The sequence below is a fragment of the Labrenzia sp. ATLA3 genome (genome assembly GCF_057180185.1).
In genome coordinates, this window is record NZ_JBXUKV010000002.1 from 515148 (window position 1) to 628299 (window position 113152).

Sequence of the window (113152 nt, forward strand, 5' to 3'; positions counted from 1 at the left end):
CGGAATTGCGCAGATTGTCGCGTCGGTCCGCGGCCGCCTTGGCGAACGTCGGATAGGCAAAATGTGTGACATCCGTAATACCCACCCGTTCCTGCTCCGACCGAATCTGGTCGTCGAGCTCATCGGCCATACGGTTGAACTCGGCGATCATGCTCTCGATCTGAGCAAGCTGTCGCCGCTTTTCGTCAACCTGAAACCGCTTCAAACGGATCAAACTGTCTCGGGTTTTCATTACTCAATACTCCCCTAACTTGGGCAGTTTACCCCTGAGTCATTTCCAAAAGGTTGGCAAGTTGCTCATACCCGTCAGAAAGTGATGTCGCTTCGTCTTTTCCCTGATTGAGAAATTCGTCGATCATGTCGAACCTGTAAATGGCCTCATCCACAGTCGGGTCCGATCCCTTTCGGTAAGCGCCAAGCCGGATCAGTTCTTCCATGTCGGTATAGGTCGACAGAAGCTGGCGGGCCCGACGCAAGATCGGGAGTTGCTCCGGTGGCACACAGCGCGGCATGGTCCGGGAGACGGATTTCAGCACGTTGATCGCCGGATAGCGACCGCGCTCGGCGATACCGCGTTCCATCACCACGTGACCATCGAGAATACCGCGAACCGCATCGGCCACGGGCTCGTTGTGATTGTCCCCTTCCACCAGGACGGTAAAGAGACCGGTGATCGATCCGCTGTTCTCCTTGCCGGGACCGGCCCGCTCCAGAAGGCGCGGAAGTTCGGTGAACACCGTTGGCGTGTATCCCTTGGAGGTCGGCGGCTCGCCGATAGACAGGCCGATCTCGCGCTGCGCCATTGCGAATCGGGTCACCGAATCCATCATGCACAGAACGTTTTTGCCTTCATCGCGAAAATGCTCTGCCACCGTCATGGTCAGATAAGCAGCCTGCCGGCGCATCAGAACACTTTCATCGGAGGTCGCGACCACCACGACGGATCGCTCCAGCCCCGCCTCGCCCAGATCGTCCTCGATGAACTCCTGAACCTCGCGGCCGCGCTCCCCGATAAGACCGATCACCGCGACATCGCATTTGGTATTGCGTGCCAGCATGGACATCAGCACGGACTTGCCGACGCCCGACCCGGCGAAAATGCCCATCCGCTGCCCCTCACAACACGTTACGAATGTATTAAGCGCGCGGACGCCGAGATCCAGAGGGGGCCCAACTCGTTTACGTTCTGAGGCCGGCGGAGGCGAACTTCGCAATTTGCGAGGCACTCCGCCATGAACAAGGCCTCCTTTACCATCAATCGGTTCACCAAGTGCGTTAATGACTCGGCCCAGCCACGCATTGGCCGGATGCACCACGCTGTCGCGCGCCTGAATCACCGCTTTGCAGCCCATTCGCACACCTTCCAGCCCGGAAAACGGCATGCAAAGCGCGTGTCCTTCGCGAAAACCAACAACCTCCGCGGGAACTTTCGGGTTATCCTCACCGTTATCGATTAATAATCTCGAGCCGACACTCATTTCATGAATAGGCCCTGCGATCTCGACGAGAAGCCCCTGAACCGCAGTAACCCGGCCATAAATCTCGGTCGGCATGAGCGAATCAATCTCGGCGAAAAGCGCCTTCACGTAAGATTCCTTTCCTCGTTAACGGATTTGGTAACCGATCGTTTACGACTCTGGTTAATCTTAACCTTTGGAAGGCTGACAAGCGAGAGCCATTTCGAAGTCAAAACGGCTTTGTTGAAAGGAATCTGAACGGAATCGGTTAGCGCCGGTTCTTAAAGTTCAACATTAAGATTTGTGAATCCGGATTTTTTTTGGGGATTCAACAAGTTGACTGTTGTTCACAGTTTCCTCTCTCCAGAGCTTGCCGTTACGAATCATATTTTGTTAACCATTAACCGGTAGCTTTGAGTCGGGGTTAACATCAGTCCTTCGTAGCAGGCACCGACAGAGCCGTTGCGACTTGCCCAGGAAAGGCAGAACAAGGGGATTGGCATGCGTGTATTGTTGATTGAGGATGATAGCGCCACGGCGCAGAGCATCGAGTTGATGCTGAAGTCCGAGAACTTCAACGTCTACACGACAGATCTTGGCGAGGAAGGTATCGACCTCGGCAAACTGTACGATTATGACATCATAATGTTGGATTTGAACCTGCCGGACATGTCCGGTTACGAGGTTCTCCGGACGCTCCGCGTTTCAAAGGTCAAGACACCGATCCTGATCCTTTCCGGCAACGCGGGCATTGAAGACAAGGTTCGTGGCCTCGGCTTCGGCGCAGACGATTACATGACCAAGCCGTTCCACAAGGATGAGCTTGTCGCACGTATCCACGCAATCGTCCGCCGCTCCAAGGGCCATGCGCAATCGGTGATTGTCACCGGCGACCTGAAGGTCAACCTGGACACCAAGACCGTCGAAGTCGGCGGCCAGCGCGTCCATCTGACCGGCAAGGAATACCAGATGCTGGAGCTTCTCTCCCTTCGCAAGGGAACGACGCTCACCAAGGAGATGTTCCTGAACCATCTCTACGGCGGCATGGACGAGCCGGAACTGAAGATCATCGACGTGTTCATCTGTAAGCTTCGCAAGAAGCTGGCAGCTGCAACTTCCGGCAAGAACTACATCGAAACGGTGTGGGGCCGTGGCTACGTGCTGCGCGAGCCGGATGTCGAAGTAGCCGCCTGATCTGACATCGAATGTAGACGTTTTAAAGCCCCGGCCTTTGTGCCGGGGCTTTTGTTTTGACCGCAAGACGTTGGGCAGCAAGACAGCCGGTGCTGGCCGGCGCCGGCACCCCGCCGGGGCTCTCCTCCAAAGTGATCCGCCCCTGGCGGTTACCCATCCGCATGTGATGCACCGTTGCCCGTGCCACCGGCACTGTCACGACAGCCCCGGCGACCAGGAGGGATTGGACCATCCGGCTTACGCCCCGGCTACATCCCCCTCCTGAGATCGCCTGAACGGGATCAGAGCTGCAACTGATAGGACGCCGGAACGTAGCGGAACCCGCTGCCATTGGTCTCCACATATCCGACGGCCGGGAACGGCATGTGATATCCGACGAAGGGGATCTTGTCGGCAGCCAGCATACCGAAGACGGACTTGCGGGTTGCAGCCGCGCCTTCCTTGTCCATGTCGAAGCGAACTTCCCATTCCGGATGCGCCAGAGACCACACATAGTGGTTGGCCGTGTCTGCTGTCACGGCAAGCTGTTTGCCGTCGCTCTCCAGCATGTAGATCATGTGACCGGGCGTGTGCCCTGGGGCAGCCATGGCGGTGACACCGCTTGCCGCGCTGCCACCGTCGTCAAGGAAGGTCATCTTTTCCGCCAGCGGCTTGACATGACTTGCCATCAGCTTGGTGATGCCGTTGGCTTCGGCATCCATCGCTGCCCAGAAGTCATATTCCTTCTGCCCGGTGACATAGCGCGCATTGGCAAAGGTTGGCGAACCGCCCTCCATCAGACCGCTGATGTGATCGGGGTGCATATGTGTCAGTACCACCACATCCACCTGCTCCGGTGTGTATCCCGCGTTTTCCAGCGCAGCGCGCATGTTGCCCCTGCCCGGCCGAGCACCTTCGCCATTGCCGGTATCGAACAGGACCAACTCGCTGCCCGTGTTGACGAGCGTAGGCGTGAAACTGATCTGGAAATTGTCGTCAGGCAGGAAATTTTCGGCATTGGTCTCGGAAAAGGTATCCGCATCCACATTCATGGCGAACGTCTTCTGCGGCTCAGCCAGAGTGACCGCCCCGTCGTGCAATGTCGTGACTTCAAAACCACCCACGGAATAGCGAGCAACCTTTGCCGGCAATGCGGACTGCTTTTCGGCCGCAGCATGAACCACGCTCGTTCCGGCGAGGCTCGCTCCGGCAAGCACACCACCAGCCCCCAGAAGCGCCGCGCGGCGCGTGAGTTCAACTTTGATCTCGGTCATATTCCCACTCCTTGCAATTCCGATGCATACAAAGTCGCCCTGCAATCGAACACGCCTGGTATCCGGCAGAACGCAAAGCTTACGTCGAAGAAGATGGAATGGTTTCAGGTCCAGACAAGACCTGACCGGCATCAGCCGGACGCCCTGCAATATGGAAAAAAATATTATTATTTCAATTACTTATTCGGAAGCGCACAGCAGATCGACACCCCACGCACCTTCACGATGGCGTGAAGGAAAAAGGCGGCCCGCGGCCGCCTTTTGAATTGGATTGCTTTGTTGGGGCCTCATTGCCCTGCCCGCTTTAACGGGCAGACGGGCCTTTAACGCCGCAGCCCCAGACCGCCTCCGGCGGCGAGCCGCGGAGTTGCAGCCGATCCGGTCGTTGCCTGGGCCGCCTGCTTCTTCTGGAAGAGGCCCCGTTTTCCGGCAACAGGCTTGAAGGCATCTGTCAGACCGACCACGGTTTCGGCAGCGCCGAGAACGAGATAGCCGTCGTCCGGCAGGGCTTTTGCCATCCTTCCGAGAATTTCCGTCTTGGTGGCCTGATCGAAGTAGATCAAGACGTTACGGCAGAAGATGATGTCGAACTCACCGAGATGAGTGAAGCTTTCCAGAAGGTTCAGCTTCTTCCACTCGATCATGGCGCGCATGCCGGCATTGATCTGCCACATCTCGCCCTTCTGCTCGAAATACTTCAGCAGCAGCTGGATCGGCAGACCGCGCTGCACCTCGAACTGGCTGTAGAGACCGGCCTTGGCTTTTTCCAGCACTTCGTTGGAAAGGTCCGTCCCCAGGATCCGGGTACGCCAACCAGCCATTTTCGCGGCGTCTTCCTTCAGGCAGATCGCCAGGGAATAAGGCTCCTGACCAGTCGAAGCTGCCGCGCACCAGATCTTGATCTGCTTGCGGCTCGCGCGGCTTTCCAGCAGCGCCGGCAGCATCGTGTCCTTGAAGTGTTCGAACGGGGTCTTGTCGCGGAAGAAGAACGACTCGTTGGTCGTCATCGCTTCAACCACTTCGGTTTCCAGTGCCCGGTTGGTGCCGCGCTGAAGCTGCTGAATCACCGCGCTGAGGGTTTCCAGCTTGGAACTGCGTGCGACCGGCAGAAGACGGCTTTCAACCAGGTACTGCTTGTCGTTGGACAGAACCAGGCCGGAGCGTGTCTTCAGAAAGTTTTTCAGAAACTCGAACTCGCTCGGGGTCATCTCGTGTTCCCCTTCAGAACGCGCGAGATCTTCGGGCCGATCTCCTTCAAGGGTAGAATTTCGCTGCAAACGCCCGTTTGTGCAGCTGCGCCTGGCATACCCCAGACCACGCTGGTGGCTTCGTCCTGCGTAATCACGCTGCCGCCACCCGCTGCAATGGTTTTGACGCCGTCGGCGCCGTCGTGTCCCATCCCGGTCAGGATGACGGCAAGACTTGCCGAACCGAACACCTTGGAGACACTGTCGAACAAAGGGTCGACGGCAGGCTTGCAGAAATTCACGGGAGGTCCGTCCGTCAGCCGGATTTTGGCTGCGCTGCCGTCCTTCTCCACGATCATGTGCTTGCCGCCAGGTGCGACATAGATATTGCCGGGCTTCAGCACTTCGCCATCCTCGCCTTCCTTGGCCGGACGCAGGGCAGCCTTGCCCATATGTTCAGCCAAAATGGCGGTAAAGGTTGGCGGCATGTGCTGGGTGATGACCACCGGCACGTCGTTCATTGCCGTACCCACTTCACGCATGACTTCCTGCAGAGCCTGCGGACCGCCCGTGGACGAGCCGATAGCGAGGATGCGCGGACGCGCGGTTGAATACGGACGGGTCTGGTACCTGACCGCCCCGGCAGCAGCGCCTGCCGGTTGCCCGGCCCCTCGAAAGCTTGCCCGCGTATCGGTTGCAGGGCGCGCAGGGACAGGACTGGCCGACTGTGCGGTGCGGCCGGCGCTGGTTTCAGCACGCATGGTGCGTACCGGCCCACGCATGCGCAGGGCACGCGCACCAAGCGCCTTGACCTTTTCAATCAGCTCGCGGCGGAAATCGACGGAAGTCGTGACCTCGGAGTTCGATTCCGGCTTCGGCACATAGTCCGCAGCCCCCAGCGACAGAGCCTTCAAGCTGATCTCCGCGTTGCGGCGGGTCAGCGTGGAAGCCATGATCACGATGAGATCGCGCTTCTTAGCCAGCATGAGCGGCAAGGCCGTCATGCCATCCATTTCCGGCATCTCGATATCGAGAACGACGACGTCAGGATTGCTTTTTTCGATATCTTCTACAGCAAGCTTGCCGTTGCGGTGCGAGCTGACGACTTTCAGACTTTTGTCTTCACCGAGCCAGCGTGTCAGAAGGCCGCGGATGACGACGGCGTCATCTACAACCATGACCTTGATGGGATCGCTGCCCGGACTCGTGCCCGCAGTTATGCTTCTTTGCGCAAACGCCATTTAGACTGCCCAACTCGAAACTAGATAAGACCGACTTCCTGAAACTTGGCTTCCACGATTTCGCGGTCAAACGGTTTCATGATGTACTCGTTGGCTCCGGCACGGATGGCCCGGGCAATGTGAGCGACATCGTTTTCAGTGGTACAGAATACGACAATCGGGTTTTCACCGCCCTCTTCCGCACGCAGGCTGGTCAGGAATTCAAGACCGTCCATGACGGGCATGTTCCAGTCCAGCAGGATCGCGTCCGGCATTGTCTTGCGACATTCGTCAAGCGCCTGCTGGCCGTCTTCCGCTTCGGTAATCTCGAAATTCATATCCTCGAGTATGCGGCGAGCCACCTTTCGGATGACACTTGAGTCATCGACTACGAGGCACTGTTTCATCAGGCTTAACTCCACTCAGTAGCCATTGTGGCCTTGTTACGCTGCAGCCATGGGTTCGGTGAACATCGCGCCAAGCAGACGGTCGACATCCAGAATGACCATCAGACGGCCGTCCAGGCGATGCACGCCTCCGGAAATCTCGGCCCAGCGGCGGTCCAGGTTCGACGGATTTGGCTCCGCAGATGCGGACGACAGCGTCAGAACCTCACCGACCGTGTCGATGACAAGGCCGTAGCTTTCGTGCTTGTACTCGATGCCAACGGCCATCATCTGACCCTCCTGCAAAGGAGGCAGATGCAGGCGGCGGCGCATGTTGATCGCGGTGACGATGCGTCCGCGAAGGTTCAGGACACCCTGAACCTCGGGAGCGGACATCGGCACGCGTGTCACGCTTTCCGGAACGAACACATCATGTACCTGGGAAATTGGCAGGCCGAACAACTGGCCGCCGATGACCACGGTTACATACTGGATCATGTCACTTGCGGATTTTTGCTCCGCGTTGAGTTTGTGTTCCAGCACAGTCATGCTGCAGCTCCCATTTCACCGGAGAAGACGTCTTTCAGGGCGGCAATCAGGCCCGGACGGTCGAATTTGGCGACATAGTCGTCAAAGCCCGCCTGACGGCCGCGTTCGATCGAAGCCGGCGTCACCATGGACGACAGGGCCAGGATCGGAATGTTGCGGAACCGGGGATCGCGGCGCAGCGATTCACAGAACTCGAAACCGTTGATTTCCGGCATTTCGATGTCACTGACGATCGCATGGAACTTGTCGCCGTTTTCCAGAAGGTCGAACGCCTGATGCGGACCGGTACAGGTGGTCACATCATAGCCGGCCGCCTTCAGAACCGGTGACAGCATGTTGCGGAAGAAGGACGAGTCATCCACAAAGAGAACCTTCTTGGTGAGCGCCTCGATGTCCATTTCCTTGCGCATGAACCAGTCTTCAAAGGCCTGCGGCAGATAGTAGCCAAGATCGATGATCTCGGTTGCTCGTTCCTTGACCACGGCGGAGCCGAGGATGCCAGGACGTTCCGAACCGACTTCGATGTTCATGCGATCCTCGACAATGTCGACGATCTCGTCGACCACGAGGCCCATGGAGCGGCCCGCATCGGAGAACACCAGCATCGGCTGGGTGCCTTCCGTCTTGTGGCAGTCGCCTTCGTTCAGATACACGAGCGGCATGAGAGAGCCGCGGTACTGGACCAGATCCCGGCCGTTTGACCGTTCGATCTTGGAGACTTCGAACTCCTCCAGGCGCGTGACCAGCGACAGTGGCACGGCCTTCGGTTCCGGCGCACCGGCACGGAACAGCAGCAGCGAGATCGAGCTCTGACCCGAAACGGCGCGGCTCTGCAGGTCTTCGTGTTCGTCTTCCTGGTTCTCGGTAACCGCACTCGACGCATGGCTTGCCATGGCACCGGCGATCCCGTTCGGGTCGATGATCATGATCACCGAGCCGTCGCCCAGGATGGTGTTGCCGGAGAACATGCCGAGGTTGCGCAGCATGGTCGACATCGGCTTGACCACGATTTCCTCCGTATGGAAGACACCGTCGACAACCACGCCGAATGTCTGGCTGCCCACCTGCATGACAACGATGAAGCCGTTGTCCGCATCGATGGCCTCGTCCGCGTTTTCGCCCTCATAGATACCGAGGAGCTGGGACAGATGCACCAGTGGCAGCAGCTTGTTGCGCAAGCGCAGAACCGGGGTGTCCTTGATACGCTCTATACGGTGTTCCGAATTGGTCTGTACGCGGACCAGTTCGACAACGGAAAGCTGCGGGATCGCAAACCGGTCGCCGCCGGCTTCGACGATCAGCGTCGAAACGATGGCAAGCGTCAGCGGGATCTTGATGATGAAGCTCGATCCCTTGCCCTGTGTAGAGCGCAGGTCGACCGTACCGCCGATCAGTTCGATGTTGTTGCGAACCACGTCCATGCCGACGCCGCGGCCGGACACGCTGGTGACCTTGGCAGCCGTGGAGAACCCGGCCGCGAAGATGAACTTGTGGATCTGGGCGTCTGTCATCTTGTCGACTTCGGCTTCCGACGCCAGGCCGCGTTCCACGACCTTTGCCTTCACCCTCTCGACGTCGATGCCCTTACCATCATCACGAACTTCGATGATGATGTGGCCGCCTTCATGATAGGCCGCCAGGGTAATGGTACCCTTTTCCGCCTTGCCTGCTGCGCGGCGTTCGTCAGGACGCTCCAGACCATGGTCGGCCGAGTTGCGGACCATGTGCGTGAGCGGGTCCTTGATCATCTCGAGAACCTGGCGGTCCAGTTCGGTATCCGCACCGATCATTTCCAGTTCGATCGGTTTTTCAAGTTCCTGGCTGAGATCGCGAACGATACGCGGCAGCTTCTGCCAGGCGTTGCCGATGGGCTGCATGCGCGTCGCCATGACGCCTTCCTGCAGTTCGGCAGTGACGTTCGACAGGCGCTGCAACGGCACCTTGAATTCGCTGTCCTCGTGGCGGCGCACGATTTCCAGAAGCTGGTTCCGGGTCAGCACCAGTTCGGACACCATGGTCATCAGGTGTTCGAGCGTGTCGACTGCTACGCGGATGCTCTGGTTGGAAACACCACCGCCGGAAGCTTTCTTTTCGCCGCCTTCTCCAGCTGCCTTCGCCTGTGGCTTGGCTGCCACCTTGGCTTCGGCCTTGACCGCAACGGGAGCGGGCTCGGGCTCTTCGACTTCGTCGACGATTTCTTCTGCTTCCGGGACTTCCGGCTCAACGACGTCGACTTCAACTTCGGTTTCGCGGAAGGCGCGCTCAAGTTCGTCCAGCGACACTTCGCCCGGACGGAGCGGACGCTCCAGAGCTTGCTCGGCCGAAGCATCCTCTTCAGGCGCTTCCGGCTCGGCATCTGCCACCGGAGCTTCCTCGGCAGCCACACCACCCTTCATGGCAGCGTCAGCTTTCGCGGACATTTCTTCCAGTTGGCCGATCAGCTCACTGTCGTCGCCTTGTGGCTCTTCGCCTTCAGCAGCTTCCAGTTCTCCCAGAATGTCCTTGATCTGATCGATCGAGGTCAGAATGAGGGAAACGGCTTCTTGCGTGACAGGAGCACCGTCGCGGAATTTCCCCATGAGGGTTTCAGCCGCGTGCGCAATACCTTCAAGGCGGGGAAGGCCCAGGAAGCCACAGGTGCCCTTGATAGTGTGCACCAAGCGGAAAATGTTATCTAGGATAGTGGCGTTGTTCGGTTCCTGCTCGAACTTTACGAGCTCAACATCAACAACATCGAGACTCTCATTGGTCTCTGTAATGAATTCCCTGAGGAGGTCGTCCATGGCCTGCTCTCACCCGACTTGTTACTGGTTCCGCACCCCAAAAGGGATGTCTGGACCGAGAAGTCCATGAGAGCTAGGTTGACGGCAAACAGTTAAGATACGCTGAAGCGGATGGAGTCTTTTGAAGGGCTTTTTTATTCTGCCAGAAGAGCCGTTATTTTTACCAACTCTTCTTGTTTATCTATCGTTAATACCATTCCGCATTCGCGGGCCAGCAGCAACGTGTAGATTGGCTGTACGGAATGCGCATCGACCCGCTCGGGCTCTTCGCCACTAAGGGTTTCCTTCATTCCGAGAGGAATACGCGGATTGAGACCGCTGGCCTGGAGCGTGAAGGTGGGCGATTGCGGGTCGCCTTCCATTTCAACCTTGATTTCGCCCCCGCGCGGAACGCACTGGTTGGCGATAAGGATCAAATTAAGAAGTAGTTTTACGTAATTTTTCGGCATCAGGTGCCGGGACAATTGCCAATTTAAGTCGGATTTTTCATTTTCCATGAACCCGCTCGCAACGACCTGAGCATCCCCAAGGTCGATCTCGGCACCTGCGGAGCCGGCTGCCCCGAAGGCAAGACGGGCGAACTGCAGTTTGGCCGAAGCCTGGCGTGCGCTTTTGCGGATGAGGTCCATGGCGAATTCGCGCATGTCCTCCGACCCTTCCTCGTCCAGCACTTCCAACCCGTTGGTTATCGCACCGACAGGCGAAATGATGTCATGGCAGACGCGGCTGGCCACCAGGGCGGCAAGATCAAGAGAGGAAAGCTCTTTAAGTGCAGACATGGCGTTTTGAGGCTCTTCTTGAGGAGGCTGCGGAAACTGATTCGACATAGTGGACGCAAGCGTTACACATCCTCGCGGCGGCTGCCAAGACAACGGTGGGCCGCAATCCGTATCATCCAGATGAAAATTTGCCCCGAAATCCGCCTTTTCCGGCCCCTGCATGCGGTTTGACCGAGCCCCTGTCTACCGCAGGGGTACACAACCGACCCGTTCGGCATTGTCCTGCGCTGCCGTCATCAACTGGCTGCCGTTGACGACGAACAGGAACCGGTTGACCACCGAATGGAAAAACACCAGGCGGCGGTCGACAATGGCATAGATGAACGGATTGCCAGCTGTTGCAAAGCCTTCGGACAGCGCGTGCGCGCCACAGCCGGCAAACAGCGGCGCATAGGCGTCAGGATCGCGCTTGAAAGCGGCAAGATTGCCTTGATTGACGAAGATCCATTCGGTGCCGCCCCATTTGAGCGTGTGCTCCCGCTTGCCCTTGCGCGGATACCCGTCGACGAAATAACTCACAGGGTCATGGCCGCCCAGGGCGTATCCGGTGATCGGATCTGGAACAAAAACCTGGGGACGTGCCAAGGCTTTCCCCGCAAATTGACAGAAGAGCAGGATCAATACAGCGCAAAGACATAACCTTGTCTTTTTTTGAGGCCAGCTTTCCATCGATTCGGCTTATGTAGGGTGCACCATCTCATGCGAATCAGCATGATATCGCATCAGTTTAACATTGCGGCCTGACCGGACGGCAACAATCGGCGCGGCCAAGAAACTTTGGGAGAATATCGAATGGCACAAAGTTCCCAGCGAGTTGTATCCCTGATATCGGCTGCGTTCCTGGCCTTGTGCGCATTTGCGTTTTCCAACCCGGCGCTCTCCCAGACATCCGGCAACGAGCCCATTCCATCAAGCCAGACCTACCAGCAGGACGAAATCCTTCAGGCAGGTCACCAGTTCTTCGGCTCCGTTTCCGGTGGCCTGGCGTCTGTGGTCGAGAAAGCCTTTTCCAGTTACGGCGAGCCGAACGGATATGTGCTGGGGGAAGAAGGCTCTGGCGCACTCATCGCCGGTGCGCGCTATGGCGAAGGCAGCCTCTACACGCGCAACGCCGGCAACCACAAACTGTTCTGGCAAGGCCCATCCGTCGGCTGGGACTTCGGCGCCGACGGTGCCCGGGTCATGATGCTTGTCTATAACCTGCCCACCGTGAACTCCATCTACACCCGCTTTGCCGGTGTCAACGGATCCGCCTACCTGGTCGGCGGCGTCGGCATGACGGTGCTCTTGAACAATGAAATCGTGCTTGTGCCCGTTCGTGCAGGTGTTGGTGCCCGTCTCGGGCTGAACATGGGCTATCTGAAGTTCACCCAGAAGCCGACATGGAACCCGTTCTGAGCAGACAGTAAAACGCGGCCACCGCAGCCTGGCGACAAAACCGGGTTGGATTCGTACTCCGTAGAAGACTTGGCGGCGGTGCTCCTGTCGTTTATTGATGGAGATGTGGGCGTTTTTTGAAGACGTAACCGGGAGCCGGACTTGATTGAAGCAGCGATGTATGTGGCGCTGGGGTTTTGCACCGCCGGCCTGATCGGACTGGCAATCCTGCCCGCATTTTATCGCCGGGCCGCCCGGCTGACCGAAGAAGCCCTGCGCGCCGTCAATCCGACCAGCTATGCCGAAGTCCGCGCCGCCCAGGATCAGGAGCGGGCGCGCCATGCCGTTGAACTGCGGCGGGTCGAAAAACGGCTCGACATCGAGCGCGAGAAGGCAGCCAAATTTCAGCTCGAAACCTCGCGGACGCGGGCCGAAATCGAAGCGCTGAAAAAATCCCATCAGGACACGATCTCCGGACTGGAAGCCAAGATCGCCGCCGAGGCGAGCGACCAGCACGCCGTCGACATGCTGTCGGCTGAAGTGACCAACCTGAAAAAGAAACTGTCGGAAGCGGAACGGGCTCTTGCGGAAAGCTGGACCAGGTCTGCGGAAGACGAACCGGCCCCCAAGCCCGCCGACACAGAAGAAGACGACAGCGGCTGGCTGCCCGCTTCCGGCACCATGGCACTTGCCACCATTACCGGGCTGGAGGCGGAAGTTGCCACGCTCAAAGCCAAACTGGCCCGGTATGAGCCCACGGTCGCGGGCCAGATGGACGCGGTGCGCAGCGAAACCGCCAAGACCAGACTTGCCGAACTGGAAGCCCAGCTGGTCGATACGGAATCCAATTATGTTGCGGCCCAGGCGGAAGTCACGCGTCTGTCCCTGATGCTGGATGCCGCCAGTTTCCCTGAGAGCGAGCGCGAGAAACATCTTGATGCCAAGCTGGAGAAGCTTTCCGGCGACGCTGCACGCTATCAGGCGGACGCGGCCGAAAAGGACCGCGCCCTTCAGCGGATCACCGCTCAGATGGCGAAGCTGCAAAAGGACCTTGCCTCGGTTCCCGCCCTTGTGGACCTGCGCCGCGATTTCCGCGCGCTTGCAGAAAAGCTGACCGGTGAGGAAGCACCGGATCTCAAGTCTTCCGGAACAAAGGCACCGGCAGCGCCCCTCGCCCCGAACAGCGCATCGGATGCTCCGGGGTCCAGCGACACTGCATCGTCAGACAAGGTTCAGTCAGAGGGGTCTTCCGGCGAAGCTCCTGCTTCGGAAGATGCAAGGGATGAAGAAAAGGCCTCAGCGAAAGACCAGGCTCAGGGTCAAACTCAATCCAAATCCGCGCATATCGCCAACGCAGCAGAAGCTCTGGTGAGCAGGGTTGTCGCCTCCAACCGGGCCAAGTCCAAACCGGCAGCTGAAAAAGCACCGGCTGGCACCGGCTCCGCGCAAAACAGCGAGCGGAAAACGAAAGCCACGAAACAAAAAAAGAAAGATGTGGCTTGATCTGACAAGGCCGCTCCGGTCATCTAGTCCCATGGACAGTCATCTGACAAACCACCAAAGCTGATCTGCTGTCCCCTCACCTGCGTTTGCAGCTTGCCGAGGCAGGGTGGGCCAGCGGTCGTGCACTAAATCGAGTCTGCGGTACATGTTGATCGAACGCCACAACGCCATTCTGGAACTCGCCCGGCAAATGGGCCGCGTCAGCGTCGACGATCTCGCCAGACGCTTCGACGTCAGTCCGCAGACCATCCGCAAGGACCTGAACGAGCTGTGCGACCGGCGCCTGCTGGCACGCACACATGGCGGGGCCCTGCTGTCATCCGGCATCGAGAACGTCGGCTATGAGGCCCGCAGGATCATCTCCAGCCGGGAAAAGGCGGACATAGGCGAAGAGGTGGCCTCTCTCATTCCCGACAATGCGTCGATCTTCATCAATATCGGCACCACCACCGAAGCCGTTGCGCAGGCGCTGTTGCAGCATCGCGGTCTGATGGTGATCACCAACAACATCAACGTTGCCAGCCTGATGCGCGGCTATTCGCAGATCGAGGTGGTGATCGCTGGTGGTGTGCTGCGCCACTCCGATGGCGGCATCGTTGGCGAGGCAGCTGTGGACTTCATGCGCCAGTTCAAGGTGGATTTCGCGATTATCGGTGCCTCCGCGATCGATCCGGACGGCTCCCTGCTTGATTACGACTATCGGGAAGTGAAAGTCACCAAGACCATCATGGACAATGCACGGCATGTCATTCTGGCTGCCGACAGCACCAAGTTCGAGCGCACCGCCCCGGTTCGCGTGGGGCATTTGCGCCAGGTCAGCACATTCGTGACGGATTATTGCCCCTCACCGAACTTCGCAAAAATTGCGCAGGAGGCCGAGGTCAAACTGATCGAGACAGGACAGCAGGAAGACACCGCCGTCGGCTGATCAGCCGCCAAAGCGCGCAAAACCGGTGCACAAACGGGTGGAGAACCCTGTGCGCAAGGTGTGCATATGCTGTGTGTGCCTTGGGGAAAAATGGCACGCCCAACGGGACTCGAACCCGTGTTTCCGCCGTGAAAGGGCGGCGTCCTAGACCGCTAGACGATGGGCGCGCGGGGCTTGAAAAGCTCATTGCCTCAAGCCGAGGACCGTGCGTATACGGCTGCATGACAAAAGACGCAAGCCCTAATTTTCATTTTTATGTCACATGCCTGTTCATAACCCGGCCGCTCAGGCTCGACGCGACGTCAGCGCGCAACAAAATCCGTACGGCCCAACTGTTTTCCCGTGACAGGATCGAAGCGTAACAGGGCGGTCTTGCTGCCTTCGCGCACCAGAACCATCAGCAATCCGTCCGAGATGTTTGCCTGCAGGATCTCCGCGTCAGCGCCAACCGCCACCGTCGCGGCATATTGATCGGCGGAAACATCGGTCTTATTGGTGTTGATCTTGTAGAGAATTGCTGCAAAGACAGCGATAAAGCCGGCGATCATGACGAGGGACGAGCCCAGCAGCAGACGCTTCAGCTTGGCCTGGATGCGTTCGGCCGCAGGATCAAGCGGCTTTTCACCCGGCCCCTCATCCCGATAATCAGGTTGTGACATGACAGACAATTCCCTCGAGTATCCGGCCGGTCTGGACCAGGATTTCAGTTTAACAGTTGATGCAGCCGATGCCGGGAAACGGCTGGATGCGGTGCTGGCGGCTCATCTGGAAGCCCTTAGCCGCAACAGGATCCAGTCCCTGATCAAGTCCGGGGACGTCACCGTCGGCGGCGCGAAAATAGTGGAGCCGAAATTCCGGGTCAATGAAGGCGATGCGCTGATCCTCACTTTGCCGCAGGCCGAGGACCCCGAACCCAAGGGCGAGGACATCCCGGTCGCGGTTGTGTATGAGGACGAACATCTCATCGTTGTCGACAAACCGGCCGGTCTTGTCGTTCATCCGGGTGCAGGCAACTGGACCGGAACGCTCGTCAATGCGCTGATCCACCATTGCGGTGACAGCCTGTCGGGCATTGGCGGCGTCAAGCGTCCCGGCATCGTCCACCGGATCGACAAGGACACATCCGGTTTGCTGGTCGTCGCCAAAACCGACCAGGCGCACAAAGGTCTTGCCGCCCAGTTCGCCGACCACGGCCGCACCGGTCCGCTTGAACGCGCCTATGCGGCTCTGGTCTGGGGCGCGCCCTCCGGCCTCAAAGGCACGATCAACGCCAATCTGGCACGATCACAGGCGAACCGGCAGAAGATTGCAGTCGTCAAGACTTCCGGCCGCCACGCCATCACACACTGGCAGGTGAAGGAAAGGTTCGGCAATGCCGAGCAGCCCGCCCTCGCCTCGCTAATGGAATGCCGCCTTGAAACCGGGCGCACGCACCAGATCCGCGTACACATGGCACACATCGGCCATCCGCTGATCGGTGACGATGACTACGGGTCGGGTTTCAAGACCAAGGCCAACCGTCTGGAAGATCCGCTCAAAAGCCTCGTGAACGGTTTTCACCGGCAGGCGCTGCATGCAGGCCTGCTGGCTTTCGAGCACCCGGCAAATGGCAAAACCTTGCGTTTTGAGAGCCCTTACCCGGCGGATTTCGCAAATCTGTTGTCAGGATTACAAAAATTTTAGGATTCGTTTTCGTTTTCTGACCATGCATTCGCCGAATTTGAACCTATATTAGTCTATCTTGTGTGCCTGTATGGACACGATTGTGCGTCCGCCTTCCCTTCGAAATGGCTTGCTTGCGTATCACTGCGGGGCAGCGGGAGGAAGGAGACGCAAACTTGACGAAAGGGGGTGCATGATATGGCCCAAAACGTTCCGACGCTTACAGCAGGGGAAGGCGGCCTCAGCCGGTATCTCGACGAGATCCGCAAGTTTCCGATGCTTCAGCCGCAGGAAGAGTACATGCTCGCCAAGCGCTACAAAGAGCATGAGGATCCTGAAGCAGCCGAACGCCTGGTCAATTCCCATCTACGCCTCGTCGCCAAGATTGCCATGGGTTACCGCGGCTACGGCCTGCCGATCGGAGAAGTCGTTTCCGAAGGCAACGTCGGCCTGATGCAAGCGGTCAAGCGCTTTGAACCGGACAAGGGTTTCCGGCTCGCGACCTATGCCATGTGGTGGATCAAGGCAGCTATCCAGGAGTACATCCTGCGCTCATGGTCCCTCGTGAAAATGGGGACCACGGCCAACCAGAAACGCCTGTTCTTCAACCTGCGTCGCCTCAAGGGCAAGATCCAGGCATTGGACGAAGGCGATCTGAAGCCGCATCAGGTTTCGGAAATTGCCACGAAACTCGGAGTGTCCGAGGAGGAAGTGGTGTCCATGAACCGCCGCCTGGGCGGCGATGCCAGCCTGAACGCGCCTGTGCGTGCGGAAGCGGACGCAGGTGAATGGCAGGACTGGCTCGTTGATGAAAGCGAAAGCCAGGAAACCTTGCTCGCGAACCAGGAAGAGCTGGACATGCGGCGCAAGATGCTGACTGACGCGATGGACGTGCTCAACGAGCGCGAACGACGCATCTTCGAAGCACGCCGTCTCTCGGAAGATCCGATGACGCTGGAAGACCTGTCCGGCGAATTTGGTGTCAGCCGTGAACGTGTCCGCCAGATCGAGGTTCGCGCCTTCGAAAAGGTTCAAAAGGCCGTGCGCAACAGCGCCCGCACCATGGACCAGCCGGCCGCCTGAGCCAGGCGATACTTCAGAAACGAAAAAGCGCCAGAGCGATGCTCCGGCGCTTTTATTTTGCCCGGGCCAGGTATTACCGGATCTCGGCCGTATAGCTCTCCACCGGCACGACCTTGCTGATCAGGCCGGCTTCAGCCATGAACTCCGCAAAACGCTGATAGCGGCCCGCGTCGAGTGCAGCCGGGCGCTTGGCAAAGCGTGGCAGCGTGTCGAACCAGGCCCGTCTGTTCAGCTCGTCATTGAGGTTCGGATACGCCTCTATGAAGGCATTCCAGGCTTCTTCCGGGTGATTGGTCAGATAGATGGTTGCCGCTTCCACAGCCGCCAGGAACTTTTGGAAGCGCGGATCGTCCGTCTTGTCCTTGTTGACCACATAGATCAGCTCGTCAAAGATCGGCACATCGTTTTCTTCCGGAAAGAAGGCCTTGCCCGGTTTGCCTTCGATCTCGAGCTGGGTCAGCTCGAAATTGCGGTAGCCGCCAATCACAGCGTCCACCTGTCCGGCAAGCAGCGATCCCGACAATGCGAAATTGACGTTGACCAGCTCCACATCATCGATGGTCAATCCTGCCGATTGCAGCATCTGTCCCAGCATCGCATCCTCAAATCCGGACACGGAAAAACCGATGCTCTTGCCCTTCAGGTCCTTAAGCTCCTGAATGGGGCCGTCTTTCAGCACGATGAGCGAATTGAGCGGCGTTTCCACCAGCGTGCCGATCCACTTCAGTGGCAGTTCCTCTTCAATCTGCGCATGAAGCGTCGGCTGATAGGACACCGCAATATCGCCCTGCCCGGCAGCCACCAGCTTTGGCGGCATGGCCGGATCCGCAGGTTCGATGATCTCAACGTCCAGACCTTCCGCCTCGAAGAAGCCCTTCGTCTGCGCCGTGACCAGCGGCGCGTGGTCCGGATTTACGAACCAGTCGAGCAGCAAGGTCAGTTTCTCGCCGGCCTGCGCCGGTCCCGACGCCAGCAACCCGGCGGCAAGAACAAGAGACAGGAAGTGTTTTTTCATGAGGTCCTCCGTTGAGCGGCAGCTAGCTGAGCGTCTGCCAGGGAACAAGAATTCGGGTGAGATGGTTCACGGCAAAGCGCATGATCAGCACCATGGCCGCGAGAAGGATGAGCGCGGCGAACATCACGTCCGCCTGCATCCGGTTGCTGCTTTGAAGCATGATGAAGGCGAGGCCTCCCTTCGCCCCTGCCCACTCGCCGATGATCGCCCCCATGGGCGCAAACACGGCGGCAACCCGCAAGCCGGAGGCGAACGCCGGCAAGCCTGACGGCAGGCGGAAGAACCAGAGTTCCTTCAAACGAGACAGACGATAGAGCCGGGCAAGATCGTGCAACCCCGGGTCCAGCCGCTGCAGGCCGTCGAAAAAGGTCGATGTGACGGTGAAAAAGATGACCAGGATGATGACGACGATCTTGGATGCCAGCCCGAACCCGAGCCAGAGCACCAGGATCGGAGCGATCGCGAAGACAGGCAGGGCCTGAGTGACCAGAATGGGCGGCATGGCCAGTCTGGCGGCAACCGGAAACAGCCACAACAGAATGGAAAGCAGCGCCCCGGCCGCAGCCCCCAGCACGAAGCCGAGCACGGTCTCGTAGGCGGTGATGCCTGCATGTTGCAGCAGAAAGCCGGCATGTTTGACGAAGGCGGCAAAGACCCGGTCCGGACCGGGCAGAATGTAATGCTGCGTATCGAAGATATGGACGATGGCCGCCCAGATCGCCACGGTCACAAGCAGGCCGAACAAGGACCTGGCAACAGCCTTCAGGAAAACAATCATCCGATAGGCCCCGTTGCAATGCGCAAACAGGAACGCTTATGAGCCGATACCGGCAGTCGGATAAGCAGCCAGGGCTGCGGTCGCAGACACTTACGCATAGGATCTCCCGTCTTCGGACAAGCCGAAAATGACAATGGAGATCCGGGAATAGGCTAAGGATTCCGTCCCTTCGCCGGCATGACCCGGATCAGGTTCTAAGGGTTCGGCGTTGCGCCATCTCAGTTCCGGAAACCGGAACACCCCTCGGACCAAGTCGGAACATGCCCTGTGCGGCGAAAAAAGGCAAGTCGCCGTGAAGAGGTTTTAACCCGTTGCCAAAGACGGACGCCGCCCACCCGGAGCACCTGCACTCGGGCACGTGAGCAAGAACCCAGGTCGGTAACCTGCAAAAAACGATAAGCCTACGGAGAAGATGAGATTTCTGGTCCTCGCCCGGCTCGCAATTCATTGAGCCAGGATGGCGATGGAATGAGCGTCCATGCGCAGCATCGCAGAAGCCGCAGCAAAGCGGCTTCTTCAGATGTTCAAGGCAGGCGAAGAGTGCTTACCCGGCCTGCCAGGCCGTGATCGCTTTTTCGACAGCGTCCGCACCGACAGTCCCTTTTTCAAGGGTCAGGATACCGCGCTTGCCGTTTTCATAAAGCATCGGAATGTCGATCCAGCCGCGTTCACGCAGCAAAGCGAGATTGCGTTGCTGCTCGTTCGGCAGGCTGGACAGGGCAATCCAGAAAAAGCCCGGAGACACCTTCACCGAAGCACCAATCAGCGCGTCGCCGCGGGCTTCTTCCGTAGGCTTCATGACGAGACCCGGAACGTTGACGACATCACCCGCAGCGAAGTTTTCCGGAAACTCGTACCTGATCTCGACGAGATGGCTGGCCGGCAGGGAGTTATCGTCATTCGGCTTGATACGAATGTCGACTTTCACATCGCGCTCGGGAATTTCGACGGACGCACTCAGAACCGCCAGGGCTTCACCGTCGAGGTTGGTTTCTTCCTCGACACTCCACACAACAGCACCTTGCGCCGCAGTGCCCGCGCCACCGGATTCTTCACCTTCTTCATAAAGGATCGAGCGCTGGACTGAAGAATCAGCCGCCGAGGCAGAGGGAGCAGGCGCGTTGTCATCGGGCGAAATCGCCGACAGATTGTCTGCCGGGACGGCAACCGGATTTTCGGGTGCCGCAGGCGTCTGATCGCTATCGGTGCTCGTGACGATGGATGGTTGAGCGGGCTCGGGGGTGGCCGGCGTGTCGGCCTGAGAGGTATCGGACTGTCCGGTGATGGTCGTCGTGGTCACCGTACGGGCATCAGGCGCGACCACATCCGCCTCGCCTTCGTTCAACAGACGGTCGGTGTTCTTCGACGGCTCGTCGCCTTCGCCGGCAGTTGCCGAGACCGGCGGCTCCACATTCGAGACCGGTTGGCTGTCCGAAGCCGTTTGGGAAGACGATGTGGCAGGTACAGTGCCATTGTCTGCGCTTTGATCGCCTGCGGGTATCAGGAAATAAGCCCCGCCCAGAAGGACCAACACCAGCAGAACGGCAGCAATCACAATCGGAACGGTCCGGCTGCCGGATGCATCGCCGCGCAGCGCATCGGACGCCTTCGGCTTGGACCGCTTGTTGCGGTCTTTCTTCGGCGCCCGCTCTTGCTTGGGCTTGCCGGTCTCATCAGCTTGGTACGGCTGATCGACGGAAACGGATGCCGCTGCATCGTTTGTCGGTTCGAACAGGCCATCATCCGCCGGTTCCGCCTGCGCCGGTCCACCGAACGAAGGTTCCTGGCGCACGGGCGCCGCGCTCGGGTCGGAAGCTTCCTTTGCGCTGTGAACGGCCTGGCTGGCCGCCGTGCCAAGGGCTTCAGCCTGAGAAAGGGTTTCCTTCAGGGGCGAAGGCGCCGGTGTTTCCACCGTAGGCGCAGCAGTTTCTTCCGGCTCCTGCGGGGCCGGCACTTCCGGTGCAGCCTCTGCGGCTGGCTCAACCTGCGGCGGTGTCACCGGCGGAGCGGCGACCTCCGGCTCGGGAGCAGGCGTTTCAACCTTGGGAACGGTTGGATTGAGACCCAGGCTTTCGCGTGCAGCCTCGGCCTCCACCTTGCGGATGGATTCTTCCAGACGCAGCTGCTCAGCCGTGATTTCAGACGGCGCCAAAGGCGGTTCATAGGCTTTGAGCTGATTGACGATGGCATTGCGCGCACGGCTGTAAACGCTTCTGCGTGCAGCGCCATTGTTTTCAGGTAAAGACGCGATCGTTTTCTTCAGAATTGAATAGTAATCAGCCATCTTCCTGCCTACCGGCCGACTGCAAGGATCTGTTCTGCGGGCCCGAGATTTCGTTTCTTTCTCAGGCTTATAGCAAGTTTTTTGAAAACAGGTGCTATTTCTTCAATATGTTCGCCGCGACAGAGAACCTTGCAGTACCCTTTTTCCTAACACAATTTTGTCTATTCGACACACACATGGAACGCCGAAAACGAAGGGCGGTTGCATGCAGTGATTCGCAGCACGCAACCTAAGTCCTTAATAATGTGCTTTTAGTGTCGCATATCTCAATCCTGGAACGGATTCTGCACAAGAATTGTGTCGTCCCGTTCCGGACTTGTCGATAGAAGAGCGACCGGAGCACCGATCAGTTCTTCGACATGTCGCACATATTTGATTGCCTGCGCCGGCAGATCGGCCCAGGTCCGTGCCCCTTCGGTCGATTCCTTCCAGCCCGGCAGGCTTTCGTAGATCGGCTTCACCCGCTCCTGGGCACCTTGCGACGCCGGCAGATAGTCGATCCGCTCGCCATCCAGTTCGTAACCGATACAGATCTTGATTTCATCAAGGCCGTCAAGAACGTCCAGCTTGGTCAGGGCGATGCCGTTGATGCCGGACGTACAGACGGTCTGGCGCACCAGAACCGCATCGAACCAGCCACAACGGCGGCGACGGCCGGTCACGGTTCCGAATTCGTGCCCGCGCGTACCCAGGAATTCGCCAACCTCGTCTTGAAGCTCCGTCGGGAACGGACCTTCACCAACACGGGTGGTGTAAGCCTTGGTGATGCCGAGCACATAGTTGATCGCCCCCGGGCCGAGGCCGCAGCCCGTCGCGGCCTGGCCGGCAACGGTGTTGGAAGACGTCACGAACGGATAGGTGCCATGGTCGATGTCCAGAAGCGCCCCCTGGGCACCTTCAAACAGGATCCGCTTTCCCTGGCGGCGCAGGTCATCCAGCAGGTACCAGACCTTGTCCATGTAAGGCAGCACCTTGTCGGCCACGCTGGACAGTTCGTCATAGATCGCCTGTGCGGAAATTTCGTCCTGACCCAGACCACGGCGCAGCGCATTGTGGTGCGTCAGCAAACGGTCGATCTTGGCCGGCAGGGTCGCGAGGTTCTTCAGATCCATCAGACGGATAGCGCGGCGACCAACCTTGTCTTCATATGCCGGACCGATGCCGCGCTTGGTGGTGCCGATGCGCGTCCCAGTGTTGGAATTCTCGCGCAACGCATCAAGTTCGCGGTGCAGCGACAGAATCAGCGTCACGTTTTCGGCAACGCGCAGAGATTCGGGCGTTACGACGACACCCTGACCGCCCAGGCGTTCGACTTCCTCTGCAAGGGCATGCGGGTCCAGCACGACACCATTGCCGATCACCGAGAGCTTGCCTTCACGTGCAACCCCGGACGGCAGGAGAGACAGCTTGTAGCTGACACCGTCGATGACAAGGGTATGCCCGGCATTGTGCCCGCCCTGGAACCTCACGATGACATCGGCTTGTTCCGACAACCAGTCGACAATCTTGCCTTTGCCTTCGTCACCCCATTGCGAACCGACAACAACCACATTCGCCATCTAGATTTTGCTCTCCTGAAGCAGCTTCCGCATTCTCCGAAACGTATCCGGGATGCCAACACGACAAGCCCCGGCAATCGGACCGGGGCAAACGGCGCGGACTATAGACACGTTTCCCAGCTCATGCGAGTCTCCGCGCCGAGATTGGGAAGGCAAAAGCAAGTTTTTTTGCCAACTCTCCCGGACGTCCCGGTCACCCTTGTGACAATTGACCGCTCACACCGCGCCTTAGACCGCATTTGCGGCAATGTCGCGACAGCGATTTATTTTGCCGGCGGCTCGCCTGCTTCCCGTTTGTCGTGACGGGCAAGCCTGAAGATCATCGGCGATGTGCGCAGCAGCCAGACGAAGCGATGGCGCTTGTTTGCCGGGACGGCATCCCGGCTCATGATGCGCGCGAAGACGAACACCACCAGCGAAAGGTGCAATGTCGCGGTGTAGAGGAAGAAGGCCGAGGGGCCAAATTGCTCCATCACCAGCGACGCGATGAACGGTCCGGCCATCGCCCCCACTCCATAGGCCAGCGTAAGCCCGGCCACCACATCGATAAACTGATCCGGTTCGGCGTTGTCGTTGGCATGGGCCGCACAAAGTGAATAGAGCGGCAAGGCAAATCCACCGAACAGAAAGACACCGGCGAAAAGCTCCAGGCGGGTCGATGACCCGGAAATGAAAAGGCAGGCCAGTCCGGCGCCGACCGTGAAGACACCCAGCACGATACGCCGGTCCATCCGGTCGGACAGCCAGCCGGCGGGATACTGGAAGATAGCCCCGGCAAAGACCCAGATCGCGACGAACGCGGCGACCGTTTCCAGTCCCAGTCCAACGCTGTCCGCATAGACCGGGCCAACCATGCGGAACGCACCGTTGGTAAGGCCGATGGTGAACACGGCAACAAGCGCGACCGGCGACACCCGCCACAGCATGAGCGGATCGAAAAAGCGTGCTGGCGGTGCTGCGGGATTTTGCTCGCGGGTCAGGGAAATCGGCACCAGCGCAAAGCAGAACAGGATGGCCAGGATGATCAGAATCTCCGGCCCCAGCGGCCCGAAGGCCGGCAGCATGAACTGGCTTCCCATGACGGCGATCATGTCGACGATCCGGTATACGGAAAGAATCCGCCCTCGGGAGGCATTGGTCGCAATGGAGTTGAGCCAGCTTTCCAGAACCATGGTGGTACCGCAAAACGCCGCCCCGCTCACCAGACGCACCACCATCCAGAGCCAGCCGACGGGCGTGAAGGCAATCGCCAAAATGGCAATGGCGCTGATGGCTGCCAATGTGGAGAATACGCGAATATGCCCTGCCCGGGCGATCAGAAACGGTGTCAGCAGAACGCCGACAATCATGCCGGCAAAATAACACGAGCCGAGCAGCCCGATCAGTGTGTCCGACATGCCCTCTGATTTGGCGCGAACCGAGATCATGGTGACGGAAAGCCCGTTCGCGCCCAAAAGACAGGCGGCGGCAACCAGCAAAGGTGTCAAACGTCCGGCAAGCGATCTCGTGCCTGCCGCAGCAACTTGGGTCATGAATGAGAAACTCTTGCGAGCAGCCGGACCTAAACTCGGCGTTATCACTGTTGCTTGCGCGAATGAGCCGCGCAAGTCCGGGTCCGACGCTTTTACAGACAAAACGGACAGCCCCGGCCTGAATTGCATATGGAACAACGGGAGACGCGCCCTGAAACACAGGATCGGCCTTCGCTCAAGCGACCGCAACACTGCTCAAGGCCCGCATCAATGAGGCTCGCCACTTAAAGAAAGGCAGCAATACATGCGCTCGCGTTTCGGGTGTTCTTCACACCGAGGCAGTGATACCTGAAAGACATCGTTCAAACGGAGGTTGCAAATTGCCACTTCGAAACTGGATCATGCTGACCGTGCTTGGTGCCATCTGGGGCGGCTCCTTTTTGTTCGCAAAGGTGGCTGTCGCGGAAATCCCGCCCTTTGTTCTTGTCTTCCTGCGCGTTTCCATCGCCTGTGCCGTCTTGCTGGTCATCCTCTGGCATCGTGGCATGTTGAGCCGGCTGGAGAAAAAATACGCCTTGCCGTTTCTCGTCATGGGTCTTTTGAACAACGCCGTCCCCTTCTCGCTTCTGTTTCTCGGTCAGACTGCAATCGGCGCGGGTCTTGCATCGATTCTGAATGCGACCACACCCGTCTTCACGGTTGTCGTCGCAAGCCTGCTGACCAAGCAGGAAACGCTTCAGGGCAACAGGATTGCCGGCGTCGTGCTGGGTGTGGCCGGGGTTGCCATCATGCTGTGGAGCAGCCTGTCGGGCCTTGCCAGCGATCCCTTGTGGGCTCAGCTCTGTTGCCTGGGTGCCGCCATTTCCTACGCCTGCGCAGCAACCTTCGCCCGCCGCTTCAAATCGCTGCCACCGCACGTGTCGGCAACGGGCCAGTTGATCGGCTCCAGCACGCTCATGCTGCCAGTCGCGCTTCTGACCGCGGGCAGTTGGTCCATTGCCGACCCCAGCCCAACGGCCTGGTTCAACGTGCTTGCGCTCGGTGTTCTGGCAACCGCCCTCGCCTACCTGATCTACTTCCAGATCCTCGCTGAAGCCGGCGCGACAAATGCGTCGCTCGTCACGCTGCTCGTGCCGGCAAGCGCGCTGTTCTTCGGCTGGCTGATCCTGGGCGAAAAACTGGGAGCGTTGCAGCTCGGCGGATTTGCCGTGCTGCTGGTAGGCCTCGTTGTCCTGGATGGACGCATCCTGAAACGGCGCCGCGCGCCAGCTGTTTGACCAATGAGAAAAAAGGAGCCTTCTGCAAAAGGCAGAAGGCTCAAGCGCCAGGAACTTGGGCTGCACCTGACGAATATCCGGGAGGGGCGATTAGGGGCACGCCCCGTAGGACCGGACAGCGGATTGGCGGGCGCTTGGGCAAACGCCCGCCGTTTCAGAAATTCAACGCCTTGACCTGCTTGACGTGAGAAACGGCCTCCAGCCGCGCCAGGACGTCGGGCGACACGTCGCCATCCACCTCCACGAGGCAGATCGCATCGTCACCAGGGGCCAGACGGCCGAGATGGAAAGTCGCGATGTTGACGCCGCTGTTGCCAAGTTCCATGCCGAGCTGCCCGATAAAGCCGGGCTTGTCCTCGTTGGTGATGTAAAGCATCTGCGGCCCAAGTTCGGCCTCCATGTTGATGCCCTTCACCTGGATGATCCGTGGCTTGCCATCGGCAAACACCGTGCCTGCGACTGATCGCTCCTGACGCTGGGTAATCACCGTCAGGCGCATGTAGGTCTCATAGGCACCGTCTTTCTCGCGGCGGATTTCCTCGATCTTCATGCCGCGTTCCTTGGCCAGAATAGGCGCGGAGACCATGTTGACCGTCTGCAGAAGCGGTGTAAGCAAACCGGTCAGCGCGGCTGCCGTCAGCGCCTGCACGTTCATTTCAGCGACGTTACCGGCATATTCCAGACGGACACCCTCAATGCCGGATTCCGTCAGTTGTCCCGCGAAGGACCCGAGCTGTTCCGCCAGCCGCACAAAAGGCACCAGCTTGGGGGCTTCCTCGGCCGTGATGGACGGCATGTTGAGCGCGTTGCGCACAGCCCCCTGAAGCAGGTAGTCGCACATCTGTTCGGCCACTTGCAGCGCAACGTTTTCCTGGGCTTCCTTGGTGGATGCGCCCAAATGTGGAGTGGAAACGAAGTTGGGCGCGCCGAACAGCACGTTTTCCTTCGCCGGTTCCTCGACAAAGACGTCAAACGCCGCCCCGCCAAGTTTGCCCTCGTCCAGAGCCGCGCGCACTGCCGCTTCATCGGCCAGCCCGCCCCGGGCACAGTTGATCAGATAGGCGCCCTTGCGCATTTTCTCGATGGCCTTGGCATCGATGATGTTACGCGTCTTGTCGGTCAGCGGCGTATGCAGGGTGATGAAATCCGACCGGGACAGCAAACCGTCCAGCTCGACCTTTTCGACGCCGAGCGCCACGGCCTTTTCCGGCGTCAGGAAGGGATCGAATGCGATCACCTTCATTTTCAGTCCGATGGCCCGGTCGGCCACGATCGAGCCGATGTTGCCGCAACCGATCAGACCGAGGGTCTTGCCGGTGAGTTCGCGGCCCATGAAGCGGGATTTCTCCCACTTGCCGGCCTGTGTGGACGCATCGGCCGCCGGGATCTGACGTGCGACGGCCATCATCATCGAGATGGCGTGTTCGGCGGTGGTGATCGCATTGCCGAAAGGCGTGTTCATGACAATGATGCCGCGCGCGGTCGCCTTGGGAATATCGACGTTGTCGACACCGATCCCAGCCCGGCCGATCACCTTCAGATTTTCAGCGGCACCAATGATCTTTTCCGTGACCTTGGTGGCCGAACGGATCGCCAGACCATCGTATTTGCCGATGATCTCCAGCAGTTTTTCCTTGTCCTTGCCGACCTCCGGCAGAAAGTCGACATCGACGCCGCGATCCTTGAAGATCTGCACGGCAGCATCCGACAGCTTGTCGGAAATCAATACCTTGGGAGCCATTGAAGCCTCTCCTTGAATACGAGAAACGATCCGGGCAGCGCACCGCCCGGGACTGTTGTCGTTGAAGGATTGAACAGGCTCAGGCGGCCTGAGGAAGCTTCGCTTTTTCCGACTGGAACACCCAGTCAAGCCAATGGGTCAAGGCCTCAAGATCGCTCGTCTCCACGGTCGCCCCCGCCCAGATCCGGAGACCGGACGGTGCGTCGCGGTAAGCGCCGATGTCATAGGCGATGCCTTCGGCATCAAGCATGCCTGCGAGCGCCTTGGCAAAGGCGGCCTGCTGGTCGGCGGTGAGCGCCAGAATGCCAGGATCGGTCACTTTGAGGCAGACAGACGTGTTCGACCGCGTTGCCGGATCAACGGCCAGGAAGTCGACCCAGGAGGTCTTTTCCACCCAATCGGCAAGTACCTTGAGATTGGCATCGGCCCGCGCGCGCAAACCGGCAAGCCCGCCGAGGCCGTCAGCCCATTTCAATGCGTCGATATAATCTTCGACGCAAAGCATGGACGGCGTGTTGATGGTTTCACCCTTGAAGATGCCCTCGATCAGCTTGCCGCCCTTGGTCATGCGGAAGATCTTCGGCATCGGCCAGGCTGGCGTATAGCTTTCCAGACGCTCGACGGCACGCGGGCTGAGGATAAGCACGCCGTGGGCGGCTTCTCCGCCCAGCACTTTCTGCCAGGAGAAGGTGACGACATCGAGCTTGTCGAAAGCAAGATCCTGCGCAAAGGCTGCGGAGGTCGCGTCGCAGATGGTCAGGCCTTCACGATCAGCCGGGATCCAGTCGCCGTTGGGAACACGCACGCCGGAGGTGGTGCCGTTCCAGGTGAAGACGACGTCCTTGCTAAAATCGACGGAGGCAAGATCCGGCAGTTCGCCGTAAGGCGCTTCCTGAACCCGGGCATCATCAAGCTTGAGCTGTTTGATCACGTCGGTGACCCAGCCGGAGCCGAAGCTTTCCCAGGCGAGCATTTCGACGCCGCGGGCGCCGAGCAGCGACCAGAGCGCCATCTCGACCGCGCCTGTATCGGATGCGGGAACGATGCCGATCCGGTACCCGTCCGGGACGTTCAGCACCTTGCGCGTCAGCTCGATGGCTTCGGCAAGTTTGGCCTTGCCGGGCTTGGCGCGGTGAGACCGCCCGAGCGGCGCACCGCCCAAGGCCTCCAGCGACCAGCCGGGACGCTTGGCACAGGGACCAGAAGAAAAATTGGGATTGGCCGGACGCACGTCCGGCTTGGCGGTAAGGTCTGTCATATCTGTCTACCCTCGCAGATAGTTGCCTCTCGTTGGGGAGAGGTGGCCCACCTATGGGGATAGGACCTTCCCGGCCTCCGGTCAATTCAAATCGCACGCACCTCGGCAAAACAAGAAAAGGCCGGTCGATTGACCGGCCTTTCGAAATCGCTGATCGGAAGATCAGAAGTTGCTGGTGATCGGACCTTGCGGCTCGTAGTAAACCGGGCCGGCTGGGGCTGAGACCGTGTTGAAAGAGTAGCGAGCACCCAGACGGAATTCGTGGGCGGTGAGATCTTCCCATTTTTCTCGAGTTCCACCAGTGCCTACACCATCAAGTCGAACACTCTTTGCTTCGCCGAGGTTCTTGTACCGGTATCCGGCATCCAAGCTCCAGTTTGGAGTGAAGGCGTACTCAGCACCGGCCATCAAAGCCCACGCAAAGTTCCATTGACCGTTGTCCCCATCGTAAGTCGGGCTCGAGCCATCAGGATTAAACGACTTCTTGTTACTGGTGTTCACGTAAGCTGCACCAATACCAGCACCAACGTAAGGCGTAATCCTGTTCCAGGTGCCGATGTCAACGTAAGCGTTGAGCATCAGCGTCCAGACATCAATGTCTGCTTGCTCCTTTGAGAATTGGCCAGATGTAGAACATCCGACGCAATCTGCGTAACCAGTTGCAGTGGCCCGTGTCTCATAATCAAGTGTCAGGTCGGTGCGGAAGTAGTCGTTAAACTGGTAGCCGACGCCAACACCGAACATCCAGGCGTTGTCCATACTTGTGCGTTCATATCGCAGATCCCCAATGCTGGGGTCATTAAAGCTACCAGTCGGATCGCTGTATAATTTGTACCCGATATCACCACGCAGGTACCAACCACCAACGGCCGGAACCTCCGGGATGTGCTCGATGACCGGGGTTGGCAAATCCGCGGCATAGGCTGCAGTGGAAAGCGCAACAGCAAATCCGGTCAAAGACAAACGCTTAAAGAAATTGTTCATGTCCTCGTCCTTTTTCAGTGAGCGTCCGCTTTAACCAATGCCGGACACACCAAACTTGAAAGCATATTGACGGGGATTGATTAATTGTGACTTAACTCTGTTCTTTAACCGCGTTTTTTTACCTTAAGGAAACCTTAACAGCCGCAGAAACCTTCATGGATCAGGAACAGGAACGGAAATTCATCCGACAGGCTGGAGACATAGCTCTCAAAGCGTCCCGTCCCGACCTTGACTGGACAAAGCCGAAACCGGCTTCAGGAAGCACTCTAGCGCGGTATTTTCCTGACCTTGTTAGGACTTCTCGAAAAAATACTATCCTGACAGCCGGTAAAGTGACTTCGTTTTGGCGCATCCGGAGTGACCGGCGGGAAGGATAGCAATAAAAAAGCCGCCTCAATCGGGCGGCCTTTTTTCGTCACGTGTTGTCCTGTCGATCAAGCAGCGGTGGTCGCCACCACGCCTGCGATATCGTTGACCACCTGCTTGACCAGCTCCGCATCGTCGCCTTCCGCCATCACGCGGATCAACGGTTCCGTGCCCGATGCTCGAATCACGAGGCGGCCGGAATTGCCGAGGCGAGCTTCGCCATCCTCGATAGCGGATTTGACAAGGTCCTGCTCCAGCGGCTGGCCGCCCTTGTAACGCACGTTCTTGAGAATTTGCGGCACCGGCTCGAACCGGTGACAGACTTCCGAAACGGGCTTGTCCTGATCCTTGACGCAGGCGAGCACCTGAAGAGCTGCAACGAGGCCATCCCCGGTCGTCGCGAAGTCGGACAACACAATGTGTCCGGACTGCTCCCCACCGACGTTGTAGCCGTTGGCACGCATGTGCTCGACAACGTAACGGTCGCCGACCTTCGTGCGGGCAAGACCGAGCCCGAGACTTTGAAGATACCGTTCCAACCCGAGGTTGGACATCACTGTCGCGACGATCCCGGGTGCGGACAGGCGGTTGCTCGCCTGCCACGACTGCGCCACCAGGGCCATGAGCTGATCGCCATCAACCACCGCGCCGGTTTCATCAACGATGATGACCCGGTCGGCATCGCCATCGAGCGCAATGCCGATGTCGGCGCGGACCTCATGCACCTTGCGCGACAGGGCGTCGGTCGACGTCGAGCCACATTCCTTGTTGATGTTGAAGCCATCCGGCGAGACACCCATGGTGATCACGTCCGCCCCGAGCTCCCACAACGCCTCGGGGGCAACCTTGTAGGCAGCACCGTTGGCACAATCGATGACGACGCGCAGGCCTTCCAGGCTCATTTCTCGTGGCAGCGTCCGCTTGGCAGTTTCAATATAGCGCTGCTGCGCACCGTCGATCCGCTTGGCCCTGCCAAGCTCGCTTGCGCCCGGCAGGCGGGAGGTCAGATCGCTTTCCATCAGCTCTTCGATGGTTTTTTCAATCGCATCGCTGAGCTTGAACCCGTCAGGACCGAAGAACTTGATGCCGTTGTCCTGAAAAGGATTGTGGGACGCAGAGATCATCACGCCGAGATCGCTTCGCAGCGAGCGCGTCAGCATGGCGACCGCGGGTGTCGGCATCGGCCCCAGCAGGAACACATCCATGCCGACCGAGGTAAAACCGGCGACGAGGGCGTATTCGAGCATGTAGCCGGACAGCCTTGTATCCTTGCCAATCACCACCCGATGGCGGTGTCCGCCGTTCTTGAAAGCCAACCCGGCGGCCATCCCGACTTTCAATGCCATTTCGGCGGTCATGGGATAGCTGTTCGCCTGACCGCGGATACCGTCGGTGCCGAAAAACTTGCGCATCTAATGTGCCTTGCTGGTCTGTCTGTCTTGGTTGCGCCCTTTGTAACGCAATAAGGCGCACGCACGATTCAAAATATGTGAGCAATTGTTACCATTAACCGACGGCCAAGGAACCTTGTAAAGCCCAAAACGAAGATGCCCGGCAAGTGGCCGGGCATCTGACATCTCTTTGGATCGGGATCGATCAGGACTGCGGCTGCGGCTCCATGCCACCGCTGGCCTCGTCGCCGCCACGCTTGGCACCGGCGGTCGGGACCGCGGACGACCGGCCAACCGGCTGGTCGTCATCCGTGTCACGCACCGGCGGCTTGCCGTCAAGCAGACCCTTGATCTCGTCACCGGACAAGGTTTCATATTCCAGAAGACCCTTGGCAATCGTGTGCAGCTGGTCTTCGTGGTCGCCCAGGATCTTCTTCGCGGTTTCATAGCCCTGATTGACAAAGGACTTGATTTCCGCATCGACGATCTTCTGGGTTTCGTCGGAAACGTGCTGGTTCTTTGCCACGGAATGCCCCAGGAACACTTCTTCCTGGTTCTCGCCGTAAAGCAGCGGACCGAGCTTGTCGGACATGCCGAACTGGGTCGCCATCGCACGAGACAGCTTGGTGGCCATCTGAATGTCGCCGGATGCACCCGAAGTGACCTTTTCGTAACCGAAGATCATTTCCTCGGCAACGCGGCCACCCATGGCCACGGCAAGGTCTGCCTTGCACTTGGCGCGGGTGAGCGACACCTGGTCCTTTTCCGGTAGACGCATGACCATGCCGAGCGCACGTCCGCGCGGAATGATGGTCGCCTTGTGGATCGGATCGGAAGCTTCCTGATGGAGAGCCACCAGCGCGTGACCGGCTTCGTGATAGGCGGTCAGCTTCTTTTCTTCCTCGGTCATCACCAGTGTGCGGCGCTCCGCACCCATCATGACCTTGTCCTTGGCGTCCTCGAATTCGGCCATGGTCACCAACCGCTTGGAGCGGCGGGCAGCCAGAAGCGCGGCTTCGTTGACGAGGTTCATCAGATCCGCACCGGAGAAGCCCGGGGTACCGCGTGCCAGCGTCTTGACGTCGACATCCGGTGCCAGCGGAACCTTGCGCATGTGCACTTTCAGGATCTTTTCGCGACCGGTGATGTCCGGGTTCGGCACCACGATCTGACGGTCGAAGCGGCCCGGGCGCAGCAGCGCCGGGTCGAGAACGTCCGGCCGGTTGGTCGCGGCGATGATGATGATGCCTTCATTCGGCTCAAAACCGTCCATCTCGACCAGCAACTGGTTGAGCGTTTGTTCGCGCTCGTCGTTACCGCCGCCGAGACCGGCGCCACGATGACGGCCAACCGCATCGATTTCGTCGATGAAGATGATGCACGGTGCATTCTTCTTGGCCTGCTCGAACATGTCGCGAACGCGGGACGCACCCACACCGACGAACATTTCCACAAAGTCCGAACCGGAAATGGTGAAGAACGGCACATTGGCTTCGCCGGCAACCGCACGCGCGGTCAGCGTCTTACCGGTACCCGGAGGGCCGACAAGCAGAACGCCGCGCGGGATACGGCCACCAAGACGCTGGAACTTCTGCGGGTCGCGCAGGAATTCAACGATTTCCTGAAGGTCTTCCTTGGCTTCGTCGATGCCGGCAACGTCTTCAAAGGTTACCCGGCCATGTGCCTCGGTCAGCAGCTTCGCCTTGGACTTGCCAAAGCCCATGGCCTTGCCGCCGGATCCTTGCATCTGGCGCATGACGAAAATCCAGATACCGAGAATGATCAGCATCGGCAGCCAGGAGAACAAGGCGCTCAGCAGCGGAGAGCTTTCCGCAGGCGGGCGGGCATTGATCAGCACGCCCTTGCTGCGCAGCTCATCAACATATTGCGCGCCATCAGGAGCGTAGGTCTGGAAGGCGCTGCCGCTGCTATAGGTGCCGGTAATCTTCTGTTCCTGAATGACGACCGATCGGATCTCGCCATTGTCGACCTGCTTCATAAAGTCCGAATAAGCAATGTCATTCGTCGCGCCATGCTGCGCGGGACTTTGAAATAGCTGGAACAATGCGATCAAAAGCAGGGCGATGATCACCCACAGAGCGAAGTTGCGAAAATGTGCGTTCATTTCGTTTCCTTAACCGCCCAACGCGACTAACTGCACGCGGTTACGTTTCTTTAGAGCGAAGATAGGTCGCCCAAAGCCCGCTGCCAAGGCGGTGCGCCATAGTTGCGCATCTGCGCTGACTATTTTCTTAAGAATGGACCTCTAACAGAAGTTCCAGATGGGGAAAACCTCAGATTTCCTCGTCTGCGCCCCCATTGTCCATAAAGTTATCCGTCAATTTACCTTGGATCGGCATTCGCTCCAATTCCAAATCAGCGCTGCTGCAGGAATTGCCAATGGTCAAAACGGCCGTTGCGGAAGCTGGCATCAGGATCTCCCCTGCCCGCCACAGGACCGGCGCACAGTCGAACGCGGCTTTCGGCCAGCCCTTCGGCCAGTCGATGTCCCGGCTGGACACTGGTGCGCTCATCAGTGGTCCCAGGCAAAGCGGCGCATCGCCCTCATCGGTCGCACGGTTGGGTGCCCGGAAAAGGTAACGGCCATCCCATGTCCCGGCCCCTGCAATGCCTGTGAGAATACCCGGAGGCGCCCGCCCGGCCTCTTTCCAGGCCCTGATCGCGTCTGCATCTGCGTCGAATACCGAGCCTTCAAGCGTCTGACGGTTCTGCTCGCCGGAGATCAGCACCCGGTCCAGGGCCTCAAGCTTGGCAAGCCTTGGACGGGTTACCTTCCCGGACACGCGTGCCATCATATGAACGAGCAGCCGGAGCCGAAATTCTTCGGCGAGATCCCTGTAGGCCTGTCTCTCCAGACGGACCGGACCGGCCGGATGCTCGGTGACCAGCCGCGCTGCCAGATCTTCCACCGTCGACTCAAGGGCTTTCCGTGCCCGGCGGACGTTGGCAGCGGTCTGCGCCAGGCGCTCCGCACTCAACCCTTCCTCGGCCAGCAGCGACAAGATGGCGCGGAGCCGGCTGCGCTTGTATTTGGGGTTCTGGTTCGAGGGATCCGTACACCAGGTTCGCCCGCGTCGTTCGAGAGCGGCTTTGAGATCAGACTTCGAAACACTGAGCAGCGGTCGCAGCAGGCGCAGGCCTTCCGGCCCGTTGCCCTCGTCGGCCGCCATGCCGCTCAAACCGGCAACGCCGCTGCCCCGGGTCAACCGGTCGAGAAAGGTTTCCGCCTGATCGTCCAGATGATGGCCAAGGACAAGCGCTTCCGCACCGGTGCCGCGCATGTGGTCAGCCATCAGCCGATAGCGGGCAAGGCGCGCTTCTTCCTGAAGATTTGTGGACGGTTTGCTGCCTGACCAACGCAGCACCGTGCAGTCAAACCCGCATGCGCGCGCAGTTTCAGCAACAAATTCTGCCTCCTGGCCGCTTTCGGGCCGGAGCTGATGGTCGACACACAACACTTCGGCGGCCCCCTGCCAGCCGGTGCGTTTGCGCCACTCATCGAACAGAACGAGAAGACAGAGGGAATCCGGGCCTCCGGACACGCCCAGGGCCAGATTTGAAAAAGACTTTAGTGGAAAAAAAAGAGTATCGACGCGATTGGCCGGGAGCCTTTCGGGCTCAACCGGCCTGTCAGGAGCACTGGGCACGACGGCGTTCATCCCGCGCCTGGGACAAAACGGCTGGAGCAGCGTTCGGATATTTGCTCAGGAGTTCGGAAAAGGTTGCACAGGCAGCATCGCCTTCGCCAAGACCCCGCAGAGAAACGCCCAGCTTGAGCAGGCTGTCCGGGCTTTTGGCGTTGCCGGGATGGTCGGTATAGGTTTTCAGGAAGGCATCGGCTGCCTCACGGTAGTTCTGCTGCGCCAGCAGGCTTTCACCCAGCCAGTATTGGGCATCTGCGGCCTGCGCATCATCCGGATAGGTTTCCAGAAAGTTGCGGAAGCCGCGTTCGGCGGCGGCATAATCGCCATTGACCGCGAAGGAATAGGCCTGATTGTAGTCGGAACTGGGATCTCCACTGCCGATGACATTGGCAATCTGGTCGTCATCGGTGGCAAGACCGGGATCAGGCGCGATGTCCTGACCGGTGCCCGGCAGGTTTTCAAGACCGTTGGCAAGCCGGGAAAGATCGATGGGACCATCGCTCGGCAAGCCACTCTCGTAGCCGCCGGACTGATCCCAGCTGCCGTCTCCCGAGCCGTCCGCAGGAAGGGTCGCAAAGCCGCCCCCCGGTGCAATCAGGCTGCCAGATTGCGGAATACCGTCCGGGCTTAAGCCCGGAGCGGTTGATCCTGGAGCGGCGTCGGAACGTTTGCCCGGCGTGCCGCCTTCCAATTGCTGGAAGCGGTATTCATTGTCTTCCTGCATGCGGCGCATCTGATCCTGCATTTCCCGCATCTGGTAGGACAACTGTTCGATCTGGCCGGTCAAAACCCGGATCCGTTCCTCAAGCTGGCCGATGCGCACGCTGGAATCATCGTTCTTGCGTCCGAACAGCTGGGCTTGCGACGGTGTGGCAGCGGCGAAGGTGATGACCAACGCCATGATGAGACCTGCCAGTCCCTTTAGTTTCAGCATTCGCTCCTCCGGTTGGATGTGCTGTAACAGTGTCTGGCCGTGGTCCGACAAACGCCAATACTCAAGCAGATCCACGCACATGATGTCTTACCATGCCCGGCTCCTTACTCAAGTGCACAGAGCGCTTCGACTTCGGCCAAATTTTGACGTTTCCTCCTGAAATTGAAGTGATTTTGCCAATTCGGGCAGGGCCAACGAAAAAGGCCGGGCAACTTGCCCGGCCTTTTGTTCGACATTTCCGCGATCAGTTGGTCGCGTTGTTCAGCACGGTCACCGCGCGGCGGTTCTGCGACCAGCAACTGTTGTCGTTACAGACAGCCACAGGCCGTTCCTTGCCGTAGGAAATCGTCTTGATACGCGAGGCGTTCACGCCCTGCGCAACCAGATAGTCCCGCGCGGCCTGGGCGCGACGAGCCCCCAGCGCGATGTTATACTGGCGCGTGCCGCGCTCATCCGCATGTCCCTCGACCGTGATCGTGTACTGGGAATAGCGTTTCAGCCACTTGGCCTGATTGGCAAGAGTTGCCTGACCCTGCGCATTCAGCACCGACTGGTCTTCCTCGAAGAACACGCGGTCACCCACGTTCACGACGAAATCCTGACCCGTGCCGGGCTTCACATTGCTCGACAGCCCGTCCGGTTTGGTCTGGGCACATGCTGCTGCGAACAGAACCGCGAAACAGACTGCAATCCAGCGTGCGCTTCGTCCGGCGTTTAAACTCATGAACATTCCTGTCTCCTACACCCCAGCCCGCCAACCTGACACTTCATCCGTCCGGTTCTTGGTAAACGCTTTCTAGCCAAAACTGGTAAAAAACGCCTTTTCAAACATGGTTAGCGAAATCTTAACACGACCTGCCCTTGCAGGCCGAATGACTACGTCAGTCGATCAACGGCGACCAGGAGGGGTCCGACGCAAAGGCCGGGGTCTCCACCCGCTGTTCGTTGTATCCGGTCAGATCCACGGTCCAGACCTGCGGTCCGCCGTTGGCACCCGGCGTATCGCGGAAGAACACCAGAACACGGCCATTCGGTGACCAGGCCGGGCCCTCGTTGTGATAGCCCTCGGTCAGGATGCGCTCGCCCTTGCCGTCCGGCCGCATGACCCCGATCATGAAGCGGCCCTGATGCTGCTTGGTGAAGGCGATCAGGTCTCCGCGCGGTGACCACACCGGCGTGGAATACCGGCCGGGGCCGAAGGAAATACGCTGTGCTCCACCGCCACTGGCACTCATCACATAAAGTTGTTGCGTGCCGCCGCGGTCGGATTCGAACACGATCTGGCGTCCGTCCGGCGAGAACGACGGGCTTGTATCGATTGCCGCATCGTTGGTCAGCCGGGTCGTCTGGCGCGAGCGCAGGTCCATCTTGAAGATGTTGGCATTGCCGCCCTGCTGCAGGCTCATCACCACGCTCTGGCCATCGGGCGAGAAACGCGGAGCAAAGGTCATGCCCGGGAAGTTGCCGACGATTTCGCGCTGCCCCGTCTCGATGTTGAGCAGATAGACGCTCGGGTCCGCTCCACCGTAGGACATGTAGGTGATTTCCTGGCTTGTCGGCGAGAACCTGGGCGTCAGCACCAGATCGTCACCCCGTGTCAGGTAGCGCACATTCGCCCCGTCCTGGTCCATGATCGCCAGGCGTTTGACGCGTTTGTCCTTCGGCCCCGTCTCGTCGACGAAGACGATGCGGGTGTCGAAGTAGCCCTTCTCGCCGGTCAGGCGTTCATAGATCGCATCGGCGATGATATGCGCCAGCCGCCGCCAGTTGTCCGGCGTTGTGTAGAATTGCTGGCCAAGCATCTGCTCTGAGGCAAATACGTCCCACAGACGGAATTCCGCCCTGAGGCGCCCGTCTGGCTGCTTGATCACCGTACCGGTGACGAGCGCCTGGGCACTGATCTGGCGCCAGTCGCCGAAGCGCGGCGTCGAATTCACGCTCATGTTCTTCTGGATGAAGCTTGCCGGATCCAGCGGCCGGAACAGGCCGGACCGCTTCAGATCGGCCGCAATGACGTTGGTCATGTCGGCGGCCAGCTTGCCGTCGCCGCCCTCGGCGGAGAACGACGGCAGCGCAATCGGCAACGGTTCGATATTGCCCTGTGTAATATCGATTTCGACAAGCGCGGACGCCGGCAGCGGCGCAATCACGACAAAAGAAGCGAGAACAAATGCGAGTCCTCTGGCTTTCCGATTTGTAAAAACCGAAAGTTTTTTCAGTATTCCGCGCATGAGCACAACAGCTCCCTTATGGACTTTTGAACTGGCCGGGCCAGTCTATCCCCCGAGCATCTCTCTGGGATCGAAATTGATGATGACTTCCTGCCAAGCTTCATACTTGGAAATTGGCAGATTATATGGCTGGCAGCGCATGATCGCACGAACGGCACTGCTGGAGGCTGCGCCAAAGGCCGGGTTGCCGCTGGAGTTGATGACTTCCGGCTGGCCCGAAACCTGACCATTCTGGGACAGGTTGAAGCGGACACGGACCTTCAGATCTTCCGCGCCGACGGCTCCCACCGGCGGATTCCAGCATTGCGCCACCATACCGCGCAGCGCATCCAGTTCTGACTGGCTCATGCGCACGTCCTGCTGCCCTCTCCTGGAGCCGAGGGACGCCTCATTCTGGCTGGTCTGACCAGTCTGTTTGGCGGGCTCAACCTTGTTCAGAAGCGCGGCGATATCCGTGCTGTTGAAATCTTCCTTCGGCGGCTCGGGCGCGTTTTTCGGCGGTGTCGGCTTGGAGCGCGGCGAAACCTTGGTCACGATTGGCTGCGGCGCTGGCGCGGCCTCTTGCTGCTGCGGCACAGGTTCCGGTGCGGGAGCGGTATCCGGTGTAGGCGCAGGCTCGACCACCGGGGCCGGTTCGGGCGCTGGCGCAGGGGTCGGTTCGGGCGCAGGTACAGGGGCTGGCTCCGGATCCGACACGGGCTGCGGTTCCGGCGCCGGAGCAGGCGTCGGCGACGGGGAAGGTGTCGGCGGTGTCGGCTGTTCCACCCTGCTTTCACCGGGCTTTTCGATGGGTTCCGGCGGTTCCTCGGCAGGGGTCTCGCTCGGGGTTACCGCAGCCACATCCCGGACCTCTGCCGTTTTCTCGCCGACCCGAAGCCTGGTGATGTCCTCGATGGGAACCAGTTCGACAGGCAGCGACTCCACCTGAGGAACGGCAAAGCTCTCCGCGTCCGGAAAGGCGATCAAGCCCCAGAGCAGTAAAGCCGAGTGACCGGCCAGAGACGCGATGAGACCTGCGCGCATGACGCGTTACGAGTCCCGTTCTTCCAGAGTGACCAGACCGAGGCGTTTAAACCCGGCCGCGCTGATGCGACCCATCAGCTTCATCATTGTGCCGTAGTCGGCATCCTGATCGCCGCGTACGTAGATGCGTTCCTCATAGCCATTGGCGGCAATGGCTTCGAGCTTCGGTACGATCTCTTCGATGGTGATAGGGGTATCCTGAATGAAGATTTCACCGGCCGCGTTCACGGAGATGGTTATCGGCTCCGTGTCGCCTTCCAGGGCCTTGGCGCTGGTCTCCGGCAGATCGATCGGCACACCGACCGTCAGCAGCGGAGCGGCCACCATGAAGATGATCAGGAGCACTAGCATCACGTCGACCATCGGCGTGACGTTGATTTCGCTCATGGGGGCGTGGCGACGCCTGCGCCGTCCGCGCCGACTGCCTCCTGCCTGACCTGAACCGACCTGCATGGCCATGGATCAGCCCCTCTCGTCGATTTGACGGGACAGGATAGCGGAGAACTCGTCCGCAAAGCCTTCCATGCGCGAAACCGCCTTGCCGACATCTGCGGAGAACTTGTTGTAGGCGATAACCGCCGGAATGGCCGCCAGCAGACCAAGTGCCGTTGCAAACAGCGCCTCGGCAATACCGGGCGCAACGACGGCGAGGTTGGTGCTTTCGGACGCTGCAATGGCCTGGAAGGCAGTCATGATGCCCCAGACCGTTCCGAACAGGCCGATGAACGGCGCGGCGGATCCCACGGTCGCCAGGATCAGCAACCGGCTTTCCAGCCGTTCGGCTTCGCGCTGGATGGTGACATCCATCACCCTGTCGATACGCTGCTGCAGGCTGCCGATGGCAGGCCGAGCGCCCTCGTGACTGCGCTTCCACTCGCGCATGGCCGCCACGAACAGCGCCGCCATGGAGTGATTCACACGATTGTGAAGCGTATTATAGAGTTCTTCGAGCGACTGGCCGGACCAGAACACCGTTTCGAACCGGCTCATCTGGCGCCGTGTCCGGCCGACCAGCATGATCTTGTCGACGATGATCGCCCAGCACCAAACCGAAGCGCCCAGCAGACCGAGCATCACGATCTTGACGACGATATGCGCTTGCCAGAACAGCGCAAAAAACGAGATGCCGCTCTCTGGCGCCAATGTCGATTGGACAAGTGTTTCCATAAATTCAATGACCTCTTGGCCGTCTGACGCTGTCTTGCATTCAAGGTTTCGAAAACGACAGCGAGGAACCGGAATCAGCCGGCCGGCTCTTGTAACCTGCCGCCTCTCTGACGTTTGATTTTGTCAAAACTGGGACTTTTCCTATCAAAGGCAGCCCCTCTCTAAAGGAATCAATTAAGGTTACTGCAAGATTAACGCAGTAATATGTTTTGAAAGTATTTTACGTTGACCCGGCGCACTGCCGGTCCGGAAAGGGCCAGGTCAGCGCCAAGACGTTCAACCGCCAGTGTTTTCCGCAGGCACGAATTTCCGAAGTTTTTCCGCCAGGATTGGCGGCAGTCGGGCGGGACGGCCCTGCGAGGAGATGATCGCGACGGTCACGGCGGCTGAAACCAGAAGCTCGTCGCCCCGGAAAATAAGCTGATCGAGCCGCACCCGGGCACCCTTGTACTCCGTAAGGCGTGTTTGCACCTTCAGAATGTCATCAATCCGGGCCGGCTTCTGGAAGTCGAGCGTCATTGTCTTGACCGCGAAGGCCAGGGACGCGCCATGCGTTCCCTCCGCCATCTCGATATGGTGGATGCCGATGAGACGAAGAAAGTCCGATCGGGCACGCTCGAAAAAGCGCACATAAGCGCCGTGATAGACGATGCCGGAGAAATCCGTGTCCTCGTAATAGACCCGAATGGGAAGCACATGACCGCCATCTTCCAGGCGGCCGGCGAGATCCGGCCAATCCGACACGTTTTATCCTCACAAACTCAATGAAAAAGCCTCCCGGCCAGCCGGGAGGCTCTTGCGCGGCTCAAAGGTAAGCCCTGTCTTATGCAGCGGCAACCTCGGAGAGGAATTTCTCGACGGACCGGCGGATCTGTTCCGCCTGCTGTTTCATCTCGATGGTCGCGTTCAACATGTCACCGACCGCTTCGGAGTTTTCCGCAACCCCTTCGTTGAGCGATGCCACCGTGTCCGCCACGCTACGTGTGCCTTCTGCGGCCTCCGCAACGTTCCTGGAGATTTCGCCCGTGGCTGCGCCCTGCTGCTGCACGGCGTCCGAAATCGTGGTGGTATAGGAATTGACCTCCTCAACGGATTCCGACACCCGGGCAATCTCTTCCACCGCTTCCGTGGTCGATGCCTGGATAGCCGCGATCTGCGCCGAAATTTCTTCCGTTGCCTTGGCGGTCTGACCGGCAAGCGACTTCACTTCCGACGCAACAACGGCAAAGCCCTTTCCTGCATCACCCGCACGCGCGGCCTCGATGGTCGCGTTGAGCGCCAGAAGGTTGGTCTGCTCGGCAATCTCGGAAATCAGCGACACGACATCACCGATCTTGTTGGCCGCTTCCGCAAGCCCGGAGATCTTGGAATTGGAGCTCTGTGCCGCCGTCGTGGTCTGGGACACGATATGTGCCGTGGTTTCGACCTGACGGGAAATTTCAGAGATCGACGCGTTGAGCTCCTCCGTGGCGGACGCAACTGCCTGCACGTTGGAGGAGGCGTTGTCCGATGTCATCACGGCGGTCTTGCCCTGGTCGGATGCGGCAGCGGACCGCTCGCTGAGCGCGGAAGACACTTCCTCCACACGGGCAATGTTCGTTTCCACCAGTTCCAGAACAGCCTGGGATTCGGCCCGGAAGCCGGCAATGAGTGCGTCGATCGTTTTTTCGCGCTCTTCGCGGGCGATATGGCCAACCTTTTGTTCCGATGCCAGACGCTCGCGTTCGATCGAATTGTCCTTGAAAACCTCGATGCAGCGTGCCATGCGGCCGATTTCGTCCAGCCGTTCGGTCGCTTCGACGGCCACTTCCAGATCGCCGTCAGCAATCTGGCGGGCAGCGGCGGAGAGGCGTTCCATGGGGGCGAACATGCGCCGGGTCACCCACCAGATCAGACCGACGATCGGCACCAGGCAAAGGAACCCGGAAATGATCGCGCCATAGGTGATCCGGTCGGCCGCTGCTGAAAGTTCCGTCTGCTTGACGGCATCGATCACACCGAACGGCGATCCCACGAACATGTTGTTGGCTTGCGCAAAGCGGTAGTCGCCGTCGTCCAGGCGGATCAGTCGGTCATCAACCTTGATATCAGCAATCATGTGAACCGCACTGGCGCGGCCACGCTCGTCGAGTTGAACCAGTTTGCCGTCTGAATCGGCGAGAAAGATGCGCTCGCTTTCGCCAAGGCCAGTCTTCTCGTTCAACAGCCCGGCCAGATGCTCCATGCTGGTCGTGAAGGCAATCGCGCCGAAAAACCGGTCAAGGTAGAATACCGGAACGGCAAGAACTTCCGAGACGGTGCCGTCATCTGTGGTGATAAAGCCTGAGGAATAGATCTGCCCGGCTGCAAGCGTTTCGTTTTTCGATGCCTCGAACAGCTTGCCCATGGCGACCTGCACCGGAAGTCCCTGGATCTGCGGGTCTTCAACGTTGAGCGCGAATTCCGGCCCCTTGCGATAGGTGTAGGTGATAAACCCGTCCGGATTGGCCAGCGCCGCATCGGAGAACAGGCCCTGACTGACGAGCTCCTGATAGATCGGATGAATGGCCTGGTGATTCTTTACGTAGTAGTTGGTTTCTTCCGGCTCCACCAGAAGATGACGCTCGCCTTCCGGATACGGATTGTCTGTGACGAAAATCCTCCGGAGCGTTTCTTCCTGATCTTTCTTCAGGTTCTTCCACCCGACCATGGTTTTCATCAGGCTGTCCTTGGCGCCTTCCAGCGTCGAGAAGAACGCAGCACTGTCTCTCACCTGCCCTAGAGACAGTTCGATAACCTTCTGTTTTGCCCTGGTCGCACTTTGGAGACCGGCATCGGCCTGACCGTTTGCAACATCGCGCGAAATGGTCGATGTGACCGTGACAATTGCCACACACATGGTCAACGCGCCAGCCAAGAACATTAAAGCCAGTTTAGATGAAAGCCGCTTACGCATGTATCCCCCCAGGTGATTAACCTGAAGATACGACAGAAGTCGCAAATAAATGCTTAATCGCTATGCAGGGCCTGATATAAATGACGAGGCCGCATCTTATAAATACTACGTAACTATTCAGGATCGGAAAACAGACCCATTTGCGGCGCATCCGGTCTGGACGGCGCGGCAAGCCCAAGATGTTCGAACGCCATGGGTGTGAGGATACGGCCACGTGGTGTCCGTTGCAGGAATCCGTTCTGAATGAGGTACGGTTCGACGATTTCCTCAATCGCATCGCGAGGTTCTGAAAGCGCAGCTGCGATGGTCTCGATGCCGACTGGCCCGCCGCCGAAGTTGACGGCAATCTGACTGAGATACCGCCGGTCGAGACTGTCGAGCCCGGCACTATCGACTTCCAGCTGTAAAAGGGCCCTGTCAGCCAGTTCCCTGTCGACCCGGTCGACACCGGCCACAATGGCAAAATCCCTCACGCGCCGTAGCAGGCGCCCGGCAATGCGCGGCGTCCCGCGCGAGCGCTTGGCAATCTCGCGTGCGCCGTCTTCCACTATGCCGATGCCAAGGATGGACGCGCCGCGCTTGACGATATGTTCCAGCTCGGGGACAGTATAGAACTGCAACCGTACCGGAATGCCGAAACGGTCGCGCAGAGGGGTCGTCAGCAGGCCGAGCCGTGTGGTCGCCGCAACAAGAGTGAACTTCGCAAGGTCGATCTTGACCGAACGTGCCGCCGGTCCTTCGCCGATGATCAGGTCGAGCTGGAAATCCTCCATCGCCGGATAAAGCACTTCCTCGACCGCCGGATTGAGGCGGTGGATCTCATCGATGAAGAGCACATCGCGTTCTTCCAGATTGGTCAGAAGCGCGGCAAGGTCGCCCGCCTTGGCAATGACCGGTCCCGAAGTCGCCCGGAAATTGACACCAAGCTCACGCGCCATGATCTGGGCCAACGTCGTCTTGCCGAGGCCGGGGGGCCCGACGAACAACACATGGTCCAGCGCTTCTCCACGGGCCTTCGCCGCGCCGATGAACACCTTCAGATTGGCGCGCGCCTGGGCCTGACCGACAAAATCATCCAGCACCTGCGGGCGCATGGTTGAATCGATCTCGTCTCCCCGGATTTCCGGCGTCACAATGCGAGTGTCATCCGACATGGCTTACGACCACAAACAGCAACACCAGAAGAGCCAGCGAATAGGCCACCCGGAGCGCGTAGAACTTCTTGTACTGGCGCAGGACAAACGGATCGTCCGACTCCACACGGCGTCCGTTGACAGTAAACGGACGATCTCCCACCGAGGCACTGAAGCGGTGATCGAGATACATGATACCGCCAATCGCGAGAACCACGAACACAACGGCAATGATGCCATAGGTCACGACGATCATCCCGCCAATTCCTTCAAGCCAAGGCGGATCAGCGTTTCGGTTGTGGCGTCCTCACCTGCGGACTGCATCGCCCTGGCCACTGCCCCGCTTGCCTGCGCCTGCGCATAGCCCAGATTGGTCAGCGCTGAAACCGCCTCTGCCACCGGTCGCGAAGCCACGTTGTCCGCAACGGTCTGGGACACGGCGATGGTGCCCTGGTCCACCGTGGCAAGGCTGGGCGCCTTGTCCTTGAGTTCTGAAATGATGCGTTCGGCGACGCGCTTGCCAACACCGGGCGCCCGTGAGATCACCGCCTTGTCGCCAAGGGCAATCGCGTTGGCAACTTCACTTGCCTTCAGGATGCCCAGAATGCCGAGCGCCACCTTGGCACCGACACCTTGCACCGTCATCAGGATGCGAAACCATTCGCGCTCGGCCTCGACACCGAAACCATAGAGCCGGATCATGTCCTCGCGAACGATCGTCTCGATAAAAAGAACAGCCGCCTCGCCTGCCCGTGGCAGGCTCTGGAGGATGCGCGAGGGGCAATGGACCTGATAGCCCACTCCGTGGACGTCCAGGATCACGTGATCCTCGCCGTAGCTGTCGATTGTGCCCTTCAGCTTACCGATCATATCGCCCCCATGGCGGCAAGCCGCGCTGTGCTGTTGGACCGGTGCTGTGCGTGGCAGATGGCAATTGCCAGTGCATCGGCAGCGTCGTCCGTATTGAAGGTGGCCCGCGGCATCAGAATCTTGACCATGGCCCGGATCTGGTCCTTTTCCGCGTGACCGGTGCCGACCACCGTCTTCTTGACCAGGTTCGGCGCATATTCGGCGACTGGAAGCCCGGCAAGCGACGGCACCAGCAGCGCGATCCCGCGCGCCTGCCCCAGCTTCAGCGTGGCCCCAGCGTCCTTGTTGACGAACGTATGCTCGACCGCCGCTTCCGCCGGTTCGTGCTGGCGCACGACGTCGCTGAGCCCGTCATGCAGCTCCACCAGGCGCTCGGCCAGGCTCTTCTTGTTGTCGGAGGTCACCGTGCCGGAAGCTATGAAGGACAGGCGATTTCCCGTCGCCTCGATCATGCCCCAGCCGGTACGCCGCAGCCCCGGGTCGATGCCCAGCAAACGAATCGCGTGTATCATGGAACAAATCGGTAACAAAACTTCCCCGTTGACGCCAGCCAAAGCGCGGCTTACCACCGCAATGCCTGTCAAAAACACCTTTGAACGCGTGTTATCAGGCCTTGCCGCGCGCGGCAGGCCCCTCCCCGCACAGAACCACCATCTGCCGGGCCTCAACGTTTCCGATCCCGTCCGACCAGCGAGACCCCATGGCCAACATCTTCAATTCCTTTCCGCCCGGCCTTCTGGCGTTTCTCGCTGCCGTCCTGTTCGTGGCCGGCTGCGTGCGCGGATTTGCCGGGTTTGGCGCTGGAATGATCTTCATGCCGGTGGCTGCCAGCGTCATGCTGCCGTCGACCGCAGCCGCCACCTTTCTGTTCATCGACGGCATCGTCGCTCTGCCGCTGGTGGTTCGGGCGCTGAGACTGTGCAACTGGGCGACGGTGCTTCCCGCGGTTATTGGCGCGGTGGTTTTCGTGCAGGTCGGCGCGTGGCTGCTGGCCAATGCGGACGTCCTGGTTCTGCGCTGGACGATCTTTGCAATCGTCACGGGCCTGCTGCTGCTGCTGGTCTCCGGCTGGCGCTATGAACGCAAGCCATCCAGACCGGTGTCCTTAGGTGTCGGTGCGATTGCCGGTGTGCTCGGCGGCATCTCGCAGGTCTCCGGCCCACCGGTCGTTGCCTTCTGGCTGTCGAGCGCCAAGGAACCGGCCATCGTGCGCGCCAACCTGATCGTCTTCTTCGCGCTGGCAAGCGTCGGCACCTTCATTGCCTATATCTTCAATGGCTTCTTTACGCTGGAAGTGTTCCAGCTCCTGGTGATGGCGATCCCTGTTTATGCCCTTGCCATCTACCTGGGGTCCAACGGCTTCAAGCGCGCCAACCCCTCCCTCTACCGCAAGCTGGCCTACGGCCTGATCGCCCTCGCGGCCCTTTCAAGCATGCCCCTGCTCGACCCGCTGTTCCGCTAGACGGTCCCGCCGTTGAAGCGTTTCCGCACCCCAGACAGCCTCATCCTGAGGAGCCGCACAGCGGCGTCTCGAAGGATGGGCCCCTTGCTCCGGTGTATGCAGCCCATCCTTCGAGACAGCGCTTCGCGCTTCCTCAGGATGAGGTCGAAAATGACTAAGCCCGTCCTGTTACAGGTCATGAAGTTGGTAAAAACAGTCAGCAAATCTCAACGCAAGCCCTATTCGCCCAGCGTCTTTTCCTGAAGCTTCTCCTGCCATTTGGCGCATTTTGCCGCCATCAGCCGGTTGAGCTCAGCCTCGAACTCTTCCTTGCTCGCAGATGCCTGAGCCAGAACACTGAGGGCAACAATGGCAGCATCGGCGGCCTCCTCACGCACGTCCGCCAATGTCTGCTTCTTGTATTCGCTGCCTGGCGCCTTCGTCGCCGAAAGCACCGCCTGCGCCAGCTCGCCGGCCTCTTCCGCCAACTTCAGCGCCCGCTCCTGCAAGGTTTTCGGGTCCTTCTGCGTCAGGTTGAAGATGTCGAACATCTGATCAGTTTCCTTTGCTCCACGATCGCCTGAGCCCTCCCTTCCCCACACCCCACGAGGGGGACAGAGGCCAGGCCCCAGGCGCGGAAACGCCTATTCAGCTTATGCAGCAGACGGCAGCCTGCCAAATCGGTAAGGCGGCATTCCCCTCCCCGTTGTGGGGAGCCGTTAGGGGGAGGTACAGTTGGCACGGACCTGGCGAATGCCTTCCTGTTCTCCAAAAGAAAAACCCCGGCAAGACCGGGGTTTTCGAAATCCATCTCCTGAAGATCTCAGGATGCCAGCGAGGCCATGGTTTCTTCGTCGACATCGAAGTTGGAGTAGACGTTCTGAACGTCGTCGTCGTCTTCCAGCATGTCGATGAGTTTCATCATGGTCTGGGCCTTGTCCGCATTGACCGGTGTCAGGTTCTGCGGCCTCCAGATGATCTTGGTCGAATCCGCTTCGCCCAGAGCCTTTTCCAGCGCTGCGGAAACCTCGTTCAGATCTTCAAAGGCGGTGTAGATCGTGTGACCGCTCTCGTCGGATTGCACATCTTCCGCGCCAGCTTCGATCGCCGCTTCCAGAACCGCGTCGGGTTCACCAGCTTCCGGCTTGTAGATGATCTCGCCAACCCGGTCGAACATGAAGGACACCGATCCGGTTTCCCCCAAAGATCCACCGCATTTGGTGAAATAGGAGCGGATGTTGGACGCGGAGCGGTTGCGGTTGTCGGTCAGGGCCTCGACAACGACGGCAACGCCTGCCGGGCCGTAGCCTTCGTAGCGGACTTCTTCGTAGTTGTCGCCGTCACCGGACTGGGACTTGTTGATCGCCCGCTGGATGTTGTCCTTCGGCATCGACTGGGCCTTGGCGTTTTGAACGGCAAGGCGAAGACGCGGGTTCGCATCCGGATCCGGGTCGCCCATCTTCGCGGCGACGGTGATTTCCTTGGACAGTTTGGAGAACATCTTGGAGCGGGCCGCGTCCTGGCGTCCCTTGCGGTGCATGATGTTCTTGAATTTTGAATGGCCTGCCATGGCTCTTCTCGGTTCTTTACAGGTGATGTCGATGAAAACTGCGCCGCTTATAGGCAAGTTGACCCGGAAAATCCAGCGCAGAGAAAAACGCGCCGGTGGTCAGCCCCCATTCGGCCAGAAGGACGGGATCACGGGTTCCAGACGTCCGCCTATTCTGATCGGCGCGATTTGCTCGGCAAGTCCCGTGCGATCATCGGTCTCGATGGCAACGCCGCAGATCGTGGCATTGCCGGTTGCCGGCGTGAACCGGGAGCTCGGAATTTTGCGCTGGAACCGGTTGACCGGTTCTTCCTTGTCCATGCCAAGCACGCTGTCATAGGCCCCGCACATGCCGGCGTCCGACATATAGGCCGTGCCGTTTTCCAGGATCTGGTGATCGGCCGTCGGCACATGGGTGTGCGTGCCGACAACAAGGCTGACCCGGCCATCCAGAAAATGGCCCATGGCCTGTTTCTCGCTGGTGGCTTCTGCGTGCATGTCGATGATGATGGCATCGGCCACATCGCCAAGCGGACACCCGTTGACGACGTTGTCGATGGCGGCGAAGGGATCGTCGAGCGCGTCCATGTAGACCCGGCCCATTACGTTGGCGACCATCACCCGCGCGCCGTTTCTGGCGGTGAACAGATGCGCCCCGCGCCCTGGTGTTCCGGAGGGATAATTCACCGGCCGAAGCAGCCTGTCCTGCCGTTCGATATAGACCAGCGTGTCCCGCTGGTCCCACACGTGATTGCCGGTGGTCACCACGTCGGCCCCGGCGTCCAGAACATCCTGCAGGATCGCCTCGGTAATGCCGAACCCGGACGCTGCGTTCTCGCCGTTGACGATCACGAAATCGAGCTGGTTGCTTTCCACCAGCTCCGGCAATTGCTCAATGACGGCGGTGCGGCCCACACGGCCGACGAGATCGCCCAGAAACAGAATACGCATATCTCTTCACTGGGCGGCCTGCTTCCGGCTCTCAATTTCGCCGTCACCCGAACGCCCGGTACCCTTGTTCGGTCAGAATTCCATTCAACGGCTTGTCATGCTCCTCCGAAGGGACGTGGTCAACCTCCTGCAAGGAAAACGCAAGCCCGATGCACAAAAGGGGGCCGGACTGTTGCAACTGCGCAATTGTCGTGTCGTAAAAAGCCTTGCCGTAACCGATGCGCGTGCCTGCGCCGTCAAAGCCGGCAAGCGGCATCAGAAGAACCTCCGGCCGCACCTCTTCGGACGAGGGGCCCGGTTCCGACGTGCCGAACCCGGCGGAGACCAGCTCCGTATCCCGTTCCAAACGGCGGAAAATGAGGCTCGGGCCGGTCATCACGGGCAGACACAGAGGATGCCCGAGCTGGCGAAGGCGATCCATCAGCGGACGCGGATCGATCTCGTCCCGGATCGGCCAAAAGCCGGCCACCACCGCCCCCGCCGGCAACGGCAGATCCTCGGCATGATCGGCAAGCTGGAGGCTGAGTTCGATCCGCTCGACCACCGGCATTGCCTTGCGGCGGGCCAGCACTTCCTTGCGGAGCTTGTCTTTTTCGGCTGCGATGATGGAAAGGTCGGTCATGAGGCCTCGACTGAATGTTTCGGCCCGCGTCCTGAAAATGAAACGCGCAGCCGCCCGACCGTTGGATTTGCAATCCCGGGAAACCTACTATGTAGGTGGGCGCCGTATGCAACGGACCACGGCCCAGCGCAGGGACAGCTCCCGAGGGGATGCGTAAGGCCCCGGGGATAATGTTCCTGACGTATCGGGCAGCCGCAAGTACCGCATATAATCCGGTGCAGCCGCAATTACCAGTGCGGCATGAGATTCATCACAAACGAAGTTTCTTGAAATTGGCTGGTGTGAACACACGCAGCCTTTGCTGCAAGATGCCGATCCGGCAACCGCCTCAGGCGTTGTCCTGGGCGCGCAAACTCTTGGACAGGCCATCCGCAAGGCTTTCGATGCGCGCTGCGGCCGTGTTGACGGCCCGCGACAGCTCTTCCTCGTTATGGCTCATGTTGTCGAGCGCAGCCACCTGCTGTTTCCTGGCGTCTGCCAGTTGCTCTTCAAGCCCGGCAACCTTGCGCTCCAGCTCCGAAAGCTGGTCGGCCGCCATGATGCCGGCCATCACCGTCAGGCGCTGGTCGCCGATTTCACCGAAGGCGCCTCTCAGGTCGTTGATCCAGCCGTCGAAACGCGCGGCAAGGCCCATCAGGCGCTCTTCCTCGCCGTCGTCGCAAGCCATACGGAAGGATTTGCCGTTGATGGTAACCGTGATTTGAGCCATTTCCGCCTAGCCTCCGTGCGCGTCGAGCACGCTGCGAATGGTTTCCATCGCCGAGACGAGCCGCCGGGACACATCCCGGTTGGCTTCTTCCAGCCGCGAAGCCCGGGCTTCGCTTTCATCGAGTGAGGCTGCCAATTGGGAGCGGTCTTCGCCGAGTCGCTGCAGATCGTCCTGCAAGGCATTCAATGACCTGTCTGCGTCAAGGCGCCGCTGGACGGCTGCTTCGAGACTACCGACGGCTTTGTCCAGACGCTTTACCGCATCGGCCAGGCTGGTCTTTTCCATGCAGTCGACATCCGCCATTAATTACGTCGTCCCAATCGTTCTTCTGCGGCGGTCCGCCCATTCCTTCCCAGGTCAGACTGGAGATTTTGCGCTTTCGACCTTGGAATTGCTGCTCAAATTACGGACATTTCGGGAAATGTGTGGCCAAGCACGTTTCACGGCGAAAAAGCAAATCTTCGTTAGAGCGCCGAGCTTAGGCGCCGCAACTTCTTCCAGTCAATGCCAGCATTGGCAGAATCCTCAACTCTATAACGTGTGATCGGAAAAATTATTCCCCGCCGGTGCGCGCAAGAGACCCAAAGCAGCTTTATTGACTCGGGTGCGGTTCCTGATATTTGTCTGGCGCTTGTTCGAGATTGACGAAAGTTAATTCTTGAGCATCGCACCTCAAAACAACCTTGCCGAGCGCCCTGCTGCGGCCAAGGGGGGCTCCAAAGCAAGCAACGGAACGACGATGACCGATCTTGACAAACACCAGCGCATGGCAAATGCGATCCGCTTTCTTGCCATCGATGCCGTGGAGAAGGCTAATTCCGGTCACCCAGGCCTGCCGATGGGCGCTGCGGATATCGCGACAGTTCTTTTCACCGAATTCCTGAAATTCGATCCGACCTCCCCGAACTGGGCCGACCGCGACCGCTTCGTTCTGTCCGCAGGTCACGGCTCCATGCTGCTTTACGGCCTGCTGTATCTGCTCGGCTATGAAGATTTCTCTCTCGATGAGCTGAAGAATTTCCGTCAGCTCGGCGCGCGCACTGCGGGCCACCCGGAATACGGCCACGGCGCCGGCATCGAGACCACCACCGGGCCGCTCGGCCAGGGTCTGGGCAACGCGGTCGGCATGGCGATCGCCGAACGCCTGCAGTCCAACCGCTTTGGTGAAAACCTTGTCGATCACTACACCTATGTGCTGGCCGGTGACGGCTGCCTCATGGAAGGCATCAGCCAGGAAGCCCTGTCGCTGGCGGGCCATCTGAAGCTCAACAAGCTGATCGTCATCTGGGACAACAACGGCATTTCCATCGACGGCAAGGTCGAGATCACCGATTCTACCGATCAGCAGGCCCGTTTTGCCGCCTCTGGCTGGAACACGCTCAGCGTCGACGGTCACGATCCGGTTGCCATCTCCGCAGCGATCCGCCAGGCCCAGGCCAGCGATCGCCCGACCCTGATTGCAGCCAAGACCACCATCGGCTTTGGCGCTCCGAACAAGTCCGGCACCGCGAAGGTCCATGGCTCGCCGCTTGGTGCCGAAGAGATTTCCCTCACCCGCGCCGCGCTTAACTGGCCGCACGAGGCGTTTGAAGTTCCGAGCGACATTCTGGATGCCTGGCGCATCGCCGGCCTGCGCTCTGCCCAGGCTCACAAGGATTGGCAGAAGCGGTTTGCCGAGGCCGATGCCGAGACCCGTGCCGAATTCGAGCGCCGCAACCGTGGCGATCTGCCGGCCGGCTTCAGCAAGGCCGTTCTGGACTACAAGAAAAAGCTCGCCGACGAACAGCCCACCATGGCGACCCGCAAGGCGTCCGAAGCTGTTCTGACCGTCATCAACGAAGTCGTGCCGGAAACCATCGGCGGCTCTGCCGACCTGACCGGGTCCAACAACACCAAGACCTCGCAGACCGAACCGGTCACACCGGACGATTTCTCCGGCCGGTACATTCACTACGGCATTCGCGAACACGGCATGGCGGCAGCCATGAACGGCATGGCTCTGCATGGCGGCCTGATCCCCTATTCCGGCGGCTTCCTGATCTTTTCCGATTACTGCCGTCCGTCGATCCGCCTTGCAGCGCTCATGGGCCAGCGGGTCATTCATGTCATGACCCACGACTCCATCGGTCTTGGCGAAGATGGTCCGACCCACCAGCCGGTGGAACATTTCGCCGCCCTGCGCGCGATTCCGAACCTGGCCTTCTTCCGCCCGGCCGACATCACCGAGACCCTCGAGTGCTGGCAGCTGTCGCTGGAAAACCGTGACGGACCGTCGGTCCTGGCCCTGACCCGCCAGAATCTGCCGTCACTGCGCAAGAGCTATGAGGAAGACAACCTCTGCGCCAAGGGCGCCTATGTGCTGATCGACAGCGACGACGACGCAGCCGTAACCATCTTCGCGACCGGTTCGGAAGTGGAGATCGCGGTTGATGCACATAAGGACCTGAGCGCAGCCGGCATTGCCGTGCGCGTGGTGTCTGTGCCATCGTTCGAACTGTTCGAAGCTCAATCCGACGACTACAAGGCCGCCGTTATCGGCAACAGCCCGGTCAAGATTGCCGTTGAAGCCGGCATCCGCATGGGTTGGGACCGTTTCATCGATTCCGACGGCATCTTTGTCGGCATGTCCGGCTTTGGCGCGAGTGGTCCTTACAAGGAACTCTACGAGCATTTCGGCATCACGGCGGACGCCGTCGTCGCAGCTGCCAAGGCAAAGCTCAGCGTTTAACCTAGATCAATTCCCGGCACCACGAATTCCCCCTATGGTGCCGGGCCTTTCGAGCACTAAGCTGCTCATCAAGTGACCACAGTGAGTGGTCTTTAAATCGGTTTAGCTCCGAATGGGGCCCACCGAAGATTGCGGGAGTGGATTATGGTAACCAAGATAGCAATCAATGGATTTGGACGCATCGGCCGCAACGTGCTGCGCGCCATCGTCGAATCCGGCCGCACCGACATTGAAGTCGTTGCAATCAACGACCTGGGCCCGGTCGAGACCAACGCGCACCTGCTGCGCTATGACAGCGTTCACGGCCGTTTCCCGGCAGAGGTCAAGGTCGACGGCGACACCATTTCCGTTGGCGGCGGCAAGCCGATCAAAGTGACAGCGATTCGCGATCCGAAGGAACTGCCCTGGGGCGAACTCGGCGTTGAAATCGCCATGGAATGCACCGGCATCTTCACCGCCAAGGAAAAGGCCTCCATGCATCTGGAAGCCGGCGCCAAGCGCGTTCTGGTCTCCGCTCCGGCCGACGGTGCCGACAAGACCATCGTCTACGGCGTCAACCACGATGCGCTGACCGCCAACGACCTGGTGGTTTCCAACGCGTCCTGCACCACCAACTGCCTGTCCCCGGTCGCCTATGTGCTGAACGAAGCCATCGGCATCGAAAAAGGCTTCATGACCACGATCCACTCCTATACGGGTGACCAGCCGACCCTGGACACCATGCACAAGGATCTCTACCGCGCCCGCGCCGCGGCCATGTCCATGATCCCGACCTCGACCGGCGCTGCAAAGGCCGTCGGCCTGGTGTTGCCGGAACTGGCCGGCAAGATGGATGGTGTCGCCATCCGCGTTCCGACCCCGAACGTTTCCGTGGTCGACCTGAACTTCATCGCCAAGCGCGACACCACCGTCGAGGAGATCAACGAAGCCATCAAGTCCGCCGCCAATGGCAAGCTGAAGGGCGTGCTCGGCTACACCGAAGACAAGCTGGTGTCCATGGACTTCAACCATGACAGCCACTCCTCGGTCTTCCATTGCGACCAGACCAAGGTCATGGACGGCACCTTCGTGCGCATTCTGACCTGGTACGACAACGAGTGGGGCTTCTCCAACCGCATGGCCGACACGGCCGTGGCAATGGCAAAGCTCATCTGATTGTTGCTTCCAAAAGACGCCGGATAATCCGGCGTCTTTTTTTGGTCGGCACGGACGCCAGGTCCGGCAAGACCGCGATACGATTTTCATTTCAGGCATAGCTCAAGGGCAAAGGTCATGTAGACTGGAACTGCAGAAACGCGCAGTTCAGTCCTGGAGACGCCATCATGACTGCCTTGCTGGTCATTATTGGGTCATTGTTTACAGTTGGTTGCCTGGTAGGTTTCGGCTACTACTGGGTTGATTTGAAGAGGGACAAGGAACGCCCCCCTTCAGATCGGGACTCGGAGCCTGTCCTTGACAGCTACAATACCGACGTCTCCCAAAAGCCGAATTTCCGCCCGGAAATTCCTGACACCAATTGAAGGGTCCGGAAAATGACCACTCTGACATTTCTTTTCGGATTTATTGTGCTGATCGGCGTCGGCTTCTATTTCGTCGAACGGTCGAAGGAACGCTCCTCAGGAAACACAAAACGGAGCTGGCAGCCGGATGTGGATGGCCAGAAGACCGAAACGATGGCCAACCTTCAAACACCGCCTGATCACTAACCTTCCAAAACCACATTTTTCCCTTCCCGGAGTTTTCCTTTTTGATCGAACTGCTTACCGTCATTTCGCTGACCGTCGTGGTCGCAATCGTTCCCGGGCCAGATTTTGCCGTCGTCCTCCGCAACGCTCTCATCGGCGGACGTCTCGCCGGTATCATGACTGCGCTCGGCATCGCGCTCGCGCTTGGCGTTCATGTCACTTACGCGCTGGCGGGCATCGGCCTGATCGTTTCCCAGTCGATCCTGCTCTTCAACGCGTTGAAGCTGATCGGCGCGGCCTACCTCGTTTTCCTGGGCGTCACCATGTACCGCACGGCATCGAAGGAGATGCCGGCCGATGGTACCCTGTCCGGAATGTCCCCCTTCCGCGCGCTCCGCTGGGGGTTCTTCACAAATGTGACCAATCCGAAGGCAACCATGTTCGCCCTGTCGGTTTTCCTGCAGGTGACCTCTCCCGCAACGCCGCTCTGGACCCAGATCGGCTACGGCGTGATCATGGCCGGCGGCGTGTTCCTGTGGTTCGTCCTGGTAACCTTCTTCTTCACCCTGCCTGCCGTGCGCCTCAAGTTCATGCGTGCCAAGCTCTGGATGGAGCGCTCTTTCGGCATTCTGCTGACCTTGTTCGGTATCGGCATCGCCGTTTCCACAAACTCCAGCCGTCCTTGATGACAGGTGCTTCCCAATAGGTAATTCAATGGCTTTCAAAACTCTCGATGATCTGACTGACATTGCCGGCAAACGTGTTCTGGTCCGTGTCGACCTCAACGTGCCGATGGATGGCAGCAAGGTGACGGATACGACCCGTATCGAACGCGTTCTGCCAACCATCCGCGAGCTGTCCGACAAGAAGGCCAAGGTCATTTTGCTGGCCCACTTCGGTCGACCAAAAGGGGAGCGCGTTGCCGACATGTCGCTCGGCCCGGTCGCATCGGCGGTCGCCGGCCTGCTCGGCAAACCCGTGGTCTTTGCAGACGACTGCATCGGCGAGGCCGCGAAGGATGCTGTCGACGTCATGGCCGACGGCGATGTCCTACTCCTGGAAAACACCCGCTACCATGCAGGCGAGGAAAAGAACGACCCGGACTTTGCCAAGGCTCTTGCCGCCAATGGCGATATCTACGTCAACGACGCCTTTTCGGCCGCACACCGGGCCCACGGCTCCACCGAAGGCATTGCCCGGCTGCTGCCCGCCTATGCCGGACGCACCATGCAGGCCGAACTGGAAGCCCTCGGCTCCGCACTCGGCAATCCGGTCCGTCCGGTTCTCGCCGTGGTGGGGGGAGCAAAGGTTTCTTCCAAGATCGATCTCCTGGAAAACCTTGTGACCAGGGTCGACATGCTGGTGATCGGCGGCGGCATGGCCAACACCTTCCTGGCCGCAAAGGGAACGGATGTCGGCAAGTCTCTGTGCGAGCATGATCTTGCGGAAACGGCGAAACGCATCATGACCGCAGCCGACAAGGCCGGTTGCGAGATCGTCCTTCCGGCCGATGCCGTCGTGGCGAAGGAATTCAAGGCCGGTGCGGAAAACGAAACCGTCGCGCTCGATGCCATTCCGGCAGACGGCATGATTCTGGACGTGGGTGCGGCCTCCATCGAGACCGTGAAATCCAAGATCGATGTTGCCAAGACCCTCGTCTGGAACGGGCCGCTGGGCGCCTTCGAGATCGCACCCTTTGATACCGCAACCGTGGCGGCAGCCAAACATGCTGCGGCCAACACAAAGGCAGGCAAGCTGAACTCCGTGGCTGGAGGCGGCGACACCGTTGCAGCGCTCAATCATGCTGGCGCCGCGGACGATTTCTCCTATGTGTCTACCGCCGGCGGTGCTTTCCTGGAATGGCTGGAAGGCAAGGAACTGCCGGGCGTAAAGGCACTCGAAGGCTGACGGCTCCAAGGGACAGGGAATCGCAATGCAGCGCTGTTTCACCAATATTCTGACCGAGGAGGTCGCCGCAACGGCGGCCTTTTACCAGGATCTGTTGGCCATGAAGCCCCAATTCGTGTCCGACTGGTTCGTCAGTCTGGCAGATGCGGAAAACCCTTCCCTCGAACTCGGCATCCTGAAACAGACAAGCGAGATTGTCCCGGCCCGTGCGCAGCGAGCCACCACCGGGGTGATCCTCACATTTGTCGTCAACGATTGCGCTGAAGTCTACGAACGCGCCCAGGCGCTTGGTGTGAATGTGGTCGAGGCACCGCGTGAAATGCCCTATGGCCAGATGCGGATGATTGTCAGGGATCCGGCCGGAACGTTTGTCGATATCAGTTCCCCGGTTTAAGCTGTCACGGGCCGGGCAGTTTGAACGCCTCAATTTAATTCGATCCACGAATTAAATCTCACAGCGCGTTTTCCGGCAGGCCCTTGTGTTTTAATTGATTTAGGCGGCCGCGACCCTCTGTTCATGGCTGAAAATCTTGCTAGAACGACCGGGACTTGACGCACCGCAAAATAGGTGTCGAGATTTTTCGCAAGCCTTGTCGGCTAAACGGAACCGCTTCCTCAGGAGATTTTTGATGGCACGTATCACCCTCCGCCAGCTTCTTGATCATGCCGCTGAACACGACTACGGCGTTCCGGCATTCAACATCAACAACATGGAGCAGGCGCTGGCGATCATGGCAGCGGCCGACCAGACCGATGCGCCGGTCATCATTCAGGCCTCCCGCGGTGCAAGGTCCTATGCTCACGACGTGATGCTGAAGCACATGATGGACGCGGTCGTGGAAATCTTTCCGCACATTCCGGTCTGCGTGCATCTGGACCACGGCAACGCACCGCAGACCTGCATGACGGCTATACAGGCCGGTTTCACCTCGGTGATGATGGATGGCTCGCTGGAAGCCGACGGCAAGACCCCGGCGAACTGGGATTACAACGTCGGCGTCACCAAGACCGTGACCGACATGTCCCATCTGGGCGGCATCTCCGTCGAGGGCGAACTCGGCGTTCTGGGATCACTGGAAACCGGCATGGGCGACAAGGAAGACGGCCACGGCGCGGAAGGCAAGCTCAGCCAGGAGCAGCTGCTGACCGACCCGGAGGAAGCCGTCAAGTTCGTCCAGGAAACGAAGGTCGACGCACTGGCCATCGCCATGGGCACCAGCCACGGCGCCTACAAGTTCACCCGCAAGCCGGACGGCGACATTCTCGCCATGCATGTGATCGAGGAAATTCACCGCCGTCTGCCGGAAACCCACCTTGTCATGCATGGGTCGTCTTCCGTGCCGCAGGACCTGCAGGACATCATCAACCAGTACGGTGGCGAGATGCCGCAGACCTGGGGTGTGCCGGTGGAAGAAATCCAGCGCGGCATCAAGAATGGCGTGCGCAAGGTCAACATCGACACCGACAACCGCATGGCGATGACCGGCCAGATCCGCAAGATCCTGAGCGAAAACCCGGGCGAATTCGATCCGCGCAAATATCTGAAGCCTGCCCGCGATGCCATGCAGAAGCTGTGCGTCGAGCGGCTGGAAGCCTTCAACACCGCAGGTCAGGCGTCCAAGATCAAGAAAACCATTACGCTTGCCGATATGGCCAAACGCTATCAGAGTGGCGAACTGGATCCGAAGATCGCGTGATTTTCGGCCGGACCGGCACAGAAATTCTTTCACTTTCTTGAAAGAGGGGCCTTGCGTCCCTCTTTCGCCGTCTTTAGGGACAAAATCCCGATCAGACATCAATCAGGACCGCACAAGTGAACCGTCCCCGCCTCTTTCTCGTGACGCCGCCGGAATTTGACACCGCCGACATGGCGGCCAAGCTCAAACAGGCCTTCACCGGCGGTGACATCGCTTGCGTGATGGTCTACCGGCCCGGCGCCAGCACCAAGGATCTGCAGGCCGCCGCAAGCGAGCTTGTTCCGATCATTCAGGAAGGCGGCGCGGCGGCCATCATCTACCGCGACACCCAGGCGGCCGGCCGCAGCGGAGCCGACGGCGTTCATGTCGACACATCGCTGGAAGACCTCAAGCTGGCAGTGGAAAGCTTCAAACCCGATCGTATCGTCGGCACCGGCGGCACCAAGCTGAAGCATGATTCCATGGAATGGGCCGAAACCGGGGTCGATTACATCTTGTTCGGCAAGCTTGATCTGCCTGAAAAGGCGCAAGCCCACGACAGGACCCTGGCCAGCGCGTCGTGGTGGGCGGAGCTGTTCGAAACACCCTGTGTCGCGCTCGCCGGCAACACGCTCGACACGCTGGCAGAGGTTGCCGCAACCGGAGCGGATTTCGTCGCCGTGAAGGATGCCGTCTGGCAATCCACCGAAGAGATTTCTACTGTTATCGCCGAAGCAAACCGTATTCTGGACGCCCATCCCTTTCCTGAAGCCGAATAGCCCGAGCTGGATGCATGCCGACACCTGAAACGAGCCCACGCCGCAAACTAATCGCCCCATCTCTGATGGCCGCAGGGCTGTTGGCAGCCGGGGTGCTCTCATTCGCGCCGTCGTCTCCTGCTCAGGCCCAGGCGCAGGCTAAGCCACAGGAAAATGCCGGTACCAGCGAAACGACGAAAGACGATGGCGCGGCCCCCAAGGTGGAAACGCCGACAGATGCGGACGGCAAGCCGTTACCGGTCCTGATCGACGTCACGACTAAGGACAAGACGCTTCTGAGCATCGTTGACGCGGGCCCGCCAAAACTGGACGAAGGGACTGTCGCCACCGCTGAAACCGCTTATGCCGCGTTCCAGCGTGGCTGGTTCCTGACCGCGCTCGGTCTGGCGACCCCGCTTGCGGAAGAAGGCGACAAGGCGGCCCAGGCCCTGCTGGGTGTGCTGCACGAAGCCGGGCTTGGCATTCACCAGGACAGGGCCAAGGCTGCCGACTGGTACAGCCTGGCCGCCGCACAGGGCGACACCGGCTCCGCCATGCAGTTGGCTCAGCTCTATTTGCTGGGCACCGGAGTCGAGGTCGACAAGAAGAAGGCGGCCGATCTTTTCGAAGAAGCGGCCGACGCTGGTAATGCGTCCGCGCTCTACAATCTCGCCCTGCTCTACCAGGAAGGCGAAGGCCGTCCCTTCAATGAGGAGAAATCGCGCGAGCTTCTGGAACAAGCAGCCAAGCTCAACGATCCCGAGGCCCAATATGCGCTTGGCCTGTCTTATCTGGAAGCGCAGACCGGCCTGAACGACCCCGGGCTTGGCGCGTTCTGGCTGGGGCGCGCGGCCCGCCGCGGGCACACGTCCGCACAGGTCTATTACGGCATCCTGAGGTTCCAGGGCAAAGGCGTGGATCCGAACGAGGCGGAAGCCGCGGACTGGTTCGAACGTGCCGCCACCGCAGGCAACCCTGTCGCGATGAACCGGCTGGCGCGGGTCTATGCCTATGGCCGCGGACGGGAGCAGGATTTCGCCGCCGCCGCAGGCTGGCACCTGATTGCCAGAACACTCGGCGTTTCGGATTTCTCGCTCGACAGGATTGTCGAGAGCCTGGACGAGACCACGATGGACGAAGCGCGCAAGCTTGCCGAACAATATTCGGCTACATTGATGGCTCCGTCACAGGAGCCCGGGACGGAATCTCCGTAAACCTTGCGCCGAAGCCCGCAATCGTAAGGCTGTTTGCCTTTTTTCCTTGAACTCCACCGGCTTTTGTGGTGGACAGGCGCGAGCAAAATTCAGGCGCACCGGCGTCCCGCCGGTCACCGCCCTGCTACAGGTTCTGTTGAGTTTTGGAGTTTTGTCGTGGTTTGGGTGGTAACCCCATCGAACGCGGCAGATTTCCAATGGTCAACAGATCTTGCGATCCAAACAAATCAAACAGTCGGTCGTTCCATGAAAATCAACGGAAACGAAATTAAGCCCGGTAACGTGCTTCAGCACCAGGACACGCTTTGGGCGGTAGTCAAAGTCCAACACGTCAAGCCAGGCAAAGGCGGCGCCTTCGCACAGGTTGAAATGAAAAACCTGCTCGATGGCCGCAAGCTCAACGAGCGTTTCCGCTCCGAAGACAAGGTCGAGCGCGTCCGCCTGGAACAAAAAGACTTCCAGTATCTCTACACCCAGGAAGACATGCTGATCTTCATGGACACGGAAACCTACGAGCAGCTGGAACTTCAGGCTGATTTCGTCGGCGACCGTGCCGCCTTCCTGCAGGACGGCATGATGGTGACCGTGGAGCTGCATGAAGAGCGTCCTATCGGCATCACCCTGCCGCAGTTCGTCACCCTGGAAATCCGGGAAGCCGACGCGGTGGTAAAGGGCCAGACCCAGTCGTCGTCCTACAAGCCCGCACTGATGGAAAACGGTGTGCGCGTCATGGTTCCGCCGTTCATCACGGCTGGCGAAAAGATCATCGTCGACACCGGCTCTCTGGAATACGTCCGCCGCGCGGACTGATCTCCGACCGGCAAGACTTCAAACTGGCGCGCCCGGATTTCGCCGGGCGGCGCCCAACAACAAGTGACGAAAAATGGCCCGCACAGCTCTCCTCAACGTGATGGTTCAAGCCGCAACGAAAGCCGGACGCTCTCTGGTTCGCGATTTCGGTGAAGTTGAAAACCTTCAGGTGTCCCGCAAGGGACCCGGCGATTTCGTCTCGGCTGCAGACCGCCGGGCCGAGGATATCGTGCGTGCCGAGCTGACCAAGGCCCGCCCGACATTCGGGCTGGTGATGGAAGAAAGCGGCGAAGTCGAGGGAACGGACGGACAGCACCGCTGGCATGTCGACCCGCTCGACGGCACCACCAACTTCCTGCACGGGATTCCGATCTTCGCCACCTCCATCGCCCTGGAACGGGCTGGCGAGATCGTTGCCGGCGTCATATACAACCCGGTGATGGACGAGCTCTACACCGCGGAGCGTGGCCGCGGCGCCTTCCTCAACGATCGCCGTCTGCGCGTTGCCGGCCGCTCGGAACTGCATGAGATGGTGTTCGGCACCGGCCTTCCCTTCATCGGGATGGGTGACCATGGCCGCACCCTGCGCGAACTGCGCCACATCATGCCGGAAGTGGCAGGCGTCCGCCGCTGCGGCGCTGCCGCCCTCGATCTTGCCTGGACCGCATCCGGCCGCCTCGACGGCTTCTGGGAGCGCAATCTCAATTCCTGGGACATCGCGGCCGGCCTTCTGATGGTGCGCGAAGCCGGCGGCTTCGTCAGCGATCTTCAGGGCAAGCACAAGATGCTGGACAGCGGCGATGTGGTTGCCGGCAACGAAGTTGCCCACAAATACCTGCTGCAGCTTCTGAAAAAGGCGGCTGCCCCGGCTCAAGGCTGATCGCTTCAAGCATTCGCCTTAAGCCTCACGCCCCGGAAATCCTTCTCCGGGGGGCGTCAGAGCTCCGATTCATGGCATGAGCGGCTAAAGCTCATGCTGGTGGCCCGACTTTCCGCATGGGCCGTTTAGGCTTCTTCGAAACCAAAGTGCCCTTTGGATAAAACCCGCTGTTTTCGGGCTTTCCAGACTTTATTCGGCCCTCTTCCGCAATTCGAGGTTTCCAAGCCGTTAAAAATCACGCTATCAATCAGTTACGTCCAATTCAGGTGATTGATAACGCAATATGGCCCGTGAATTCGACCCCTACAGCCTGTCCAGTCCGCGGGCCTATCTGACCTTCATGATCATCTTTCTGGTGATCGTTGCCTTCATTGCCTTCATCCTGTTTCCGCAGATATCGACGGCTTTCATGAGCAACCCGGGTCTGAATGGCCTGATCGTGTTTGTCGGCGCGTTCGGGATACTGCTGCTGTTCGGCCGTGTGATCCGCCTGTTCCCGGAAATCTCCTGGGTCAACAGTTTCCGGATCGGCGACCCGGGCCTCGACACACGCTCGCCGGTGCTCCTGGCACCAATGGCCGCGTTGCTCGGCAACAAGTCCGGCGACATGGCCCTGACGCCAACCACCGCCCGCTCAATCCTCGATTCCATCGGCATGCGCCTTGAGGAAAGCCGCGAGATGTCGCGCTACCTCACCGGCCTTCTGGTGTTCCTCGGCCTGCTCGGCACCTTCTGGGGCCTGCTCCAGACCGTCAGTTCGGTTGGGGCCACCATCCAGTCGCTCGACGTCGGCTCGGGCGATGCCAACGTCATCTTTGAAGACCTGAAAGCAGGCCTGGAAGCGCCCCTTTCCGGCATGGGCACAGCCTTCTCGTCCTCGCTCTTCGGCCTGACGGGTTCCCTGGTGCTGGGCTTCCTGGATCTGCAGGCCGGACAGGCGCAGAACCGGTTCTACAACGAACTGGAAGACTGGCTGTCCACGGTCACCGACATCGACCCGGAAGAAAGTCTGTTCAACGCGCCGGATTCGCCGGGTGTCGAACAGATACAGGCCTCGATCTCCGCGTTGCAGAAAAGCGTCGAGGACGGAGGCAGCAAGAACGCCAATCAGGCCATGGCCAATCTGGCGGAAGGCATCCAGGGCCTCGTCAAACACGTTCGCTCCGAACAGCAGATGATGCGCGACTGGGCCGAAGCCCAGGGCGAACAGCAAAAACGCATCGAGGGGCTCCTGTCCTCCATTTCTGCTGCTTTCGACCGCGCGAAGGAGTAAACCATGGCCGGACTGGCAGCATTGCGCGCCCGCCGCAGGGCTCAGTCGACCGACTACTGGCCCGGTTTCGTCGACGCCATGGCGACGCTGCTGCTCGTCATCATCTTTCTTCTGTCCATTTTCATGATTGCCCAGTTCTTCCTGTCGCAGCAGCTCTCGGGGCGCGACACGGTGCTGAACAGGCTGAATGCCCAGATCAGCGAATTGACCGAGCTTCTGGCGCTGGAGCGCGCCAACTCCGGAGAGCTTGAGGACACGATCCTTGGCCTGCAGGCCAGCCTTTCCGACGCACAAGCCGAACAGACCCGCCTGACCGGCCTTCTCGAAAACAGTTCAGGTGCTGCTGATGCCGCCGGTGGACGGGCCTCGCAGCTTGAAAACCTGCTGGACGACGAACGCCAGATCAGCCAAGAGGCCCTTGCCCAGGTCGAGCTGCTCAACCAGCAGATCGCGGCACTGCGCCGCCAGATAGCTGCCGCCAACGCTGCCCTTGAAGCCTCCGAGGCGAAGGAAGCCGATAGCCAGGCCAAGATCGCGAGCCTCGGCAAGAGGCTGAACGCCGCGCTCGTGCAGCGCGTGCAGGAACTGTCGCGCTATCGCTCGGACTTCTTCGGCCGTCTGCGCGAGATCCTGTCCCAACGCTCCGACATCTCCGTTGTCGGCGACCGGTTCGTGTTCCAGTCAGAAGTGCTGTTCGACAGTGGCCAGGAAGACATCAATCCGGAAGGCCGGCAGGAGCTCGACAAGCTCGCCGACGCCATCCAGGAACTCAGCGCCCAGATCCCGGACGAAATCAACTGGGTGCTGCGCGTCGACGGCCACACCGACGCCCGCCCCCTTTCAGGCACCGGACGCCTTCGCAACAACTGGGAGCTTTCCGCAGCCCGCGCCATTTCCGTGGTCCGCTACCTGATCGAGCGCGGCGTCGACCCCAAGCGGCTCGTGGCCGCCGGCTTTGGTGAATTCCAGCCGCTGCAAGAAGGCGATACACCGGAGGCTCTGGCCAAGAACCGCCGGATCGAGCTGAAACTGACGGAACGCTGAGCCTCGCCTCGCGTCTGCATTGCCGGACCAAGTGGCAAGTCCTGTCCGGCTGTTCTGACAAGCTGCTTGACTTTTCCGCCCTCAGACAGACTTTTCAAGCGCATGCAGATCCTCAAAGGCCATTGGCAGCTCATTCTGATCACGACGGTAATGTTCCTCTTCTGGAACACGTTCCTCGTTGTGCCTCTGAAGATCCTGATCGTCTATCTGCATGAACTGTCCCACGCCCTGTCTGCAATTCTGACCGGCGGTTCGGTTGAGGAGATCTCGCTCTCCCCCTGGCAGGGCGGCCATGCGATCACGCGTGGCGGCAGCCGTTTCCTGACGTTGACTGCCGGATATCTCGGCTCACTCGCCATCGGCATGGCGCTGTTGATGATTGCGCTGAAGACCGACGCAGACCGCATTGTGCTCGGGCTGCTCGGCGCCTTCACCTTGCTGGTCGCGCTTCTCTACGTCCGCGACCTCTTCGCCCTGGGCTTCTGCATTGGCACTGGCGTCGCCATGCTGGCGGCGGCGCGATATCTCAGTGTCACGGTCAACGACCTGATCCTGCGCGTCATCGGCCTGAGCAGCATCCTCTACGTGCCCTTCGACATCTTCGATGACACCATCCGCCGCTCGGGCGCCCGTTCCGACGCCTATATGCTGGCGGAAGAGTTCGGCGGGCCAACCATTTTCTGGGGCGGGCTCTGGCTGCTGGCAAGCCTTGCGATCATCTACCTGTGTCTCAGGCACGGGCTCGGGAACAGCAGCAATGTGGATTTCAGCAACCGAACCCGAAAGAGCTAGCCCGCGACTGCCGCTTGACCTGACAGTCCGCAAGGGCTGACCTATGGCGGACAATCCTTACCGGAGACCGCCATGCTGGACCTGCGCCCAAACTGTGAATGCTGCAACAAGGACCTTCCGCCGGACTCTGAAGAGGCCTTCATCTGCACATTCGAATGCACGTTTTGTGCGGACTGCGCCACGAACGTGCTGCAGGGCACCTGCCCCAACTGCGGCGGCAATTTTCGGCAGCGCCCAATCCGGCCGACCGCAGCCCTGCTGCGCCATCCAGCCTCCACGCAGCGGATCTTCAAGCCGGAAGGCTGTGGCCAGGGCTCCTAGGGTCAACCCCTAAAGCAGATTGCCGCCAACGAAGATCACCAGAAGGCCAGCACCGCCTGCTGCCAGTTTCTGCAAGGGCTTCCTGAAGCCGATGACCGCGTAAGAAACAAGGCCCAGACCAAGGCCGATCTTCACCGCAGCAAGCAGCGCCGGCAGCGGACGGGCCGCAAGCTCCAGCACCGCCGGATTGGCCACCATGGCCAGCGGGATGATGTAAAGACCGATGCCCAGCGCCATCGCCGAAAGCGCGACCTTCAGCCAGTTTTCGCCGATCATGCCGGCGGCAATGAAAACCGCGCCGCAGACCGGTGGCGTGATGGTCGACAGCAGCGCGAACCAGAAGACGAAAAGATGTGCCTGCAGGGGCTCCAGCCCCTGCTGCATGAGGGCCGGTCCGGCAACGGAAACGCAGATCACATAGGCAGCGGTCGTCGGCACTTCCATGCCCAGGATCAGACAGGCCAGCGCTGTCAGGAAGAGAGACGGCCACAAATAGCCACCGGATCCAGACAGGATCAGTGACGTGATCTTGACGCCGAGACCAGTGATCGCCAGAACACCAATGATGATCGACGCGCAAACGATGATCGCGGCGATGACCGACACCTGACGGGCGGCGTTGACAACGGCACTCTCCAGCCGCAGCAGAATGTCCTTGATTACAAAAGTGCCGCGGGCATTGAAGAACAGCAGTACGAATCCGGCCAGAATGGCGATGCAGGCGGCATATTGCGGGGTGTAGCGCGCAACGAACATGCCCCACAAAAGCACGGTAAACGGCACCAGAAAGAAGGCGGAGGTGATGGCCACCTGGCGCATCTGCGGCTGGTCTTCCCGGTCGATGCCGGCAAGGTCATACCGCTTTGCATAGGCATTGATGCCCACCCAGACCGCAAAGAAATAGAGGATTGCGGGCAGCAGTGCCGCTGCCATGATCTGGGTGTAAGGCACCCGCGTCAGTTCCACCATGACGAAGGCCCCTGCCCCCATCAGAGGCGGCATGATCTGGCCACCGGAAGAGGCCACGGCCTCGACGGCCGCCGCCAGTTTCTTCGGATAGCCGAGCCGCGTCATGGCCGGCAAAGTGATAGCGCCCGTGGAGGCCACATTGGCGGACGCCGACCCTGAAATGGACCCGAACAACGCGGAGGACAGCACAGACACCTTGGCCGCGCCGCCTTTCAACCGCCCAGCCGCGGCGGCGGCGACATTCATGAATCCCTGCCCGGCTTCCCCGGCATTGAGAACGGCACCGAAAATCACGAAAATGGCGACCACGCCCACAGAGACACCGGTCAGGCTGCCCCAGACACCGCCTTCGGCAATCGTCAGCGTGCCGAGAAAACTGGCAAGCGGTGTGCCGGAATGGCCGAACTCGCCGGGAATGTACTGACCGAACATGCCATAGGCCAGTGCAAGCGCCGCCACCACAGGCAAGGGCCAGCCGATTGCGCGGCGCGCACCTTCAAGCACAACAAGCAGCAGAATGCCCGCCAGCCAGAACTGAAAGTCGCCTTCCAGAAAGCCGTATTGATCGGAGAGCGCAGACTGATTTGCCGCGATCCAAAGGCAGACAGCCACCCCCGCAACGCACAGGACTGCACCGCTGGCACGCGTGATGAAGCCGCCTTTGGCAAAGATGAAGATCCACGGCAGGGCGAACGCAAGATGAAGCGGGCGGCTGACGAGGTTCGGCACCAGGCCGGAAAAGATCAGCCCGAGATGAAAGACCACAAGCGCCGTTGCAAGAAGAAGCATGGCCATTCGCTGGAAGGGCGATGTCTCGATATCACCACTGATCATGGGCAGGTATTCTATCTGTCTCTGCAGCCGCTCGGCCGATGGGTGCGCGAGCCGCTTGCACGGTTTCAATCTGTCGGAGAGGCACCTGCCCCCGGCTGGAACAAGTGACCTTTGAAAGGTCCAGGCAACGCCCGGCGCACACTCTCGCCGGGCCGATGCCTTGCGACACGAACAGCAAGGGGCGCCACTTTCCGGCAGATCCTGCCATGGCGCCCCGCACTCGTTCCTGCAACTTATTTCTGGGCGTCGGTCAACTCGATGCCCGCTTCTTCATAGTAGCGCACGGCGCCCGGATGGATCTTGCCGGTGATGTTGGCCATCAGCGCCTGATCGACACCGTTCCACCACGGAGCCTCTTCTCCCATCTTGGCTTTCTCTTCCCAGAAGGTCTTGGTCAAAGCATAGGCCGTATCGTCGTCCATCGCGGTGGTCGTAAAGGCGACGACCGGCAGCGACGTGGTGGCAATGTCTTCGGCCTGACCGGCATAGGTCCCGGCCGGGATAACCAGCTTGGACCGCTTGGTTTCAGCAATCTGATCGTCGCTGAGCGAAAGCACTGTCACGTCCGTGGAAGCGGCAGCCTCGATGACATTCGGCGCGGGCCAGGAACCGGCGGTTACGAAACCGTCGATCTGACCATTCTTGAGCGCAGCGACGGCGTTGGAAAGTTCGGCGTCGGCAATATTCACCTTACCGTCCAGACCGAACATCTTGAGATATTTCTCGCCTTCCTTCGCCCCGAAAGAACCTTTGCCGAGCAGAATCGTCTTGCCTTCCATTCCGGCAAAGTCGGTCACGCCACTGTCGCCCGACATGACGAAATGCATGGTCAGCGAAGGGATCGGGAACAGAGCGCGGATTTCGTCGAATTTCGGATCGCTCTTGCCCTCGAACATGGCCTTGCCGCCCTGGGCAAGGGACACGAGCACAGGCGGCGTCGTGAACACATAGTCTCCACCGCGCGCCTTGGCTTCCATCACGTTCTGAACGGAGCCCTGGCTTTCTTCCACGGTGACAATCATGTCACCGTTGCTGCCGGCCTTGATGGCTTCCGCGATCTGGACGCCCATCTGGTAATAGGAGGATCCGGTTTTCGCGGACTTGTAGGTGATCCGCGTTTCGGCATGGGCCTGGAATGTGCCAAACGCGAGGGTCAGGCCAAAGGCAAGTTTCAAAAGTCTGTGTGTCATGAGCGTCTCCCGAATTTTTCAGGCAGACTATTGTGTGATCCGCACCGTGGCAACGCGTTTCACATCATCTGGGTACGCCTCACTACGAAAGTTCGGCACTCTGCACGCTAGGCGCGCAATCTGGAAATCCACGCCCGACGGGTCAAATAAAAACCGCCGGCTGATCCCAGCCGGCGGCTTTGAAATCTGCTGAAAACAGGAACCGATCAGCGGTTTTCTTCGGTTTCCTCGGTTTCGCCGTTTCCGTCGTCTTCCTCGCCTTCGTCCTGAGCTTCGCTTTTCAGCGAGTTCAGTTTGGCGAACACGGCGTCGGCATCGATTTCTTCTTCTTCCTCACGCTGGATCGGCTTGGAAGCATCAAGCGCGAAAGCGGCCGCAATAGCGTCTTCGCTGGTGCTGTCGTCGACGGACATCAGGGTCTCGTTAGCTTCGCCGGCAGCCGGCAACGGAGCGTTCTTCGCCGCCTTTTCGACTTCCATGTCCAGCTCAAGCTGGCTGCACAGACCCAGGGTGACCGGGTCGGACGGCGTCAGGTTGGCAGAGTTCCAGTGGGTCCGGTCGCGGATTGCGGCAATGGTCGGTTTGGTGGTGCCGACAAGACGCATGATCTGCGCGTCCTTCAGTTCCGGGTGGTTGCGCACCAGCCACAGGATCGCATTCGGACGGTCCTGACGACGGGACACAGGCGTATAACGCGGTCCCTTGCGCTTGGATTCGGGCACGACAACCTTCGACCCCTGCAGCTTCAGCTGATAGTTCGGGTCTCGCTGAGCCTTTTCGACTTCTTCACGGGAAAGCTGGCCGGTCAGGATCGGGTCAAGGCCCTTGATGCCTTGCGCGGCTTCGCCATCGGCAATGGCCTTCACTTCAAGCGGATGCAGTTTGCAGAAGGAGGCGATCTGAGTGAAACTCAGCGCGGTGTTGTCCACGAGCCAGACGGCGGTTGCCTTCGGCATAAGCGGCGTGTTCGCCATCAGATAAATTCCTCTCGTCTGCTCCCTCGCCTGGCAGGGCGAAAAAGCGGTGTTCCTTGATCAATTTCCTGGAAAGTGGCGGGAATATATGTCGAAACACACGGAAACGCAAATACTCGCGCAACAATCGCATCCACAGGGGTATCCCTGCGGCATCAGACATCTACCGTCAGGACGATTTTACCAATATGGCCAGAGCCTTCCATGCGCCGATGGGCTTCCGCAGCCTCGGTCAACGGATAGGTGGAATCCATCACCGGGGCGACTTTGCCCGATTCGAGAAGAGGCAGGACCTTCTCCGTCAGGCTTTCCGCGATCGCTGTCTTGAAGGCATCGCTGCGCGGGCGCAAGGTCGATCCGGTATGGATTAGGCGCTTGACCATCAGCCGGGAGAAATTGACGTTCTCCGCAATGCCGTTCAGCGTTGCAATCTGGCAGATACGCCCCTCGACGGCCGCCGCCTTCCAGTTCCGCTCGACATAATCTCCGCCGACCATATCCAGGATGACGTTGATACCTTCCCCACCGGTGATCTCCTGAATTGCCTCTTCGAACTTTGCCTCACGATAGTTGATGGCATGGTCCGCACCCAGCTTTCGCGCCGCCTCGGCCTTTTCAGCTGAGCCAACGGTGGTAAACACCTCCGCGCCGAAAGCCTTTGCAAGCTGGATCGCCGTCGTGCCGATACCAGACGTGCCGCCATGCACCAGGAAGCGCTCGCCGCTCGTCAGGCCGCAGCGATCGAATACATTGGTCCAGACGGTGAAAAAGGTTTCCGGAACGGCTGCCGCCTCCACCATGGAGAGCCCCTTGGGAACCGGCAGGGCGTGACCTTCCGGAGCCTTGCAGTAAGTCGCATAACCGCCACCGGGCGTCAGCGCCATCACCTTGTCGCCGATCTTGTGACGCACGGCCCCCTCTCCAAGAGCGACCACTTCGCCCGAGACCTCGAGCCCCGGAAGGTCGGACGCCCCCTTGGGCGGCGGATAGGCGCCCTTGCGCTGCAGGACATCCGGACGGTTGACGCCGGCAGCTGCCACCTTGATCAGGATCTCTCCCTGTCCCAATTCGGGAATGGGACGCTCTTCAGCACACAGAACGTCCGGCTCCCCCGGCTCTGAAATGGCAACCGCGGTCATCCGATCCGGCAGATTCTGCATGGGGAGGTTTCCTTTTTGGTTCATATTGGGACTGGCTGGGCCAATTGTGACCAGCATATGGTAAACTCGGTGTCAGTCTATTTGCAGGAAAACGGCCCGGAGTGGCAACCGCCCGATCGCACTGAAAATCATGGCAGGAAACGCGGCCAGCCCTTTCCTGGCGCCGCAGTGGAGCAAACCGATGAGCCTTTTTGACGAAGATGTCCCCAAAAAATCCACTCCCGGCACCGTTGCCGTAGGGGAAGACCTGTCGCGTCTTTCAGAGGTGGAACTTGAAGAACGGATCGATGCTTTGAAGGCTGAAATTAACCGTACCCAGAAGGAGCTTGAGCAACGCGGCACTATTCGCGATGCCGCCAACTCAATCTTCCAGAAGTGACCCTGTAAATTATTACAGTTCTTGAGCTTATGCTCTTTTTTGGCGCGCACTTACAGTAAAGCAGGTAGGTAAAAATTTACTCGTTTACCTGTTATTAATCTTTCCAAATTATAAACATAGCTATCCAGTCATCTGGATGTGAGTGGCTCCTGTCCACTCTGTTTGACGCCTCCCTGTTAAAGACTTCAGAGCCGCAACACAGCGGCTCTTTTTTTTGCCGCCGCCTCATAGTATCTTGTCAATGTTCTGGTTAATGGCCGTTTATTTTTCTGATTGGCACGCGCTTTGCTGGATACAGGCCATAAAGACCTGCATCGTTTCAAAAAGGAACATCTGAAAAGGGATGTCATATCCCGGGACAGACCAGGAAGAGATGCCAGGATAACCGGAAGAGTAATTGAGGCTTAGCAATCCTATGACGGACGACATCAAGAAAGCCGGTGAAACAGGCAGCGCAGTTCATATCGCACATCATCTTGCGAGCTCCGACAGTTTCCAGAACCTGTTTCAGGAAGGCATGTCGCTGGTCGAGGAAACCGCGATGTACCTGGACGGTAGCGGCCGCGAAGAAGCCAAGCAGCTTCCCCGCCCAGCCTCCCTGGCCTATGCGACTGAATCCATGCGCCTGACCACCCGGCTTATGCAGCTTGCCTCCTGGCTGCTGTTGCAGCGTGCGGTCAATGAAGGCGAAATGTCCCGCGAGCAGGCCGGCAGCGAGAAGAACAAGGTTCGTCTCGACAAGCTGTCCACCGCCGCAGGCGGCCCGACCTGGAACGATCTGCCGGAAACGCTGCGTGAACTGGTCGAGCGCTCCTCCCGCCTGCAGGAACGCGTCGTGCATCTCGACAAGATGCTCTACCGCAAGGAAGCCGAGCAGGTCGAAGAAGCCACCAACGACAATCCGGTCGCTTCCCAGATCGACAAGCTGCACGCCGCATTCGGCAAGTTCGCCTGAAGCCGCTCAGACACTTTCAAATCCGGAAAGCCGCCGCAGGGCGGCTTTTTTGTTTTGAGTGAGAGCCTGCGCCGGATGCCGGTGCAGCCCCGGGGCATCACCCAGGATAGACAAAGCGCAGATCCGGGGCCTATTCACCGCTCCGCTCGCCGGAGCAGGCAACGCTATCCTTCCCGCGAACGTCCATCCATTCCGGAGCTCTGGCCAGCTCTCTGAAAACGAGTAGGCCCCGGGGTCTCGCGGTGCTCGCCCTCGGTGCCCCTCCTGAACTTGCTGCACGTTCTGCGGTCGCTCCAAACACAAAAAACCCGGCCACTGGCCGGGTTTTTCGTTTGAAGCTGTCGTGGCCGAGGCTTAGGAGCCCAGGAAACCAGCGAACTTGTTCTTGAAGCGAGACACGCGGCCGCCACGGTCCATCAACTGACGGTCGCCGCCGGTCCATGCCGGGTGGGACGTCGGGTCGATGTCGAGCGTCAGTGTGTCGCCTTCCGCACCATAGGTGGAGCGGGTGGTGTATTCGGTGCCATCGGTCATGACGACCTTGATGGTGTGGTAGTCGGGATGAATATCCGCTTTCATGGCCGGTCCTTTCAAGCGCCCTGCGACAACCTTCAGGGAAAGCCGCCAAGCAAACGCAAAACGAAGTGAGGGGCCGCCGATCCGGTTGCGGACGCCGCCCTCAGAAACATGAGGCGGGGATATACCTCATGGCGGGGGTCAAGACAAGGGGCAAATTCCCGCAATTTCCCGCTCTGTCCAGCAAAGGATTTCCGCCCCTTGCAGTCCTGCCCTGCTTTCGTCCGACAAAGCTGTTTCAAAGCCCTCCAACAGCTTTGTCCAAAGTCATTGTCCGCCGGGCGGAACATGTTAAGACGGGGGGAAAGAACAAGGAGACCCCAGTGGCCGACGCCCCTGCCAATGAAACCCAGTCCCCATCCGGAAAATCCCGCAGATCGCTTCGCCCGCTCACCCGCCTGCTGCCCTATCTCTTCCGATACAAGGGCATGGTCGCGGCAGCGATTGCAGCTCTGTTCTCCGCAGCGGTCATCACGCTGATTCTGCCAGCGGCCGTCCGCCGGATGATCGACTTCGGTTTCGGTGCCGACGATCCCGCGCTGGTCAATTCCTATTTTGCCGTTCTGATCGGCGTGGTCTGTGCGCTCGCAACGGCCAGTTCCGTCCGCTATTTCCTGGTCATGTGGATTGGCGAACGTGTCGTGACCGATGTGCGCGCCGACGTTTTTTCCCACATGACCCGGCTCAGCCCGGTTTTTTACGACAGCGCCAAATCAGGTGAGATTCTTTCGCGCCTGACGGCCGACACCACCCAGATCAAGGCTGCCTTCGGCTCCAGCGCATCACTCGCCATGCGCAACCTGATCATGTTCCTGGGCGCCGCGGTGATGATGGTGGTCACCAGTCCACGTCTGTCCGTCATCGTGCTGGCGGCAATTCCGGTCATTCTCGTTCCCATCCTCGGCTTTGGCCGGCAGGTGCGCAAACGCTCCCGCTTCGCCCAGGACACGCTGGCTGACGCGTCAGCCTATGCCAGCGAGATGCTGGGCTCTGTCCGCACCTTGCAGGCCTTCACTCATGAAAGCCTCAGTGCAGGCCGCTACTCGGACGCCGTCAACCAGGCCTTCCAGGCTGCCCGTCAGGCAATCGTCGCCCGCGCTGCGCTTACCGGCTTTGCCATCATGGTGATTGGAGCCAGCATTGTCGCCGTTCTGTGGATCGGTGCGAGCGATGTCTTCGCCGGCAGGATCACCGGCGGTGAACTCAGCCAGTTCCTGCTCTATTCCATTCTGGCTGCCGGGTCCCTGGCCGCCCTTTCCGAGGTCTGGGGCGAACTATCGCAGGCGGCCGGCGCAGCCGAACGCCTGTCGGAGCTTCTGGAAATCGAGCCGGAAATTGCTGCGCCCGCGAACCCTGTCCAACTGCCCGCGACACCGCGCGGCGAGATCGTCTTTGAGGACGTGTCCTTCGCCTATCGCAACGCGGAAAAGATGCCTGTCGTTCGCGACCTCAGCCTCACTGTTTCACCGGGTGAGACCGTCGCAGTTGTCGGGCCGTCCGGCGCAGGCAAGTCCACCCTGTTCAGCCTGTTGATGCGGTTCTACGATCCGGTTTCGGGTGTCATCCGCCTCAATGGCGCCGCCTTGCCCGACCTCGATCCGGAAGACCTGCGCCGCCATATCGCACTGGTGCCTCAGGACACGGCCATCTTTGGCGCCAGCATTGCGGAAAACATCGCCTACGGTCGGCCCGAGGCCAGCCGCGACGATGTGATCGCGGCAGCGGAAGCCGCACTGGCCGCGCCCTTCATCGAAAAGATGACGGATGGCTACGACACGATGGTCGGCGAGCGCGGCATCACCCTGTCCGGTGGCCAGCGCCAACGCATTGCCATCGCCCGTGCCGTCCTGAAGCATGCCCCTGTACTGCTGCTCGACGAAGCCACCAGCGCTCTGGACGCGGAAAGCGAAAACCTGGTTCAGCAAGCCCTCGACCGGCTGATGGAAAACCGGACCACGCTGGTGATCGCCCACCGGCTGGCAACGGTCCTCAAGGCAGACCGGATCGTTGTGATGGAAAACGGCCGGATCGTCGAAACCGGGACGCACAGCGAACTGACGGCGGCCGGTGGCCTCTATGCCAAGCTTGCCCGGTTGCAGTTTGGCGCCGAGCTGGACGTTGAAAACGCATAACCCTTCAAACGAAAAAAGGGCGGCATGATCGCCGCCCTGTCTCAGTCACGAAATTCGAACTCGATCACGCGTCATCGGGAACCGCAACCGTGTAGTTGAGCGGCATACGGCCACCGTCGGCGAAGATGGTCTGGCCGGTGACGTAACTTGCATCGCTGGAGGCCAGGAAGGCCGCAACGCTTGCAATTTCGGACGGTTCGCCGACACGCAGCATCGGCGTCCGCGACAGGATGCGGTTCTTGGCAGCCGGATCGCTGTTTACCGACGCCAGCATCTCGGTCATGATCGAGCCTGGCCCGATGGCGTTGACGCGGATACCATATTGGGCGAGCGACAGGGCCGTCGTCTTGGTCAACTGCGACATGCCACCCTTGGAAACGCAATAGGGGATCTGATTCGGGATTGCGAGCACCGAATTGACCGACGACATATTGACGATACAGCCCGGCTCACCGCCGTTCTGCACCTTTTCAACCATGTGGCGGGCAACGGCCTGCGAGCACAGGAAAGCCCCTTTCAGGTTGATCGAAAGGACGCGCTCGAAATCCTCTTCTTCCAGGTCGAGGAAATCCGCTCCGACCACGATGCCGGCATTGTTGACCAGCACATCGATATCGCCATAGGCATTCAGAGTCTCGGCAACCAGATTGCGGACATCCAGACGTTCGGCGACGTTGCAATGGATATACATCGCCTCGCCTAGCGATTTCAGATCTTCTGCCGCAGCTTCACCTGTCTCGTCATCCACATCGGCTATCACGACTTTCGCGCCATCGGCGACAAAGCGCTTGGCAACTGCAAATCCGATCCCCCGGGCTGCCCCGGTGATGATGGCGACCTTATTTTCCAAAGACACGGAAACCTCACGGCTGCTTGAGTTTAAATCTGACACGCAAAAAACGCGGGCCGCTTCGCGGCGGCCCGACCTTAAGTGTCAAAAACGGCTATGTCGATGGCCGTTGTCGTCCTCCAGCTGCGTCACCTGGTCAATTCAAACGGAAATTCCGTGTGTTTTGAGCGCTTCGGTGATCTCGTCCAGAATGGCCGGATCGTCGATCGTCGCCGGCATTTTCCAGGTTTCGCCATCGGCAATCTGCCGCATCGTGCCGCGCAGGATCTTGCCGGAGCGCGTTTTCGGCAGCCGGTCGACCGTGATTGCGATCTTGAACGCCGCCACCGGGCCGATCTTTTCACGTACCAGCTTCACGAGTTCCTTCTCGATCTCCTCATGGGTCCGGTCGACACCGGCCTTCAGCACCACGAAACCGCAGGGAAGCTGTCCTTTCAGCTTGTCCGCGATGCCGATGACGGCGCATTCGGCAACATCGGGATGCGTTGCCAGCACCTCTTCCATCCCCCCTGTCGACAGACGGTGACCGGCGACGTTGATGATGTCGTCCGTCCGCGCCATGATCGACAGATAGCCGTCATCGTCGATTATCCCTGCGTCCGCGGTCTTGTAGTAACCGGGAAACTCGGCGAGATAGGCATCGAAGAACCGCTTGTCGGCGTTCCAGAGCGTCGGCAAGGCCCCAGGCGGCAACGGCAACTGCACAACGATGTTACCGAGCGTATTTGCCCCCAGCGGATGGCCGGCATCGTCAAGCACCTGAACGTCGTAACCGGGCATGGGCACGGTCGGCGAACCGGGCTTGACCGGCAACTGGCCGAGGCCCACAGGGTTGCCGACGATGCACCAGCCGGTTTCCGTCTGCCACCAGTGATCGATCACCGGCACCCGCAACTGGTCGATGGCCCAGTTGACCGTTTCTGGGTCCGCACGCTCCCCGGCAAGAAACAGCGACCGGAACTGCGACAGATCATATTGTTGAATGAACGCGCCGTTCGGATCTTCCTTGCGAATCGCCCTGAAGGCTGTTGGCGCCGTGAACAGAGACACGACGTTGTGGTCGGAAATGACCCGCCAGAACGTGCCCGCGTCCGGCGTCCCCACCGGCTTGCCTTCGAAGACGATGGTGGTGCAGCCGTGCAGCAGCGGTGCATAACAGATGTAGGAATGACCGACGACCCAGCCGACGTCGGACGCCGCCCAGAACACTTCACCCGGCTGGATGTCGTAAAGGTTCTTCATCGACCACTTCAGCGCCACCATATGGCCGCCGTTGTCGCGCACGACGCCCTTCGGCTGGCCGGTCGTACCGGAAGTGTAAAGAATATAGAGCGGATCGGTTGCCTTGACCGGAACCGGCGCGATCCTGCGCCCCGCCGCGATGGCTTCCGCCTGAAGCGCGCCGAGATCGTGGTCCCTCCCCGGATTGATATCGGCTGCCAGTTCCTCACGCTGGAACACGAAACAGCTTTCCGGCTTGTGTCCGGCAATATCGATGGCCTGATCGATCAGCGGCTTGTAGGCAATCACCCTGCCCGGCTCGAGGCCGCAGGAGGCCGCGATGATCGCCTTCGGGGTCGCATCATCGATCCGCGTTGCCAGCTCGTTGGCGGCAAACCCGCCGAAGACGACGGAATGGATGACACCGAGACGTGCGCACGCCAGCATCGCCATCACCGCCTGGGGGATCATCGGCATATAGATGATGGCCCGATCACCCTTGACGAGTCCGCGGTCGGCCAGCACGCAGGCCATGGCCTCCACTTCCTCCAGCAGCTCTGCATAGGTGTAGGAGGCCGTGCGGCCGGTAATCGGGCTGTCGTAGATAAGCGCCGGCTGGCCGGGACGGCCGCGCTCCACATGCCTGTCCAGGCAATTGTAGCAGGTGTTGCACTCCCAGTCCGGATACCAGCGGCCATATTGCCCCTGATCCGGGTCGAACACCTTCTCCCCCGTCGAGACCCAGTCGATTTCCTCTGCGGCGTCCTTCCAGAACCCGAGCGGGTCCTGCTTCCAGCCTTGGTAGATCTCTTGATACCGGCTTGCCATGACAATGTCCTCCCAAACACAGGCCGGAAACACAGCTCCAGCTTTTGCGGTCTAGAGTGATGTATGGGAACCTGAAATTGCAAGCCTCCGCTTATAGGCAATTCGACTGTCGGGACTTTACGTAGGCACTCTGGCATGATTGTCTGCCGGACTTGTCTCTTCTATTCCTCGCGTTTTTCGGCACATGATTCCCATTTCAGATCCCTGGTTCTATGCGGCCGCCATTCCATCGGTCTTTCTGGTCGGTCTGTCCAAGGGCGGGTTCGGCGGCACTTTCGCCATGCTTGGCGTGCCGATCATGGCGCTGGTCATTTCCCCGCTTCAGGCGGCCGGCATCATGTTGCCGATCCTGATCGTCATGGACGTTGTCGCGCTCATCGCCTATCGCGGCCGGGCGGACTGGAAAAGCCTGACCATCCTGCTGCCCGCCGCCGCGATTGGCATCGGCATCGGCTGGGCCACCGCAGCTTATGTAAACGACGCCTTCGTCATCTTCCTGATCGGCATCATGTCGCTGGCCTTCGTCGCAGACTATCTTTTCAAGCAGCGCAAGGCCACCACTGCCAGTGGCCACAACCTGCCCAAAGGCACGTTCTGGGGTGCGATAGCCGGGTTCACCAGCTTCATCAGCCACACTGGCGGCCCACCCTTTCAGATGTATATGCTGCCTCTGCGTTTGGCGCCGCTGATGTTCGCCGGAACGGCGGTCATCTTTTTCGCCGCCGTAAACGCCATCAAACTGGTGCCCTATTTCCTGCTGGGACAATTCGACGCCACCAACCTGTCGACCTCCGTCATGCTGTTTCCCGTGGCCCTGGTGGCAACCCTTGTCGGGGTTTGGCTGGTGCGCGTCGTCAAGGCGGAAATGTTCTACGCCGTCATCTATATCTTCATGGGCCTGATCGGTGCCAAGCTGACCTATGACGGACTGATGGGCCTGCTTGCCTGAACCGGCGGACACAGCGGATCGTCAAAGGGGATAGCCCTGCCAATGATCGATTGCGCGGCAAACCGTTTCCGGTTTTGATACGGCGAAAATCAACCGGCTGCCGAGCCTTGCACACGCGGCGAAGGAGCGGTTGATCGGTCTCAGGACGTTTTCAGCATCCCGCGCCCCATGTGCCGGCAGGATGCTTCAGGGAGGATGGTCATGGATGCCAGCGTCAACCCCTTCACCCAGGGTCTCGACAAGAACACCGCCAATTACGCACCGCTCAGCCCGTTGAGCTTTCTGGCACGGGCGGCAGATGTCTTTCCCGATACGATTGCAATCGTCCACGGCCGTCAGCGGACCGACTACCGGACGTTTTATCGGCGTGCGCGTCAGCTTGGCTCTGCATTGACACGGCTTGGCATCGGCAAGAACGATACGGTCAGCGTCATGCTGTCAAATGTGCCGCCAATGCTGGAGGCCCATTACGGGGTACCGATGGCGGGCGCCGTGCTGCATTCCATGAACACACGTCTGGACGCGGCAATCATCGCCTTCCAGCTCGATCATGCCGATTGCAAGGTGCTGATCACCGATCGCGAATATGCGCCGGTCGTCAAGGAAGCCCTGTCGATCGCAACGGTGACCCCGACCGTGATCGACTTTTCCGACACGCAGTTCCCGCAGGACGGCGAACGGCTCGGCAGCCTCGACTACGAGGAATTTCTGCAATCGGGCGATCCGGAGTTCGACTGGTCGCTGCCCGATGACGAATGGGATGCGATCGCGCTCAACTACACCTCCGGCACAACGGGCAATCCCAAGGGCGTGGTCTATCACCACCGCGGCGCTTATCTGCTGGCCCAGGCAAACGTCATCACGGCCTCGATGGCCAAGCACCCGGTCTATCTGTGGACCTTGCCGATGTTCCACTGCAACGGCTGGTGCTTTCCCTGGTCGCTATCGCTTGTTGCCGGCACGCATGTGTGCTTGCGCTGGGTCCGGCCGCAAACCATGTGGGAACTGATCGCCGAGGAAGGCGTCACCCATCTGTGCGGCGCGCCGATCATCATGTCGACGCTCCTCAACGCGGCCCCTGAGCACAAGCGCGACCTGGACCGCGAAGTGGAATTCTTCACGGCAGCCGCCCCGCCGCCGGAAAGCGTGCTGGCCGCCATGAAAACCGCCGGCTTCAACGTCACCCATCTTTACGGCCTCACCGAAGTCTACGGCCCGGCGGTCGTCAATGACTGGAAGCGAGAGTGGAACGATCTGCCGTTGGACGAACAGGCGCAGAAAAAGGCGCGTCAGGGTGTGCGCTATGTCGCGCTGGAGGGCCTGACGGTGCTCGACCCGGAAACGCTGGCGCCAGTGCCCGCCGATGGCGAGACACTTGGCGAGGTCATGTTCCGTGGCAATGTCGTCATGAAGGGGTACCTGAAAAACCCGGAAGCCACCGAAAAGGCCTTCGAGGGCGGCTGGTTCCATTCAGGAGACCTCGGCGTGCTGCATCCAGACGGCTATGTCCAGTTGAAGGACCGCTCCAAGGACATCATCATCTCCGGCGGTGAAAACATCTCGTCCATTGAAGTGGAAGAAGTGCTCTACAAGCACGGCGACGTGCAGGCAGTCGCAGTGGTCGCCAAACCGGATGAAAAATGGGGCGAGACCCCCTGCGCCTTCGTCGAGCTCAAGGACGGCGCAACCGTGAGCGAAGCCGATCTGATTGCCTTCTGCAGGCAGCATCTTGCCGGTTTCAAGGCACCGAGAACCCTCGTCTTCTGTGAACTGCCCAAGACCTCGACGGGCAAGATCCAGAAATTCGCGCTGCGGGATCAGGCAAAAGCACTTTAAGGGGACGAAAACAAAAACGCCGCGCGGTGCGCGGCGTTTACATTCAGGACGACGCCCCTCTAATGGAGCGTTTCATTTTCCCGTATTCGCGTAATCTCATCCTTGATCTTGAGCTTTTGACGTTTCATGTCAGCCAATTGCAGAGAGTCTGTACTCGGACGTATCTGAGCGTCTTCAATCTTGCGTTCCATTTCCGCGTGACGGCGCTCAAGTTCTGCGAGATGCGACTGCATTGACATGGATGTCCTCCTGTCTGTTGGCTCAACATTTTCATCGTGCCACAGGAATTCCGGCGTTGTCGATTGCTGATTACGCATACCTTGAGCGTTTCGCCGTCAAATAATGCATTCTCGCAGGTATCCTTACGAAACCCTAAAGACGCCCCACCGATTAAGTCCCCGAAAACTCACGAAAATTGCCCTTGAAAGATTTGCCAATTCACAAGTTTTCAACATACGAAATCGTGACCGTCCCGCCCTGTTCGCTTTGCGAATGCACCCGATTTTTGAAAACCGGCTCCTGGCGGAGCAAAGATGATAGCTTGCCCGTGATCGGCAAAATGGATTAGGACTTATCTCCTGTTTAGGGGACATAGATGGCGCAGATGGATAGTGATGCGTTGCGTTTGCAACTGGCGCAGCTTCGCCAGGAACACAGAGATCTTGACGCGGCCGTAGAGGCACTTGCCTCAACTTCGAACCAAGATGCCTTGCAACTGCAGCGGCTGAAAAAGAAGAAACTGATGATCAAGGACCGGATCACAGCGCTGGAGGACCAGCTCTTTCCCGACATCATCGCCTGACCCTTTTCCGCCACGGGAGCTCCCACATAGGCGGCACGTTCCCTGAAAGTGAATTTCCGGCCCGGTCGTAGCGGATTCGCGCTTGCGATGCGCGGCTTGCTGCCTATACTCCGCGGCTCTTCTGAGCCTGCCGGAAACTGGAGCACTTTATGGCAAAAGCGGATGTCGCCATCATCATGGGCAGTCAATCGGACTGGCCGACTATGAAACACGCCGCCGACACGCTGGACCAACTGGGCGTCAGCTACGAGGCACGCATCGTCTCCGCGCACCGCACACCGGACAGGATGTACGACTTCGCCAAGAGCGCGAAGGCCGAAGGCTTCAAGATCATCATCGCAGGCGCAGGTGGCGCCGCCCATCTTCCGGGTATGACCGCCGCGCTCACACCACTTCCCGTCTTTGGCGTGCCGGTTGAAAGCAAGGCGCTTTCTGGCGAGGACAGCCTGTTGTCCATCGTGCAGATGCCCGCAGGCATTCCGGTGGGCACGCTGGCGATCGGCAAGGCCGGTGCGACCAACGCTGCGCTTCTGGCCGCTGCCGTTCTGGCGCTGCACGATCCTGCAATCGATGCCGCGCTCACCGCGTTCCGCGCCGAACGCACTGCCGCCGTCGCCGAAACGCCATCCAACGACTGACTTAGCCCTTCTGGCAGGATCCACATCATGAGCGCCAAAACCCGTTTGAGCCCCGGCGACACCATCGGCATTCTTGGTGGAGGCCAGCTCGGCCGGATGCTGGCGCAATCAGCTGCCAGCCTCGGTCTGAAGACACATATCTTCTGTCCGGACCCGAACAGTCCCGCCTTCGACGTCAGTGCCGCCTATACGGTTGCCGCCTATGAGGACATCGACGCGCTAGACCTCTTCGCGTCCTCCGTCGCCGCGGTGACCTATGAATTCGAGAATGTGCCGGGGGCGACCGCGGCCCATCTGGATGCCAGGGTTCCGGTGCGCCCAGGCGTTCGCGCGCTTGAAGTATCCCAGGATCGGCTGTTCGAAAAAGAATTTCTGTCCGGCACGGGTGTCGCCATTGCCGACTTTGCCGACATCGCCTCGCAGCAGGATCTAGACGAGGCCGTTGCCCGCTTCGGCGGCAAGGGCGTTCTGAAGACCCGCCGCTTCGGCTATGACGGCAAGGGCCAGCAGATGATCCGCAAGCCCGAGGATGCCGAAGGCGCCTTTGAAAAACTCGGCTCCGTGCCAATGGTGCTGGAAGCGCTGATCCCGTTCGAATGTGAAGTCTCGGTGATCGTCGCCCGCGACCTGGACGGAACCATTGCCTGTTATGACGTAGCGCGGAACCACCACGAGAATCACATCCTGAAAACCTCGACCGTTCCGGCAGGCGTTTCCGGGCAAACGATGGATGCCGCCCGCGAAATGGCCGGGCAGATCGTCGCCGGCCTAGAGTATGTCGGTGTCATGGGCGTTGAAATGTTTCTGGTCCGCGAGGGCGCTGGCGAAAGGCTGCTGGTCAACGAGATCGCACCGCGTGTGCACAACTCCGGCCACTGGACACAGGACGCCTGCCTGACGTCGCAATTCGACCAGCACATCCGCGCCGTGGCCGGCTGGCCTCTGGGCTCCGCCGAGCGGCATTCGGATGCGGTCATGGAAAACCTCATCGGCTTCGACGCCGATACCTGGCAGGATGTCCTGATCGAGCCTGCTGCCCGTCTGCATCTTTATGGCAAGGCCGAAACCCGGGAAGGCCGCAAGATGGGCCACGTCAACCGGATTTCCGGAAAGTCCTGACCTGGATCAGCCGATAGATGTTTGAAAAGCCCCGGCCTTGAGCCGGGGCTTTTTGTTGTGGCGCCGCGCCGCCGCCTAAGCGGCACGCCTCAGCCCGGCACGAGGCCCAGCTTCTCCCGCCGGGCAAAGCGCAGGTTCGCCAGCACCGCAACGGACGCAAGACCGCCAGCCAGCCCGCACCAGACGCCCACTCCGCCCCACTCGGCTACAAACCCCAGTCCAAGCGACAGGCTGATGCCGACGACCCAATAACCAAACAGGGCATAGAACAGCGGGATTGTCGTGTCCCCCAGGCCGCGCAGATTGTTGACGCCGATAATCTGGCCACCGTCTGCAAGCTGGAACAGCGCCGCCACCATCAGGAACGAAACCCCATAGGTCATGACTTCCCTGGCTTCCGGATCGCTCAGGTCGAGATACGCGCCCACAAGCTGCTCCGGGATCGTCCAGAACAGGATGGCGAAGAAGCCCATGAACAGCATGGTCACGGCCAGCGCCGTCCAGCCGGCGCGGCCAACCCCCTTGTGATCGTCCCGGCCGGAGGCAAGGCTGACGCGGGTCATGGCGGCCACGGACAGCCCGACGGGCACCATGAACGTGATGGACGCGATCTGCAGCGCAATGCCGTGTCCGGCAAGCGGCAATGTGCCCAGCCAGCCGATCATGACCGATGAGGCGGTGAAAAGAGATCCTTCGGCAATGATGGTCAGCGCAATCGGTGTGCCCAGCCGGACGATCTGGAAAAAGACCGGCCAGTCCGACCGCCATATCCGGCCAAGTATGTTGTAGCGCCGCAGCTTGGGATGCAGCATGGCGTAAGCCAGCAGGAACAGGAATGTCGTGGCCGAGCTCAAGACGGACGCAATCCCCGCTCCCACCAGCTCCAGACGCGGAAAGCCCCACTCGCCGAAGATCAGCACATAATCCAGAAAAGCGTTTGCAACAGCGCCGGCAATGGTCGCCCAGAGCACGACCTGCGTGCGTTCCATAACCGTCAGGAAGCCGCGGACGGCCATGATCAGCAACGCTGGCAACATCGTCCACTGCAGGAAGGCCATATAGATACCGGCAAGCCTGGCAAGCTCCGGCTCCTGCCCGAGCAGCAGAAGTATCGGCTCGATAAACAGAAGAACACCCCAGATAGGGATGCAGAACAGGACCGAAATCCAGAACCCCATGCGCACGGCACGGCGCAGGTCACGCGGTTTGCGCTGACCACGGGCACGGGCGGCAAGCGGGATCACAGCCTGCAGCAAGCCCATGCCGAAGAACCAGACCAGCATGTAGAAATTGAACGCCAGCACGGAGGCAGCAAGTTCCTGCGCGCCAAGCCGTCCGATCATCAGCACGTCGGTGGTGTTGATGGCCATCTGGGCCAACTGGGCGCCTGCCAACGGCAAACCCAATGTAAGAGTCGGCTGAATGTCGCTCCGCCAAAGGGACTGGCTCTTGTCCGAATCGGGAGCCCTTGACGCGTGCTGCGCCATAGTTTCCTCCAACTATGAGGGCAAGGTCATGCCTTCTTGTACGAGGCTCAATTGACCAGGGTGAGACATCCACCTCTAGTCGTGATACACTACCGTGTCCACACCTGTTCTGAGGGGTGCGGCCACTCTCCGGCCTAGCCGCCGGAATCCGATTTTGGCGGATTTCTTTGCGAAAGCCTGTGGACACGTAGGGTTTGCTCTGGTATTAACCCCGCCAAAGTGAGCGACGCGTCAGCGGCGATAAGGTCTCTGTACACAAGTGGATGCTTGATTGATCGGTACGCCGATGGGCATACGCATGTGTTGTTGAAACCACCGTAAGGTTCGTTGGCGAAGCCTCGCTTCCATCATTGTTCTTCTTGCTGCGGATCCTCTGCAGCGCATCGAAAACGGGAAAAAACGCGTGCAGGTTCTGGTTCGCGACAATAATGTCGATCAAGCGCTTAAGGCGCTCAAGAAAAAGATGCAGCGCGAAGGCATCTTCCGTGAAATGAAACTTCGCGGTCATTTTGAAAAACCGTCTGAAAAGAAGGCGCGTGAAAAGGCTGAAGCAATTCGCCGTGCACGCAAGCTGGCTCGCAAGCGGGCACAGCGTGAAGGCCTGCTTCCGGGCAAGTCCGCTCGCCGCTAAGTTCGGCTTGAGCGTTCCTGGCGGGTTTGGCCGCCAATCTTCTCAAAATTGCCCTAAGGCCGACCGACGTTCCGGTCGGCTTTTGGCGTTTGCGGAGAATGCATCAGGCTCCTCCCAAAGAGTTCCGTGCAGCCATACTCACGCCCTATTGGAGGCAGATGAACGGCATGTCTAATCGTATGACCCTTAGAGATCGTCTGTGCCGCATGCGCAAATTCCTGCCTCATGCAACGTTGATCGGACTGGCCTCCATGCTGGCGGCCTGTAACACGTCGGGTGTCTACAACGACGTGCCGACCAATGCCTCCGCCGGCTCTTCGACCAACATCGCCTCACTGTCAGCGGTGATCGATGCCAATCCGAACGATGCCAGTGCCTACAGCACCCGCGGCATCGCCTACGGCCAGGCCGGCAAACTGGACCGGGCCGTCGAGGATTTCAACAAGGCTCTGCAACTGAACCCGCAGTCCTATCAGACCTATGCAAACCGCGGTCTCGTCTATCGCCGCATGGGCCAGGACCAGCAGGCGATTGCCGACTACACCAGCGCCATCAACATCAAGCCGGACTATGACGTGGCTTATGTCGGACGCGGCAACATCTATCGTCAGCAGGGCAACTACAACGCCGCCCTCGCCGACTTCAATTCCGTCATCACCCGAGACAGCAGCGATGCCCGCGCATTCTACAATCGCGGCCTGATCTACCAGGCCCAGAACCAGAATCAGCGCGCGATCGAGGACTTTGCGACCGCCATCGGCCTCAATCCGAAGGCCAGCGCGCCCTATATCGCCCGCGGTATCTCCTACATCGCTGTGAACGACCCGAAAGCCGCCTTCTCGGACCTGTCGATGGCCGTCAATCTCGACCGGGATTCCGCCATTGCCTGGGCAAACCGGGGCCTCGCCCAGGAAATGCTCAACCAGCCGAAAGACGCCCGCCGGAGCTTCACCCGCGCGATCACGCTGGACAATTCCAACAAGATCGCCCGTGAAGGTCTTCGCCGCGTCGGCAACGGCTGATCCGGGCCAGGTACGCCCGAGACTTACACCCGGCTGACGCTCGCAGCTTGATGCGAGCGCATGGTGCGTCAGCACGCATTTCGACGTCAGCGCTTGTTCGTTTCGGTGCTTTCGAGCCGATTCGTTGCTAATCCTCCGTTCCTGACGAAGATAAGCCAGCTTCGCCCAATGATTTCCAGTCCCGCCCCGGGACCCTTGGCGAGAAACGCTTAGAACGGCACGTCGGAACGGAAACAGACCCGGTCACCATTCGCCGGATGATGCAGCTCCAGAGTTTCTGCATGGAGGGCGAGCCTCGGGGAAGCAGCCAGTGCTGCGCCCTCGGCATAGAACCTGTCCCCGGCAATTGGATGGCCTAGAGCCAGCATGTGGACACGCAACTGATGCGAACGTCCGGTATGCGGGAACAGACGGACCCGTGTCGTTGTCTCATTCCGTTCCAGCACCTGCCACCGCGTCAGCGCCGGCTTGCCGAGTTCCAGACTGACCATCTGCTTGGGCCGGTTCGGCCAGTCACAGATCAGCGGTAAATCGATCTCGCCCTCATTCTCGATCGGGCTTCCCCAGATATCGGCAATGTAGGTTTTGAGCGTCTTGCGCCGTTCGAACTGAAGCCCCAGATGCCGATGCGCCGCCGGGTTTCTCGCCAGAACCATGACACCAGAGGTATCCATGTCGAGCCTGTGCACGATCCGCGCATCCGCGTAGCGGTCCTGCGCGCGGCTTTCAATGCAGTCACTATGTTCGGCCGCCTTGCCGGGCACGCTCAAAAGACCGCTCGGCTTGTCGAGTACGAGAAGATCGTCATCTGCGTGCAGCACCGTCAGAAACGGCTCCAGCGGCGGGGCATAGACAAAGGAGGCTGGCGCGGCTTGGTTCATCGCCCTTGAGGTCCAATGACAAAAGGCGCGGATCTGACCGCGCCTTTCCAAAAACAGATGTGTTCGTCAGTGCTTTGCGAACCATTCAGGTCCGGCAATAGCTCAGACGGTCAGGATCGCCAGAATGCCGCTCAGAACGAACACGCCCGCAGGCGGGATCCAGCCGGAGGAGCCCAGCGCCATGCCGACAGCGGTGGCAACAAGGGTTGCAATCAGCATCAGCCAGCCGAACACAGCAGCAGCGGTGCCGCCGAAAGCGAACATGATGAGGCAGACAACAATGGTCAGGACTGCGATCGTGCCGATCTTGGAGAAGTTGATGAACCCCTCGTAAGTCTGCTCGTGAGCGTCATAGTCCATTGCAGGCGCAGTATCGTCAGACATGAAGTCCCCCAGGAAAATTCGATAGTCGGCAGTCTACATACAATAAAGCTTCCCGGTTCGGCAATGATGGGAAGTGCACAATTCGTCACTCAGGTCGCGACTTTTTGACAAGCTTGCTACCGGCGCCCCAGTCAGCAGGACAAACGGGCAGACAATCATGCGGCGTGCGAAGCCCCCGCAAGGCCCGCAGCAGTCAGCACATCGTCCTGCCGCTTGCGCACGGTTGCCGCATCAAAGCCGTCGATCTGTTCGTTGAAGAGCTGGAAGAAATTGAGTTCCGCCCGCAGATGCAGGAAGACACCCCCAAGTCCAATTGCGGCCCTGTCCATGAAGACGAATTCCTGCGGCACCGTGAGCGGGCCCAGTTGCTTCAAGGCGGAATGCACACGGAACGCCTCCTTGCGTCCGTATTCGGCCGCCGAAACGCCATCGGCGATTGACCGGACACGGTCACTGAGCAGCGGCCCATAGATAAACCTCGCCCAGATATTCAGAACCTCGATGACTTCCTTCTTCAGATCCTTGAACCCCCAGCGCTCATAGGCCGCCACAACCCTGTCGTTGTCCTCTTCCAAGAGGCCCCGATAGAGTTCGACAACACCCTCGACGAAGGCTTCGGGGAAAATCCTGATACAGCCGTAATCGAGCAGATTGATTCCCGCCGGAACCCCCTCCTGCTCGAAAACCGTGTAATTGCCCAGGTGCGGATCACCGTGAATAACGCCGAAATGGCTGAACGGGTGCCACCAGGCGTGGAACATGGTTCTGGCAAGCAGATTGCGCTCTTCCTGGCTATGGTCCTTGTAGTCGAGCAGGGGTTTCCCGGTGAGCCACCCCATGGTCAGCAGCCGTTTTGTCGACAGATCCTTGACCACTTCAGGCACGCGGATGCGGTCGAAATCTCCCAGAATTCCCTGGTAGACGGCGATATTCGCCGCTTCCCTGGCATAGTCGAGTTCCTCACGGACCCGGGCGCTGATTTCCTTGGTGATTTCCCGCGTATCGATGGCCGGGCTCATGCGCCGGTGCAGTGAAAACAGCATCTGCAACTGGCTGAGATCCGCCTCGACCGCCGAGGCCATGTCCGGATACTGCAGCTTGCAGGCCAGAACCCTGCCGTCGTGACCGGTGGCCCGGTGCACCTGTCCAAGGGAAGCCGCCGCCGACGGTTCCTTGCCAAATTCGGCAAACCGGTCCTGCCAGTTCGCGCCAAGTTCGGCACGCATCCGGCGTTTGACGAAGGCCCAGCCCATCGGCGGCGCGCTTGCCTGCAACTTGGCAAGCTCGGTGGTGTATTCCGGCGGCAAGGCGTCGGGAATTGTCGACAGAAGCTGCGCCACTTTCATCAACGGACCCTTCAGCCCTCCAAGGGCCGCCGCAAGTTCAGACGCATTCTTGGCATTGTCGAGTTCCATGCCGAACAACCGGGCACCGGCCACCTTGGCGGCAATCCCGCCCATGTTTGTGCCCACTTTGGCATAGCGCCCCATCCGGGCGCTGAGGCGATTGCTTTCGCGGTCTTTGCTTTCGGCCATGCGGTGGCGAACTCCTTTGTGACATCGGGCGCTCCATGAAACGCCCGACGCGCCAAATCGTTGGGAGGCAGTCTCCAGAAACTAAATATGACCTACCGCAGCAATATCCAGTTCCGCCAGCCGCTATTCCGACGCAGGCCGTTCTCCAGCCCCCAATGCCAGGTTATCTTCGGAGATAGCCGCTCTGTTCGATAACCGCCAGCAAACCGGAAGCGGAGCCGGCTTCCTCCGAAGGCAGCGAACGTCAGGTGAGAGCCAGTCTGCGGCCGAATGCCTCGGCAATTGCGGGGACCAGAATAACCGCTAGCTCTGGCTGATTTTTTCAAGCGCCCGGGTCAGATCGTCCCGCGTTGCCACAAGCCCCTTGTAGGCAAGCTGGTCCGCATCAAGGGCAAGAAGCTGTGTCCGCAAACCATCTGCCAGATCCGCGCGTCCTTCCTGCGCTTCCAGTGCCGCCAGAGGGTCATGATGGATCTTGATGGTGAACAGGATATCGCCGGAGCCCGGCAAGCGTCGCAGGGTCTGCCGTTCGACCCGGAGGAAAAGCTGTCCCAGCGCACCGTCATCAATCTTGACGCGGATCTGTTTGGGCAACGGGTGGTGAAGATCGCCGTCCGGATAGATCGACCAGTTGAAGCGCTCCAGAAACTGTCCGGCTTTCAGATTGTCGAATATCCGGGCCACCATCGTACCCATGCGGCTTCCGTTGAAGCCGGGGACATTGTCGTGAATGCCCGTCATGGACTGCCCGAATTTCTCCGCCAGAGACCAGGACGAGGGAAAACACAGCGCGGCGGCCGCGAGCCTGTAGCCATCCGGACCGGGCCGCATCAAAACGAGATCTTCCTGCACGAGACGCGCCGCGGTCATCAGCGGATGTGAGCCGGCAAGCAGTACCCGCTCGCCGGTGGCAACAATCTCGACCGCGTCGCCCGCCACCCTGTGGGTCTCTTGATGAAACCTTGCAAGGTTCTCCGTAACGAGGTCCAACACCTCCTGCTGCGCGGAAGCAGTATCGTCCTCTGCCCGAAACACCGTTTCAAGGTGGTCCGAAAACAACCGGTTCTTCTCGGCCAGGTGTTTCGCCAGAAAGGGATCGGGCTCAAGCCAGGCCTCCTCACCAATCGGCTTCAGGCCGACGGTGAAGGGCTGACTGGTGCCGTCATAAGGCGTGTGATGGAAGGGGGGCGACGGTTGCCGTGTCATTGAATACCGCGTCAGGCCTCTTCCAGCGCTTCCAGTTCGTCGATGATCCGCTCGATCACCGAAAGACCTTTCTTCCAGAAATCCGGATCGACCGCACTCAGTCCGAAAGGTGCCAGCAGTTCGGAATGATGCTTGGTACCGCCGGCCTTCAGAAGGTCGAAATACTTCTCCTGGAAGCCGGTCTCCGCTTCCTCGTACACCGCATAGAGCGAGTTCACCAAGCAATCGCCGAACGCATAGGCATAAACGTAGAAAGGCGAATGGATGAAGTGCGGAATGTAGGTCCAGAAGGTTTCATAGCCTTCGCTCAACTTGATCGCCGGACCAAGGCTTTCGCCCTGCACGGACAGCCACAGTTCGCCGATCTTCTCAGACGTCAGCTCACCGTTGCGGCGCTCCGTATGGACCTTCCGCTCGAATGTGTAGAAGGCAATCTGGCGCACCACGGTGTTGATCATGTCCTCCGCCTTGGAGGCCAGCATCAGCTTGCGGGTTTGCGGATTGTCCGCCTTGGCGAGCAGTGACTTGAAGGTCAGCATCTCGCCGAAGACGCTTGCCGTTTCGGCCAGGGTCAGCGGCGTCGGCGCCATCAGCGGCCCGTTGGGCGCTGCCAGCACCTGGTGAACGCCGTGGCCAAGCTCATGCGCCAACGTCATCACGTCGCGGATCTTGCCCTGGTAGTTGACCAGCACATAGGGGTGCGCGCTCGGCACGGTTGGATGGGCAAAGGCTCCGGGCGCCTTGCCGGACCGGGCCGGCGCATCGATCCAGCGCCGGTCGAAGAACCGGCCCGCGATTTCCGCCATGTCAGGGGAAAAGGCGCTATATGCGGACAGCACCGTGTCTTTCGCCTCGTCCCAGGGGATCACGCGCGTGTCGGCGTTGGGCAGGGGCGCATTGCGGTCCCAGGTGTTGAGCTGGTCCATCCCCAGCCACTTTGCCTTCAGCTTGTAGTAGCGGTGCGACAGACGCGGATAGGCATCACGCACGGCGGCCACAAGCGCGTCGACCACCTCCCGCTCGACCCGGTTGGACAGGTGGCGGCTGTCGGCAATATCGGTGAAGTTCCGCCAGCGGTCGGAGATTTCCTTGTCCTTGGCCAGCGTGTTGGTGATCAGCGTGAAGGTGCGCAGGTTTTCCTTGAAGGTTTTCGTCAAGGCTTCCGACGCCTTCCGCCGGGTGTCGGACGAAGGATCCACCAGCAGATTGAGCGTCGGTTCGATGGAAAGCTCCTGGCCCTCGACATCGAAGGTCAGCGAGGCCATCGTCTCGTCGAAAAGCCTGTTCCAGGCCCCCGCTCCGGTGACCGACTTCTCGTGGAACAGCTGCTCCACCCTGTCTTCAAGCTGATAGGGCTTGCCCTTGCGCAGATCCTCGATCCAGGGCCGGTAATGCGCGAACTGGCCGTCCTCAAGCGCGGTCTCCATCACCGCGTCGTCGATCTTGTTCATTTCCAGCGTGAAGAACAGAAGATGCGAACTGGCCGTCGTGATCTGCTCCTGAACGTCGCCGTAGAATTTCTGCGACGTCGGTTTGATCGTGTTTTCCGAATAGACGAGACCGGCGAAGGAAATCAGCCGGCCCATCAGGTCTTCCAGATCCTCATAGGCGCGGATCGCCGTCACCAGCGCGGAAACGTTGGTCTGCGCCATTTCGGCCAGCCTGCCCTTGTAGGACGTCTCGAAGGTCTTTGACCGATCCAGGATCTCCTTCAGATCGGCAGCAACCTCCGGCGCGTCGACAGCAGGGTAAAGATCCGTGAGGTCCCATTCGGGAAGAGACCCGAGATTTGCGGAAGCGGCAGCCTGCGGGGCAAAGACGGGATGTGGAAGGGGCAAATTATCTTCTCCGGTGCGCCACCGGACGAACGAGGTCCGGCAATCATGTGTTGCTAGAATTAGTAGGCCGGGAAAAGGCCCGCCCGCAATCTGGGTATGTAAACTTTTTTGCCCGTCCTTGGACGATTTGTTTACCCAATTGCGACCAGAATGGTTCGAAACGAGACAATTTGGGACGAGCGAAACCGCCAATGCAAGCACTCAGCGGCAAAATTCTCATTGTTGACGACGACCCCATCCAGCGCAGGCTGCTGCAGGAAGCCGTGAAGAAATTCGGCTACCGGTCGAAGACCGCCGAGAACGGCGCTGAAGCGGTGCGCATCATGTCGAGCGCAGAAGCAAGCGAGATCGATCTGATCATCCTCGACATGGTGATGCCCGAGCTCGATGGCCTGGGCGTTCTGGAGCGGCTGCGGTCCGACAAGAACGCAACGCCGGTGATCGTCCAGACTGCGCACGGCGGCATCGATACCGTTGTCAACGTCATGAACGCGGGCGCACAGGATTTCGTGGTCAAACCGGTGGCACCGGAGCGGCTGAATGTTTCGATCCGCAACCTGTTGAAGACATCCGCGCTGGAAGGCGAGATCACCCGGATCCGCAAGCAGGCGTCCGGCACACTGACCTTTGCCGACATCATCACCCACTCTCCGGCAATGGAGCGGGTGATCAATCTGGGCAAACGGGCCGCGGCATCAAACATCCCGATCCTGATCGAGGGGGAAAGCGGCGTCGGCAAGGAAATGATCGCCAGCGCCATCCAGGGCTCCAGCGACCGCAAATCCAAACCGCTGGTCACCGTCAATTGCGGCGCCATCCCCGACAATCTGGTCGAATCGATTCTGTTCGGTCACGAAAAAGGTGCCTTTACCGGCGCGGTCGACAAACACGTCGGCAAATTCCAGGAAGCCCATGGCGGCACCCTGTTCCTGGATGAAGTCGGCGAGCTGCCGCAGGATGTTCAGGTCAAACTGCTGCGTGCCTTGCAGGAAAGCGAGATCGATCCGATAGGTGCCCGCCGTCCGGTGAAGGTGGACTTCCGGCTGATTTCGGCGACAAACCGGCGACTGATCGATCAGGTGAAGGAAGGCGTCTTCCGCGAGGACCTTTACTACCGTCTGAACGTGTTTCCGATCTGGATCCCCCCGCTGCGCGACCGGCGCGAGGACATTCCCGCGCTGACCCGCCATTTCCTGGCCCGGTTTGCGGCCGAGGAAGGCAAGCCCCAGGTGGCGGGCGTCACCGCCGATACGCTCGCCATGCTGCAGGACTATCACTGGCCGGGCAACATCAGGCAGCTTGAAAACGCGGTTTTCCGGGCAGTTGTCCTGTGCGACGGCCCGCAACTGACAATCAACGATTTTCCGCAGGTCGCGGCCGCTACGGAACAGACCGCTGCGCCGGGCGCAACACACCAGCCGCAGACACCAGTGGCCCACCCGGACCGGATGCCGGGCGGTGATCTTGCCGCAGCTCCGGTTCGCCCAAGCGAACCCACGGCAACGCCGCATCCTGCACCTTCAGCCCACGCACCTCAGTCAGGTTTCGAACAATCGGCACCGTTCGGCTTCATGCGCAATCTCGACCAGGATGGTCATGTGCGCAAACTGACCGACATCGAGGAGGAACTGATTCGAGCAGCGATCAATCATTACTCCGGCCGCATGACGGAAGTTGCCAAACGGCTTGGAATCGGCAGATCCACACTCTATCGCAAGCTCAAGGAATACGGACTCGACGAAAGCGGTACCGACGCGGCAGCCTGAATTGAGGCAAATCATAGCGCCAACCATCGATTTCGACGATATTTTGACGCATTCTCCGGGTAACCACCACTACCTGAGCGTTTTTGCACTATGCGCTTGCGCCGTTGCAGTTAGGCAACGATTATCAGCAAAGCGAAATTAGGGTAAAAACTTCTTAACCTGCGGCAGCTAGGATGTAAGTCCTGCTGGGGAGCACGGGATGGGTGAAAGCCCACTGAAAACGGCGAGATAGAGATTGCGTACACGGTTAGTTGATTTCGACGCCGTCGGTTGGCTGAAGCGTGCCGCGAAAGCGGCCGGCGCGTTTGCTGTTGTGTCTATGTGCCTGGTCACCTTTGCCCAGGCCGAGACGCGTACCCTGAAGCTGTACAACGCGCACACCAAAGAGCGTGTCTCCATTACCTTCAAGAAAAACGGTCGGTATCTGCCCGACGGTCTGCGCGAAGCCAACCGCTTCCTGCGCGACTGGCGCCGCAACGAGATGACCAAGATCGATCCGGAACTTCTGGATCTCGTCTGGGAAGTGTACCAGAAGGTGGGCGCCCGCCAGCCGATCCACGTGGTTTCCAGCTACCGATCCCCCGCGACCAACAACATGCTGCGCAAGCGGTCCTCGGGCGTTGCCAAGAACAGCCAGCACACGCTCGGCAAAGCCATGGACTTCTTCATTCCCGGCGTAAAGCTTGCGACATTGCGCGCCACCGGGCTGCGCAAGCAAGTGGGCGGCGTGGGTTACTATCCAAGATCCGGCTCGCCGTTCGTTCACATGGACACCGGCAGCGTCCGTCACTGGCCGCGCATGACCCGCTCCCAGCTGGCCCGCGTGTTTCCCGATGGCAAGACGCTTCACATTCCTTCAGACGGCAAACCGCTGAGCGGCTATAAGCTTGCGCTCGCCGAAAGCAAATCCGGCCGCTCGCGCAGTTCCAAACCGACGATTGTTGCCTCCAATACGCGCTCGAGCTCTTCCAAGGGCCTGAGCACTCGTAACCAGAACCTGACGAGTCCGGGCAAGCCTATCCCGGTGACCGCGAAGAATGACAACGATTCGTCCGGTGGCGGTAACCTGTTCGCCAGCCTGTTTGGTGGTGGCAATAACCGCGACGATAACGCAGCGAAGCGCCCAGGAGCGGTCGGCAACACACGATCCGCGCCGGTTACGGCCGCGGCTCCTGCCGTCGTGATCGAAAATCCGCCGGTTCCCGGCCGGAAAATCCTTGGCACCGAACCGGAAGCTCCGGCAGCGGCACCGATTGTCGTGGCCAGCAGCGCACCGATCGTCAAACCGCCTGCGGATATTCCCTCCGTTGCCGCAAGCAAGACGCCTCCGCCTGCACCCAACACACTTGATGCACAGCGTTTCGCCATCGAGACCGGCCAGCCAACGGCGGCCAGCCCGGCTACGGGTTCCGTTCCTGAGAAAACGATTGATTCGCGGTTCCAGGTTGCCACGCGCCTACCGGTGCATAAACCGAGCAAGGGCCTCAGCGATGCAGCCAGGGTCGCTGCAGCAAATCTTGGCCTGAGCGGCGATGTCCCGGTTCCGGGCTCTGCCCCGACCGACGATCCGGTCGCTGCAATCGCAGCAGCCACGGGCACTTCCGTGCCCTCACCGGTTCCTGCACCTCGCTCGGAAACCACACTCGCCTACGCATCCGCCTCGGCGACACCGCCCGCCTTGAGCCGCTCGCTGCGGCCGTCGGTCAACGAGCCGGCACGGGCACAGGCCAAACGGCCAGCCCCCAGCGCAACCGCCAAGGCTGCCCCGGCCCGTCAGCCGTCCGTCTCTGGCCGGATCCCCCGCGACCAGATTGTCGACCCGCTGGCCGGATTCGCGAGCTTGCCTGACAAGTCCGCCCCGACGCTCCTGTCGGGCGCAGGCACCACACGGCACCGCGCATTCGCCTGGCTGAGCCACCCGAACCAGCGCCAGCTGAAGAACGTGATGATGCCCGGCAACCGCTTCGTTTCCGCCAGCTTTGAAAACAATGCCTACAATGGCCTGCGGACAGACCGTTTCGACGGCCCGGCCGTCGTCATCCTTCCGGTCCGCTTCGCCCGCTAAGCGGTCAGACGGAAAATCCAGATAAAAAAAGAGCGGCATTTCTGCCACTCTTTTCATGTCAGGGTGCGGTTCTTTCCGCTGATCAGCCTTCAGCGCCACCGGCACTGCCGGCCATGCCGAGTGCGTGCAGGTAGAGATCGAGAACCGCCTCTTCTTCTTCACGCTCATGAGGCTGCTTCTTGCGCAGGGAGACCACCTTCCGCAGGATCTTGACGTCGAAGCCGTTGCCCTTGGCTTCCGCGTATACGTCCTTGATGTCATCGGAGATGACTTTCTTTTCTTCTTCCAGACGCTCGATACGCTCTACGAATGCACGCAGCTGGTCGCCTGCCACTCCACCGGGATCGGACATATTTTCTGTTTCTCCTTCTCGTTCTTCCGTGTCGCGCTAAGCGCGGTCTTAATGGCTGCGGCTGATCTTCAGCCGCCGTCAATCACCTGGCCGTGCGTTGCCAGACTGCGCACCGGCCGTCAAGCAGCCATGCGCGTTCTGGCCAGTGCAGGCTCAATGTTGGGGTTTGTTCTTTTCGAAAGCCGCCTGCTGATCTGCTGTCGCCTCGGTCTGGTATTTGGCTTTCCAGTCGTCATAAGGCATGCCGTAGACGATTTCGCGGGCCTCGGCTTTTTCCAGTGGCACACCCTTTTCCTTCGCAGCGTCCTGATACCAGTTGGACAGGCAGTTGCGGCAGAAGCCGGCCAAATTCATCATGTCGATGTTCTGCACGTCAGTTCGACCGCGCAGATGGTCAACAAGGCGCCTGAAAACGGCGGCTTCCAGTTCGAGTTTCGTCTGATCGTCCATCTCGAAGGTCTCCCTCAACCGGACCGGTGAACCGGCCTTAAGCGGCGTCGCTGCGCGACTTGAAATGATGGATGCGCCGGCAGTCGGACATGCCGGCAATTTTTCTGATGGCCGGCTCAAGGCGGTTCGCCCATTCAAGCGCTCCGGCGTCGTCTGCAATCAGGTCCTGCCGCAGTTCCAGAAGCGCATGTGCCAGTCCACGGCGCGTTGCGTGCCGGTACATTGTGTCGTTTTTGAGAGCCCCGTCGTAAGGTTCATTGTCGCCCACAATGATATCGTCCTGCGCCCTCAAACCCTCCAGCAAGGGCTGAACGGCCCGCGGGTCGCTGTCCCACAGAACAGTGACATGCCAGGGCCGCGGCACACCGCGCCAGACCGGTGTGAAGCTGTGAATGGAAAAGATCACCGGCGGATCGCTCCCCTCGACCATGGCGTCCAGCGTCTGGTCTATGAGATCGTGATAGGGTTTGTGGAACCGCTCTATCCTGTTCGCCCGTTCGTTCATGTCGACCCTGGCATTGCCCGGCACCACGGCGCCATCCGACAGACGCATGATCAGCGTCGGGTCGTCATCGCCCCGGTTGGGATCGATCAGCAGGCGCGAATAAGTCGTCAGGCAAGCCGGCGCATTCAGCCGCTTCGCCAATTCGAGCGTCACCGCGCGCGCACCAATATCGTAACCGATATGCCGTTCGAACTGATCTGCCGGAACACCGAGATCGCCATAGGGCTCCGGAACGGTGTTGCGGGCATGATCGCACAGGAGCAGCACGCCGGAAGTTAAATCGCCTTTTACATATTCGGTCGGCTGAAAGGCCCGGCCGGTTTCGGCAGCTGGTTCTATCATGTCTCGCTTCACGGAAACTTCTGTGGCTCGCTATCGTGCAGGCGGTCAGGTTTACGGCAAAGCAGCGGCGGAACCAAGCCCGAAAACACCGCTTTCAGACAGCGTTTTAGCAGACCATCCACACCTTCCGTACGCCTGTGCTCTATCTATCGCCCGTTGATTTTGCCAACGTGTTAACAACGCGGTATACGCTTTATGGGCATCTAACATCGATATGAGGCGGTGCGGTCATGTTCCCGCCCCATTTCTGACGGCATAGGGGGTGAGACTGTTCAATCGGATAAAAAATCCGGACGGTTCGGGAAACAAGTCTGGGCGAAAGACTCCGTATCCCGTTAACGACGTTGACAAGGCCCCCTTGTCGACGCAAAAAGCGAATGTCTGTAAAGCAGCAAAGCGAATGACTGCATATGTTTAAGGTTGGGGAACGGAACCAGGGCGGGTCTCGGGCATGTGTCAGCGTGCCTGTGAAATTTGCCTTTGCTGCTTTCCTTGCCGTGCTGTTTTTCTCCGCATCCAGTGACGAAGCCAGAGCCGATCTGCGCCTTTGCAACAAGACCGACAGTCAGGTTGGTGTAGCCATCGGCTACAAGGACAAGACCGACTGGGTTACCGAAGGCTGGTGGAACCTTGCGTCCAACTCCTGCGAGACCCTGGTACCCGGGGCGCTGGTGTCACGATACTATTACATCTACGCAGTTGATTATGACCAATTCGGCGAATGGGGTGGCCGGGCGTTCATGTGCACCCGGGAAAAGGAATTCACCATTCGCGGTATTGAGGACTGTGTGGCTCGCGGATTCGAGCGGACGGGCTTTTTTGAAATCGACACGGGCGAACAGAGCAGCTGGACGGTCCAGCTGACCGAACCCGTGCAACAGGGGACAGGTGGGCGATGAGGCGTAACCGGCGAGTCAAAATTCTTGCAACTCTCGGACCCTCTTCCTCAGAACAAGACATCATCGAAAAATTGTATCGCTCCGGTGCGGACGTCTTCCGCATCAATATGAGCCATACCGATCATGATCGTCTGAAGATGCTTGTCGAACGCATCCGTTCTGTTGAGGAGAAGGTTGGACGGCCAATCGGCATTCTGGCCGATCTACAGGGACCCAAGCTGCGCGTGGGAACCTTTGCCGAGGGTCCAGTAATGCTGGAAAACGGCGCAACGTTCACACTGGACGCCGACAAGTCCGGCGGCAGCGTGGACCGGGTGCATCTGCCGCATCCCGAAATTCTTCAGGCGCTCGAGCCGGGCCACCGCCTGCTGCTCGACGACGGCAAGATCCAGCTCAAGGTTCTGGAAGCCGACCGCACCAGAGCGGTGACGGAAGTCATCGTCGGCGGCAAGCTGTCCGACCGCAAGGGCGTCAGCGTTCCCGATTCGGAAATCGCGACCAGCGCCATGACCGAGAAGGACCACAAGGACCTGATCGCGGCTCTCGACCAGAATGTCGACTGGGTCGCCCTGTCCTTCGTCCAGCGTCCGGACGACATCGCCGAAGTGCGCAAGATCACCCGTGGCCGCGCCGGCGTTCTGGCCAAGATCGAAAAGCCGCAGGCCATCGGCCGGCTGGACGAGATCATTGAGCTGTCCGACGCCATCATGGTTGCCCGTGGCGACCTGGGCGTGGAACTGCCGCTGGAACAGGTTCCCGGCCTGCAAAAGCGCATCACCCGTGCCTGCCGCCGCGCCGGCAAGCCGGTTGTAATCGCAACGCAGATGCTGGAATCCATGATCACCGCACCAGTGCCGACCCGCGCCGAGGTGTCCGACGTCGCCACTGCCGTGTTTGAAGGTGCCGATGCGGTCATGCTGTCAGCCGAATCTGCCGCCGGTGATTTCCCCATCGAGGCGGTGTCCACCATGGACAAGATCGCCCAGCAGGTGGAACAGGACCCCAACTACCGCAACATCATCTATGCACAGCGGACCGAACCGGAAGCCACTGGCGCCGACGCAATTTCGGCAGCTGCCCGGCAGATTGCCGAAACGCTGAACCTGGCTGCTGTCGTCTGCTACACGACCTCCGGCGCAACAGGCCTGCGTGCCTCGCGTGAGCGTCCGTCCAGCCCGGTCATCGTTCTGTCGCCGGTGCTTGCGACGGCACGCCGCCTGTCGCTTGGCTGGGGCCTGCACTGCGTGGTCAGTGAAGATGCCTCCACTGAAGAAGACATGATCGACCGCGCTTGCCGAATCTCCTTCTCCGAGGAGTTCGCAAAACCGGGCCAGCGCATCATCGTGACCGCAGGCGTACCCTTCGGCACGCCGGGTTCCACGAACATGCTGCGGATTGCCTTTGTCGGAAACGACGGCCAGGGCGGCATTTGACGATCTAATCGGTTAAACGATCCGAATACGAAAAGGCGGCCTCCAGGCCGCCTTTTTCATGCCGTGGGAACTGGTTCTGGCTCGGCTCCTGTTCCAACCGCCTTCGCCTTGCCGCCCGACGCCGCGACGCGAGCCACCAGCCTGTCGATGCCGGAGACGATCTCATCCGTATGCGTATGCTGCGGCATGTGCCCCGCTGCGCCCAGCATCAGCAACTCCGCCTCCGGCACATCCTGTAACAGGCCCTCACAATGGATCGACGGCCAGACCACCGTATCTTTTGTTCCGGTGATGATCAGCGTCGGTTGGTCAAGGTGCGCGTAATGCGCCGACTGCTGCCGGACAGCCTGCCTCAGGCTGCATATGTCCGCCGCGTTCGAGCGAAAGCTTTCGGGCCGGAAGAGCAGCGGCAGACGGACCGCATCGGCATAGCCTTCAACCGGTGGATCGGGATGAAAAACATGCCTCAGCATCTGCGGCACCAGCCGCTCGCCAACCGGGATCGTCAGTGTTCTGGAAAACAGCCAGCCGATGACGGGCAGTGCCGCAACCGTGTAGTACCAGTTGACCCCGCCCGGCCACACGTGGCTGACAGGGGCCAGGAAGACAAGCCCTTTCACCCTCTCCGGCGCGGCGAGGCCCACCGCTGCCGTGACGGCTCCTCCAAGCGAATGCCCCACCACAATGGCGGACTTGATGCCAAGCTTTTCAAGCAGACCAGTGATCAGCCTTGCCTGGCTCTCCGGGGTGTTCTGCCCCGTTCTTGAGCGCTGAGAGAACCCAAGTCCGGGGCGATCGATGAAGAGCAGCGGGTTACGGCCCCCAAAAGCGCCCTCAAACGCAAGTTTCATGTCATAGGCATTGCCGCTGGCGCCATGCAGGAACACCAGCACAGGCTGCCCGCTGGCCGCGTCAGATGCTGGAACAAAGTGATAGTGCATCTGCGCACCATCCACCTCGGCAAGATGGCCGTCGGGTTCATAGGCACGCGAAATCTGCCCTGCCCTGAAAAGAGAATAGGCGAAAAACAATCCGGCGGCGGCGAGAAGAACAATCAGGAACGTGATCATACTGCGGACATAGCACCGCCCACACGACAATCAAGTCTGGCAACATTCAAGTCTGGCAGCAATCAGCTCCGCCAGCACCGGCGAAAACGCTGAGCCGTCCTCAGGTGGCTTCGCCCTCGGCTTCTTCTTCCAGATCCTTCACGGCCTTGGAGGCATTTTCCAGGCTCGGATTGATTTCAAGCGCCCGCTTGAACGTCGTCAGCGCCTCGCTTTCAAACCCCAGACGCCGCTGAATAATTGCAAGGCCCGACAAGGCTCCCCAATGACGTGGCTCCAGCGCCAGTGTGCGCTCGATATCCACCAGAGACTTGCCGAAATCCTCTTGCATGTAATGGACTGTCGCACGCCTGTTCCAGCCTTCCGCATAGGCCGGCTTCAGGATGACGACCGTGTCCAGCAGGTCAAGCGCCAAGGCATGATCATCAGCCTGGATGGCCTTGCCGGCCCGGGACATCAGCACGTCTACCGTATCGCTACCCGATTCCATCCAGAGCATCTGGATTTCCCGGCCGATACGCGAGGCTTCCTTCGGATTGTCCGATTTGGCGAGGTTGGCAAAAAGCTCATCCAGACGAGACTTCTCGTCGTCCGGATCTGTCTCCTCGACCACCACCTGCCCACCTTCTTCCGGAAGATCGTCAGGAAGCGCGTTGAAGTCTTCGGCGGACGGAGGCTCTACCTCCGGACCGAGATCGGGAACAGGCTGTGCGCCAGCGAGACCGGCACCAGCAAGAAACAGAAAGGCAAACACAAAAATCCGCATCCGACGATTATGGGTCGTTGGATGCGGCGGTCAATCCTGGAATTTGACACATCTTCGTGCACCAGCGTGGCAATGGCCCGATTCACTCCTCGAACAACAAGACAAGGCCTTGCTCAGGAAGAGGTTTCCGGGTCTTTCGCCACGCAATGCGCAGCAACAAGATCAGCCCTGGCGTGCTTTGAAACGCGGGTTTTTCTTGTTGATGATGTAGACACGGCCTTTACGGCGAACCATGCGGTTGTCGCGGTGGCGGGTCATGAGCGCTTTGAGCGAATTTTTGATCTTCATGTCACTGTCCCCACAAGGGTCCTGCTTCTATAAACCAAATGAGCGCCAAAGGCGCTCACGTTTAACTGGATTGGCCTTGAAGCAGCGGCAGAACTTGCGCCTGTCTTCAGATCAACCCGCGCCTCTCGAAACCTTGATCAGCGCAATAATGGTGGGCGTGACAGGGATTGAACCTGTGACCCCTTCGATGTCAACGAAGTGCTCTCCCGCTGAGCTACACGCCCGAATTTCTCGGTAGTCCGACGCCCCAGCGCCGTGGTGGAGTGCGATATAACGGGGATCGGCAAACTGTGCAACCCCCCTTTTTCACCGAACCGTCAAAATTTCCCCAGCCCGGTTGTCAGCCCCAGTTTTCCGCGGCGTCACCACCTTGTCAGGCGGCCAGCATGCGCTCCACTTCCTGCACCAGGTCCTTCAGATGGAACGGCTTTGAAAGGACTTTCGCGTCCTTGGGCGCATCCGATTCCGGATTGAGCGCAACAGCTGCGAAACCCGTTATGAACATCACCTTGAGATCCGGATCGAGCTCCGTCGCCCGGCGGGCCAACTCGATCCCGTCCATTTCAGGCATCACGATATCGGTCAGAAGCAATGAAAACGGTTCTTCGCGCAGGCGCTCGTAGGCGCTTTTGCCGTTGTCGAACGAAACGACGTCGTGACCGGCATTTTCCAGCGCCTTCGCCAGAAAGCGGCGCATATCATTATCATCTTCGGCAAGCAGGATACGCGGCATCGTAATTGACCAGGTCCTTTGTTCGTGTGGGTTCTCTGTTCCCTTTCTGCCGGTTATAGCTCGAATTCCACAGAATGATAGGGTGAATTGGCTCACACACCCACGGTGTGGATAGCCAGTTGTTGAGAACAACCCTTCCATGGGGCCTCCCACACGGGAAGCCCTCTTAACGCAGGGGAAATCATCCAGCCACCTCCCCTCGCAGCGCGCTGAGGCTCTGCCAGGCCCGTGCAATCCGACCGTCAGCGCCCTCTTTCGCAGCAGCATTGCCCACAAGTGCGCAGGCTTTTGATCCTCTCGAGGTGGACGGCGCGACGATTCCTTGGCACCATAGGAAATGGCCTGCACCGGGCGGCAACCAGGACACAGCATTGACGGACGACAAGCAGCCTTCCTCCCCAGCCTCTTTCGAGGCGGATTTTAACGGCTTTCCCGCATTCGAAGTTCTGTGCCCGGCAGACCAGAGGGTGCCGTTCGTTTTCAATTCGCCTCATTCCGGACGGCAATATTCCAAAGGTTTTCTTGCTTCCTCCCGTCTGAACGAAACCGCGATCCGGCGGTCGGAAGACGCTTTTGTCGACGATCTGTTCACCCATGTCGTACCGCTGGGTGCACCGCTTCTGCGTGCGCACTTTCCCAGAGCCTATCTCGATGTGAACCGCGAACCCTACGAACTCGATCCGAAAATGTTCGAGGGACGCCTGCCGACTTATGCAAACAGCCGCTCGATACGCGTGGCAGGCGGTCTTGGCACGGTGGCCCGCATCGTCAGCGAGAACCACGAGATCTATCGGCACAAGCTGCCGGTTGCCGAGGCACTCAGCCGCGTGGAGGAAATCTACAAGCCGTATCACACGACATTGCGCCGGCTTTTGGCCCAGACCCACGTGACCTTCGGCTTTGCTGTTCTGATCGATTGCCACTCCATGCCGTCCAGCGTGAAATGCCAGACAACCGACACGCGCCCGGACTTCATCCTTGGCGACCGCTACGGCACAAGCTGCACCAGTGAACTCACGGACTTCGCCTGCTCGGTTCTGAAGGAAATGGGCTATAGCGTTTCCCGCAACAAGCCTTACGCAGGCGGCTTCATCACCGAACACTACGGCCGCCCCACAAGCGGCCTTCACGCCCTACAGATCGAAATCAACCGCGGGCTCTATATGGACGAGGAAACGCACCAGCCAACTCCTGGCTTTGGTGACCTCTTTCATAATCTGCGCCAGTTTGCCCGCGAGTTGACATCCATGCCGGACGCAGCCCTGCCGGCAGATTCCATCGCAGCGGAATAAAACCATCAGGACAAAAAAAAGGCCGCTCTCGAAAGAGGCGGCCCGAGTCTAGGGAGGAAACGCCCAAGGAGGGCGGTACGACACAACGTATCGCACCGCAATAAAATCGCATTGCACCGCACAAAGGTCAAGCCCGACACCCCCTTTGAACTGATCAAAGTATGAGCAGTGGTTCATGTTTTGCAGATTCATTTTTTTGCAGAACCGGTTATACAAGCGGCAATTCACTTTGATTTCGGTTTTGTGCGGTTTCCGCAACCAGGAGGTAATGATGTCGGCAGGGCCTGTTTCCAGTTCAAATATGTTCGCCCCGTTCCTGGACAGGCTGGCGGAAGCCGCCAGTGGTGCGATCATGCCGCATTTCCGTCAGGGTTTCGAGGTCGACAACAAGTGGGAAACGGGGTTTGACCCTGTCACCATCGCCGACAAGAACGGTGAAACCGCAATGCGTGCGCTGATCAACGAAACCTATCCAGACCACGGAATCCTTGGCGAAGAACACGGTCCGGAGAACCTCGACGCGGAAAATGTGTGGGTGCTCGACCCGATTGACGGCACGCGCGCCTTCATCACCGGCCTGCCAACCTGGGGAACACTGATCGGCCTGAGAACCGGCGGCATTCCGAGCCTTGGCATGATGGTTCAGCCCTATATCGGCGAGCGTTTTGGCGGTGACGGGAAGACAGCCTGGTACGATGGCTCCTTGGGGAACAGGCAACTTCGGACACGTCCCTGCGCCCGTCTGGAAGATGCCACTATTTTCACCACCACTCCGGCACTTTTTACTGAAAATGAGCGCCCGGCCTTCGACCGGATCGAAACCGCCGTGCAGTTATCCCGCTATGGCACCGACTGCTATGCCTATTGCATGGTGGCTGCCGGCCATGGTGACGCGGTGATCGAATCCGGCCTGCAAGCCTATGATATCGTTGCACTTGTTCCGATCATTGAAGGGGCTGGTGGCGTTGTCACCACATGGACCGGCGGGTCACCCGCCGATGGTGGCCAGATCGTCGCCTCAGGCGACCCGCACCTCCACGAAGTCCTGCTGCGGGATTTGGCAAAAGCGGGCTGACGGCGCTCATGGCCTAATCAGGAGACTTAGATCAGCTTCTGGCGCGTTCCAGCGCCTGTTCAGCTTCCAGCCCCGGAATGAAGGCGTCGAACGCTGCCCAGAACTGATCACGGAAGGCATCGCGCTCCATCATCAGTTCGTGTTCGGCACCCGCGATTTCCACATAGGCCGTCGCCTTCGCCCGTGCGACGAAGTCCTCGATCATGGGCGTGGAGACGATCCGGTCTTTCCCCGCCGCCAGCATCAGGCAGGGCAATTTGATGTTCGGCCCGGCCTCCCGCCGGCGGAGCGCCAGCATGGTCCGGCCGGTCGTGGCCAGCCAACCGAGCGTTGGCGAGCCGACGCCCAGTTCCGGTGCCTTTTCCAGAACCTTGTTGAAGCGTTCGAACCGAACCCTGTCGGTCGTTTGCCGGTTGACCTCATAGGCCACCGAAATCTCGGCATTGCCCCCGGGAACAAACAGCCTGCCGAAACCGAATAATGACAACAGACGGGCGGCGGGAATGGCAACCTTTTCGATCAGCCAGGACGTCTTGGGGGATGTTGCCTTCAGGCCCGGTCGACCGAACAGGCCAAGGGTAAGTATGCGCAGGGCCTTCCGGTAGCCGGAGACCAGACCAGGCGACCATGTTCCGGCCGGCAGGCCCAGAAGCGGCGCGGTCAGCACCGCCCGGTCCAGCATGGTCCGCAAGCGGTCGGTGTCGGACAGAACCACAAGCCCACCGGTAGAATGAGCCAGCGCGAAATGTGGTCCGGGGTAGGTCGCCAGCGACACTTCCTTGAGCACCGTGCGCAGATCCAGCTTGTACTTGTTGAAGTTCGAGACATGACCGCGCCTGGGATTGCGGGTCAGCCGTTGAGAACCACCCTGCCCGCGCCAGTCGAAGGCGATGACGGCAAAGCCTCGTTTGCGAAGATCTTCGATCACCTCGAAGTATTTTTCGATAAACTCTGCCCGCCCCTGAAGCAGGGTCACCGTGCCCTTGCGACGGGCGCCCGCGGCCGGCCAGTGCGCATACCGGATCTTCTTGCCATCCGGCGTCGTAACGAACCCGGATCGCGCCCCGTCTGGCACCGGATTGTCGGGATGATCGATCAGGGTCATGCGCTGCGAATCACTCGGCTTCGTTGAGAGCTTGTTTCTCAAACAGATAAAGGTTTTTCGTCAAGAACACATCACCCCTGCCGGCACTGCTGGCCCGGATATGCGCGCACTTGCGCCCTTATGTGATACCCGCATCCCGCATGCCCCTCAACAGGGTTCAGGCCGGCTCCCTGGGAAGCCGGCCCTGAAAATCTAAGATCGCGAGGAACCGCGTATCAGTACCAACGGCGCTGCCACTGATGACCACGATGACCGATCGGATGGCTGCGAACGATATTGGCGTTCCGGCTATCGACGACCATCCGGACCCGCATGCCGCGCCAGCCCTTTGCCTTGACGATATACATCGGGCCACGACGGTCGAGGATGCGGATGTGATGAAAACCACGGTGACGCAGGCTACGGCGGATTTCACGCGGCCCCATTTCGAAGTGACGGCCACCATGACGGCCATTCCAGTTGCCACCGCGCCCGTTACCACGGCGATGATCGACCTTGACCACCAGTTCGGCTTTCGCGGGGTCGATCTGGGTCTTGCCGGCCAGCGGCGCCGCGGATGCGGTGCTGATGAAACCGGCGGACACCAGCAGAATGGCACCGGCGATCGGGGCGGACAATTTCGAAATATTGGCAAACATCTTCAAATCTCCTGTCTGTTCCGCCAGCGCCGTGCTGACGTTGGACTGAAGATGCACCGGGCCACTTGAACGCAACCGGAAGGCATCGTTCATCTGGCGTTCATGTTTCGGCGACGCCCTTCTCGCCTGCCCTCTTGAAATGAAAATCCGAATTACCAAATCTCGGTATGCAAGCGCCAACACGGGTTTGCACCGCAGCCTGTCCCGCCAATTCGGGGGACGAAGGACTGCTCAACATCAGTGAAGTATCAGTTGCTCAAGAGAGGACAGACACATGCGTCACTTGGACTTTTCTCCGCTTTACCGCTCCACCGTCGGTTTCGACCGGCTTTTCTCGATGCTTGATGCCGCCGGCAACGAAGCACCGAGCTATCCGCCCTATAACATCGAGCGCACAGGCGAAAATGCCTACCGCATCACGATGGCCGTGGCTGGTTTTTCCGGCGACGAACTGAGCGTCGAAGCCAAGGAGCACACGCTCACCATCAAGGGTGAAAAAGCTGAAGAAGATGCCAACCGGGAAATTCTCTACCGCGGCATCGCCTCGCGCACCTTTGAGCGCCGCTTCCAGATTGCCGAACATGTTCGCGTGGAAGGGGCAAGCCTCGAAAACGGCTTGCTGCACGTTGACCTTGTCCGGGAAATTCCGGAAGCCATGAAGCCGCGCAAGATTGAAATCACCAGCGGTGAAACCAAGCAAATCGAAACCACGGCGCACTAATCGCCTGGTTCAACTTGCTGAAATCGCATCTTTGGGGCGCCTGGGAAACCAGGCGCCTTTTTTGGTGCTTGTGCGGAGAAGATCGCGAGGTGGGAACGGGTCTCAAACAGTCCCGGCAAGCACCTTCAGAAACGCGTCGACGTCTTCATCCGTCGTTGCGAAACTGGTGACCATACGCACGCAGACCTCGTCTGCAGCTGGCGCATGACCTTCGGCAAGACCTTTGGCAGGCCATTCGTAAAGCATGGCACCCGCCGCCTGCAGCGCCTCCATCTGGCTGCGCTTGAGGATCGGAAACAGCTCGTTGGCCTCCACCGCCCAGGCAGTCCGCCCGCCGGCGTCCCGGATGCCCTCGGCAAGACGCGTGGCCATTCCGTTGGCGTGGCTTGCGTTCGCCAGCCAGGTATCATCCTGGAAATAGCCTTCGAACTGGGCAGCCACAAACCGGCTCTTGGAAAACAGGTGGCCGCCGCGCTTGCGGAAATACTCGAACTGCTTCGCTGCTTCCAGGTCGAAAAACACCACCGCTTCGGCGCACCAGCAGCCGTTTTTGGTAGCTCCGAACGACAGCACGTCCACCCCGGCCTTCCAGGTCATGTCGGCAGCCGAACAGCCAAGTGTCACAAGCGCATTGGCAAACCGTGCGCCATCCATGTGAAGCGGCACGGAGCGCGACCGGCAGACCTCCTTGATCGCCCTGATTTCATCCAGCGTGTAAACGGTTCCGCATTCGGTCGCCTGGCTGATGGAAACGGAGGCGACCTGACCGTGATGAACCACGCCGTCGGGAACCTGCGCCATCTTGTCACGAAGCGCTTCGGCGGAGAAGCGGCCATCTGCCCCCTCGACGCCCAGCAGCTTGTTGCCACCGGTCATGAACTCGGGGCAGTTGCACTCGTCAACCTGGATGTGTGCACTGGAATGGCAGAAGATCGCCCCACCTGGTTTCGCGCATGCGGCCAGCGCCAGCGAATTCGCCGCCGAACCGGTCGCCACGAAAAAGACGGCAACGTCCCGTTCGAAGATCTCGCTAAAGGTGGCGGAGACGGCGTCTGTCAAAGGGTCGGTGCCATAGGCAGGCGAGAACCCTTCGTTATGGCGGGCCAACGCCGACATCACCGCCGGAGCTGCACCCGCCCAATTGTCGCTAGCAAAATTCATGTGCCGGTTTAATCACTTGGCAGAACAACCGGCAACTGATTTTTCAGTAGTACATCTCGCGTTTGCGGTAGGACCGGCCAAGCAGCCAATCCAGCGAAACCACACCCGGGCCCTTGAGCAACGGCACCAGCAGCAGGAAGATCCATAGCAACCGGTCATCGGCGATGATCGCATAAGGCTGACCGTCAAACAAAGCCCCGATGGTCTTGGCATCGGCCCCATGACCGTAGACATCGACATAGGTCATTACGCAGATGAAAACGATCATGCCGAGGCTGGCAAAGCGGGTGAAGAGACCGACAACCACCATCACCGGCAGAATGAATTCGCCCCAGGTGCCCAGAAGAACCATGAGACCATAGGGAAAGAACGCAATCTGGCTGGTGTCGTAACTGACCTGCTCCATCATCTTCGGCAGCATCTGCGCATAAGCACCCGCTGTCGGCGTGAAGATGTTCATGATGCTGCCGCCGATTTTCGTCATCGCCGAGTTCAGGAAGAACTGCAGCAGGATCGCGGCAAAAATGAACCGGGCGGCAAGCCCGATGAACCAGCCATCCGTCAGCCGTTCCAGAGCTCCGAACACCATCGTGTAGAGCCTGACAAAAAATCCAATCAGCACACCCATTTAATCCCCCTTGATCAAGCAGCATCCCTATGCCGCGTGTTTGTTAGTCGTCCAGCAGCAGACCGGAAAAGGCACCGGCGGCAAGACAGTCCGACAGGCAATCGGACAAGGAAAACGATTCGTCCTCTTCCTGTGCCCGGCCTGCTGCATCTGCAAGCGTATGCCCTTGCAGGAGGTCCAACGTAAACCCGGCACCGCCCGCACGCAGCAGAAAGACATTCACATCCATGTCTGGCCGGGTGATCAACACCGACTGCGGCTCTGAAAGATCGGCGGCCCCGGCCTCATCAGGCTCAAACCTGTTGGCCCGCGCGATTGTCCACACCGGCCAGCGGGAAGTCACCACGTGGACCGCAGGATGCGGCGTAAAACGAACATCCCCCAGCCGCTGCGGATCAATGTCCCCAAGCCTCGCCGGATCGAGAGCCGCCTCATCCGCCGCATGATAGGCTTGCAGCCAGGCCCATTCCAGCCGGGCAACGTCGCCAAGATAGGGATAGGACTGAAGCGGCGGGAAGGCGTTCAGAAAATCTGCGAATTCGGCACCGTACCAGATCAGGACCGGCGATGCCGGTGGATGGGCCGTCACGAAGGCCCTTGCAAGCGCCTTGAAATAGTCGTCACCCAGCAACGTCTTCACGGCGGGAAACGTTTCACCCAGCGCTTCGCTCAGGCTGACGATCACATTGTTGCGGTAGACATTGAACCGCCTGGGTGCCGTCTGCCCGTCCGGTCCGGTCAGTCCGTCGGGCGTGGCCGATTGCGGATCGAACAGCGCGCGTCCGAAAGAAGCGGCATCAACCTGCGGAGGGGACAGAGGGCTTCGCATTTCAGACCGCATGCTTTCGTCTGGCCCCTGCGGGCTGCGCCAGTATCCGGTCTGCGGCCTGTGCCTCGGCAAGCAGAACCGGCCAGGCAGGAACATTGTTGTCCCATTCGATCAAGGTCGGCAGCGGGCCGTTTGCACCAATGACGTCTTCATAGAGCTGCCAGACCGCCGTATCGACCTCACGATCATGAGCGTCGATCAGAAGCGGCCGGCCGGCATCGTCCTGGTCCGGGGCATGGCCCCCAAGGTGTATCTCGCCCACGGCGGCCATCGGAAAGGCCGCCAGATAGTCCGAGGCAGATCTTTCATGGTTCGTGCAGGACACATGAACGTTGTTGATGTCGAGCAGCAAACCGCAGCCGGTCCGACGCACGATCTCGCTCAGGAAATCCAGTTCGCTCATCGTGCTCTGCGCGAAGGCGACATAGGTCGACGGATTTTCCAGAAGCATCCGGCGCCCAACGGTTTCCTGCACTTCGTCGATATGGTCGCACACCCGGTTCAGCGTGGCCTCGTCATAGGGCACCGGCAAGAGATCGTTGAAATAGGTGGTGTCGTGGGACGACCATGCCAGATGTTCTGAAAACAGTCCCGGCTCGTATCGCCGGTTCAGATCCGACAAGCGCTGCAGGTGCTCCTTGTCGAGTGGCTGTTCACCGCCAATCGACAGACCAACACCATGAAGGGACAAGGGATACCGCGCGCGGATGGCTTCCAGTTGCCGGTGCGGCGGCCCGCCTGCACCCATGTAGTTTTCGGCATGAACTTCAAAAAAGCCGATATCGGCACCTGTTTCCAGAATATCCGCCACATGGTCCGCCTTCAGGCCGGCCCCGGCGCGTGCCGGAACAACGGCTCCGCTACGCAGTGCCGGTTCTGATCGGGTGTCGGAAACCATGGTACTCTCCAGATGGAAAACAGAGTGTCAGGCAGGCGCACTGGCTGAGGATAACTTCAGACCGCTTCGGCTGAAGCACCATGGCTGATGGAATTGAACTAAATGTGTGCCCTATCCACCCTGTGGGCAAATGCGGGCTTTCCAATCGCCTGCCTGAACAAGTTGCCGCGGATGCGGCCGATCAAGCCTTATCAGGCTTCGGGAAGGTCGCGCTTGAGTTCCGTCAGGGAGCCGTGACGGCCACCGGGAACATCCATCGTCGTGCACGTGCCTTTCGGGACCAGTGTCCAGGCGTTACCCTGATAGTCGATCGTCGAAGTGCCTGCGCAGGTCGTGCCAGGGCCGGCCTTGCAGTCGTTTTGCCCCTTCAGGGACACGCCATAGCATTTTTCCTTGGCCTGGGCATTGGCAGGCACAGTTGACGACAGACCCGCAACGGCGGTCGCAACCGCACCGGCAACAAAAGCTGCAGACATGGCCTTATGCTTCATCTTGATCTCCTCGGTTCCGTTTCAAATTCTTCACGTTCCGGCGTTCTTGCCGGACCGACAGTCACCAAGTGTAGATGACCCTATTGAGGGTAAATAGGAAATCAAACGCATGTGACTGTTTTGCGAGCATAACCGCACAAAGTTTAACAAACGCAAGATTCTTACTTATTTTCCATTGGTTTTGAGCTTTCCGGATGATTGGCACTTTTTGCGCGAAACAATTATAATACGGCGACGCAGAAACACTCTTGCTCACGACGGCGAAATCTGTCATGTTCGCGCCGCTTGGAATAGGACAGGTATGCTGTCCCAATTATCACCATGCTCAAAACGGCCCGGATAGGGCGCACGACAAAGCGGCATGGACGATGACAGGCTGACCACTCGGCGGATCCAGGGAGGATCCGTAAGGAAGCGAGACGGAATGTTTCGGCAGCGGGGAACCGCTGCGTCAATGCGGCGGTTTGCTTTGATAAACTGCTGAGGTTAATACAACAACAGAGCCGGGGCGGGAAAGCCAGGGTTCGCCGGACCGCATTCTTGATGGGATGCGACCCGAACGGAACCGGACGCTCCCAACGACGGCGGCACTGGGGTTAACAGTGAGGGCGCACATGACAAAGATAGAGCTGACGACCAGCACAGCCATGCAAGAGGGGAACGTGGACATGAAGACCACAGTAACCACCACACTTGCGGAACGACTGAGCACGGCCGCCGACAAAGGGCTCTATAATCCGTCGCGCGAACACGATGCGTGTGGTGTCGGCTTTGTCGCCCACATGAAAGGCGAGAAATCTCACAAGATTGTTGCCGATGGCTTGCAGGTTCTGGAAAACCTCACCCACCGCGGCGCGGTTGGTGCCGACCCGCTGATGGGCGACGGCGCCGGCATGCTGGTGCAAATCCCGCACCCCTTCTTTGCAGAGGAACTGGCGAAGGCCGGAACCACGCTTCCCGATGCCGGTGAATATGGCGTCGGCTTCATCTTCTTTCCGCAGGACGACGAGCTGCGCGCCAAGTGCGAAGCCATCATCGAGCGTGTCATTGAAGACGAAGGCAAGGAGCTGATCGGCTGGCGCGACGTGCCTGTCGACAACTCCTCCCTGTCCAAGGCACCCGACATTGCCGCCACCGAGCCGGTTTCCCGTCAGGTCTTCATCCGCAAGACAGGCGGTGAGGCCGATGACTTCGAACGCCGCCTTTATGTGCTGCGCAAGGTTATCTCGAACCGCGTGCGTGCCGAAACCAATGCAGTTTCGAAGGGCTTCTATATCGTTTCCATGTCCAGCCGGACCATTGTCTACAAAGGCATGTTCCTGGCCTATCAGCTCGGCGCCTATTACGCCGACCTGAAGGACGAGCGTTTTTCGTCTGCCCTGGCCCTTGTCCACCAGCGTTTTTCCACCAACACGTTCCCGTCCTGGGATCTCTCGCACCCCTACCG

At 59.7% G+C, this 113152-nt stretch carries 111 protein-coding genes, 2 tRNA genes, 1 other RNA gene and 1 riboswitch (2 of these 115 only partly in view); of the genes, 42 read left to right on the forward strand and 72 right to left on the reverse strand.

The genetic code is table 11. The features are described 5' to 3' along the window. A protein-coding gene (gene fliJ / locus AC2A6O_RS06845; protein WP_006932052.1) for a flagellar export protein FliJ crosses the window boundary here: on the reverse strand, positions 1-232 show its 5' portion. Its footprint begins 176 nt before the window's first position; only the first 232 of its 408 coding nucleotides appear in the window; it begins with the start codon at positions 230-232; its stop codon lies off the left edge, out of view. A 28-nt stretch (positions 233-260) separates the two neighbouring features. Continuing rightward, entirely contained in the window at positions 261-1586 is a 1326-nt protein-coding gene (gene fliI / locus AC2A6O_RS06850) for a flagellar protein export ATPase FliI (RefSeq protein ID WP_148582900.1), read from the reverse strand. Positions 1587-1958: 372 nt separating this feature from the next. On the opposite strand from fliI, the gene ctrA reads away from it, so the two are divergent. Continuing rightward, the gene (gene ctrA, locus AC2A6O_RS06855; protein WP_148582901.1) at positions 1959-2651 is read left to right on the forward strand and encodes a response regulator transcription factor CtrA; all 693 of its coding nucleotides are present in this window, start codon (positions 1959-1961) and stop codon (positions 2649-2651) included. A 22-nt stretch (positions 2652-2673) separates the two neighbouring features. Here ctrA and AC2A6O_RS06860 read toward each other — a convergent pair whose 3' ends face one another. The 9 genes from AC2A6O_RS06860 to AC2A6O_RS06900 form a co-directional block, all read right to left on the reverse strand. After that, complete coding sequence (locus AC2A6O_RS06860; protein WP_498926255.1) at positions 2674-2883, reverse strand: hypothetical protein; 210 nt, start codon at positions 2881-2883, stop codon at positions 2674-2676. A 49-nt stretch (positions 2884-2932) separates the two neighbouring features. Further along, positions 2933-3904 (reverse strand): MBL fold metallo-hydrolase, encoded by a 972-nt coding sequence (locus tag AC2A6O_RS06865; protein ID WP_148582902.1) that lies wholly within the window; start codon positions 3902-3904, stop codon positions 2933-2935. 323 nt (positions 3905-4227) lie between these two features. Next, positions 4228-5112: a CheR family methyltransferase gene (locus AC2A6O_RS06870; RefSeq protein ID WP_148582903.1), complete on the reverse strand. Its 885-nt coding sequence runs from the start codon at positions 5110-5112 to the stop codon at positions 4228-4230. Further along, on the reverse strand, positions 5109-6332 hold the full coding sequence (locus tag AC2A6O_RS06875; protein ID WP_148582904.1) for a protein-glutamate methylesterase/protein-glutamine glutaminase: 1224 nt from the start codon (positions 6330-6332) through the stop codon (positions 5109-5111). The genes AC2A6O_RS06870 and AC2A6O_RS06875 overlap by 4 nt, the downstream gene beginning before the upstream one ends. A gap of 20 nt (positions 6333-6352) precedes the next feature. Further along, a complete protein-coding gene (locus tag AC2A6O_RS06880; protein ID WP_006932059.1) occupies positions 6353-6718 on the reverse strand; it encodes a response regulator in 366 nt (121 codons plus the stop codon). A 36-nt stretch (positions 6719-6754) separates the two neighbouring features. After that, positions 6755-7246, reverse strand: coding sequence for a chemotaxis protein CheW (locus AC2A6O_RS06885; RefSeq protein ID WP_148582905.1), 492 nt, complete (start codon positions 7244-7246; stop codon positions 6755-6757). Further along, entirely contained in the window at positions 7243-10029 is a 2787-nt protein-coding gene (locus tag AC2A6O_RS06890) for a hybrid sensor histidine kinase/response regulator (protein ID WP_498926256.1), read from the reverse strand. Before AC2A6O_RS06890 ends, AC2A6O_RS06885 begins: the two co-directional genes overlap by 4 nt. A 134-nt stretch (positions 10030-10163) precedes the next feature. Then, positions 10164-10808, reverse strand: coding sequence for a histidine phosphotransferase ChpT (gene chpT, locus AC2A6O_RS06895; protein ID WP_148583100.1), 645 nt, complete (start codon positions 10806-10808; stop codon positions 10164-10166). A 183-nt stretch (positions 10809-10991) separates the two neighbouring features. Further along, positions 10992-11393 (reverse strand): YHS domain-containing (seleno)protein, encoded by a 402-nt coding sequence (locus AC2A6O_RS06900; protein WP_148582907.1) that lies wholly within the window; start codon positions 11391-11393, stop codon positions 10992-10994. A 207-nt stretch (positions 11394-11600) separates the two neighbouring features. Between AC2A6O_RS06900 and AC2A6O_RS06905 the strand changes: the two genes are divergently transcribed. From AC2A6O_RS06905 to AC2A6O_RS06915, 3 genes are all read left to right on the forward strand, one after another. After that, a complete protein-coding gene (locus AC2A6O_RS06905; RefSeq protein ID WP_148582908.1) occupies positions 11601-12206 on the forward strand; it encodes a DUF1134 domain-containing protein in 606 nt (201 codons plus the stop codon). A gap of 141 nt (positions 12207-12347) precedes the next feature. Next, the gene (locus AC2A6O_RS06910) at positions 12348-13688 is read left to right on the forward strand and encodes a hypothetical protein (protein WP_498926257.1); all 1341 of its coding nucleotides are present in this window, start codon (positions 12348-12350) and stop codon (positions 13686-13688) included. A 145-nt stretch (positions 13689-13833) separates the two neighbouring features. Next, positions 13834-14616: a DeoR/GlpR family DNA-binding transcription regulator gene (locus tag AC2A6O_RS06915; protein ID WP_498926258.1), complete on the forward strand. Its 783-nt coding sequence runs from the start codon at positions 13834-13836 to the stop codon at positions 14614-14616. 91 nt (positions 14617-14707) lie between these two features. Here AC2A6O_RS06915 and AC2A6O_RS06920 read toward each other — a convergent pair. Beyond that, positions 14708-14783 (reverse strand) — tRNA-Glu (locus AC2A6O_RS06920). A 135-nt stretch (positions 14784-14918) separates the two neighbouring features. Then, complete coding sequence (locus tag AC2A6O_RS06925; RefSeq protein ID WP_148582910.1) at positions 14919-15275, reverse strand: hypothetical protein; 357 nt, start codon at positions 15273-15275, stop codon at positions 14919-14921. Here AC2A6O_RS06925 and AC2A6O_RS06930 point away from each other — a divergent pair. Beyond that, the gene (locus tag AC2A6O_RS06930; RefSeq protein ID WP_498926259.1) at positions 15274-16299 is read left to right on the forward strand and encodes an RluA family pseudouridine synthase; all 1026 of its coding nucleotides are present in this window, start codon (positions 15274-15276) and stop codon (positions 16297-16299) included. The genes AC2A6O_RS06925 and AC2A6O_RS06930 overlap by 2 nt on opposite strands. 177 nt (positions 16300-16476) lie before the next feature. Beyond that, positions 16477-17361, forward strand: coding sequence for an RNA polymerase sigma factor RpoH (gene rpoH / locus AC2A6O_RS06935; RefSeq protein ID WP_148582912.1), 885 nt, complete (start codon positions 16477-16479; stop codon positions 17359-17361). Between the two features lie 73 nt (positions 17362-17434). Here rpoH and AC2A6O_RS06940 read toward each other — a convergent pair whose 3' ends face one another. From AC2A6O_RS06940 to AC2A6O_RS06960, 5 genes are all read right to left on the reverse strand, one after another. Further along, positions 17435-18376: an ABC transporter substrate-binding protein gene (locus tag AC2A6O_RS06940; protein WP_148582913.1), complete on the reverse strand. Its 942-nt coding sequence runs from the start codon at positions 18374-18376 to the stop codon at positions 17435-17437. 22 nt (positions 18377-18398) lie between these two features. Continuing rightward, on the reverse strand, positions 18399-19154 hold the full coding sequence (locus AC2A6O_RS06945; RefSeq protein WP_148582914.1) for an ABC transporter permease: 756 nt from the start codon (positions 19152-19154) through the stop codon (positions 18399-18401). 147 nt (positions 19155-19301) lie between these two features. Beyond that, positions 19302-19408, reverse strand: a riboswitch (TPP riboswitch). A gap of 290 nt (positions 19409-19698) precedes the next feature. Continuing rightward, the gene (locus tag AC2A6O_RS06950; RefSeq protein ID WP_498926260.1) at positions 19699-21438 is read right to left on the reverse strand and encodes a hypothetical protein; all 1740 of its coding nucleotides are present in this window, start codon (positions 21436-21438) and stop codon (positions 19699-19701) included. Positions 21439-21704: 266 nt separating this feature from the next. Continuing rightward, positions 21705-22997 (reverse strand): adenylosuccinate synthase, encoded by a 1293-nt coding sequence (locus tag AC2A6O_RS06955; protein ID WP_498926261.1) that lies wholly within the window; start codon positions 22995-22997, stop codon positions 21705-21707. 263 nt (positions 22998-23260) lie between these two features. Next, positions 23261-24529, reverse strand: a complete 1269-nt coding sequence (locus AC2A6O_RS06960; protein ID WP_498926262.1) for an MFS transporter — start codon at positions 24527-24529, stop codon at positions 23261-23263. 320 nt (positions 24530-24849) lie between these two features. On the opposite strand from AC2A6O_RS06960, the gene AC2A6O_RS06965 reads away from it, so the two are divergent. After that, positions 24850-25746 (forward strand): DMT family transporter, encoded by an 897-nt coding sequence (locus AC2A6O_RS06965; protein ID WP_498926263.1) that lies wholly within the window; start codon positions 24850-24852, stop codon positions 25744-25746. Between the two features lie 154 nt (positions 25747-25900). Here AC2A6O_RS06965 and serA read toward each other — a convergent pair whose 3' ends face one another. The 18 genes from serA to ruvC form a co-directional block, all read right to left on the reverse strand. Then, positions 25901-27487, reverse strand: a complete 1587-nt coding sequence (serA, locus tag AC2A6O_RS06970; RefSeq protein WP_498926264.1) for a phosphoglycerate dehydrogenase — start codon at positions 27485-27487, stop codon at positions 25901-25903. A gap of 79 nt (positions 27488-27566) precedes the next feature. Beyond that, entirely contained in the window at positions 27567-28745 is a 1179-nt protein-coding gene (locus AC2A6O_RS06975) for a phosphoserine transaminase (protein WP_498926265.1), read from the reverse strand. A 162-nt stretch (positions 28746-28907) separates the two neighbouring features. Then, positions 28908-29729 carry an outer membrane protein gene (locus AC2A6O_RS06980; protein WP_148582921.1) on the reverse strand — a complete coding sequence of 274 codons (822 nt, stop codon included), beginning with the start codon at positions 29727-29729 and terminating at the stop codon, positions 28908-28910. A gap of 434 nt (positions 29730-30163) precedes the next feature. Next, entirely contained in the window at positions 30164-31507 is a 1344-nt protein-coding gene (gene glmM / locus AC2A6O_RS06985) for a phosphoglucosamine mutase (RefSeq protein WP_148582922.1), read from the reverse strand. 184 nt (positions 31508-31691) lie between these two features. Beyond that, positions 31692-33611: an ATP-dependent zinc metalloprotease FtsH gene (ftsH, locus tag AC2A6O_RS06990; protein WP_148582923.1), complete on the reverse strand. Its 1920-nt coding sequence runs from the start codon at positions 33609-33611 to the stop codon at positions 31692-31694. Between the two features lie 169 nt (positions 33612-33780). Continuing rightward, positions 33781-35166: a tRNA lysidine(34) synthetase TilS gene (gene tilS, locus AC2A6O_RS06995; protein ID WP_498926266.1), complete on the reverse strand. Its 1386-nt coding sequence runs from the start codon at positions 35164-35166 to the stop codon at positions 33781-33783. Next, complete coding sequence (gene ybgF / locus AC2A6O_RS07000; protein WP_498926267.1) at positions 35138-36085, reverse strand: tol-pal system protein YbgF; 948 nt, start codon at positions 36083-36085, stop codon at positions 35138-35140. The genes tilS and ybgF overlap by 29 nt, the downstream gene beginning before the upstream one ends. A 244-nt stretch (positions 36086-36329) precedes the next feature. Beyond that, positions 36330-36815: a peptidoglycan-associated lipoprotein Pal gene (gene pal, locus AC2A6O_RS07005; protein ID WP_148582926.1), complete on the reverse strand. Its 486-nt coding sequence runs from the start codon at positions 36813-36815 to the stop codon at positions 36330-36332. 151 nt (positions 36816-36966) lie between these two features. Beyond that, positions 36967-38316, reverse strand: coding sequence for a Tol-Pal system beta propeller repeat protein TolB (gene tolB / locus AC2A6O_RS07010; protein ID WP_148582927.1), 1350 nt, complete (start codon positions 38314-38316; stop codon positions 36967-36969). A gap of 45 nt (positions 38317-38361) precedes the next feature. After that, positions 38362-39339 (reverse strand): cell envelope integrity protein TolA, encoded by a 978-nt coding sequence (tolA, locus tag AC2A6O_RS07015; protein WP_498926268.1) that lies wholly within the window; start codon positions 39337-39339, stop codon positions 38362-38364. 6 nt (positions 39340-39345) lie between these two features. Beyond that, complete coding sequence (tolR, locus tag AC2A6O_RS07020; protein WP_148582929.1) at positions 39346-39798, reverse strand: protein TolR; 453 nt, start codon at positions 39796-39798, stop codon at positions 39346-39348. 3 nt (positions 39799-39801) lie between these two features. Further along, entirely contained in the window at positions 39802-40506 is a 705-nt protein-coding gene (gene tolQ, locus AC2A6O_RS07025; protein WP_148582930.1) for a protein TolQ, read from the reverse strand. A 276-nt stretch (positions 40507-40782) separates the two neighbouring features. After that, complete coding sequence (gene ybgC, locus AC2A6O_RS07030) at positions 40783-41250, reverse strand: tol-pal system-associated acyl-CoA thioesterase (protein WP_148582931.1); 468 nt, start codon at positions 41248-41250, stop codon at positions 40783-40785. A gap of 79 nt (positions 41251-41329) precedes the next feature. Next, entirely contained in the window at positions 41330-43384 is a 2055-nt protein-coding gene (locus AC2A6O_RS07035; RefSeq protein ID WP_498926269.1) for a methyl-accepting chemotaxis protein, read from the reverse strand. 170 nt (positions 43385-43554) lie between these two features. Beyond that, positions 43555-44595, reverse strand: coding sequence for a Holliday junction branch migration DNA helicase RuvB (gene ruvB / locus AC2A6O_RS07040; RefSeq protein ID WP_498926270.1), 1041 nt, complete (start codon positions 44593-44595; stop codon positions 43555-43557). Then, complete coding sequence (locus AC2A6O_RS07045; protein ID WP_148582933.1) at positions 44585-44830, reverse strand: endonuclease; 246 nt, start codon at positions 44828-44830, stop codon at positions 44585-44587. The genes ruvB and AC2A6O_RS07045 overlap by 11 nt, the downstream gene beginning before the upstream one ends. Further along, complete coding sequence (gene ruvA, locus AC2A6O_RS07050; protein WP_148582934.1) at positions 44827-45444, reverse strand: Holliday junction branch migration protein RuvA; 618 nt, start codon at positions 45442-45444, stop codon at positions 44827-44829. The genes AC2A6O_RS07045 and ruvA overlap by 4 nt, the downstream gene beginning before the upstream one ends. Then, the gene (gene ruvC, locus AC2A6O_RS07055; protein ID WP_148582935.1) at positions 45441-45956 is read right to left on the reverse strand and encodes a crossover junction endodeoxyribonuclease RuvC; all 516 of its coding nucleotides are present in this window, start codon (positions 45954-45956) and stop codon (positions 45441-45443) included. Before ruvC ends, ruvA begins: the two co-directional genes overlap by 4 nt. A 188-nt stretch (positions 45957-46144) precedes the next feature. On the opposite strand from ruvC, the gene AC2A6O_RS07060 reads away from it, so the two are divergent. Beyond that, entirely contained in the window at positions 46145-46906 is a 762-nt protein-coding gene (locus AC2A6O_RS07060; protein WP_498926271.1) for a sulfite exporter TauE/SafE family protein, read from the forward strand. A gap of 218 nt (positions 46907-47124) precedes the next feature. On the opposite strand, the gene AC2A6O_RS07065 is transcribed toward AC2A6O_RS07060, so the two are convergent. The 7 genes from AC2A6O_RS07065 to AC2A6O_RS07095 form a co-directional block, all read right to left on the reverse strand. Next, positions 47125-47436 (reverse strand): MazG-like family protein, encoded by a 312-nt coding sequence (locus AC2A6O_RS07065; RefSeq protein WP_498926272.1) that lies wholly within the window; start codon positions 47434-47436, stop codon positions 47125-47127. Between the two features lie 272 nt (positions 47437-47708). Next, positions 47709-48455, reverse strand: a complete 747-nt coding sequence (locus tag AC2A6O_RS07070; RefSeq protein WP_148582938.1) for a YebC/PmpR family DNA-binding transcriptional regulator — start codon at positions 48453-48455, stop codon at positions 47709-47711. 99 nt (positions 48456-48554) lie between these two features. Beyond that, positions 48555-49385: a TIGR00282 family metallophosphoesterase gene (locus tag AC2A6O_RS07075; RefSeq protein ID WP_148582939.1), complete on the reverse strand. Its 831-nt coding sequence runs from the start codon at positions 49383-49385 to the stop codon at positions 48555-48557. Between the two features lie 43 nt (positions 49386-49428). After that, positions 49429-50007: a 5-formyltetrahydrofolate cyclo-ligase gene (locus AC2A6O_RS07080; protein WP_498926273.1), complete on the reverse strand. Its 579-nt coding sequence runs from the start codon at positions 50005-50007 to the stop codon at positions 49429-49431. A gap of 43 nt (positions 50008-50050) precedes the next feature. Then, positions 50051-50205, reverse strand: a non-coding RNA gene (gene ssrS / locus AC2A6O_RS07085) — 6S RNA. 130 nt (positions 50206-50335) lie between these two features. Beyond that, the gene (locus tag AC2A6O_RS07090; RefSeq protein WP_148582941.1) at positions 50336-50716 is read right to left on the reverse strand and encodes a cell division protein ZapA; all 381 of its coding nucleotides are present in this window, start codon (positions 50714-50716) and stop codon (positions 50336-50338) included. 6 nt (positions 50717-50722) lie between these two features. Beyond that, a complete protein-coding gene (locus tag AC2A6O_RS07095; protein ID WP_162854994.1) occupies positions 50723-51001 on the reverse strand; it encodes a DUF4164 domain-containing protein in 279 nt (92 codons plus the stop codon). Positions 51002-51455: 454 nt separating this feature from the next. Here AC2A6O_RS07095 and tkt point away from each other — a divergent pair, with 454 nt between their 5' ends. From tkt to AC2A6O_RS07175, 16 genes are all read left to right on the forward strand, one after another. Further along, entirely contained in the window at positions 51456-53444 is a 1989-nt protein-coding gene (tkt, locus tag AC2A6O_RS07100; protein ID WP_498926274.1) for a transketolase, read from the forward strand. A gap of 144 nt (positions 53445-53588) precedes the next feature. Beyond that, positions 53589-54599 (forward strand): type I glyceraldehyde-3-phosphate dehydrogenase, encoded by a 1011-nt coding sequence (gap, locus tag AC2A6O_RS07105; protein WP_148582944.1) that lies wholly within the window; start codon positions 53589-53591, stop codon positions 54597-54599. 167 nt (positions 54600-54766) lie between these two features. After that, the gene (locus AC2A6O_RS07110) at positions 54767-54964 is read left to right on the forward strand and encodes a hypothetical protein (protein ID WP_148582945.1); all 198 of its coding nucleotides are present in this window, start codon (positions 54767-54769) and stop codon (positions 54962-54964) included. Between the two features lie 12 nt (positions 54965-54976). After that, positions 54977-55150 carry a hypothetical protein gene (locus AC2A6O_RS07115; RefSeq protein WP_153297093.1) on the forward strand — a complete coding sequence of 58 codons (174 nt, stop codon included), beginning with the start codon at positions 54977-54979 and terminating at the stop codon, positions 55148-55150. A gap of 41 nt (positions 55151-55191) precedes the next feature. Beyond that, positions 55192-55815 carry a LysE family transporter gene (locus tag AC2A6O_RS07120; protein WP_498926275.1) on the forward strand — a complete coding sequence of 208 codons (624 nt, stop codon included), beginning with the start codon at positions 55192-55194 and terminating at the stop codon, positions 55813-55815. A 28-nt stretch (positions 55816-55843) separates the two neighbouring features. Next, positions 55844-57037: a phosphoglycerate kinase gene (locus AC2A6O_RS07125; protein ID WP_498926276.1), complete on the forward strand. Its 1194-nt coding sequence runs from the start codon at positions 55844-55846 to the stop codon at positions 57035-57037. Between the two features lie 25 nt (positions 57038-57062). Next, on the forward strand, positions 57063-57431 hold the full coding sequence (locus AC2A6O_RS07130) for a VOC family protein (RefSeq protein ID WP_498926277.1): 369 nt from the start codon (positions 57063-57065) through the stop codon (positions 57429-57431). A gap of 235 nt (positions 57432-57666) precedes the next feature. After that, positions 57667-58734: a class II fructose-bisphosphate aldolase gene (fba, locus tag AC2A6O_RS07135; protein WP_498926278.1), complete on the forward strand. Its 1068-nt coding sequence runs from the start codon at positions 57667-57669 to the stop codon at positions 58732-58734. 116 nt (positions 58735-58850) lie between these two features. Continuing rightward, positions 58851-59492 (forward strand): thiamine phosphate synthase, encoded by a 642-nt coding sequence (locus tag AC2A6O_RS07140; protein WP_498926279.1) that lies wholly within the window; start codon positions 58851-58853, stop codon positions 59490-59492. A 14-nt stretch (positions 59493-59506) separates the two neighbouring features. Next, entirely contained in the window at positions 59507-60685 is a 1179-nt protein-coding gene (locus AC2A6O_RS07145; protein WP_498926280.1) for a tetratricopeptide repeat protein, read from the forward strand. 246 nt (positions 60686-60931) lie between these two features. Further along, on the forward strand, positions 60932-61495 hold the full coding sequence (efp, locus tag AC2A6O_RS07150) for an elongation factor P (protein WP_148582952.1): 564 nt from the start codon (positions 60932-60934) through the stop codon (positions 61493-61495). 73 nt (positions 61496-61568) lie between these two features. Beyond that, positions 61569-62375 (forward strand): inositol monophosphatase family protein, encoded by an 807-nt coding sequence (locus AC2A6O_RS07155; protein ID WP_148582953.1) that lies wholly within the window; start codon positions 61569-61571, stop codon positions 62373-62375. 283 nt (positions 62376-62658) lie between these two features. After that, entirely contained in the window at positions 62659-63648 is a 990-nt protein-coding gene (locus tag AC2A6O_RS07160) for a flagellar motor protein MotA (protein WP_148582954.1), read from the forward strand. A 3-nt stretch (positions 63649-63651) separates the two neighbouring features. Then, entirely contained in the window at positions 63652-64692 is a 1041-nt protein-coding gene (locus AC2A6O_RS07165) for a peptidoglycan -binding protein (RefSeq protein WP_148582955.1), read from the forward strand. A 102-nt stretch (positions 64693-64794) separates the two neighbouring features. After that, entirely contained in the window at positions 64795-65484 is a 690-nt protein-coding gene (locus tag AC2A6O_RS07170) for a M50 family metallopeptidase (protein ID WP_498926281.1), read from the forward strand. A gap of 72 nt (positions 65485-65556) precedes the next feature. After that, positions 65557-65805: a DUF1272 domain-containing protein gene (locus AC2A6O_RS07175; RefSeq protein ID WP_498926282.1), complete on the forward strand. Its 249-nt coding sequence runs from the start codon at positions 65557-65559 to the stop codon at positions 65803-65805. Between the two features lie 9 nt (positions 65806-65814). On the opposite strand, the gene AC2A6O_RS07180 is transcribed toward AC2A6O_RS07175, so the two are convergent. From AC2A6O_RS07180 to AC2A6O_RS07195, 4 genes are all read right to left on the reverse strand, one after another. Then, positions 65815-67608: a TRAP transporter permease gene (locus tag AC2A6O_RS07180; protein WP_498926283.1), complete on the reverse strand. Its 1794-nt coding sequence runs from the start codon at positions 67606-67608 to the stop codon at positions 65815-65817. A gap of 233 nt (positions 67609-67841) precedes the next feature. Continuing rightward, positions 67842-68798, reverse strand: coding sequence for a TAXI family TRAP transporter solute-binding subunit (locus AC2A6O_RS07185; RefSeq protein WP_498926284.1), 957 nt, complete (start codon positions 68796-68798; stop codon positions 67842-67844). A gap of 206 nt (positions 68799-69004) precedes the next feature. Further along, complete coding sequence (locus tag AC2A6O_RS07190) at positions 69005-69772, reverse strand: DUF1013 domain-containing protein (protein WP_148582959.1); 768 nt, start codon at positions 69770-69772, stop codon at positions 69005-69007. A gap of 155 nt (positions 69773-69927) precedes the next feature. Then, positions 69928-70932 (reverse strand): NAD(P)H-quinone oxidoreductase, encoded by a 1005-nt coding sequence (locus tag AC2A6O_RS07195; RefSeq protein ID WP_498926285.1) that lies wholly within the window; start codon positions 70930-70932, stop codon positions 69928-69930. 181 nt (positions 70933-71113) lie between these two features. Here AC2A6O_RS07195 and AC2A6O_RS07200 point away from each other — a divergent pair, with 181 nt between their 5' ends. Further along, positions 71114-71311 carry a DUF1192 domain-containing protein gene (locus tag AC2A6O_RS07200; protein ID WP_148582961.1) on the forward strand — a complete coding sequence of 66 codons (198 nt, stop codon included), beginning with the start codon at positions 71114-71116 and terminating at the stop codon, positions 71309-71311. Positions 71312-71726: 415 nt separating this feature from the next. Beyond that, on the forward strand, positions 71727-72266 hold the full coding sequence (gene rcdA / locus AC2A6O_RS07205; protein WP_148582962.1) for a protease adaptor protein RcdA: 540 nt from the start codon (positions 71727-71729) through the stop codon (positions 72264-72266). A 354-nt stretch (positions 72267-72620) separates the two neighbouring features. Here the strand turns inward: rcdA and rpmE are convergent, their stop codons facing one another. Beyond that, positions 72621-72845, reverse strand: a complete 225-nt coding sequence (rpmE, locus tag AC2A6O_RS07210; RefSeq protein ID WP_006932159.1) for a 50S ribosomal protein L31 — start codon at positions 72843-72845, stop codon at positions 72621-72623. 320 nt (positions 72846-73165) lie between these two features. On the opposite strand from rpmE, the gene AC2A6O_RS07215 reads away from it, so the two are divergent. Beyond that, positions 73166-74974, forward strand: a complete 1809-nt coding sequence (locus tag AC2A6O_RS07215; protein WP_498926286.1) for an ABC transporter transmembrane domain-containing protein — start codon at positions 73166-73168, stop codon at positions 74972-74974. Positions 74975-75038: 64 nt separating this feature from the next. On the opposite strand, the gene AC2A6O_RS07220 is transcribed toward AC2A6O_RS07215, so the two are convergent. Then, positions 75039-75830 (reverse strand): SDR family NAD(P)-dependent oxidoreductase, encoded by a 792-nt coding sequence (locus tag AC2A6O_RS07220; RefSeq protein WP_148582964.1) that lies wholly within the window; start codon positions 75828-75830, stop codon positions 75039-75041. 135 nt (positions 75831-75965) lie between these two features. Continuing rightward, on the reverse strand, positions 75966-77873 hold the full coding sequence (locus tag AC2A6O_RS07225; protein ID WP_498926287.1) for a propionyl-CoA synthetase: 1908 nt from the start codon (positions 77871-77873) through the stop codon (positions 75966-75968). A 184-nt stretch (positions 77874-78057) separates the two neighbouring features. Here AC2A6O_RS07225 and AC2A6O_RS07230 point away from each other — a divergent pair, with 184 nt between their 5' ends. Together AC2A6O_RS07230 and AC2A6O_RS07235 are read left to right on the forward strand one after the other, a co-directional pair. Next, positions 78058-78822 (forward strand): sulfite exporter TauE/SafE family protein, encoded by a 765-nt coding sequence (locus tag AC2A6O_RS07230; protein ID WP_148582966.1) that lies wholly within the window; start codon positions 78058-78060, stop codon positions 78820-78822. Positions 78823-79017: 195 nt separating this feature from the next. Further along, entirely contained in the window at positions 79018-80658 is a 1641-nt protein-coding gene (locus AC2A6O_RS07235; protein ID WP_498926288.1) for an acyl-CoA synthetase, read from the forward strand. Between the two features lie 59 nt (positions 80659-80717). Here AC2A6O_RS07235 and AC2A6O_RS07240 read toward each other — a convergent pair whose 3' ends face one another. Then, on the reverse strand, positions 80718-80897 hold the full coding sequence (locus AC2A6O_RS07240; RefSeq protein ID WP_148582968.1) for a YdcH family protein: 180 nt from the start codon (positions 80895-80897) through the stop codon (positions 80718-80720). 356 nt (positions 80898-81253) lie between these two features. On the opposite strand from AC2A6O_RS07240, the gene AC2A6O_RS07245 reads away from it, so the two are divergent. From AC2A6O_RS07245 to AC2A6O_RS07255, 3 genes are all read left to right on the forward strand, one after another. Beyond that, a complete protein-coding gene (locus AC2A6O_RS07245) occupies positions 81254-81460 on the forward strand; it encodes a YdcH family protein (protein WP_023003497.1) in 207 nt (68 codons plus the stop codon). A gap of 149 nt (positions 81461-81609) precedes the next feature. Next, the gene (gene purE, locus AC2A6O_RS07250; RefSeq protein WP_055661187.1) at positions 81610-82098 is read left to right on the forward strand and encodes a 5-(carboxyamino)imidazole ribonucleotide mutase; all 489 of its coding nucleotides are present in this window, start codon (positions 81610-81612) and stop codon (positions 82096-82098) included. 27 nt (positions 82099-82125) lie between these two features. After that, a complete protein-coding gene (locus AC2A6O_RS07255) occupies positions 82126-83217 on the forward strand; it encodes a 5-(carboxyamino)imidazole ribonucleotide synthase (protein WP_498926289.1) in 1092 nt (363 codons plus the stop codon). 89 nt (positions 83218-83306) lie between these two features. Here AC2A6O_RS07255 and AC2A6O_RS07260 read toward each other — a convergent pair whose 3' ends face one another. Then, complete coding sequence (locus tag AC2A6O_RS07260) at positions 83307-84704, reverse strand: MATE family efflux transporter (protein ID WP_498926290.1); 1398 nt, start codon at positions 84702-84704, stop codon at positions 83307-83309. A 403-nt stretch (positions 84705-85107) separates the two neighbouring features. Here AC2A6O_RS07260 and rpsU point away from each other — a divergent pair, with 403 nt between their 5' ends. Further along, the gene (rpsU, locus tag AC2A6O_RS07265; RefSeq protein ID WP_008188883.1) at positions 85108-85335 is read left to right on the forward strand and encodes a 30S ribosomal protein S21; all 228 of its coding nucleotides are present in this window, start codon (positions 85108-85110) and stop codon (positions 85333-85335) included. 167 nt (positions 85336-85502) lie between these two features. Further along, positions 85503-86357, forward strand: a complete 855-nt coding sequence (locus AC2A6O_RS07270; protein WP_498926291.1) for a tetratricopeptide repeat protein — start codon at positions 85503-85505, stop codon at positions 86355-86357. A gap of 209 nt (positions 86358-86566) precedes the next feature. Here AC2A6O_RS07270 and AC2A6O_RS07275 read toward each other — a convergent pair whose 3' ends face one another. The 5 genes from AC2A6O_RS07275 to AC2A6O_RS07295 all read right to left on the reverse strand — a co-directional run bounded on the left by AC2A6O_RS07275 (position 86567) and on the right by AC2A6O_RS07295 (position 92201). Then, entirely contained in the window at positions 86567-87238 is a 672-nt protein-coding gene (locus tag AC2A6O_RS07275; protein WP_498926292.1) for a pseudouridine synthase, read from the reverse strand. A 102-nt stretch (positions 87239-87340) separates the two neighbouring features. Continuing rightward, entirely contained in the window at positions 87341-87622 is a 282-nt protein-coding gene (locus AC2A6O_RS07280; RefSeq protein ID WP_148582971.1) for an aa3-type cytochrome c oxidase subunit IV, read from the reverse strand. A gap of 155 nt (positions 87623-87777) precedes the next feature. Then, on the reverse strand, positions 87778-89157 hold the full coding sequence (locus AC2A6O_RS07285; RefSeq protein WP_148582972.1) for an ABC1 kinase family protein: 1380 nt from the start codon (positions 89155-89157) through the stop codon (positions 87778-87780). Between the two features lie 303 nt (positions 89158-89460). Then, positions 89461-90363, reverse strand: coding sequence for a heme-dependent oxidative N-demethylase family protein (locus AC2A6O_RS07290; RefSeq protein ID WP_148582973.1), 903 nt, complete (start codon positions 90361-90363; stop codon positions 89461-89463). Positions 90364-90374: 11 nt separating this feature from the next. Then, positions 90375-92201, reverse strand: a complete 1827-nt coding sequence (locus tag AC2A6O_RS07295; protein ID WP_498926293.1) for a M3 family oligoendopeptidase — start codon at positions 92199-92201, stop codon at positions 90375-90377. Positions 92202-92392: 191 nt separating this feature from the next. Here AC2A6O_RS07295 and AC2A6O_RS07300 point away from each other — a divergent pair, with 191 nt between their 5' ends. Both AC2A6O_RS07300 and mepK read left to right on the forward strand, forming a co-directional pair. After that, positions 92393-93967, forward strand: a complete 1575-nt coding sequence (locus AC2A6O_RS07300) for a sigma-54-dependent transcriptional regulator (RefSeq protein WP_148582975.1) — start codon at positions 92393-92395, stop codon at positions 93965-93967. Positions 93968-94286: 319 nt separating this feature from the next. After that, positions 94287-96032, forward strand: coding sequence for a peptidoglycan L,D-endopeptidase MepK (gene mepK / locus AC2A6O_RS07305; protein WP_498926373.1), 1746 nt, complete (start codon positions 94287-94289; stop codon positions 96030-96032). Between the two features lie 82 nt (positions 96033-96114). Here mepK and AC2A6O_RS07310 read toward each other — a convergent pair whose 3' ends face one another. The 3 genes from AC2A6O_RS07310 to AC2A6O_RS07320 form a co-directional block, all read right to left on the reverse strand. Beyond that, entirely contained in the window at positions 96115-96384 is a 270-nt protein-coding gene (locus AC2A6O_RS07310) for a DUF2312 domain-containing protein (RefSeq protein ID WP_148582977.1), read from the reverse strand. A 153-nt stretch (positions 96385-96537) separates the two neighbouring features. Next, positions 96538-96834 (reverse strand): DUF1244 domain-containing protein, encoded by a 297-nt coding sequence (locus AC2A6O_RS07315; RefSeq protein WP_498926294.1) that lies wholly within the window; start codon positions 96832-96834, stop codon positions 96538-96540. Between the two features lie 37 nt (positions 96835-96871). Then, positions 96872-97681 carry an N-formylglutamate amidohydrolase gene (locus AC2A6O_RS07320; RefSeq protein ID WP_498926295.1) on the reverse strand — a complete coding sequence of 270 codons (810 nt, stop codon included), beginning with the start codon at positions 97679-97681 and terminating at the stop codon, positions 96872-96874. A gap of 461 nt (positions 97682-98142) precedes the next feature. On the opposite strand from AC2A6O_RS07320, the gene AC2A6O_RS07325 reads away from it, so the two are divergent. Both AC2A6O_RS07325 and pyk read left to right on the forward strand, forming a co-directional pair. Further along, positions 98143-98580: a DUF1036 domain-containing protein gene (locus tag AC2A6O_RS07325; RefSeq protein ID WP_006932202.1), complete on the forward strand. Its 438-nt coding sequence runs from the start codon at positions 98143-98145 to the stop codon at positions 98578-98580. Further along, on the forward strand, positions 98577-100013 hold the full coding sequence (gene pyk, locus AC2A6O_RS07330; RefSeq protein ID WP_148582980.1) for a pyruvate kinase: 1437 nt from the start codon (positions 98577-98579) through the stop codon (positions 100011-100013). The genes AC2A6O_RS07325 and pyk overlap by 4 nt, the downstream gene beginning before the upstream one ends. Positions 100014-100069: 56 nt before the next feature. On the opposite strand, the gene AC2A6O_RS07335 is transcribed toward pyk, so the two are convergent. The 5 genes from AC2A6O_RS07335 to cpdR form a co-directional block, all read right to left on the reverse strand. After that, positions 100070-101083, reverse strand: a complete 1014-nt coding sequence (locus tag AC2A6O_RS07335) for an alpha/beta fold hydrolase (protein WP_498926296.1) — start codon at positions 101081-101083, stop codon at positions 100070-100072. 100 nt (positions 101084-101183) lie between these two features. Then, a complete protein-coding gene (locus tag AC2A6O_RS07340) occupies positions 101184-101846 on the reverse strand; it encodes a tetratricopeptide repeat protein (RefSeq protein ID WP_498926297.1) in 663 nt (220 codons plus the stop codon). A 162-nt stretch (positions 101847-102008) separates the two neighbouring features. Beyond that, complete coding sequence (gene ykgO, locus AC2A6O_RS07345; protein ID WP_006932207.1) at positions 102009-102134, reverse strand: type B 50S ribosomal protein L36; 126 nt, start codon at positions 102132-102134, stop codon at positions 102009-102011. 149 nt (positions 102135-102283) lie between these two features. Next, positions 102284-102358: transfer RNA gene (locus tag AC2A6O_RS07350), tRNA-Val, on the reverse strand. A gap of 149 nt (positions 102359-102507) precedes the next feature. Then, on the reverse strand, positions 102508-102867 hold the full coding sequence (gene cpdR / locus AC2A6O_RS07355) for a cell cycle two-component system response regulator CpdR (RefSeq protein WP_148582983.1): 360 nt from the start codon (positions 102865-102867) through the stop codon (positions 102508-102510). A gap of 446 nt (positions 102868-103313) precedes the next feature. Between cpdR and AC2A6O_RS07360 the strand changes: the two genes are divergently transcribed. After that, positions 103314-104159: an N-formylglutamate amidohydrolase gene (locus tag AC2A6O_RS07360; protein ID WP_286192550.1), complete on the forward strand. Its 846-nt coding sequence runs from the start codon at positions 103314-103316 to the stop codon at positions 104157-104159. 268 nt (positions 104160-104427) lie between these two features. Further along, a complete protein-coding gene (hisN, locus tag AC2A6O_RS07365; protein ID WP_498926298.1) occupies positions 104428-105234 on the forward strand; it encodes a histidinol-phosphatase in 807 nt (268 codons plus the stop codon). A gap of 31 nt (positions 105235-105265) precedes the next feature. Here hisN and AC2A6O_RS07370 read toward each other — a convergent pair whose 3' ends face one another. Both AC2A6O_RS07370 and AC2A6O_RS07375 read right to left on the reverse strand, forming a co-directional pair. Continuing rightward, positions 105266-106339 (reverse strand): alpha/beta fold hydrolase, encoded by a 1074-nt coding sequence (locus AC2A6O_RS07370; protein WP_498926299.1) that lies wholly within the window; start codon positions 106337-106339, stop codon positions 105266-105268. 215 nt (positions 106340-106554) lie between these two features. Continuing rightward, entirely contained in the window at positions 106555-107070 is a 516-nt protein-coding gene (locus tag AC2A6O_RS07375; protein ID WP_148582987.1) for a hypothetical protein, read from the reverse strand. Positions 107071-107251: 181 nt separating this feature from the next. On the opposite strand from AC2A6O_RS07375, the gene AC2A6O_RS07380 reads away from it, so the two are divergent. Further along, complete coding sequence (locus tag AC2A6O_RS07380; RefSeq protein WP_148582988.1) at positions 107252-107698, forward strand: Hsp20 family protein; 447 nt, start codon at positions 107252-107254, stop codon at positions 107696-107698. A 102-nt stretch (positions 107699-107800) separates the two neighbouring features. Here AC2A6O_RS07380 and AC2A6O_RS07385 read toward each other — a convergent pair whose 3' ends face one another. The 5 genes from AC2A6O_RS07385 to AC2A6O_RS07405 all read right to left on the reverse strand — a co-directional run bounded on the left by AC2A6O_RS07385 (position 107801) and on the right by AC2A6O_RS07405 (position 111705). After that, positions 107801-108859, reverse strand: coding sequence for a threonine aldolase family protein (locus AC2A6O_RS07385; RefSeq protein WP_498926300.1), 1059 nt, complete (start codon positions 108857-108859; stop codon positions 107801-107803). 43 nt (positions 108860-108902) lie between these two features. Then, on the reverse strand, positions 108903-109487 hold the full coding sequence (locus AC2A6O_RS07390; RefSeq protein ID WP_148582990.1) for a DoxX family protein: 585 nt from the start codon (positions 109485-109487) through the stop codon (positions 108903-108905). Positions 109488-109530: 43 nt separating this feature from the next. Next, positions 109531-110328, reverse strand: coding sequence for an HvfC/BufC N-terminal domain-containing protein (locus AC2A6O_RS07395; RefSeq protein WP_498926301.1), 798 nt, complete (start codon positions 110326-110328; stop codon positions 109531-109533). Beyond that, positions 110318-111214 (reverse strand): MNIO family bufferin maturase, encoded by an 897-nt coding sequence (gene bufB / locus AC2A6O_RS07400; protein WP_498926302.1) that lies wholly within the window; start codon positions 111212-111214, stop codon positions 110318-110320. The genes AC2A6O_RS07395 and bufB overlap by 11 nt, the downstream gene beginning before the upstream one ends. 191 nt (positions 111215-111405) lie before the next feature. Then, positions 111406-111705, reverse strand: coding sequence for a BufA1 family periplasmic bufferin-type metallophore (locus AC2A6O_RS07405; RefSeq protein ID WP_148582993.1), 300 nt, complete (start codon positions 111703-111705; stop codon positions 111406-111408). A 668-nt stretch (positions 111706-112373) separates the two neighbouring features. Between AC2A6O_RS07405 and gltB the strand changes: the two genes are divergently transcribed. Next, positions 112374-113152 carry the start of a glutamate synthase large subunit gene (gltB, locus tag AC2A6O_RS07410; protein WP_498926303.1) on the forward strand. Its footprint extends 3898 nt past the window's final position, so the window shows 779 of its 4677 coding nt (coding positions 1-779); it begins with the start codon at positions 112374-112376; the stop codon falls past the right edge of the window.

Excerpts from the sequence above, each read along its gene's own strand:
- ctrA (WP_148582901.1), top strand. The coding sequence starts at position 1,959 with ATGCGTGTATTGTTGATTGAGGATGATAGCGCCACGGCGCAGAGCATC.
- AC2A6O_RS06860 (WP_498926255.1), bottom strand. The coding sequence starts at position 2,883 with ATGGTCCAATCCCTCCTGGTCGCCGGGGCTGTCGTGACAGTGCCGGTG.
- AC2A6O_RS06865 (WP_148582902.1), bottom strand. The coding sequence starts at position 3,904 with ATGACCGAGATCAAAGTTGAACTCACGCGCCGCGCGGCGCTTCTGGGG.
- AC2A6O_RS06870 (WP_148582903.1), bottom strand. The coding sequence starts at position 5,112 with ATGACCCCGAGCGAGTTCGAGTTTCTGAAAAACTTTCTGAAGACACGC.
- AC2A6O_RS06875 (WP_148582904.1), bottom strand. The coding sequence starts at position 6,332 with ATGGCGTTTGCGCAAAGAAGCATAACTGCGGGCACGAGTCCGGGCAGC.
- AC2A6O_RS06880 (WP_006932059.1), bottom strand. The coding sequence starts at position 6,718 with ATGAAACAGTGCCTCGTAGTCGATGACTCAAGTGTCATCCGAAAGGTG.
- AC2A6O_RS06885 (WP_148582905.1), bottom strand. The coding sequence starts at position 7,246 with ATGACTGTGCTGGAACACAAACTCAACGCGGAGCAAAAATCCGCAAGT.
- AC2A6O_RS06890 (WP_498926256.1), bottom strand. The coding sequence starts at position 10,029 with ATGGACGACCTCCTCAGGGAATTCATTACAGAGACCAATGAGAGTCTC.
- chpT (WP_148583100.1), bottom strand. The coding sequence starts at position 10,808 with ATGTCTGCACTTAAAGAGCTTTCCTCTCTTGATCTTGCCGCCCTGGTG.
- AC2A6O_RS06905 (WP_148582908.1), top strand. The coding sequence starts at position 11,601 with ATGGCACAAAGTTCCCAGCGAGTTGTATCCCTGATATCGGCTGCGTTC.
- AC2A6O_RS06915 (WP_498926258.1), top strand. The coding sequence starts at position 13,834 with ATGTTGATCGAACGCCACAACGCCATTCTGGAACTCGCCCGGCAAATG.
- AC2A6O_RS06930 (WP_498926259.1), top strand. The coding sequence starts at position 15,274 with ATGACAGACAATTCCCTCGAGTATCCGGCCGGTCTGGACCAGGATTTC.
- AC2A6O_RS06925 (WP_148582910.1), bottom strand. The coding sequence starts at position 15,275 with ATGTCACAACCTGATTATCGGGATGAGGGGCCGGGTGAAAAGCCGCTT.
- rpoH (WP_148582912.1), top strand. The coding sequence starts at position 16,477 with ATGGCCCAAAACGTTCCGACGCTTACAGCAGGGGAAGGCGGCCTCAGC.
- AC2A6O_RS06940 (WP_148582913.1), bottom strand. The coding sequence starts at position 18,376 with ATGAAAAAACACTTCCTGTCTCTTGTTCTTGCCGCCGGGTTGCTGGCG.
- AC2A6O_RS06945 (WP_148582914.1), bottom strand. The coding sequence starts at position 19,154 with ATGATTGTTTTCCTGAAGGCTGTTGCCAGGTCCTTGTTCGGCCTGCTT.
- AC2A6O_RS06950 (WP_498926260.1), bottom strand. The coding sequence starts at position 21,438 with ATGGCTGATTACTATTCAATTCTGAAGAAAACGATCGCGTCTTTACCT.
- AC2A6O_RS06955 (WP_498926261.1), bottom strand. The coding sequence starts at position 22,997 with ATGGCGAATGTGGTTGTTGTCGGTTCGCAATGGGGTGACGAAGGCAAA.
- AC2A6O_RS06960 (WP_498926262.1), bottom strand. The coding sequence starts at position 24,529 with ATGACCCAAGTTGCTGCGGCAGGCACGAGATCGCTTGCCGGACGTTTG.
- serA (WP_498926264.1), bottom strand. The coding sequence starts at position 27,487 with ATGGCTCCCAAGGTATTGATTTCCGACAAGCTGTCGGATGCTGCCGTG.
- AC2A6O_RS06975 (WP_498926265.1), bottom strand. The coding sequence starts at position 28,745 with ATGACAGACCTTACCGCCAAGCCGGACGTGCGTCCGGCCAATCCCAAT.
- AC2A6O_RS06980 (WP_148582921.1), bottom strand. The coding sequence starts at position 29,729 with ATGAACAATTTCTTTAAGCGTTTGTCTTTGACCGGATTTGCTGTTGCG.
- glmM (WP_148582922.1), bottom strand. The coding sequence starts at position 31,507 with ATGCGCAAGTTTTTCGGCACCGACGGTATCCGCGGTCAGGCGAACAGC.
- ftsH (WP_148582923.1), bottom strand. The coding sequence starts at position 33,611 with ATGAACGCACATTTTCGCAACTTCGCTCTGTGGGTGATCATCGCCCTG.
- tilS (WP_498926266.1), bottom strand. The coding sequence starts at position 35,166 with ATGAACGCCGTCGTGCCCAGTGCTCCTGACAGGCCGGTTGAGCCCGAA.
- ybgF (WP_498926267.1), bottom strand. The coding sequence starts at position 36,085 with ATGCTGAAACTAAAGGGACTGGCAGGTCTCATCATGGCGTTGGTCATC.
- pal (WP_148582926.1), bottom strand. The coding sequence starts at position 36,815 with ATGTTCATGAGTTTAAACGCCGGACGAAGCGCACGCTGGATTGCAGTC.
- tolB (WP_148582927.1), bottom strand. The coding sequence starts at position 38,316 with ATGCGCGGAATACTGAAAAAACTTTCGGTTTTTACAAATCGGAAAGCC.
- tolA (WP_498926268.1), bottom strand. The coding sequence starts at position 39,339 with ATGCGCGCAGGTCTCATCGCGTCTCTGGCCGGTCACTCGGCTTTACTG.
- tolR (WP_148582929.1), bottom strand. The coding sequence starts at position 39,798 with ATGGCCATGCAGGTCGGTTCAGGTCAGGCAGGAGGCAGTCGGCGCGGA.
- tolQ (WP_148582930.1), bottom strand. The coding sequence starts at position 40,506 with ATGGAAACACTTGTCCAATCGACATTGGCGCCAGAGAGCGGCATCTCG.
- AC2A6O_RS07035 (WP_498926269.1), bottom strand. The coding sequence starts at position 43,384 with ATGTGTGTGGCAATTGTCACGGTCACATCGACCATTTCGCGCGATGTT.
- ruvB (WP_498926270.1), bottom strand. The coding sequence starts at position 44,595 with ATGTCGGATGACACTCGCATTGTGACGCCGGAAATCCGGGGAGACGAG.
- AC2A6O_RS07045 (WP_148582933.1), bottom strand. The coding sequence starts at position 44,830 with ATGATCGTCGTGACCTATGGCATCATTGCCGTTGTGTTCGTGGTTCTC.
- ruvA (WP_148582934.1), bottom strand. The coding sequence starts at position 45,444 with ATGATCGGTAAGCTGAAGGGCACAATCGACAGCTACGGCGAGGATCAC.
- ruvC (WP_148582935.1), bottom strand. The coding sequence starts at position 45,956 with ATGATACACGCGATTCGTTTGCTGGGCATCGACCCGGGGCTGCGGCGT.
- AC2A6O_RS07060 (WP_498926271.1), top strand. The coding sequence starts at position 46,145 with ATGGCCAACATCTTCAATTCCTTTCCGCCCGGCCTTCTGGCGTTTCTC.
- AC2A6O_RS07065 (WP_498926272.1), bottom strand. The coding sequence starts at position 47,436 with ATGTTCGACATCTTCAACCTGACGCAGAAGGACCCGAAAACCTTGCAG.
- AC2A6O_RS07070 (WP_148582938.1), bottom strand. The coding sequence starts at position 48,455 with ATGGCAGGCCATTCAAAATTCAAGAACATCATGCACCGCAAGGGACGC.
- AC2A6O_RS07075 (WP_148582939.1), bottom strand. The coding sequence starts at position 49,385 with ATGCGTATTCTGTTTCTGGGCGATCTCGTCGGCCGTGTGGGCCGCACC.
- AC2A6O_RS07080 (WP_498926273.1), bottom strand. The coding sequence starts at position 50,007 with ATGACCGACCTTTCCATCATCGCAGCCGAAAAAGACAAGCTCCGCAAG.
- AC2A6O_RS07090 (WP_148582941.1), bottom strand. The coding sequence starts at position 50,716 with ATGGCTCAAATCACGGTTACCATCAACGGCAAATCCTTCCGTATGGCT.
- AC2A6O_RS07095 (WP_162854994.1), bottom strand. The coding sequence starts at position 51,001 with ATGGAAAAGACCAGCCTGGCCGATGCGGTAAAGCGTCTGGACAAAGCC.
- tkt (WP_498926274.1), top strand. The coding sequence starts at position 51,456 with ATGACCGATCTTGACAAACACCAGCGCATGGCAAATGCGATCCGCTTT.
- gap (WP_148582944.1), top strand. The coding sequence starts at position 53,589 with ATGGTAACCAAGATAGCAATCAATGGATTTGGACGCATCGGCCGCAAC.
- AC2A6O_RS07110 (WP_148582945.1), top strand. The coding sequence starts at position 54,767 with ATGACTGCCTTGCTGGTCATTATTGGGTCATTGTTTACAGTTGGTTGC.
- AC2A6O_RS07115 (WP_153297093.1), top strand. The coding sequence starts at position 54,977 with ATGACCACTCTGACATTTCTTTTCGGATTTATTGTGCTGATCGGCGTC.
- AC2A6O_RS07125 (WP_498926276.1), top strand. The coding sequence starts at position 55,844 with ATGGCTTTCAAAACTCTCGATGATCTGACTGACATTGCCGGCAAACGT.
- AC2A6O_RS07130 (WP_498926277.1), top strand. The coding sequence starts at position 57,063 with ATGCAGCGCTGTTTCACCAATATTCTGACCGAGGAGGTCGCCGCAACG.
- fba (WP_498926278.1), top strand. The coding sequence starts at position 57,667 with ATGGCACGTATCACCCTCCGCCAGCTTCTTGATCATGCCGCTGAACAC.
- AC2A6O_RS07145 (WP_498926280.1), top strand. The coding sequence starts at position 59,507 with ATGCCGACACCTGAAACGAGCCCACGCCGCAAACTAATCGCCCCATCT.
- efp (WP_148582952.1), top strand. The coding sequence starts at position 60,932 with ATGAAAATCAACGGAAACGAAATTAAGCCCGGTAACGTGCTTCAGCAC.
- AC2A6O_RS07155 (WP_148582953.1), top strand. The coding sequence starts at position 61,569 with ATGGCCCGCACAGCTCTCCTCAACGTGATGGTTCAAGCCGCAACGAAA.
- AC2A6O_RS07160 (WP_148582954.1), top strand. The coding sequence starts at position 62,659 with ATGGCCCGTGAATTCGACCCCTACAGCCTGTCCAGTCCGCGGGCCTAT.
- AC2A6O_RS07165 (WP_148582955.1), top strand. The coding sequence starts at position 63,652 with ATGGCCGGACTGGCAGCATTGCGCGCCCGCCGCAGGGCTCAGTCGACC.
- AC2A6O_RS07170 (WP_498926281.1), top strand. The coding sequence starts at position 64,795 with ATGCAGATCCTCAAAGGCCATTGGCAGCTCATTCTGATCACGACGGTA.
- AC2A6O_RS07175 (WP_498926282.1), top strand. The coding sequence starts at position 65,557 with ATGCTGGACCTGCGCCCAAACTGTGAATGCTGCAACAAGGACCTTCCG.
- AC2A6O_RS07180 (WP_498926283.1), bottom strand. The coding sequence starts at position 67,608 with ATGATCAGTGGTGATATCGAGACATCGCCCTTCCAGCGAATGGCCATG.
- AC2A6O_RS07185 (WP_498926284.1), bottom strand. The coding sequence starts at position 68,798 with ATGACACACAGACTTTTGAAACTTGCCTTTGGCCTGACCCTCGCGTTT.
- AC2A6O_RS07190 (WP_148582959.1), bottom strand. The coding sequence starts at position 69,772 with ATGGCGAACACGCCGCTTATGCCGAAGGCAACCGCCGTCTGGCTCGTG.
- AC2A6O_RS07195 (WP_498926285.1), bottom strand. The coding sequence starts at position 70,932 with ATGCAGAATCTGCCGGATCGGATGACCGCGGTTGCCATTTCAGAGCCG.
- AC2A6O_RS07200 (WP_148582961.1), top strand. The coding sequence starts at position 71,114 with ATGAGCCTTTTTGACGAAGATGTCCCCAAAAAATCCACTCCCGGCACC.
- rcdA (WP_148582962.1), top strand. The coding sequence starts at position 71,727 with ATGACGGACGACATCAAGAAAGCCGGTGAAACAGGCAGCGCAGTTCAT.
- rpmE (WP_006932159.1), bottom strand. The coding sequence starts at position 72,845 with ATGAAAGCGGATATTCATCCCGACTACCACACCATCAAGGTCGTCATG.
- AC2A6O_RS07225 (WP_498926287.1), bottom strand. The coding sequence starts at position 77,873 with ATGGCAAGCCGGTATCAAGAGATCTACCAAGGCTGGAAGCAGGACCCG.
- AC2A6O_RS07230 (WP_148582966.1), top strand. The coding sequence starts at position 78,058 with ATGATTCCCATTTCAGATCCCTGGTTCTATGCGGCCGCCATTCCATCG.
- AC2A6O_RS07235 (WP_498926288.1), top strand. The coding sequence starts at position 79,018 with ATGGTCATGGATGCCAGCGTCAACCCCTTCACCCAGGGTCTCGACAAG.
- AC2A6O_RS07240 (WP_148582968.1), bottom strand. The coding sequence starts at position 80,897 with ATGTCAATGCAGTCGCATCTCGCAGAACTTGAGCGCCGTCACGCGGAA.
- AC2A6O_RS07245 (WP_023003497.1), top strand. The coding sequence starts at position 81,254 with ATGGCGCAGATGGATAGTGATGCGTTGCGTTTGCAACTGGCGCAGCTT.
- purE (WP_055661187.1), top strand. The coding sequence starts at position 81,610 with ATGGCAAAAGCGGATGTCGCCATCATCATGGGCAGTCAATCGGACTGG.
- AC2A6O_RS07255 (WP_498926289.1), top strand. The coding sequence starts at position 82,126 with ATGAGCGCCAAAACCCGTTTGAGCCCCGGCGACACCATCGGCATTCTT.
- AC2A6O_RS07260 (WP_498926290.1), bottom strand. The coding sequence starts at position 84,704 with ATGGCGCAGCACGCGTCAAGGGCTCCCGATTCGGACAAGAGCCAGTCC.
- AC2A6O_RS07270 (WP_498926291.1), top strand. The coding sequence starts at position 85,503 with ATGTCTAATCGTATGACCCTTAGAGATCGTCTGTGCCGCATGCGCAAA.
- AC2A6O_RS07275 (WP_498926292.1), bottom strand. The coding sequence starts at position 87,238 with ATGAACCAAGCCGCGCCAGCCTCCTTTGTCTATGCCCCGCCGCTGGAG.
- AC2A6O_RS07280 (WP_148582971.1), bottom strand. The coding sequence starts at position 87,622 with ATGTCTGACGATACTGCGCCTGCAATGGACTATGACGCTCACGAGCAG.
- AC2A6O_RS07285 (WP_148582972.1), bottom strand. The coding sequence starts at position 89,157 with ATGGCCGAAAGCAAAGACCGCGAAAGCAATCGCCTCAGCGCCCGGATG.
- AC2A6O_RS07290 (WP_148582973.1), bottom strand. The coding sequence starts at position 90,363 with ATGACACGGCAACCGTCGCCCCCCTTCCATCACACGCCTTATGACGGC.
- AC2A6O_RS07300 (WP_148582975.1), top strand. The coding sequence starts at position 92,393 with ATGCAAGCACTCAGCGGCAAAATTCTCATTGTTGACGACGACCCCATC.
- mepK (WP_498926373.1), top strand. The coding sequence starts at position 94,287 with ATGTGCCTGGTCACCTTTGCCCAGGCCGAGACGCGTACCCTGAAGCTG.
- AC2A6O_RS07310 (WP_148582977.1), bottom strand. The coding sequence starts at position 96,384 with ATGTCCGATCCCGGTGGAGTGGCAGGCGACCAGCTGCGTGCATTCGTA.
- AC2A6O_RS07315 (WP_498926294.1), bottom strand. The coding sequence starts at position 96,834 with ATGGACGATCAGACGAAACTCGAACTGGAAGCCGCCGTTTTCAGGCGC.
- AC2A6O_RS07320 (WP_498926295.1), bottom strand. The coding sequence starts at position 97,681 with ATGATAGAACCAGCTGCCGAAACCGGCCGGGCCTTTCAGCCGACCGAA.
- pyk (WP_148582980.1), top strand. The coding sequence starts at position 98,577 with ATGAGGCGTAACCGGCGAGTCAAAATTCTTGCAACTCTCGGACCCTCT.
- AC2A6O_RS07335 (WP_498926296.1), bottom strand. The coding sequence starts at position 101,083 with ATGATCACGTTCCTGATTGTTCTTCTCGCCGCCGCCGGATTGTTTTTC.
- AC2A6O_RS07340 (WP_498926297.1), bottom strand. The coding sequence starts at position 101,846 with ATGCGGATTTTTGTGTTTGCCTTTCTGTTTCTTGCTGGTGCCGGTCTC.
- ykgO (WP_006932207.1), bottom strand. The coding sequence starts at position 102,134 with ATGAAGATCAAAAATTCGCTCAAAGCGCTCATGACCCGCCACCGCGAC.
- cpdR (WP_148582983.1), bottom strand. The coding sequence starts at position 102,867 with ATGCCGCGTATCCTGCTTGCCGAAGATGATAATGATATGCGCCGCTTT.
- hisN (WP_498926298.1), top strand. The coding sequence starts at position 104,428 with ATGATGTCGGCAGGGCCTGTTTCCAGTTCAAATATGTTCGCCCCGTTC.
- AC2A6O_RS07370 (WP_498926299.1), bottom strand. The coding sequence starts at position 106,339 with ATGACCCTGATCGATCATCCCGACAATCCGGTGCCAGACGGGGCGCGA.
- AC2A6O_RS07375 (WP_148582987.1), bottom strand. The coding sequence starts at position 107,070 with ATGAACGATGCCTTCCGGTTGCGTTCAAGTGGCCCGGTGCATCTTCAG.
- AC2A6O_RS07380 (WP_148582988.1), top strand. The coding sequence starts at position 107,252 with ATGCGTCACTTGGACTTTTCTCCGCTTTACCGCTCCACCGTCGGTTTC.
- AC2A6O_RS07385 (WP_498926300.1), bottom strand. The coding sequence starts at position 108,859 with ATGAATTTTGCTAGCGACAATTGGGCGGGTGCAGCTCCGGCGGTGATG.
- AC2A6O_RS07390 (WP_148582990.1), bottom strand. The coding sequence starts at position 109,487 with ATGGGTGTGCTGATTGGATTTTTTGTCAGGCTCTACACGATGGTGTTC.
- AC2A6O_RS07395 (WP_498926301.1), bottom strand. The coding sequence starts at position 110,328 with ATGCGGTCTGAAATGCGAAGCCCTCTGTCCCCTCCGCAGGTTGATGCC.
- bufB (WP_498926302.1), bottom strand. The coding sequence starts at position 111,214 with ATGGTTTCCGACACCCGATCAGAACCGGCACTGCGTAGCGGAGCCGTT.
- AC2A6O_RS07405 (WP_148582993.1), bottom strand. The coding sequence starts at position 111,705 with ATGAAGCATAAGGCCATGTCTGCAGCTTTTGTTGCCGGTGCGGTTGCG.